Origin of the sequence: Pseudomonas sp. 91RF (assembly GCF_003576265.1) — a bacterium.
GTDB lineage: Bacteria > Pseudomonadota > Gammaproteobacteria > Pseudomonadales > Pseudomonadaceae > Aquipseudomonas > Aquipseudomonas kribbensis.
The window spans coordinates 169,129-284,471 of record NZ_QWFC01000047.1 but is presented as its reverse complement, the minus strand read 5'-3'; the positions used below and the strand labels follow the sequence as shown (position 1 = coordinate 284,471).

The following is a 115,343-nucleotide window of genomic DNA, read 5'->3' as shown; positions in this document are numbered from 1 at the left end:
CCGGTTACAACTTCGGCTCTGGCATGACCGGCGGTTTCGCCTACGTGCTCGACCAGGACAACACCTTCGTTGACCGGGTCAACCACGAACTGGTGGAAATCCAGCGGATCAGCGGCGAGGCGATGGAAGCCTATCGCAGCCACCTGCAGAACGTGCTGAACGAGTACGTCGCGGAAACCGACAGCGAGTGGGGTCGTGAACTCGCCGAGAACCTCGATGACTACTTGCGTCGTTTCTGGCTGGTCAAGCCGAAGGCTGCCAACCTGAAGTCGTTGCTTTCCAGCACCCGTGCCAACCCGCAGTGATATGCGCCTGAAGAGTTTGATGAGGTTTTAACAATGGCTGAACGTCTGAATAACGACTTCCAGTTCATCGACGTCGGGCGCAAAGATCCGAAGAAGAAACTGTTGCGTCAACGCAAGAAAGAGTTCGTGGAAATCTACGAACCGTTCAAACCCCAGCAGTCGGTTGACCAGGCCCACCGCTGCCTGGGTTGCGGCAACCCGTATTGCGAATGGAAGTGCCCGGTGCACAACTTCATTCCGAACTGGCTGAAACTGGTGGCCGAGGGCAACATCCTTCAGGCCGCCGAGCTGTCGCACCAGACCAACACCCTGCCGGAAGTCTGCGGCCGGGTGTGCCCGCAGGATCGTCTGTGCGAGGGTGCCTGCACCCTCAACGACGGCTTCGGCGCGGTGACCATCGGTTCGGTCGAGAAGTACATCACCGACACCGCGTTCGCCATGGGCTGGCGCCCGGACATGTCCAAGGTCAAACCGACCGGCAAGCGTGTCGCGATCATCGGCGCAGGCCCGGCGGGTCTCGGTTGTGCCGACGTGCTGGTGCGTGGCGGCGTGACTCCGGTGGTGTTCGACAAGAACCCGGAAATCGGCGGTCTGCTGACCTTCGGCATCCCCGAGTTCAAGCTCGAGAAGACCGTGCTGAGCAATCGCCGCGAAGTCTTTACCGGCATGGGCATCGAGTTCCGCCTCAACACCGAGGTCGGCAAGGACGTGACCATGGAGCAACTGCTCGCCGAATACGATGCCGTGTTCATGGGCATGGGCACCTACACCTACATGAAGGGTGGTTTTGCCGGTGAGGATCTGCCGGGCGTTTATGACGCGCTGGACTTCCTGATCGCCAACGTCAATCGCAACCTGGGCTTTGAAAAGTCGCCCGAAGATTTCGTCGACATGAAAGGCAAGAAGGTCGTGGTGCTGGGCGGCGGCGACACGGCGATGGACTGCAACCGTACCTCGATCCGCCAGGGCGCCAAGTCGGTGACCTGCGCTTATCGTCGTGACGAAGCGAACATGCCCGGCTCGCGCAAAGAGGTGAAGAACGCCAAGGAAGAAGGCGTGAAGTTCCTCTACAACCGCCAGCCGATCGCCATCGTTGGTGAAGACAAGGTCGAAGGCGTGAAGGTGGTCGAGACCCGCCTCGGCGAGCCGGACGCCCGTGGCCGTCGCAGCCCCGAGCCGATCCCGGGCTCCGAAGAGATCATCCCGGCCGACGCCGTGGTCATCGCATTCGGTTTCCGCCCGAGCCCGGCGCCGTGGTTCGAGCAGTTCGAGATCCAGACCGACAGCCAGGGCCGCGTCGTTGCGCCTGAGCAAGGTCAGTACAAGCACCAGACCAGCAACCCGAAAATCTTCGCCGGTGGCGACATGGTGCGCGGTTCCGACCTGGTGGTGACGGCGATCTTCGAAGGCCGCAATGCGGCTGAAGGGATCCTGGATTACCTGGGCGTCTAAACCCGGATCCTGAACCAAACGCTGTAACCCTGTGGGAGCGAGCCTGCTCGCGATAGCGGTGAATCAGTCACCAGATGTATTGGCTGACACTCTGCGATCGCGAGCAGGCTCGCTCCCACAGTTGTTTCTCGGTGTTGCTGATAGCGCATTTCCAGCGCGACAAATTGACCCGATAGACAAAAGGCTGACCTGCATCCGTGCCTTTTGCGTCGCGCTCTGAGAAAATGCCCGCACTTTTTTTCCGGATGCCGACATGACTGCCCTGAAGAACGACCGTTTCCTCCGCGCCCTGCTCAAGCAACCCGTAGACGTCACCCCTGTGTGGATGATGCGCCAGGCCGGCCGCTACCTGCCGGAATACCGCGCCAGCCGCGCCCAGGCCGGTGATTTCATGAGCCTGTGCATGAATCCGGAATTCGCCTGCGAAGTCACGCTGCAACCCCTCGACCGCTATCCACAACTGGACGCGGCGATCCTGTTCTCCGACATCCTCACCATTCCCGATGCCATGGGCCAGGGCCTGTACTTCGAGACCGGTGAAGGTCCGCGCTTCAAGAAAGTCGTCAGCACCCTGGCCGACATCGAAGCCCTGCCGATCCCGGATCCACACAAAGACCTCGGCTACGTGATGGACGCGGTCAGCACCATCCGCCGCGAACTGAACGGCCGTGTGCCGCTGATCGGTTTCTCCGGCAGCCCGTGGACCCTCGCCACCTACATGGTTGAAGGCGGCTCGTCGAAAGACTTCCGCAAGACCAAGGCGATGCTCTACGACAACCCGCAAGCCATGCACCTGTTGCTGGACAAACTGGCGCAGTCGGTGACTTCGTACCTGAACGGCCAGATCCAGGCCGGTGCGCAAGCGGTGCAGATCTTCGATACCTGGGGCGGCAACCTGTCGGCGGCGGCGTATCAGGAATTCTCCCTGGCCTACATGAAGAAAATCGTCAGCGGCCTGATCCGCGAGCACGACGGTCGCAAAGTGCCGGTGATCCTCTTCACCAAGAACGGCGGCCTGTGGCTGGAAAGCATCGCCGAGGCGGGTGCCGACGCACTGGGCCTGGACTGGACCTGCGACATCGGCAACGCCCGCGCCCGCGTTGGCGACAAGGTTGCGCTGCAAGGCAACATGGACCCGACCGTGCTCTACGCCAAGCCGGAAGCGATCCGCACTGAAGTGGGCCGCATCCTCGCCAGCTACGGCAAAGGCAGTGGTCACGTGTTCAACCTCGGCCACGGCATCACGCCGGAAGTCGATCCGGAACACGCAGGTGCGTTCCTGCGTGCGGTGCACGAGTTGTCGGCGCAGTATCACGAGTGATCATGTTTCAATAAAAAAACGCCCGGCTTATGCCGGGCGTTTTTTTGTGGGCGGGAATCAGGCTTTGACGCCACCCAGCGGCGGCAACTTCGCCAGCTTCAACGCCACCAACAGCGCCACCAGCAACAACGCGCCGATAAACAGGCCAATCCCGTTCCATCCCGCCATGTGCCAGAACACCCCGCCCGCCGTCCCGGCGATGCTCGACCCGGCGTAATAGCTGAACAGGTACAACGACGAGGCCTGGCCCTTGGCCTTGAGCGCCCGGCGGCCGATCCAGCTGCTGGCCACCGAGTGGGCGCCGAAGAAGCCGAAGGTGAAGATCAGCATGCCGATGATTACCAGCGGCAGCGGTGTGAACATCGTCAGGGCGAGACCGGCGAACATCAGGGCGATGGTGGCCCACAGCACTTTGCGGCGGCCCAGTTTGTCGGCCAGCGAGCCGATTTTCGCCGAGCTGTAGATACCCGACAGATACACCACCGAAAGCAGCCCCACAAACACCTGGTCCAGGTGATACGGCTCGGCCAGCAGGCGGTAGCCGATGTAGTTGAACAACGTGACGAACGCGCCCATCAGTACGAACGCCTCAAGAAACAGCAGCGGCAGGCCAGCATCGCGAAAGTGCATGGTGAAGCCGTCGAGCAGACTGCGCGGATGCAGTGAACGGGAGCGGAAGTTGCGCGACTCCGGCAGGATCTTCCAGAAAACCGCTGCCGCGATCAGCGCCAGACCGCCGATCACCAGCATCGCCGTGTGCCAGCTGACGAAGTCGATCAATACACCAGTGATCAGACGCCCGCTCATCCCGCCAATCGCGTTGCCGCCGATGTACAGGCCCATCGCCAGGCCGATGTGCTGCGGATGGATTTCCTCGCTCAGGTAAGTCATTGCGACCGCCGCCAGACCGCTCAACGACAGCCCGATCAGCGCTCGCATGATCAGCACGCCGTGCCAGCTCGGCATCATCGAACTGGCGATGGTGCACAGGGCTGCAGCAAACAGTGCGGCGACCATCACCGGTTTACGCCCGACCCGATCGGAAATCGGGCCGGTGATCAGCAGACCGAAGGCCAGCATGCCGGTGGCCACCGACAGGATCAGGCTGCTCTGCGCCGCGTTGATCGAGTATTCGTGGGACAGCAGCGGCATCATCGGCTGCACGCAGTACAGCAGGGCGAAGGTCGCGAAGCCGCCGCTGAACAGCGCCAGTACCGTGCGCATGAAAGCGGGCGTGCCTTTCTCGATGTAGATCTCTTGCAGTTCGGTCATTACATCGTCCGCCGCAGCGGGCGGGACTTCATGGGCCATTGGAGCGACGGCGGTTTTCACATCAGACCTCGGAGGGCGCGGGCAAGCAGGCAATGAAAAAATCATATAGCTGGCTAATGTTTCTATCCAATATATTGTTCGACCTGTTTGATAGCTTTAACGACCTAATGGGGTATCCATGGAATTGCGTCACTTGCGCTACTTCATTGCCGTCGCCGAAGAACTGCACTTCGGCCGCGCCGCACAGGTGCTGGGCATCTCCCAGCCACCGCTGAGCCAGCAGATTCAGGCGCTGGAACAGGAAGTCGGCGCACGGCTGTTCGAGCGTACCAATCGTCGGGTCGAGCTGAGTGAAGCCGGGCGATTGTTTCTGGAAGAGGCGCGTCTGGTGCTGGCCCAAGTCGATAAAGCGGCGGATGTGGCCCGCCGCGCGCAGCTTGGAGAACTGGGGGAGCTGAAGATCGGCTTCACCTCTTCGGCGCCGTTCAACTCGACCATTCCCCAGGCGATATTTTCCTTCCGCCAACGCTTCCCGGCCGTGCATCTGAACCTGCGGGAGATGAGCAGCACCATGGTGGCCGACGCACTGGTGGACGAATCGATCGAGGTCGGCATCATGCGCCCGCTGGGTCTGCCGGATTCGTTGAGCGTGGTCGAGCTGATGCGCGAGCCCTTGGTGGCGGTGCTCAGCTCCAAACATCCGCTGGCGCAGGGCTCTGAAGAGGGGCTGTTCCTCTCGGCGCTGGCACTCGAACCGTTCGTGTTCTTCCCGCGCAGCTACGGCAGTGGTCTGTACTCGCAACTGATCAGCCTGGCCCGAGACGCCGGTTTCAGTCCGCACTTCGCCCAGGAGGCGGGGGAAGCCATGACCATCATCGGTCTGGTCGCGGCGGGGCTGGGGGGGTCGGTCATGCCGGCCTCGTATCAGCGGATGCGCATCGACGGCGTGGTCTATCGCCCGCTGCTCGATCCCGAAGCCGTAACGGCGGTATGGCTGGTGCAGCGCAAGGACCAGAAATCGCCGATGGCCAAGGCCTTCGTCGAGCTGTTGACGCGCAAGATGAACGTTTAAGGCATTGGTGATTTTTCCGGAGCGGCCGATACGCTCAGGCTGGATTATCAAATTATGGAGAAACGGGATGTTCAAGCAGTTCAGCTTCGCCGCTTTGTTGGCAGTTGCCGCGCTCAGCACAGGTTGCGCTTCGGTAAAAATGGCCGACGATACTCAAGATGCCCAGGCCAAAACCTTCCAGGTCAGCCCGGACAAGGCTCACATCTATGTGTACCGCAACGAGAGCATGGGTGCCGGCGTGAAGATGCCTGTCGCGCTCAATGGCAAGCCAGTGGGTGCAACCGTCGCCAAGTCGTATCTGATGCTTTCGGTACCGGCAGGTCAGCAGACACTGGTGTCCTCGGCAGAAAACGATTCGGAACTGAAACTTTCGGCCGAAGCGGGCAAGAACTATTTCGTCTGGCAGGAAGTGAAGGTCGGTTTCATCAAGGCGCGCAATGCCCTGCAAGTGGTCGATGAAGCGACCGGTCGCGCCGGCGTCAATGAAAGCAAACTGATCCAGGCTCAGTAAGCATTTAGCACGCCTTCACGCCGGCCGTGGAGGCGTTGTCCATCAGGGCAGCCGCACCAGATCCCCCTTCAACGCCACCCGCGTCACAAACACCCCGGCCCGACATTCGTAAGTGTTCAGATCCTTGCGCACATGCTGGTCGTAGTAGCTGACGATATTGGTCACTGCATTCGCCCCGACACGTTTGGCCTGGGCCTGCAGCGCAATCAGGTTCGATTGCAATACCCACTCGCACGAGTCGTGATCGCTCTTGTTGAAGCCGTTGGTCTTCAGATCGCTGACCACGCCGCGCTGCAACATCCGATGCGTCCCCTGAGGTCCGTTGCCGATCAGGTAGAACTTCACACTGCCATCCAGCCGCCCGGCCCGAATCGCATCCGACAGCACGGTTTCGAACGGCATGTACATCAGGTTGGTGGCGTGGCTGGCGCTGGGGAGCAGGCTGAAGAGGGTGGCGGCGATCAGGGCTTTCGCTTGCATGGTCATCTCCTTGACGATGAAAGAGAACCGCGAGTACTCGACCGACCGGGCTCGCCGTTCCGGCAGGCTTTGTGTGTCGGCCTGTTTGAGCGAGTGTAGATGGTGCATGCAAAGGTGCAGCGAAATGCCAGCGTTGTGGGGAGTACCTTTTCAGGCAATACTGCCGGCGTTCCCGAAAGGGGCTTGTGAGACTCTGAGGATCCTGGGCAACCAGCCATCGCAGAGCCTGGCAGGTGACAGGCGATGACAAGCCAACCTGTTTGTGAAAGGGCGCCGAAAGGCGCCCTTTGTCGTTTCCGGCGGTTACTGAACCGTCGCCAGGTCACCCTTCAACGCAACGCCAGCCATGATTGCGCCCGCGTGGCATTCGTAGTTTTTCGCATCCTTGCGTTCGTTGCTCTTGTAGAAGCTGACAATGTTGGTCACGGCATTGGCGCCGGCGTTTTTCGCCGCCTGGTGCAGGCTGATGATCGCCGATTGCACGACCCACTCGCAGGCTTCCTGGTCGGACTTGTTGAAGGCGTTGGTCTTCTTGTTGGTCACCGCGCCAGGGCTGACGACGCTGACTTTGCCGGCCGGGGCGTTGCCCGCCAGATAGAACTTCACGCTGCCGTCGATCTTGCCGGTGCGGGTTGCCTCTGCGACCGCTTTGTCGAATGGCAGGTACACCGCCGTGTCACGGGCCTGGCTGACGGCCGGCAAGGCACAGATGAGCAGGGCGGCAGCGAGTTGGTTGAAGCGCATGGAGGTCTCCTTGACCTGGATTAATTCGGTTGCGTCCAGCGGCGGAAAATCAGCGAGGTGTTGACCCCGCCAAACGCGAAGTTGTTGTTCATCACGTAGTCGTGGTGCATCTGGCGGAATTCGCCGCGCAGGTAGTCGAGCTGGCCGCAGTGCGGATCGACTTCGTCGAGGTTGAGCGTGTGCACGTACAGGTCGCGATTGAGCATTTCGATGCTGAACCATGACTCCAGCGCACCGCAGGCACCCAGCGTGTGGCCGAGGAAACTCTTCTGCGAGCTGATCGGCATGTGTTCGCCGAACAGGCTGCTGGTGGCCAGGGTCTCGGCGATATCGCCCTGCTCGGTGGCCGTGCCGTGACCGTTTACGTAACCGATGGCGTCAGGCGTGAGGCCAGCGTCTTCCAGTGCCAATTCCATGGCCCGGCGCATGGTGACCTGTTCCGGACGGGTGGTGTGCTGGCCGTCGGCGTTGCTGCCGAAACCGACGATTTCAGCGTGGATTCGCGCACCGCGAGCGAGGGCGTGTTCCAGCTCTTCGAGCACCAGCATGCCGCCGCCTTCACCGATCACCAGTCCGTCGCGGCCCTTGTCATAAGGGCGCGGCGAGGTTTGCGGCGCATCGTTTTTCAGGCTGGTGGCGTACAGCGCGTCGAACACCATGGCCTCGGTCGGGCACAGTTCTTCGGCACCACCGGCGAGCATCAGTGGCAGGCGGCCGAACTTGATCGCCTCGTAGGCGTAACCGATGCCCTGGCTGCCGCTGGTGCAGGCGCTGGAGGTCGGGATCAGGCGACCGGTGAGGCCGAAGAAGATGCTGATGTTCGCCGCCGTGGTGTGCGGCATCATCCGCACATAGGAGTTGGCGTTCAGGCCTTCGGCCACCGAATTCAGCAGCATGTTGCCGAACGCCTTGATCTCGTCGGTGCTGCCGGTGGACGAACCGCAGGCGACACCCATGCGCCCGTCCTTGATCGACTCGTCGCCCAACAGGCCGGCATCCGTCAGCGCTTTTTCCGCCGCGCCGACCGCGAGCCGCGAGACCCGGCCCATGCTGCGCAGTTGCTTGCGGGTCCAGTGCGCCGGCACCAGAAAATCATCGATCGGCCCGGCCAGTCGGGTGTTCAGCTCGCTGAAGCGATCCCACTCATCCATCCGGCGGATGCCGCTGCGGTTGGCCGCAAAGTTGCCGGCGATGGTGTCCCAGTCGCTGCCCAGCGAGGTGATGCCGGCCATGCCGGTGACGACAACGCGCTTCATCAGCACAAGCCTCCGTTGACCGCCAGGACCTGGCGGGTGATGTACGACGCTTCCGCCGACATCAGGAAATTCACCGCACCGGCCACCTCTTCAGGGGTGCCCATGCGTTGTGCCGGGATCATTTTCATCAGCTCTTCCACCGGCACGTTTTCGTCGAGCATGGCCGTGTCGATCAGGCCCGGCGCGACACAGTTGACTGTAATTTTGCGCTTGGCCAGTTCGATCGCCAACGCCTTTGCGGCACCGATCACGCCAGCCTTCGAAGCGCTGTAGTTGACCTGGCCCCGGTTGCCGATCAGCCCCGAAACCGAGGTAATGCAGACGATGCGACCAGCGGCGCGGCGACGGATCATCGGCATCATCACCGGATGCAGGACGTTGTAGAAACCGTCGAGGTTGGTGCGCAATACCACGTCCCAATCGTCATCGCTCAAGGCCGGAAACGCGCCGTCGCGGGTCAGGCCGGCGTTCAGCACCACGCCGTAATAGGCGCCGTGGCTTTCGACATCGGCTTCGAGGATGGCTTTGCAGGATTCGCGGTCAGCCACGTCGAATTGCAGGATACGCGCGTTGCGACCCAGCGCTTCGATTTCGGCTTTCACCGCTTGCGCTTCGGCCACGCCGCTGCGGCAATGCAGGACGATATCGTGGCCGGCCTGGGCCAGGCGCAGTGCGATGGCGCGGCCGATGCCACGGCTGGAGCCGGTGACCAGTACGAATTCAGTCATCGTTCGACTCCTTTGTTTGTTCAAGATATTGCGCCGCGTGCGGCGGGCGGAACACGTTCAGCCGGGCGCTGGCTTCGATGCCGGGCGCATTGATGTGGCATTCGAACACGCCCATGCCGTTGTCATCTTCCAGCGAGCGGATGCCATGGATGGTCAGTTCGCAGCCGACCGGAAACGCATCGACATTGCACTCGAACTTGCGCGTGCCGAGCAGGAAACCCAGTTCCACCGGGTTGCCTTTCTGCCGGGCATGGCAGCCAGCGAACGCGGCAACGCTCTGCGCCATCAACTCGACGCCGACCCAGGCCGGCAGACTGCCGTCGGGCAGACTGAACAGGCCATCGGGTTTTACCGTCAGGGTGGTGTGGATCTGCTCGTCGTCGAAGCTGAGGATCCGGTCGATCAGAATCATGTCGCCAGCGTGGGGCAGCAATTCGGCGAGCGGCCAGTCAGTCATGGGGCGTCTCCGATAATCAGGCTGACGTTATTGCCACCGAAGGCAAACGAATTGCTCATCAGGTAGCGGGGTGCAATGGACGCCAGGCGCTCGCTCGCGGTCACCCACTTCAGCGCTGGGAGGTCCGGATCGGCCTGGCCGTCCCAGACATGCGGCGGCAGGGCGTGGTCGGGGTTGTCGGCACTCAGGCTCAGCCAGCAGAACGCGGCTTCCAGCGCGCCGGCAGCGCCAAGGGTGTGGCCGGTCATGGGTTTGGTCGAGGAGCACGCCACACCCTGCGGAAACAGGGTGGCAACGGCCAGGCTTTCCATGGCGTCGTTGTGTTGGGTGGCGGTGCCATGCAGGTTCAGGTAACTGATTTGCTCGGCTTGCAGTCGGGCGCGATCCAGCGCCTGTTGCATCGCTTGTAGCGCGCCCCGGCCGGACGGTTCAGGTGCGGAAATGTGGTGAGCATCGGAACTGGCGCCGGCGCCCAACAGGGCAATGGCCCGGCCGTCGCCGCGCCGTTTGCTCATGACGAACAGCACCGCTGCCTCGCCGATATTGATGCCGTTGCGGTTGGCCGAGAACGGGTTGCAGCGCTCCCCGGAAACAGCTTCCAGCGACGAAAAACCATTGAGCGTCAGTTTGCACAGGCTATCGACACCGCCGCACAGCACCGCATCGCACAGCCCCAGATCGAGCAGGCGTTTGGCGCTCATCAGGGCCCGGGCGCTGGAGGTGCACGCGGTGGAAATCACGTAGGTCGGGCCACTCAGTTGCAGCCAGTCGGCGAGGAAGGTCGCCGGTGCGCCGAGTTCCTGCTGCCGATAGTCGTAATCGTCCGGGAACTGTTGGTTGCGAATGTAATGCGCCAGCCCCTGGCTGGCCTCGTCGATACCCGAGGTGCTGGTGCCGAGCACCACGCCGATGCGGTCCGCGCCATAGGTCTGAATCGCAGCGTCGATGTCGTCGCGAATCTGCAACGCGGCTTCCAGCAACAACTGATTGTTGCGGCTCTTGTGTGCCGCCATCTGTGGCGGAACGGGCGCCAGATCACCGCGTACGGCGGCCACCGGCAACTCGCGTTCCGGCACCCAGCCAGCCTCGTGGCGCATGCCCGAGCAATCGCCGGCGAACAGGTGGCGGGCGACTTCTTGCTTGTCACGGCCCAGGGCGCAGATCACGCCGAGGGCATTGAGGTAGGCGGTCATGGCGTCGATTCACCTAAGGGAGACACGCGATAGTGCGGGCCTTGGGGCAGATTCAATTCGAAGCTCGACGGTTGTGAATATCGGATGTCCCAGCGTGCCGGCAAGGAACGTTGCCCGTCGTGTTGCTGCGCGGTGGGGTAATTGCGCGACAGCTCGCCGGCAGGCGTCAGGGCGAACAGCAGCGCCGCGAACAATTCTCGGGCTTCCGGATTCGGCGGCAGCAGGCCGTCAGCCTGCCAGCGTCCGTCGATCAGTTGCTGACGGGCCTGGGGAATGCCCAACGGATCCATCATCGACCAGCGGATGCCGGGCCCTTCGCGCTGGATCACCAGCAACCAGTCCTGACGCTGTCCGGCTTGCTGGCGCTCGATGTGCAGTTGCAGCGGCAAGGGCAGCGTCGGGTTATCCACAGGCAGCGGCGCCTGGCTGGCGCAGGCGCCGAGCAGGCTGATGCAAGCCAGCAGAATAAGTCGTATCACCGCGGACAATGTGGGAGCGAGCCTGCTCGCGATGGCGTCGGAACATCCAGCACTGATGCAAGCTGATCCACCGCAATCGCGAGCAGGCTCGCTCCCACAAGTAAAGTGCGACATCAGCAAATCCCTTCCAGCGGTTTGCGCGCCACGACGTTGACCAGGGTTTCTTCACGCTGGCCAAACGGCTTCGGCTTGCGCAGGCCAAAACGTTCCAGCAGACCAAAATCCTTTGAGCGGCTCCACCACAGGTACGGGTAGGAAACATTCCGTTCGCCGAACTCGAAGCCCTGCTGGCGGATCATTTCCAGATACTGCGCCGCACTCTTCTGCACGTGCATCGGGTGACGGAACAGCCAGCGGATGACCCACGTATCAATGTAAGCCTCGGTGGACTCGGCGAACAGCAGATAACCGCCCGGTTTGAGCACCCGGTAGAACTCGGCCAGGGCCTTTTCCTGTTCCACCAGATGATGAAAGGTCTGGTGACAGAACAGCAGGTCGACGCTCGCATCCGGCACATTGAGCGTCGCGCAGTCGCTGCCGATCAGCTCGACGGCGAAGCCCTGGCGCGCGGCTTCGGCGGCACTCAATTCCAGGCTGTGCGGGTCGGCATCGACGCCGATCAAACGCTGTGGCGCGAAGGTCTGGCGCAGATGGCCGAAGGATTTGCCCTGGCCGCAGCCGGCATCCAGCAGCACCGGATTGGCCGGCAGCGATTCGCTGAACAAGCCGCGCAAATCGTTGATCGCCACGCGCAACACATGGTGCTGCCAGGTATGGCTGCGCAGGAACCAGAAGCCGAAACGGGTTTCCTCGACGTAGCTGTCGCTCAAGTAATTCATGTGTCGTCCTTTGCACAGAGTTCGGAAATCGTCTTCAGCCGGCGGCGGGCTTCACTGACGAACGGGTTGCGTTCGTCCCAGGCGTAGCCGGCGAGGATCGAGCAGATCATGCGACGGATGTCCGGGGAGGCCTGCTCATGGAAAATCACGTCCTGGAAGGTGCCGGCGTACCAGCCCTCGACGTAGGCGCGGAAGGTGTCGACGCCGCGTTTCAACGGCTCGGCGAACTCGCTTTGCCAGTTCACCGTTTCGCCCTGCAACTGCCGGTGCAATACGCCGGCGGCCATGCTCGCCGAGCGCATGGCGATGGTCACGCCGGAAGAGAACACCGGATCGAGAAACTCGGCGGCGTTGCCCAGCAAAGCAAAGCCCGGGCCGTGCAGGGTTTTGACGTTGGCCGCATAGCCGCCGAGGGTGCGCGCCGGGGTGTCCCACACGGCGTTGTTCAGCACCTTGGCCAGGCTCGGGGTTTCAGCGATGAAACCGCGCAGGCAGGCATCGAGATCGGCGTCGCGACCATTGAAATGTTCAGCGGCAGCGACAACGCCCACCGAGCAGCGACCATTGCTGAACGGGATTGTCCAGAACCAGATATCGCGATGCTGCGGATGGGTGGTGACGAGGATCTTTTCGCGGTCGAAGGCCGGGTGGTCGATGTGATCTTCGACGTGGGTGAACACGGCCTGGCGCACCGGGAAATTCGACGGTGCTTCCAGATCCAGCAGGCGTGACAGTACGCGGCCGTAGCCGCTGGCATCGAGAACGAAACCGGCCTCGACACGGTACTCGCTGCCGTCTTCGCGACGCACATCGAGTTGCGGGCGCGGGCGGTCGAAATCGACGCTGACGATGGCATCGCCATAACGGATTTCCACACCTTGCCGCGCGGCTTGATCGGCCAGCAGTTTGTCGAAGTCGGCGCGTTGTACCTGGAAGGTGGTCGGTTTGCCGCCGGTGAACGTATCGCCGAAATCGAACGCGCTGTAACGCTCGCCCCAGGCGAATGCCGCGCCGGTCTTGCGCTGGAATCCGGCGGCGTTCACGGCGTCGAGCATTCCCGCTTCTTCGACGAAATCCAGGCAATGACTGAGCAGGCTTTCGCCGATGGAAAATCGCGGGAAATGCTGGCGCTCGATAACCAGCACGTCGTGGCCCTTGCGCTTGAGCAACGCGGCGGCAATGGCGCCGGACGGGCCGGCGCCGATGATCACGACCTGACGGGATTCCATTTCAACGATTGGCACGCGAGCTCCTGGGGACGGCAATAGGGTTCAGAGACGCACGGTGCAGGCCGATGAAGGCCGGCAACAGCGTCGCGATCAGCCCCATCAGCATCAGCGCAAAGTACAGCGCCGGGCTGATGAGCTGTTGTTGCAACAGCAGGTTGAGAAAAACGATTTCACTCAAGCCGCGAATGTTCAGCAGCACGCTTTCGCGCCAGCGACTGGCACCTTCGAACGATGCGCCGGCCCAGCCGAGGCCGAGCCAGTTGCCCACGATTTTGCTGGCGACCGGCAACAGCAGCAGCGCTGCCCATTGCACAGCGCCGAGGCTGGCGAGGGCGCTGTGCACATCGATCTGCACGATGCCGAAGGTGAGGATCAGCGGAATCGCGATCCACGTCTGCAAACGGTTAATCCAGCGCGCCGGCAGCGGCAGCACCAGCGGCACTTTCAGCACGGCCATGCACAGCAAATAGCCGATGCCGAAAATCAGTGCATTGAGCTTGTAGTGTTCGGCCAACACCAACAGCGCAAAAAAGCCGAGGCTGTAAGTCAGCGGCCGGCGGATGCCGAACACCCGCAGCAGCAACGGCACGCAGGCCAGCCCCAGTGGCAGCAACAGACTGCTCAGGTGCAGGCTGCCCTGGGCGACGCCGAACAGGGTCCAGCAGGTCAGGTCGATCAGGATCGCGGTCTGCACCAGACGCCGGGTGGCAGCGGGCGGATAGTCGATGTGGCGCAGATACAGGTACAGCACCGGGATTGCGGTGATGGCGAACACCAGACCGATGGCCAGCGAGTTGATCCACGGTTGCGCCGGCAGCAGCCAGTACGCCGTTGCGAGTCCGCAGGCGAAAGGCACGGCGAAACTCGGCAGGGCGATTTTCACGCTCTGGCGATCCAGACGCAGGTCGATCACATCGCTGAGGATGTGCCCGAGCAGCAGCGCGAAGCTCAGGCTGTAGAGGTTTTTCAGCCAGTCCGGCGCAATCAGGTCCGCGCCACTGAGCTGCCAGCCCGGCTCGATCCAGAAATACATCAACAGCGGCAGGATGAAGCTGGCCAGCAGCAACTGGCTGACAATCGGAATCAACCCGAAATGCCGGCCGACGCGGGTGGCCACGGCGAACAGCGCCAGGGCCATGCCCCAGAAGACCGCGACCATCATGCTGCCGGCTCCGCGACTGTCGCGGCATGGGCATGACGCCCGGCCCACGGCGCCAGCATGAAGCTGAAGGCCAGCCCGAGGCTCACCGACAACCCGAAATTGCTCACCGCCGGCGTACTCGACACCGCCAGCAGGCCGAACGACAGCCAGGTCGTCAGCGCCGCGAGCAAGGTGCCGAGCAGGCTCACGGCCGCGCCGCCAACCTGCTCGCGCATCAGGATTGCGTAATCGACGCTGATCGCCGTTACCAGCAGCAGGCCGAACAGGCTGAACAGGGTCAGCGGCTGACCTAGCCAGCCGAGGCTGGCCAGACTGCACAGCGCCGCGAGCAGCGGCAGGGAAACGATGCGCAACGCGCCACCGAGACCGAACGGCAGGATCAACACCAGCACGATCAGCACGCAGGAGGCGAGTTTGAGTTCGGCAGCGCTGATCTGGGTTTCGGCAAACACCCGGTTCAGGTCACCGAGGCGATCCACCAACTCCACGCCAGGTAAGTCCAGCGCCTGCACCCGCAGCAGTGCGGGGTTGTTCAGGCCTTGCAGGCTGACCATCGCCGCCACGCCGCCTTCGACCGGGCCGAGCCACAAGGTGCGGTAAGGCTCGCCGAGCGGGCCGCCGAGCGCGGTGTCGATGTCTTCGGCGGGCAGGGACTGCAACTGCGCCAGTTCGGCTTGCAGGGCTGCCGGCGGAACGCCGACTTCAAGCAGCGGCTGCCAGAACTGCGGCAATTTGTTCAGCGCTTCGCGAACCTGCTGTTGCTGGCTCGGCGGGCTGACCAGTTGGTTGAGCGCCAGAAAACCCTGCAACTTGTCGAGGTTGACCAGTTGCTCCAGGCGCTCACTCAACGCGGCCTGACGTTCCAGCAGTTGCTCCTGGTTTTCCGCGCGCACCAGGAAGAACTGGCTGGTCGGTTGATAACCGGTGATGCGGGCGATGGCTTGCGCCTCATCGGTCAGATGCTGCGGCGCGCCGACCCACTGGCGGATGTCGTTCTTGCTTTGCAGTTGCACCAGACCGCCGGCGCAGAAGGCAATCAGCAGGGCAAACAGAATCGGTGTGCGCACGTGTTCCAGCAGGGTTTCCCGAAGGCTGACCATGCGTTCGGCCAGACGTAGCGGCCATTGCGCCGGACGCAATTCGACGCTGCTCAATAGTGCCGGCAACAGGCATACCGCCGACAGGTAAGCGCCGAGCAGGCCGGCGGCGGAGAATACGGCAATCTGGGTCAGGGCCGGGAAAGGCGTCCAGGCCAGCGCCAGATAACCGATGGCGCTGGTGATCAGGCTCAGGGTCAGGCCCGACACAGTCAGGCGCAGCGCCGGCCAGCTGCGCCAGGGTTTGAGGCTCCAGCTCTTGGACAGGTAGTGCAGCGGGTAATCCACCGCGACACCGATCAGGCTAGAGCCGAGCACCAGCGTCATCACATGCAGGTGCCCGAACAGCGCCACGCAGGCCACCGCCCCGAACAACATGCCCACCAGCACCGGAATGAAGGCCAGCAAAACCCGCCAGCGACGGAAAGCGAGCAACAGCAGCAACAGAATGCCGAGGGTCGCGCCGCCGCCGACCCAGGAGATTTCCCGGGTCGCTTGCTGCTGACCGTTGGCCGCGTAGAGCAGTCCGCTGGCGGCCAGCAGTTGCACATCGGATTTCGCCGCTTGCTCGCGGCTGTGTTGCAGCAGCGCCGCGACTTGCAGCGGCAAATTCATGTCGAAGGCGTTGCCGGTGGTGCGCGCGCGCAGCAGCACCCAGCTCTTGCCGTCGGCATCGGCGATCAGCGCGCCGCTGCCGATGTCCAGTTGCACCGCGCCGTGCTGTGGCTGGCTGTTCTGAATGCGTCCGGTCAGGCCCAGCCAGTCGTCCTGGCTCGGCACCAGACTGAAACCGGTGAACGGATCGAACAGCGCCTGCACCCGTTGCTGGATGAAGGCGTCCGGGTGTTCGATCAGCAGTTGCCGATCATCCGCCGAGAGCATCGCCAGTCGCCCCTGCAGCAATTGCGTGCGCAGGGCGGGCAGGTCGGCCTGCAGGTTCCACTGGACCTTTTCGAACAGCCCGCTGGCCTGCCATTGCTCGCCCAGAGTCTGGGCCATGGCGACGGCTTGCTGGCGATCCGCTTGACCGACCAGCACCAGCATTTCCCGGTTGAGCGGTTCCTGCATGCGTTGTTCGGCGCGTTGCTCGACCGCGTCCGGATGGGTGCCGGGCACCAGTTCCATCAGGTTCGCCGACAGCGGTGCGCCGTCGCGCCACTGCCAGGCGCCCAGTGCGACGACGGCCAGCAGCAGGATCAGGAACAGCCAGGGCAGCCTGCGCTCACTCGGCAAAGTCATGTTGCTCCGCGTCGCTCAACGGTTGGCCGGCGGTGCTGTCCTGCATGCGCAGAACGGTGCTGTCGCCCTGGGTTTCCAGCAGTTCGATGGTATTCACCAACGTGCCGCCGGTGATGTTGATCTGGTTGAACACCTGCTTGAGCAGCACCGAGCGCGGGGTCAGTGTCAGATGCCATTGCTGCGCGTCGCCGCTCAGGGTCAGTTCGAAATCCCGTTGCAGGCCGCTGCTGTCGCCTTGCAGCACGGCGAGGAACAGACGGTTCTGTTCGGCGCCGGCGCTCTTGCCGGGCAACAGTTGCCAACCGCTGACGTCACGACGGGCGATGCCCTTGGCGTTGATGCGGTAGTCCTGCTGCAGAGGGGTTTTCAGCAACCAGAGCAGGCCGTGTTTTTTCGCCAGCACGAAGCTGCCCTTGCTGATCAGCGGCTGGGGCAGGGCGCGCAGGTGCTTTTCCTGGATGAACTGGCCGTGGATCACGTCCGGTTTCGCCAGTTGATCGCTCAGCTGTTGCAGGTCGAAGGCGTTGGCCAGCGACGACAGCGTCAACAGCGCCAGGGCCCCAAGGGATTTCACAAACACATTCATCGCAGCATCCTTTCCACGGCATCGGTGAAGACTTTCGGCGACGCCAGTTGCATCTCGCGGCTGCTCACCTCGACGGCGACCTGCACCGAACTGGCGCGGGTCAGGCGCTCGCCGGTCTCGGCGTCGGTGATCAGGTAGTGAATCTTCAGGCGGTTTTCCCACTCGACCAGGCTGGCGCGCACGTTCAGCCGCTGACCGAACACCGCGCCGCGCACGTAGCGCAATTGCAGGTCGATCACCGGCCAGGCGTAGCCCGAATCGACCATCTGGTTGTAGTTGTGGCCGATTTTGTCGAGCAACGCGCAGCGCGCCACTTCCAGGTATTTCACGTAATGGCCGTGCCAGACGACGTGCATGGTGTCGACGTCAAAGAACGGCACGAGGATTTCCGTATCGGCGTGAAGCACTCCGGCGCTACGCATGCAGCCTCCAGTGTTGTTCGGCAATGCGTTTCAGGCACAGGCGCAGTTCGCCTTCCAGGGCGCGGTCTTCGATCACCGGCGGGAAGTCTTTGGCCAGCGCTTCGTGCATCGCGGCCAGGGACGGAGGCAGTGGGCGTGCGTCTTCATCACGGCCACGCAGCCACACACCCTGATTGGCCGCGAGCAGCGTGGCGGCGGCCACCTGTTCGGTCAGCTCCAGCACGCGAATGGCATCGCGGGCGGCGATGGTGCCCATGCTCACCTTGTCCTGGTTGTGGCACTCGGTTGAGCGCGAGAACACGCTGGCAGGCATGGTGTTTTTCAACGCTTCGGCGGTCCAGGCGCTGGCGCCGATCTGCACAGCCTTGAAGCCGTGGTTGAGCATCGCCCGGTCGGCGCTGGCGCCGGACAGGTTGCTCGGCAAACCGTGGTTGTAACGCTCGTCCACCAGCAGCGCGAGTTGTCGGTCGAGCAGATCGGCGACGTTGGCCACGAGGTTTTTCAGGCTGTCCATGGCGAACGCGATGTGTCCGCCGTAGAAGTGCCCGCCGTGCAGCACGCGCTCGGCTTCGGCGTCGATGATCGGGTTGTCGTTGGCGCTGTTGAGTTCGGTCTCGATGAACGAACGCAGCCAGTTCAGGCTGTCGGCCAATACGCCGAGCACATGCGGTGCGCAACGCAGCGAGTAGCGATCCTGCAGGCGATGCAGCGGCGCGGTCGGCGCGTCGATCGCCAGATCCTTGCGCAGCCACGCGGCGACCTGCATCTGCCCCGGATGCGGTTTGGCGGCGAACAGGCGCTCGTCGAAGTGCTCCGGATTACCTTGCAGCGCCACCACGTTCAACGCGGTGATGCGGGTGGCCAGTTGCAGCAGGTAATCGGCGCGGGCGTAAGCCAGGCAAGCGAGGCCGGTCATCACGGCGGTGCCGTTCATCAGTGCCAGCGCTTCTTTCGGGCGCAGCACCAGCGGAGTCCAGCCCAGTTCACGATGCACATCGGCGGACTGGCGGCGCTCGCCACGGAACATCACTTCACGCTCGCCGGACAGGGTCGCGGCGACGTAGGACAGCGGCGTCAGATCGCCGCTGGCGCCCACCGAACCCTCTTCGGGGATCAGCGGCAGAATGTCGTGTTCAAGGAAGGCATGCAGGCGTTCCAGCAGTTCGATGCGCACCCCGGACACGCCGTGGCACAGCGACTGCAAACGCGCCGCCAGCACTGCGCGGGTGGCCTGGGCGTCGAGCAGTTTGCCCAGCCCGCAACCGTGGAAGGTGTAGAGATGCTGCGGCAGCGCTTCGACGTGATGCAGCGGCACCGCGACCACGCAGGAGTCGCCGTAACCGGTGGTCACGCCGTAGATCACGCCTTCCTTGTCCAGCAGCGAATCGAGGAACCGCGCGCCTTTGGCGATGCGTTCGCGGTAGTCGGCGTCGCTCTGCAACTGCACGGGTGCCTGACGGTTGGCCAGGGCCAGCACGTCTTCGATGCGCAAAGGGCGTTCGCCGAAGGTTACCGGCTCATGGGTTGGCGTCGTCATCGGTCTTCCAGAAAGGGTAAAAGTTGAACCATTGCCTGGGGGCTTCGAGGCAATAGTGACTCAGGCGTTCGGCGTAGCGGGTCGCCCACTGATGAATGACCTGTTCGCGGTCGCGGCGGGTCCAGGTCACGGCCTCGGTGAACGGCTCGAGGGTCAGGCGATAGTGGCCGTCAGGTTGCTTGAGGCACATCAGCAGATTGACCGGGCATTTCAGCAGGCCGGCCAGCAGCCACGGACCTTGCGGGAACCGTGCCGGATGGCCAAGGAAATCCACGGTCACGCTGCGGCCGCCATGCAGCGGTACACGATCACCGGCAATCGCCAGCCATTCGCCGCGCTCCAGGCGTTCGTTCAGCTGCAGCATAACCCCCGGGTCCAGCTCGCTGACCTGGATCAGCCGAAGATTGGTCGCCCCGGCCTCGCCCAGCAGGCGGTTGAATTGTTCGGCGTGCTTGGTGTGCACCAGCACGTTCATGGTGACCTTTTCGCCGATCTCCGCCAGCGCCCGGCACACTTCGAGGTTGCCCAGGTGCGCGCCCACCAGCATTTGCCCGCGACTGCCGCGCAACTGATTGCGCAGCAACGCCGGATCGATGATTTCGATCTGCTCGATGCTCAACTTGCGGTTCCACACGTCAAGCTTGTCGAGCAGCGAATCGGCGAACGCCATGAACTGCCCGAACACGCGCCACAGGCTCGGGCGCAATTCGTGGCGACCGCTCCAGTCGGCGAGGCGCTGCTGATACTGCCAGGCACTGCGCCGGGCCGTGCGGCCGAACAGGAAGAAGTACAGGACGATGCCGTACAGCAACGGGCTCAGCAGGCGTCGGCCAAGGACCTTGGCGGCGAACGCGGTGAATTTCATCAGCAGGAAACTGCCGCGCTCTTCGCGGTCGGCCCAGTGCTTCTTGTCGGTTTCGACCGTCATGCGCGCCACCGTCGCCAGAGGATCGCGGGCGAGCGCAGCAACATGCCGAAGAACAGGCGCGTGTGCATGCTCGAAATCAGCACGTTGTCGTGGAACATCCGAAAGTGCGACACACCGTCCAGCGGGTAGTGCACGCTGGTTTGCAGCCAGCGCATCGGCTGGTTGCGCCAGGACAGGCGCACGAGGATGTCCGAGTCGAAATCCATGCGCTTGCCGATCCGCGCCGAGTCGATCACTGCCAGTGTCGGCTCCAGCGGATACACCCGGAAACCGCACATCGAATCGCGGATCTGCAGCGACAGGGTGTTGATCCACACCATCACGTGAGTCAGGTAACGGGCGTACAGGCGCCCCTTGGGCACGCTGGCGTCGTACAGCGGATAACCGCAGATCAGCGCACGCGGATGGGCGCGGGATTCCTCGACGAACCGCGCGACGTCCTGCAAGTCGTGCTGACCGTCGGCGTCGACCTGCAAGGCGTGGCTGAAACCCAGTCGCGCCGCTTCACGCAAGCCGGTCATCACCGCGCCGCCCTTGCCCTGATTGGTGGTGAGTCGCACCAGATACACCCGCTCGCGTTCGGCCAGAACATCCAGCACGGCTGCGCAGGATTTGCTGCTGGCGTCATCCACCAGAATGCACGGCAAGCCCTGGGCGAGCAGGGCATCGACCACCGTGGCGATCGCGGTTTCGTGGTTGTAGACCGGGATGACCGCGCAAGGGTTATGCATTGCCAGTCCCCAACAGAATCCGCCCGCTGGAGCAGGTGGCGGTGTCGTTGCGGTAGGCGAAATACAGCTTGCCGCGTTCAGGATCGAAGCGCAGGTGCAGCTGGATTTCATCGCCGGGGCGCACCAGTTGCTGGAACTTCAGTACTTCCATGCCGGCGAACGCGCCGGACAGGTTCAACACTTGCCGACCAAGGTTCAGCGCCCACTCGACCTGCACCACGCCAGGCAACACGGGGGCCTTGGGGAAGTGACCGCTGAAGTAAGCGAGGTCTGGCGGCACGCTCAGTTGCAGGCTCCATTCGCCATCGGTTTCGGTCTGTTCCAGAACCTCCGGTGCCTTCGGACGCGGCGCCAGCAGCAAGGCTTCGACATCGGCCTGAGGCAGCTTGCCCTGAGGGTTCAGCGGCAGTTGTCGCAGCAAGCGCCAGCGCCGGGGCAGGGCGAGGGCTTCGCAGTGCTCGCCGAGGTGACGGCGCAGGGTTTCGGTGAGGCTGCGGCGGCCGTGCTCGCGCAGGGCAAACAGGCCGGATTCGCTGAGCACCAGCAGGGCGCCGAGGGAAGCACGGTTTTCCTGCACCACACCGAGTCGCGCTTCGGCGACCCAGTCGTGGGCGACCAGGGCCTGTTCCAGCATCGGCAGGGAGATGCGTTTTTCTTCCAGTTTGACGATCCGGTCCAGTCGCCCGAGCAGTTCGAAGCGACCATCGGCTTCGATGCGTGCGGCATCGGCGGTGTGTTCGACATGCCCGGCAGGCAGGTAAGGAGAGGCGATCAGCAGGGCGCCGTCGCCGTCCTGGCTCAGCTCGACACCGGCGAACGGCTGCCACAGCTGTTGGCCCTGACGCCAGGCGATGCCGCCGGTCTCCGAGCTGCCGAGGATTTCCGTCGGCCATTGCTGCAAGCGCTGGTGCAGGCTCTGCGCGGCATCTGCCGGCAGCGCGCCGCCGGAGGAAAACACCCGGCGCACGGCGCTCAGGGCCGGCCAGTCGAGGTTGTCGCCCATGCGCTTGAGCAACGCCGGGCTGGCCACCCAGGCGAAGGCCGGGTGTTCGCGGCTGGCGCGCTGCATGTCCTCGGGAAAGGCCAGTTGTTTGCGCAGAAACACGCGCCCGGCACACAGCGGCCACAGCACACGGAACAACAGACCGTAAATGTGTTGGGTGGCGACGCTGCCGATGATGCAGGCCTCAGCGAGATCTGCGCCCCACAGTTTTTCCAGGGCTTCGACTTCGTTGGCCAGTTGCCGCAGGGATTTGTCGATGCGTTTGGGCTCGCCGCTGGAGCCGGAGGTGCACAGGCTCAGGCGACACTGGTCGAGACCCAGTTCGGCGCCCGTCAGTGCGGTGCCCTGCAAATCCCTCAGGTGCGCATCGTCTGCGTGATCGGTCAGCCACAGGTCGACTTCGTTCGACCAGCGCTGGCGGGTCTGCGCTTGCAGATCCGAAGGCAGCAAGACGCTGACGCCGGCGCGCCAGGCACCGAGCAGGGCGATGGCCAGTTCTGCGGCATCTTCCAGGTGCACGGCCAGACGTCGTACGCCCCTGGCTTGCAGGCCGGCGGCCAGGCTCAGGGCTTGCTCGCGCAAGTGTGCGTGATCGAGTGCCGGCGCGACGGTGACGGCGCGCTGCGGCAGATCCTTGAGCAACAGCTGCTCAAGTTTTATCCAGTTCATGGGCGACCTCTTACCCGTTGTCGTATCAGCCATTCAATGGCAAACATCAGGCCGATCAATCCGTAGGAGATCAGGCCGGTGTACAACATCCACCAGTGCAGCGGCGCCCAAAGGGTCAGCAGGGCCGCGCACAAGCCGTTACAGAAAAAAAACACGCTCCAGGCCACGGTGACCTGACGGGTGTAGCGGATCGCCTCGGGCGGCAATTGCGGCTCGCGAATTCGCGCCAGACGTTCGACCATCGGCGGGCCGTATTTCAGGCTCAGGCTGAACAGCACCAGCATGAAGCCGCTGATCAGCACCGGATACCAGCGCAACAACAGCGGACTGTCGAACAGTGCCAGCAGCAGGCAGAACACGATGGCCACGCAGGCCATCCACAGGCTGCCGGGCTTGCGCTCGCCGGTCAGCGCGCGGGCCAGCCACAGGCTGCCCAGCAGCAGGCCGAACTGCCACGGCGCAAAGTGCTCCATGCCGAAATACACCGCAAAGGGATACAACAGGCCCGCCAGCAGCAGGCCGAGGCCGATCAGTCGGCTCATGCGGCCGGTTGAACCAGACGGTAGACCGCCTCGACCACGTCGCCGACGGTACGCACCGACTTGAATTCCTCGGCGGCGATTTTCTTGCCGGTCTGGCGTTTGATGTGGTCGATCAGGTCGACGGCGTCGATGCTGTCGATTTCCAGGTCCTGATACAGGTTCGATTCCAGGCTCACACGAGCCGGGTCCAGTTCGAACAGCTCGACCAGGGCATCGCGCAGGGTGTTGAAGATGTCGTCACGAGTTTGCATGGTCCGGTCTCAAGCTGCCTGTTTTGCCGTGACGAACGCCGCGAGGCTCGCCACGTTGGTGAAGTGGTTGCGGGTGTCCTTGGCGTCGGCGTCGATCTTGATGCCGTACTTTTTCTGAATGGCCAGGCCAAGCTCCAGGGCGTCGACGGAATCCAGGCCCAGGCCTTCGCCGAACAGTGTCTGGTCGTCGCCGATGTCGTCGACGCTGATGTCTTCGAGGCCCAGGGCGTCGATGATCAGCAGTTTTATCTCACGGTGCAGATCGCTCATCTTCGGCGAGCTCCTTGATAAAAAAATGGTGCAGAAAGTCGTTGAGCTTGCGCGAGGCCTGCGGTGCAGGGCCTTGTGCGGCAAAGGTCTGTGGGTCTATATCGGCCCCGACGCGAAAACTGAAGTGAACTCGGCGGCTCGGGATGCGATACCACGGCTCGGCCTTGGTCAAAGTGGTCGGGCTGACCTTGATGATGACTGGCGTCAGGATTTTCGCACCGCGCAGCGCGATGGCCGCGGCCCCCCGATGAAAGGCCGGGGCCTGACCGGGTTGGGTGCGCGTGCCTTCCGGGAAAATGATCAGGGTCTGGCCATCCTGCAATGCGCCGGCGGCGGCATCGAGCATGTCCATGCTGCCGTCGTTGCTGATGTACTCGGTGCTGCGCAGCGGGCCACGGGTGAAAGGGTTTTCCCACAGTGTTTTCTTCACCACGCAATTGGCGTGGCGCACCAGACCGATCAGGAACACCACATCGATCAGCGACGGGTGGTTGGCGATGATCATCTGCCCCGGCCGGCCGAGGCGTTCGGCGCCCTGGATGTCATAGGTCAACACGCCGGTACGGGCCATGAACCGGACGAAAAACCAGAACAGCCGACTGACGGTCTGCCGCGCTCGCTCGCGATGGGCTTTCGCATCGCCCGGCAGGCAGCCCAGCAGCGGAAACACCAGCAAACGCAGGCACAGCCCACCCAGCCCGAACAGGGCGAAGCTGAGGGCGGTGGCCAGCAGGCGCCAGTAGTAGGCGTCGCGGTGCTTTTCGGTCACGGGTTGCGTTGCCAGGTCCATACACGATTTTTCCAGGCATGTTGGCAAAGGGTTTGCTGGCCGAGCAGGGTTTGCAGCAGATTCAGCGCATGGGGCCATTGCGCTTTGGACAGTGCTTCGGGGGCGCTGTTCAGGGTCAGCCGCCAGTCGGTACCGGGGGTCAGCAGCAAGCCGACCGCGTACGGAAACGGCACATCGTCGATCCACGCCGAATAGGCTTCGGGCGGTTGTTCTTCGGTGATCACCAACAGTACGGCGGGCGCGCCTTCGTCCAGCAGGACGGCGGCTTCCAGCACGCCGTGCTCTAGACCGTCGCCAGCGGCGGCGAGGGCCGTCATCTCGCTGGTTTCGCCGCGCATGATCGACCACAGGCCGATGATCGCGTTGTGCACGGAGAGGCTGAACTGGGTCGGTGACAGCGGTTGTTCGTTGGCCAGGTCACTGAGGATGTCGAAGGTGCGCGGCGTTTCGCCGTGACGGGACACGAACACCAGCGGCAGGTTTTCCCGACCGTCGGCCAGTGGCCAGCCGACACTGAAGGCCATCCGCGCCAGGCGGCTGAGACGGCGGCGCTGCATGGCGGGAAGGAACGACACATCGGGCGCGGCATCGCTGCTCGGGAGCACGACCGGCTGTCGGCTCCAGGCTTGCCAGGCGTCCACGCTGTCGAGCCCGGGAGCCCAGGCGCGCCATTGGGCGATGTTGAAGTTGATCACGGACATTCATCCCGCCCCTGCGGGCTGTTTTTGACGCGGTTCTGCCAAAGCCACAGAGGAGCTGACCTTGCCGAAAGTGGCGTGGCGCTTGGCGCCGGGTGGCGCGCATTATCCCGGTGCGACGAGTGTGTAGCAAATGCTGGTTACATTTTGCGCTCTGAAATGGACCGAAGGGTACATGGCAAAAAATATCACTTGGCCATTATCCGGATTGTGAAGGGATTGTCTGTCGGGCATATCGGCGGTCGAAGGCAGCATTTGCGCCGTAACTATTGAGATATTTGCGCCTGACCCTGTAGTCCATGTCCGCGAAGGTAGCGAAGCGGGGCCGGGCACCACTACACTCGGTCATTCTTTGATACACGGAGGTTTTGTCATGCGGCGCGTGGTGTTCAATCAGAAAGGTGGCGTGGGCAAATCCAGCATCGCCTGCAATCTGGCGGCGGTCAGCGCCAGCGAGGGTTATCGCACGCTGTTGGTGGATCTCGATGCCCAGGCCAACTCCACTCAGTACCTGACCGGGCTCACCGGTAATGACATTCCGATGGGCATCGCCGACTTCTTCAAGCAGACCCTGTCCTCGGGCCCGTTCTCCAAGAAGAACAAGGCCGATATCTACGAAACCCCGTTCGACAACCTGCACATCATCACCGCCACGGCGGAGCTGGCCGACCTGCAGCCCAAGCTTGAGGCCAAGCACAAGATCAACAAGCTGCGTAAGTTGCTGGAAGAGCTGGACGGCGAATACGACCGCATCTACCTCGATACCCCGCCAGCCTTGAATTTTTATGCGGTTTCGGCGCTGATTGCCGCTGATCGTGTGCTGATTCCCTTCGATTGCGACAGCTTTTCCCGTCAGGCGCTGTACGGGCTGATGTCGGAGATCGAAGAGTTGAAGGACGACCACAACGAAGGTCTGGAAGTCGAAGGCATCGTGGTCAATCAGTTCCAGGCCCGGGCCAGCCTGCCGCAGCAGATGCTCGACGAGTTGATTGCCGAAGGATTGCCGGTGTTGCCGGTTTACCTTGCCAGCTCAGTGCGCATGCGTGAATCGCACCAGGCCAGCACACCGCTGATCCATCTCGATCCGCGACACAAGCTGACACAGCAGTTCGTCGAACTGCACAACCTGCTCGAAGACGCCTGATCGTCTGAGCCAACACAAAGAACTGTGGGAGCGAGCCTGCTCGCGATAGCGGTCTTTCATTCAGCACATTTGTTGAATGAGCAATCGTCATCGCGAGCAGGCTCGCTCCCACAGGGAATATGCGTTTTGATCAGATACCTTGGCTACGCAACCACGCCATCAGTTGCGGCAGCGGAAACGCACCACTCTGCCGCGCCACCTCCCGGCCATTTTTGAACAGGATCAGGCTCGGAATCGAACGAATCCCCAACTGCGCCGACAACTGCTGATTGGCTTCGCTATCCAGCTTGGCCAGCCGGCATTTGCCCGCCAGCTGCGCCGCCGCCTGCTCGAACACCGGCGCAAACGACTTGCACGGCCCGCACCAGTCCGCCCACACGTCCACCAGCAACGGCAGATCGCCCTTGATCTGGCTGGCGTAATCGCTTTGCTTGAGCTCGAACGGCTTGTTCAACAGCACCTCGGACTTGCAGCGCCCGCATTTCGGGTGGTCGCTGAGGCGTTCGGCGGGGATGCGGTTGAGGCCGTTGCAGGAGGGGCAGGGGATGAGGAGTGGGTCGGTCATGTCGGGCTCGATGAAAAGAGTGTGATCGTACGGCTGATCTGGAGCCGTACGGATCGATTATCAAGGTTCAAGTCGTCGCACTCAGGACGAACAACTGATCTCCAGATGCTTGCCCCACTCCGGCGGCCGTTCTGCATAGCTTTCCATTCCAGGCTGTTCCTCGAATGGATTGCTCAACACCGCATGCAGACGACGCACCTCTGAGTAGTCGCCTTGCTCGGCAGCATCAATCGCCTTCTGCGCAAGGTAATTGCGCAGGATGTACAACGGATTCACCGCATGCATCCGCGCGCGGCGCTGTTCCTGATCGGTGGCGCCATCCCGTGCGACGCGGTCGACATAACGCTCACCCCAGGCGTCAAAGCCTCGGATATCCACAAACTCATCGCGCAGCCGGGCAACCGCCTGGTCTGCTGATTCCTCGCCCAGACGACGGAAGAACAAGGTGTAGTCGACGCCACTGTTCTGCATCAATTGCAGCAGTTGCTCCAGCAGTTGCTGGTCGTCGTCCTCGGCCGTGGTGAGGCCCAGACGGCGGCGCATCAGGTCGAGGTAGTGCGCCTGGAACAGCGGCAGGTACAGGCCAAGAGTTTCGCGCAGGGCTTCGACGCTGATGAACGGAGTCAGGGCCTGGGCCAGAGCGCTGAGGTTCCACTGGCCGACGGGGACCTGATTGCTGAACGAGTAACGGCCCTGATCATCGGAATGATTGCAGATGAAGTTCGCGTCGAAGTCGTCGAGGAAGGCGAACGGGCCGAAGTCGAAGGTGATGCCGAGGATCGACATGTTGTCGGTGTTCATCACGCCGTGGCAGAAACCGTAGGCCTGCCATTTGGCAATCAGTTCGGCGTTGCGCTCGACGATCTCGCGGAACATCGCCAGATACGGTTCCGGCTGCTCCAGGCATTCGGGGTAGTGCATCGCCAACACATGCTCGCCGAGCAGCTTCTGCTGCTCGGGACGCTTGGTGTAATAGAAATATTCGAAATGGCCGAAGCGAACGTGGCTAGGTGCCAGACGCAGCACCATCGCGGCGCGTTCCTGTTTTTCACGCCAGACCGGGGTGTCGGAACCGATCACGCACGCGGCGCGAGAGGACGGGATGTTCAGCGCATACAGCGCTTCGGAAGCGAGAAACTCACGGATCGACGAACGCAGCACGGCACGACCATCTCCCATGCGCGAGAACGGCGTCTGCCCGGCGCCCTTGAGGTGCAAGTCCCAGTGCTCGCCGGCTTCGTTGTAGACCTCGCCCAGCAGCAGCCCGCGACCATCGCCCAGTTGCGGCGTATACCCGCCGAACTGATGCCCGGAATAGACCATCGCCCGCGGTTCTGCATCGGCCCACAACTTGTGGCCGCCGAACAGTTCAGCGAATTCCTGGGTGTCGGCCGCCGCCGGTTCCAGATCCAGCAGTGCCAGGGCCGCAGGGCTGGCGACCACCAGTCGCGGGTTGTCGATCGGTTCGGGCAGCACATGGGCCGAGAACGCATCGCCCAGGCGGGCGAAGCGGTTGTCGAAGGTCAGTTCGTCGAGGGCTTTCAAGGGCCGGCTCCAGCAGAATGTCCGAGCATTCTGCTGGGATTAGTCCGGTTAGTCGAGTTTGGCGGGCGGCGGCTCTTGCAGCGGCTTTTGCTCGCCGCTGACGGGCACGATGGTTTTGCTGTCGTCTTCGACCGGCACCAGTTTGTACTCCTGACCGTGAAGGTTCTTCAGGTACACCTCCATCTGCCGGAACGAGATGTTGATGTGCTGCTTCTTGAACTCGCGGTTGATGAAGCGGTTGACCTCGTCGATCACCGGGTTGCGGTCGCCAAGGTCGCGCACATGCATGCGCAGCTCATGGTCGAGGGTGCTTTCGCCGAAGTTGAGGAAGTACACGTGCGGCTCGGGTTCTTTGAGTACGCGCGGGTTTTCCCGGGCGGCCTTGAGCAGCAGTTCCTTGACCAGATCCAGATCCGAACCGTAATCCACACCGAGTTTCAGCGTCACCCGGGTGATGGTGTCGGTCAGCGACCAGTTGATCAGTTGCCCGGTGATGAACGTTTTGTTCGGGACAATGATGTCCTTGCGGTCGAAGTCGGTGATGGTCGTGGCGCGGATGCGGATCTTGCTCACGGTGCCCGACAGGTTGCCGATGGTGATGGTGTCGCCGATCCGCACCGGCCGTTCGAACAGGATCATGATGCCGGAGATGAAGTTCGCGAAGATCTCCTGCATCCCGAAACCGAGGCCGACCGACAGCGCCGCCACCAGCCATTGCAACTTGTCCCAGCTCACGCCGAGGGTCGACAGGGTCGAGACGAAACCGACCCCGGCGATCACGTACGACAGCAGCGTCGTGGTCGCGTAGGCACTGCCCTGGGCCAGATTGAGTTTGGACAGCACGAACACTTCCAGCAGACCCGGCAGGTTGCGGGCGAGCGCAAAGGTAATGCCGATGATGATCAGCGCGCCGAGCATGTCGCCGATGCTGATCGGCACCATGCTCATGTTGGCGCCGGTACCGCTGGTGTACTCGTAGAGGGTGATGTTGTCGAGGTACGAGAACACCGTGATCAGGTCGGCCCAGACCCAGTACAGCGCGGCGATGAAACCGCCGAGCAGCGCCAGGCGAATCAGGCGCAGGGACTGTTCGTTGACCTTCTCGATGTCGAGGGTCGGTTCTTCGATCACCGCTTCGCCGTCGCCGGCTTCTTTCGCTGCCTGACGTTTGGCCAGTGCGCGCTGGTAGGCCAGACGGCGTGCTGCGACCGCGAGGCCACGGACGAACGTGGCTTCGATCACCAGCCAGAACATCAGCAGGTACAGGGTATTGATCAAACGGTCGCTGAGTTTCAGCGCGGTGTAGTAGTAGCCGAAGCACACCGCGACGAACAGCGCGATGGGCAACAGGGTGAACATGATCCCCACGGCCTTGCGGAACAGCGAGGCGTTTTCGTGGGTCGGGCTGCTGATCAGCAGGCGACTGAGCAGCCACGCCATCAGCGCGTAGCAAGTCAGCACTACCGGCATGCCGATGACGTCATCGGCCAGCGCCGCCGGCTGCAGTTCGGCGACTGCCACCACCGCCACGAGAGCCATGACCACCAGACCGAGACGACGTACCCAGCCCTGCAGGAATTCGACCTGCGGCTTCTCCCAGCGGAAGTGCAGTTCAGCCACACCACCCGGCGCAAGGATCCGGTAAGCGGTGTAGAACACCAGCCATGCCTGACCCATTTGCAGCAGGGCGGCGCCCATGTTGGCGTTCTGGCCTCGGGCGTCGATCTGCAGTGCCAGCCCGCACAACGCAAGACCCAGCGCCACCGGCATCGCCAGCAGGATGTTGATCAGGATCGCCTGAGGCGTGTGCCACTGGCTGTCGCGCTTGAAGTGGCCGATGTCCTGGTGAACCTTGTTCAGGCGTGCATACAGCTGCTTGCGCCGCCACAGCAAGGCGCCGATCAGCAGTGCCAGCGGCAGGAACAGCAGCGGACGCTGGGTCAGGCCGTCGGTCAGTTCGCTGAGGCTGGAGGCCAGCGGCAAGGTGTCGATCTGGCGTTTCAGGCGTTCCGGCACACCGCGCAGCCACTCGGAGTCCAGCGGCTTGTTGCTGGGAATCCAGAACATTTGCTCGTCGAGGGTTGCGCGCAAGCTCTGGGCGGTGCTCAGCAGTTGTTTCTGGTTCAGTTGCAGGGTGATCGATTCATTGAGCATCGCGCTCAGTTCGCGACTCAGCCGCTCCAGCAGATCGACGCGGGTATTGGCCAGATCCAGCAGGTTTTTGCGAAGTTGCGGTGTGACTTGCTCTGGCGGCTGGGTGGACAGCAGGGTGTCGACGTAAGTCGCCGGGTTGCTCAGTTGTTCGCGCTGCTGGTTGATTTCAAACTGATACAGGCGAATGTCGGCGATCTGGTCCGCCAGGTCGCGGTCGACCTTGAGGCGTGGCAGCGCCTGCTTCTGCTTATAGAGAATCTTCGACAGCAACAGGCTGCCCTTGAGCACGTTGATCTGCTCGTCGAGGGCCGAGTCGCTCTGGGTCACACTATCCAGTTGCTGCTTGGTCTGCAGGTTCTGCTGGGTCAGCTCGTTGAGGCGGTCGGTGCTTTTGAGCAGGTAGTCGGAGAGTTTGAGGTTGGCCGCGCTTTCAGTGGCGAGCAGGGTGCTGCTGCCGGACTTCTGGGCCTCGATCGACTGCTGCGTCACGGTTTCCTGAGACAGGGTCAGACGCTTCTGGTTGATCAGGGTCTGCAGTTCCTGGATCTCGTGGTCCAGGCGGTCGGATTTTTCCGTGAGCAGGTCATGCTGGCTGTTGCCCAGATCCTGCAACTGGTTGTTGCCGGCCAGTTCCTGGCGACGCAACGGGATCAGTGCGTTGAGCGCTGCCAGCTCGGCATTGAGCAGGTCGCGTTGCTCGGCACTCAGGGTCTTGCCGCTGTCCTTGCCGGTCTTGAGGATGCTGTTGATCTGCTGGATGCGGGTCTGGCTGCTGGCGATTTCTGCCTGGGCGCGCTCCGGACGGGTCTGCGCGGTGATGATCAGGCTGTTGGCATCGGCCAGGGCTTTTTGCAGGTCGCTTTGCTGGGTCGAGCGCTCGGTAAGGATCTGTTCCAGCTGCTGGATGTTCTCTTTGGTGAAACGCTGCGCTACCGGTACCACGGCAGTGGCCTTGAGGCGTGCCAGTTCGCGGGTGTTCTCGATGGTCTGTTTCGGCGCGGTGGCCAGTTGTTGCTTGAGGTCGATCAGTTTCTGATCGTAGTCACGCCGGTTGTTGAGCTGGTTCAGCGTATTTTGCAGGAGCGTTTGCAGGGCCTTTTTGTCGGCCTCGGGCAGTTTGCTGTCGGTGAGCTTGTCCAGGTTCGCCTGCACGGCTTCGCTGGACGGCGGTTCTGCGGCCTGCAGCGGGCCGACAGTAAGACTCAGGCCCAGCAGGGCCGCGAGGAAAAAGGAGCGCAGGGTAGGCATAGAGACCGGTCAAGCAAGTGAGAGTGGAGGCAGTTTAGAGGAAGAGCCCGGGGCCCGGGCGACTTCCTTCGGGGAATCTGACGCCCACTTTGGCGATCTTGTTCCCGTCCATGACCGCCACCGTCCAGTGGGTGTTGTTCCATTCCACCTGGTCGCCAACGATCGGTGCACCGCCGACTTTCTGGGCGATGAAGTGGCCCAGGGTCATGTCCGGATCGATGCCGTCGGCCGACAGGCCGTAGAGGGCGGCAACCGCTTTGAGCTGGGCGTCTCCCTCGAGTACGAAGTCGCCGAAGAAGCGCAGGTCGAGGCCCCGTTGCGGTGCCTGGCTGAACAGTTTTCCGAGGGCCGGCAAGTTGTGTTCGTGGCCGATAACACACAGCAAATCATCGACTTCCAGCACCGTGCTACCCGACGGATGGAGCAGTTGCTGACCGCGAAACAGGGCCGCGATACGGGTGCCTTCGGGCATTTTCAGCTCGCGCAGGGGGGAACCGATGCACCATTTCTCTGCACCGAGCTTGTAAACGAACAGCTCCCACTCGCTGGTGATGTGCACTTCCAGGGCCGAACGGGAGATCGGCGCAGGCTCCGGCGGCACCGTCACCTTGAGCAGTCTGGCCACCCACGGCAGGCTCGTGCCCTGCACCAGCAGCGACACCAGCACGATGAAGAACGCGAGGTTGAAGTACAGCTGCGCATTCGGCAGCCCGGCCATCAGCGGGAACACCGCCAGAATGATCGGTACCGCGCCACGCAGGCCGACCCAGGAAATGAAGGCCTTTTCGCGACCGTGGAACGCCTTGAACGGGAGCAAGCCGACCACCACCGACAGCGGCCGCGCGAACAGAATCATCCACAGCGCCAGGCCCAGGGCCGGCAACGCGATCGGCAGTAAGTCATGCGGAGTGACCAGCAGCCCCAGCACCAGGAACATGCCGATCTGCGCCAGCCACGCCATGCCGTCGAGCATGTGCAGGATGCCGTGGCGGCTGCGCACCGGGCGGTTGCCGATCACCAGACCGCACAGGTACACGGCGAGGAATCCGCTGCCGTGCAGAGCGTTGGTCAGGGCAAACACCACCAGACCGCCGGCGATCACCAGGATCGGATAGAGGCCGGTGGCGAGGTTGATCCGGTTGACCAGTTGCAGCATCAGCCAGCCGCCACCGAGACCGATCACGCCACCGATGCCGAACTCACGGATCAGGTGGGTCAGCAGGCTCCAGTGCAGGCCGGTCTGGCCGCTGGCGAGCATGTCGATCAGGGTCACGGTGAGGAACACCGCCATCGGGTCGTTGCTGCCGGATTCGATTTCCAGGCTGGCGGTCACCCGTTCGTTCAGGCCCTTGCCGCCGAGCAGCGAGAACACCGCTGCGGCGTCCGTCGAGCCGACGATGGCGCCGATCAGCAGGCCTTGAATCAGATTCAGGTCGAACAGCCAGGCGGCGGCCATGCCGGTGAGGCCGGTGGTTATCAGCACACCGACCGTGGCCAGCGACAGGGCAGGCCACAAGGCCACGCGGAAACTGGATACCCGGGTGCGCAAGCCGCCGTCGAGGAGGATCACCGCCAGCGCGAGGTTGCCGACCAGATAGGCCGTCGGGTAGTTATCGAAAATGATGCCGCCGCCATCGACCCCGGCAGTCATGCCGACCGCGAGGATGATCACCAGAATCGGGATGCCGAGACGCGACGAAAGGGAACTGACAAGAATGCTCGCACCTACCAGCAACGCGCCGATCAAGAACAGGCTGTTGATGGTCGTCGCATTCAAAGGCAGTACTCCAGAAGCGGAAAGACGGGCACAAACTGACCATGCAGTCTGCGTGCCAGCGATTCTAACCTGTTGAAATGTGATGCTGTCAAAAAGGTTTTTCAGCGGGGTGAAAGATCGTCCCCACAGGCGTGGGAACGATCAGTCTTGCGCAGGGTTAGAGGCTGAACCGCCCAACCATATTGTTCAGATCCAGCGCCAGGCGCGACAGCTCATTGCTCGCCGCACTGGTCTGATTCGCGCCAGTCGCCGACTGCACCGACAGATCGCGAATGTTCACCAGGTTGCGGTCCACTTCACGTGCAACCTGCGCCTGTTCTTCGGCGGCGCTGGCGATCACCAGGTTGCGCTCGTTGATCTCGACGATGGCGGTGTTGATGGTGTCCAGCGACAGGCCGGCGCCACGGGCGATGTTCAGGGTCGATTCGGCGCGCTCGGTGCTGTTGCGCATCGAATCCACGGCGTGCTCGGTGCCGCTCTGGATGCTGCCGATCATGCGCTCGATTTCGCTGGTCGACTGCTGGGTGCGGTGCGCCAGGGCACGGACTTCGTCAGCCACCACGGCAAAACCACGACCGGCCTCACCGGCACGGGCCGCTTCGATGGCGGCGTTGAGTGCCAACAGGTTGGTCTGGTCGGCCAGGCCACGGATCACGTCCAGCACCTTGCCGATGTCACGGGATTCGTTGGCCAGATCACCGATCAGGGTCGCGGTGCTCTGTACGTCGGCGCTCATGCGTTCGATGGCGCTGACGGTTTCCTGCACCAGATCGCGACCGTCGCCGGCGGAGGTGGTGGCGTTCTTCGAGGCTTCCGAGGTGCTGACCGCGTTGCGTGCGACTTCTTCCACGGCGCTGGTCATCTCGTTGACCGCGGTGGCGGCCTGCTCGATTTCGTTGTTCTGCTGGGTCAGGCCACGGGCGCTTTCGTCGGTGACGCTGTTCAGCTCTTCAGCGGCGGACGCCAGTTGCGTGGCCGAGCCGGAAATCCGTTGCAGAGTGTCGCGCAGCTTCGATTGCATCTTGGCCATGGCCGCCAGCAGGCGCCCGGCTTCGTCGGTGCCGTCAACGTGAATCGGTTGGGTCAGGTTGCCTTCGGCGATGGTTTCCGCTGCGTCCAGTGCTTTGGAGATCGGTTTGGTGATGCTGATGGTCAACAGCCAGGCGAACAGGAAGGTCAGGCCGGTGGCGATCACCAACAGCGTCACCACAAGACTGAAGGCCGAAGAAAACTGCTCGGCGGCTTGCTGGTTGGTGGTGCTGATCTGCTCGCCGTTGATTTGCATCAGACGGTTGAGCACCGAGTTCATCGCTTCGGAGTTGTCGAGCAACTGGGTGTTCAGCAGGTTGCGCAGCTCATCCACCTGATTGTTGCGCGACAGGGTTTTCATCCGGTCTTCGATCTGGCGGTACTGGCCCAGCAACTGCACGTATTGATCGTAGGCCGCACGTTCCTGCGGGCTGCCGATCAACGGCTCGTATTCGGTCTGGGCCTTGCGGATCTGCTGGTTGCGCATTTCCAGAAGCTCGACGGTTTTCTGCTGGATATCCGGCTCGCGGTTCACCAGCAAGCGGTACGACAGCACCCGCAGACGCAGGGTCAGCTGGGTGAATTCGTCGAGGTTCTTGATGCTCGGCACGCTCGTGGTAGTGATGTTTTCGGCGGCGCCGCGGATCTTGCTCATCTGGTTCAGGGCGAACACGCCGAGAATCAGCATCAGGCCGCCGATCAGGGCGAAACCGGTGAACGCCCGGGGGGCGATATTCATATTGCGAAGGGACATGGGGCGTATACCAGGAAGGGCCGCATCCATGCGGGCTGAGACTGCTGTTGGATGACTTATCGGTCATACGACTAAAGTCTTGAGGCGGTGCGCGTATTTGTCGCATAAGGGGTCGGGCGACGAAGTGCAGGAACCAGATCGGCAGATCACAGTCTCTAACACTCGCAGGAATGGTCGACTGCCAGGAAAATCAAGGCCTTGCGCCGGTTTAATCCTGGCATCCACGACGACTTTTCTTTATCGTACGCGCCCTTTGAAAAAGCCCTGGAATATCAAAATGTTGGAAGCATCCCTCAGCCAATTGGAACAGCTCGTCAGCGACCTGGTGCAACAGAACCAGACCCTGTCGGAAACCAACCAGACCCTGTCCACGGAACTGGCCCGGGCCAAGGATGAAAACGAAAGCCTGCAACTGAGCCTGATGGAACAGGAAGAAAAGCACGGCGCCACCGCCGCACGCATCCAGGCCCTGGTTGATCGCGTCAACGCAGGTCCTGTCAGCGCATGAACCACGGCACAGCAGGGGTAAAAGTCATCTCCATCATGGGGGAGGACTATTCGATCAAGGCACCGTCCGGGGAAGAACAGACCCTGCTGGACGCTGCTTTGATGCTCAAGGCCGCACTGGCCGACACCAAGCGCAAATACCCGACACTGATCGGCGACCGCCTGCTGGTGCTGGCGGCGATGAATCTGTGCTCGCAGCAGATTGAAATGAAGAAGCAGCACCAGGAAGAACTCGAGCGTTACCAAGAGCAAGTCAGCGCCACGGTCGAGACGATTGCCAAGACTATCCAGCAAGGGTAGTAGTGGAGCACAAAGCGCCCTGAGACGGCAGGGCGCTGATACTACAAGCCATCGCTATACTCTTTGCCAGTTCATTCGGACAAAGTCGGCTCCGTCCTGCTGCTTGACAAAGACCTTGTCTGTCACCCGAAAGGTACCTGAGCTGTTTTTTACCAAATCCCCTTTTTTGACCCGCTCCATGTACTCACCGGTGCTGATCGTTTTACTGGTTGTGAGTTCTTGGCCAAGTACCTTGATGCTGATGTGGAAAGTGGTGGGAACGCCCCCTATTTCTGAATAGGTCTTGTCGGTCACAGTGCCAGTAGAGGCACCGATGGTGATGGAGTCTCCCTGGTTGGCGTATTTGATAAAAGTGTTTTGGTCGAGCAACTGGTTTATGACTGGGGATTCGTTTTGACTGGTCATGGTCGGTAACCTTTTTGAATGGCTGGTTCACATCGACTGCCTGCACGAGTGATCCGGACTCAATCTACCCTCATTTGATTGGGGGGGAACCTGTAAGAACTAACAGGTGCTACGCCTGTGGCGGACAGGTTGATTTGTATTCAATTGTCAGAGTTGTTGTTCATTTTTTTGTATACATAAGGCACGACTGTTGCAGTATTTCCTCCACTTATTCCTGGAGGGGTGCTCCATGCAGTTCTGGCGTCGCAGTATTCAATGGCAACTGATCCTCGGCATGGGCACCGCTCTGCTGGTCAGCATCCTGATCGTGGTTGGCATTTATACCCTGGTGGTCAACCGCCTCGCCCAGAGCTATCTGGTCGAACAGGCGTTGCCGTCGAGCATCGAAGCGACGCGCAACGACATCGAGCGAATCCTCGTTCAGCCCCTCACCGCCGCCAAGGACATCGCCAGCAACACCATGGTCCGCGACTGGCTGGCCACTGGTGAAGACTCCGCCAAAACAGCAGGCTTCGCGCAGTATCTGGAAGGCATCCGCGCCGAACACAAGGCTTTCACGGCGCTGATCATCGGCACCGAATCCAATCACTACATCACCGAAAAAGGCCTGGATCGCACCCTCAGTCGATCCAAACCGGCCGATGCCTGGTTCTACTCTTTCCTCGACAGCAATCAGCCACGCACCCTGAACATCGATAACGACGGGGCCACCGGAGAGCTGGCGCTGTTCATCGATTTGAAGGTCGAGCAGGCCGGCAAAGTGGTGGGTGTCGCGGGGCTCGGATTGAGCATGAAAGAGCTGTCGGAGTTGATCCACAACTTCAGCTTCGGCGAGCGCGGCAAGGTCTATCTCGTGCGTTCCGACGGTCTGATCCAGGTCCATCCCGAGGCACAGTTCAGCGGCAAACGCACCCTCACGGAGCAGATCGGCGCCAACGCGGCACAAGCGGTCATGGGCCACAAAGTGGCGACCAACAGCAGCTTCCAGCGCGACGGCGAAGACTTCCTCGCCTTCAGCCTGCCTTTGCGTGATCTCGGCTGGACCCTGGTGGCCGAAGTGCCGCAGTCGCAGATCTACGCCGAAGCCCGGCGGGCGATGTGGATGAGCAGCGGTATCGGTCTGGCGGTGGCGCTGGTTTGCCTGGCACTGGTGATCTGGCTGGCCCAGGGACTGGTGCGACCGATTCGTCAGGTAACAGCCGCACTGGTAGCAATCGGTAGCGGTGGTGGAGATTTGACCCATCGGTTAGATTCCAGCCGCGCCGATGAACTGGGCGACCTTGCCCGGGGCTTCAACCGTTTCCTCGACAGCCAGCGCGGGATGATCGGCGAAGTGCTGACCACCAGCGAGCGTCTGCGTGTCGCCGTCGGCCAGGTGGCCAGGGTTGTGGAGAACACCGCCGAACGCTCCGGCCGCCAGCAGGAAATGACCGACATGGTCGCCACCGCCGTCCACGAAATGGGCCTGACCGTGCAGGAAATCGCCCAGAACGCCGGCAATGCCGCGCTCGCCTCGCAAACTGCACGTGATGAAGCGATGCAGGCGCGGGAAGTGGTCAGCGGCTCGATTCGCCATATAGAAAGCATGTCCGATGAAATCGGCGTCGCGGCGGGCGCGGTGGGTGAGCTGGCGCATCAGGTGGCGTCGATCGATCAGGTGTTGGCGGTGATTCGCGGGGTTTCCGAGCAGACCAATCTGTTAGCGCTGAACGCGGCGATTGAAGCGGCGCGGGCCGGGGACATGGGGCGTGGTTTTGCGGTGGTGGCGGATGAAGTCCGCACCTTGGCGCGTCGCACTCAGGCGTCGACCGACGAGATCCAGCAGATGATCGGAAGCCTCAAGCAGGGGGCGGAGAATGCCGTGTCATCCATGCGCACCGGTCAGGCTGCGACTGGCACCGGGGTTGAATCGAGTCAGCGCACCGGAGCCTCGCTGACCGCGATTACCGGGCAAGTCGAGCGCATCAGCGATATGAACCATCAGGTGGCGACGGCGACAGAGGAACAGTCGGCGGTGACTGAAGAGATCAACCGCAACGTTCAGGGGATTTCCGATCTGGCCCGGGCGACGGCGGGGGAGGTTCGAGCGTGTCGTGAGGATTGTCAGATGTTGCAGCGGCTGGCGGATGATCTGGCGCGGCAGATGGGTGGGTTCAAACTTACCTGATTAGGTGATCGTTCCCACGCCGCGCGTGGGAACGATCACCAAGGGGTCAGAACCACGCATCCTGCATTGCCAGACACGTATCATCCCTTGCCTCCAGCAACGCCAGTTCATGCTGACAACCCGGCACTTCCCATGTCAGGAAATACCGCGCCGCCTGCAACTTGCCCTTATAGAAGTCGACATCAGCCGCATTGCCCTTGGCCAGTCCTTCTTCGGCCCGAATCGCCTGCTCCAGCCAACGCCAGCCGATCACCGTGTGCCCGAAAACCTTCAGGTAGAGCGCCGAGTTCGCCAGGCTGCTGTTGACCTTGCCCTGAGCCAGATCGGTCAACAGGCCGATAGTCACGCTCTGCAGGCGCGCCACCAATTTCTCCAGTGGCTCACGCAGTGCGGTCAACGATTCGTACGCCACCGCGCGTTCGGCAGTGTCGGCAATCAGGCGGATCAGTTGCTTAAGACCGGCACCGCCGTTCTGCGCCAGTTTGCGCCCGAGCAAGTCCAGAGACTGAATACCGTGGGTGCCTTCGTGGATCGGGTTCAGGCGGTTATCGCGGTAATACTGCTCCACCGGGTATTCGCGGGTGTAACCGTGACCGCCGAGAATCTGGATCGCCAGTTCGTTGGCTTTCAGGCAGAACTCCGATGGCCAGGATTTGACGATCGGCGTCAGCAAGTCCAAGAGTTCATGGACCTGTTTACGCTCGGCTTCGGTCTCAAGCGTGGTGGTGTCATCGAACAGTCGCGCCGCGTATAACCCGAGATCGAACGCACCTTCGACGTAGGATTTCTGCGTCAGCAGCATGCGTCTGACGTCGGCGTGCTGAATGATCGCCACTGGCGCCGTCGTCGGATCCTTGCTGTCCGGCACCCGGCCCTGTGGACGTTCGCGGGCGTATTCCAGCGAGTACAGGTAACCGGCATAACCGAGCATCACCGCGCCCATGCCGACGCCGATTCGTGCCTCGTTCATCATCTGGAACATGTAGCTCAAGCCGTGATGCGGCTTGCCCACCAGATAGCCGACGCACGCGCCGTTATCGCCGAAGTTCAGCGCCGTGGACGTGGTGCCGCGCCAGCCCATCTTGTGAAACAGCCCGGCCAGCAGCACGTCGTTGCGCTTGCCCAGACTGCCGTCATCGTTGACCAGAAACTTGGGCACGATAAACAGCGAAATCCCCTTCACCCCGGCCGGTGCGTCCGGCAGCTTGGCCAGTACCATGTGCACGATGTTTTCCGAGAGCGGGTGATCACCACCGGAGATGAAGATCTTGTTGCCCTTGAGGCGATAGGTGCCGTCGGACGCAGGCTCGGCGCGAGTACGAATATCCGACAGCGACGAACCGGCATGGGGTTCGGTCAGGGCCATGGTGCCGAAGAAGCGGCCATCGATCATCGGTTGCAGAAAGCGTTGCTTCTGCTCCTCGGTACCGAAGCTTTCGATCAGGTTGGCCGCGCCCATGGTCAGGAACGGGTACGAGGTCGACGCCGCGTTGGCCGACTGAAAGTGGGCGAAGCAGGCCTGGGACAGCAGCGTAGGAAGTTGCATGCCGCCAGCGTCGAAACTGCGCGCCGCGTTGAGGAATCCGGCTTCGAGGAAGGCATCCACCGCCGGTTTCACTTCGGGAATCAGAATCGCCTGACCGTTCTCGTAGCGCGGCTCGTTCTCGTCGCCCTTGCGATTGTGCGGTGCGAAGTACTTCTCGGCGATGTTGCGCGCCGTGCCGATGGCGGCATCGAAGGTTTCGCGGTTGTGCTCGGCAAACCGCTCGCGCCGGGTCAGGCCCTCGGCATCGAGGACTTCGTACAGCTCGAAAGCCAGATTGCGGGAACTGAGCAGCGTCTCGGACATGGCGGCCTACCTTTTTTTGGAATGGACCGAGTCTAGGCGTGCGAATAAAGGCTGAACAGGAAGATTGATAACGGTGATATTGGAGCCGAGCAGCGGCTTAACAAACACCACAAAACAAATGTGGGAGCGAGCCAGCTCGCGATGACGGCGGCACATCCAATAAAGATGTGACTGACAGGCCGCTATCGCGAGCAGGCTCGCTCCCACAGGGTTATGCACACCGTGCAGCCATCATGGCTGCACGGCTGATCGGGGTTTAGCCGATGGTCATCAGGCTGGCGTTACCACCCGCTGCTGCGGTGTTGACGCTCAACGCGCGCTCGATCACCAGGCGCTCCAGCGCAATGTTGGTCTCGCCCTGGGACAGGCCCTGAACCCCGACGATGGCGCCGGTACGCTTGGCGATCTGCTGGCAGACCGCCCGCAACTGGTCGGAATGGCCGTGATGCAGAACCGCATCGAACACCACGTCGTCCTTGTTCCAGTCGGAAACCAGTTTGATCCGCGCCTGAATCTCCTTCGGCAGGCGTGCGAACAATGCCTTGCTGGTGTCGGATTCCGGCCAGACCGCCGAACCGCCCACCGCCAGCACCGCAGCGAGCTGGGTCAGCAGATCACCTTCGATGTCCGCCAGGCACAGCACGTGCTCGCGTGGCAGGATCGCGTAGCTGTTCTTCTCGCCGGTCGGGCCGGCCAGCACGCGGGTGATACCGCTTTGCGACTGGGCTGCGTACTGCACGCACAGGGTGCTCAGGTCGGCAAACTTGTTGCTGTCGGCCCAGGCTTTCAGGGTAACCAGCGGTTTGCTCAGGGCATCGCGCAGACGAACATCCGGTGCCACGGCCGCATCACCGCGAGCGAAGGATTGTTCGATGGCGTCGGCAGGACGCGTCGACAGCAGGCGGTACAGGTACAGCGGACCACCAGCCTTCGGACCGGTACCCGACAGGCCTTCGCCACCGAACGGCTGGACGCCGACCACGGCACCGACGATGTTGCGGTTGACGTAGACGTTACCGGCGTTGACGTTGTCGATCACCTTGGCGATGGTCTCGTCGATGCGGGTGTGCACGCCGAGGGTCAGGCCGTAACCGGACGCATTGATCTGGGCGATCAACTGGTCGATTTCTTTACGCTTGTAGCGGACCACGTGCAGTACCGGGCCGAAGATCTCGCGTTGCAGCTCATCGAAGCTTTCCAGTTCGATCAGGGTCGGCATGACGAAGGTGCCGCGTTTGACTTCCTCGGCATCGGCGATGGCCACCTGGTACACGTTGCGACCTTTGTCGCGCATGCCCTGGATGTGCTTCTCGATGCCGGCCTTGGCTTCGGCGTCGATCACCGGGCCGATGTCCACGGACAGGCGCTCCGGGTTGCCGAGACGGCTTTCAGCCATCGCACCTTTAAGCATTTCGATGACGCGATCAGCGGAATCTTCCTGCAAGCACAGGACCCGCAGCGCCGAGCAACGCTGACCGGCGCTGTCGAAGGCCGAAGACACAACGTCGATCACTACCTGTTCGGTCAGTGCCGAAGAGTCGACGATCATCGCGTTCTGGCCGCCGGTTTCGGCGATCAACGGGATCGGGCGGCCCTGGTTGTCGAGACGACCGGCGATGTTGCGTTGCAGCAGGCGCGCAACTTCGGTGGAACCGGTGAACATCACGCCTTTGACGCGCTCGTCACCCACCAGGCCGGCACCGACGGTTTCACCGCGACCCGGCAGCAGTTGCAGCACGCCTTCCGGAATCCCGGCTTCGAGCAGCAGGCGTACGGCTTGTGCGGCGACCAGTGGAGTCTGTTCGGCCGGTTTGGCCAGCACCGGGTTACCGGCGGCCAGTGCGGCGGCAACCTGACCGCTGAAAATTGCCAGCGGGAAGTTCCACGGGCTGATGCAGACCACCGGGCCCAATGGGCGGTGGGCGTCGTTGCTGAAATCGTTGCGTGCCTGCACCGCGTAATAACGCAGGAAGTCGACGGCTTCGCGGACCTCGGCGATGGCGTTGGCGAAGGTCTTGCCGGCTTCGCGGGCCAGCAGGCCCATCAGCGGCTGGATCTCGCCTTCCATCAGGTCCGCGGCGCGTTCCAGAATCGCGGCGCGTTCGGCCGGCGGGGTGGCCTGCCAGATCGGTGCGGCGTTCAGGGCGCATTGAATGGCGTTGTCGACGTCTTCGACGGTAGCTTCCTGCACGTGGCCGACCACGTCACGCAGATCGGACGGGTTCAGCACTGGGGCCGGCGCTTCGTTGCTGGAAGCGCAACCGAGCATCGGCGCGGCTTTCCAGTTGTTGTGTGCGGTCGCCAGCAGGGCGCAGGACAGCGAAGCCAGACGATGTTCGTTGGCCATGTCGATGCCGCTGGAGTTGGCACGCTCGGAACCGTACAGGTCACGCGGCAGCGGAATGCGCGGGTGCGGCAGGCCGAAACCGCCTTCTACGGTTGCCATCTGCTCGATCTGCGCTACGGGATCGGCCACCAGTTCCTGGATCGAAATCGACTGGTCGGCGATACGGTTGACGAACGAGGTGTTGGCGCCGTTTTCCAGCAGACGACGTACGAGGTACGCCAGCAGGGTTTCGTGGGTGCCGACCGGAGCGTAGACGCGGCAAGGACGGTTCAGCTTGCCTTCGGAAACTTTGCCTACAACCTGCTCGTACAAAGGTTCGCCCATGCCGTGCAGGCACTGGAATTCGTACTGGCCCGGGTAATAGTTCTGACCGGCAATGTGATAAATCGCCGACAGGGTGTGGGCGTTGTGCGTGGCGAATTGCGGGTAGATGACTTCCGGTACCGACAGCAGTTTGCGGGCGCAGGCGATGTAGGAAACGTCGGTGTACACCTTGCGGGTGTAGACCGGATAGCCTTCCAGACCTTCGACCTGAGCGCGCTTGATTTCGCTGTCCCAGTACGCGCCTTTCACCAGACGGATCATCAGGCGATGACGGCTGCGGCGAGCCAGGTCGATCACGTAGTCGATCACGTACGGGCAACGCTTCTGGTAGGCCTGGATCACGAAACCGATGCCGTTCCAGCCGGTCAGTTGCGGCTCGAAGCACAGGCGCTCGAGCAGATCCAGCGACAGCTCCAGGCGGTCGGCTTCTTCGGCGTCGATGTTCAGGCCGATGTCGTATTGCTTGGCCAGCAGGGTCAGCGACAGCAGGCGCGGGTACAGCTCGTCCATCACACGCTCGTACTGGGCACGGCTGTAACGCGGGTGCAGGGCCGACAGCTTGATCGAGATGCCCGGGCCTTCATAAATCCCACGGCCGTGGGACGCTTTGCCGATCGAGTGAATGGCTTGTTCGTACGAGGCCAGGTACTTCTGGGCGTCGTGTTCGGTCAGCGCCGCTTCACCAAGCATGTCGTAGGAATAGCGGAAGCCCTTGGCTTCGAACTTGCTCGCGTTGGCCAGGGCTTCGGCGATGGTTTCGCCGGTCACGAACTGCTCACCCATCAGGCGCATGGCCATGTCGACGCCCTTGCGGATCATCGGCTCGCCGCTCTTGCCGATGATGCGGCTCAGGGAAGAAGTCAGGCCAGCTTCGTTGTGAGTCGAGACCAGTTTGCCGGTCAGCAGCAGACCCCAGGTCGCTGCGTTGACGAACAGCGAAGGGCTGTTGCCCAGGTGCGGTTGCCAGTTGCCGGTGCTGATCTTGTCGCGGATCAGCGCATCGCGAGTGCCTTTGTCCGGGATACGCAGCAGCGCTTCGGCCAGGCACATCAGCGCTACGCCTTCCTGGGACGACAGGGAAAATTCCTGCAGCAGGCCCTGAACAATGCCTGCACGACCGCCGGCACTCTTCTGGTTACGCAGTTTTTCCGCGATGTTGGCTGCAAGTTTGTTGGTGGCTTCGGCCATCGGCGCCGGCAGGCGAGCCTGCTCGATCAGCATCGGTACCACTTCCGGCTCAGGGCGGCGGTAGGCGGCGGTGATCGAGGCGCGCAGCACCGATTGCGGCAGGATGCTTTCGGCGAATTCGAGGAAACATTGGTGAGCGTGATCGGTGTGAACTTCGCCAGCCTCGTCGGCATCCTTGGCAGTCAAACCGTTCAGCTCGGTCAGGGTTGCACCACCCTCGAGTTTTTCCAGGTAATTGAAAATTGCCTGCTTGATCAGCCAGTGCGGCGTGCGATCAATCGAGGTTGCGGCGGCCTTCAGGCGCTCGCGGGTCGGGTCGTCAAGTTTGACCCCAAGGGTGGTGGTAGCCATATTTTTATCCTCATAGGTGCCGCAGTTGCGCGACAACAGCTGGCGGCAAGATTAGCTGCGAGCCGAAAGAGGTGCAACCGGGTGCAACCCTTTTTTTGTCGGAATATTCGGCAGCTTGTCAGGAATAAATTTCTGCTTCGCGATGATCGCTCTAGATAGGTGCTTTCAAGGTAGATGGTAGGGTGTTGCTGCGCCGCAACGGTGCAAAAACGGCGGTTTGCGGCCGAAAAAGCGACGTAGGTGCAACTAATTCTCAAGAAACTGGTTGCACCTGTTTTGCTTTGTTGCATAGGATTCGCGCCCAAGGTGCAACCGGGAGAACCCGGTTTACCGGCCAATGGCTTTCCTGGGGAAACATTGGTCATAAATGCGCGGCCGTGCGAATCGTCTGTCAGGCGTCAGTCTGCAAACGGTGCAACCGCCGCCGCTACATAAAAACAAAGCCAGGGCACGTACGTAATGAGCGCAAGCAATCCAACCCTGATCACGTTCGTGATCTACATCGCAGCAATGGTGCTGATCGGCTTCATGGCCTATCGCTCCACCAACAACCTTTCCGACTACATTCTGGGCGGCCGCAGCCTGGGCAGCGTGGTGACCGCATTGTCCGCCGGCGCTTCCGACATGAGCGGCTGGTTGCTGATGGGCCTGCCGGGCGCCATCTACATGTCCGGCCTGTCCGAAAGCTGGATCGCCATCGGCCTGATCGTCGGTGCCTACCTGAACTGGCTGTTCGTCGCCGGCCGTCTGCGTGTTCAAACCGAGCACAACGGCGATGCGCTGACCCTGCCGGACTACTTCGCCAGCCGTTTCGAAGATAAAAGCGGCCTGCTGCGGATCATTTCGGCAGTAGTGATTCTGGTGTTCTTCACCATCTACTGCGCTTCCGGCATTGTTGCCGGTGCCCGTCTGTTCGAAAGCACCTTCGGCATGTCCTACGAGACCGCGCTGTGGGCCGGTGCTGCGGCGACGATTGCCTACACCTTTGTCGGCGGTTTCCTCGCGGTGAGCTGGACCGATACCGTTCAAGCCACCCTGATGATCTTCGCCCTGATCCTGACGCCGATCATCGTTCTGCTGGCTACCGGTGGCGTGGACACCACGTTCCTGGCCATTGAGGCCAATGACCCGAGCAACTTCGACATGCTCAAGGGCACCACCTTCATCGGCATCATCTCGCTGATGGGCTGGGGGCTTGGCTACTTCGGCCAGCCGCACATCCTGGCGCGCTTCATGGCGGCTGACTCGGTGAAATCCATCGCCAACGCCCGTCGCATCTCCATGACCTGGATGATCCTGTGCCTGGGCGGCACCGTGGCCGTGGGCTTCTTCGGTATCGCTTACTTCTCGGCCAACCCGGACGTGGCAATGCCGGTGAGCGAAAACCACGAACGTGTGTTCATCGAACTGGCCAAGCTGCTGTTCAACCCGTGGATTGCCGGTGTCCTGCTGTCGGCCATTCTGGCTGCCGTGATGAGTACCCTGAGCTGCCAGTTGCTGGTGTGCTCGAGCGCCCTGACCGAAGACTTCTACAAGACTTTCCTGCGTAAATCCGCCTCGCAAGTCGAGCTGGTATGGGTCGGCCGCGCGATGGTGTTGCTGGTTGCACTGATCGCAATCGCGATGGCATCCAACCCGGACAACCGTGTGCTGGGTCTGGTCTCCTACGCCTGGGCCGGTTTCGGCGCTGCCTTCGGCCCGGTCGTGCTGATCTCGGTGATCTGGAAGAAAATGACCCGTGACGGCGCACTGGCCGGCATCCTGGTCGGCGCGATCACCGTGATCGTATGGAAGCACTTTGAAGTGCTGGGCCTGTACGAAATCATCCCGGGCTTCATCTTCGCCAGCCTGGCCATCTACTTGGTCAGCCTGATGGGCCAGCCAAGCACCGGCATGGTTCAGCGCTTCGAAGCGGCCGAGAAGGACTTCCATCTGAACAAGTGATGGGAATAAGCTGAGGCTCACAAAAGAACGGTCCGTTTCCTGCCAGGAAACGGGCCGTTTTTTATTGTCTGCGATTTATCGGGTTCACCTGAGCCACCTGTGGGAGCGAGCCTGCTCGCGATAGCGATTGAACATTCAAAGTTGATGGTGACTGACCCGACGCTATCGCGAGCAGGCTCGCTCCCACAGGGATTGGTGATATTTCTGAAAGAAATGTCTGTAGTTAGATGCGTTGATTGTTGAAGGTGAAATCGAAGTTTCTCGTAGGGAGAATCTGATTTTTCAGTCACCCAACCTGCACCCCTTGCCCCTCATGCAGAATCGCCCGCCCTCATACTGCAGAGAGACATCGGATGTTCGCGCCTGCCAATCAACCGCGTTTCACGTTGACCGTCGAAGGCGCCCAATTTGACCTCAAAGTCCTTGAGTTCACGGGCAAGGAAGCCATCAGCCAACCCTTTCGCTTCGACCTGGAGCTGGTCAGCGAACGGCCGGACCTGGACCTTGAAAGCCTGCTGCACTTTCAGGCGTTTCTGGGTTTTGATGACGACGGTTCCGGTATCCATGGTCAGATCTATCGGGTCGGGCAGGGCGATTCCGGCAAGCGTCTGACCCGCTATCACGTCAGTCTTGTTCCGCGTCTGGCCTATCTTGGCCACCGGATCAATCAGCGGATTTTCCAGCACCAAAGCGTTCCGCAGATCGTCACGCAGATCCTCAAGGATCACGCGATCCTGCGCGATGCCTTCGAATTTCGCCTCGGCAGCGACTACCCGCCCCGTGAATATTGTGTGCAGTACGCGGAGAGCGATCTGGCGTTCATTCAGCGCTTGTGTGCCGAGGTCGGCATACATTTCCACTTTCAGCACAGCCCGGACGGGCATCTATTGGTGTTCGGCGACGATCAAACGGTATTTCCGCGTCTGGCCGAACCGACGCTGTACCTCCCGGGCAGCGGCATGGCTGCGGCGGCCCCGGCGATCAAGCGCTTCACCGTCCGTGTGGAAACCCGCACCAGCGTGGTCACTCGCCGTGATTACGACTTCACCAAACCGCGCCTGTCGCTGCAGAGTCGGGTGGAAAGCGAACAGCGCCCGGTGCTGGAGGATTACCACTTTCCCGGCCAGTTCACCGAGCGCGAAACCGGCAAGCAATTGGCCCGGCGCACCCTTGAGCGACATGTCGCCGACTACCGTCAGGCCGAGGGGCGCAGCGATCAATCCGGCTTGGTCAGTGGACATTTCCTGCAACTGACCGGGCATCCACGCCAGGATTTGAATGACCTCTGGCTGCTGACCGTTATCGAGCATCATGGCCGACAGCCGCAAGTGCTGGAGGAATCGGTCACCAGCGATGGCGATGAATTCCAGGGTTACCGTAATACCTTTCTCGCCACGCCGTGGGACGTGTTCTTCCGTCCACCGATGGGCCCGGAAAAGCCACGGATGCTTGGTTATCAACCGGCCGTGGTTACCGGCCCGAAAGACAGTGAAATCCATTGCGACGAGTACGGCCGGGTCAAGGTGCAACTGGCCTGGGATCGCGACGGCGAACTCAACGAGCATTCCAGCTGCTGGCTGCGGGTCGCAAGCGGCTGGGCTCACGACCGTTATGGCAGCGTGCTGATTCCGCGGGTCGGCATGGAAGTGCTGGTGGGGTTCATCGATTCCGACGCCGATAAACCGCTGGTGATGGGTTGTCTGCCGAACGCCGCCACGCCGATGCCGCTCGATCTGCCGGCCGACAAGACCCGCAGCATTTTCCGTAGCCAGAGCAGTCCCGGCGGTGGGGGCTACAACGAACTGCGCATCGAGGATCGCAAAGGCGCGGAGGAAATCTACCTGCGGGCCCAGCGAAACTGGACGCAGCATGTGCTGAATGATCAGCAGCTTCAGGTCGACAACCAGCGCAGCGTCGTAGTGACCGGTCTCGCCAAACATGAACTCAAAGCTGATGAACAACGCATCACCCACGGCCAGCGCCAGACCGAAGTGAAGCAGGACGATCACCTCACAGTGACCGGCGACCGGCACATCCGCGTGAGCAATCAGGCGATCAACGCCAGTGCACAATTCCATGTCAGCGCCGGCCAGCAGGTGGTGATCGACGGCGGGGCGAGCGCGACGATTCAGGCGGGCGGGCAGTGGATCAATATCGGCCCCGGCGGGATCTTCAGCAGCGTGCCGATTGTGGTGGGTGGTGCGCCGATGGCGGCGATGAGCGCGGCGCCGACCGTGCCGGGGTTGCCGGAGAAACTGGCGGCGGCACCGGCTGCGATTCTGACTGCTGCGCAAATCATGAATCTTAAAGGAGATGCGCCGTTCTGCGAAGAATGCGAGCGCTGCAAGGAGGGTGTCTGTGCGGCCTGATCAATGGTTGAAGGATGAACCACTGAAAGCGACAGAGCAGTTGTTCGCGATTTTCAGCAGCGCCAGTGCGGTGGGTCCGCTGAAAGCCTGGCCACCGAATGCGCAGATGCCGAAACCGCTCTGGGCGCAAACGATTTATGCCGAGTGGGATGCGGTGATGCCCTATGTGGGAATCGTCGACGCGGGTAGTAAGTTTCTGGATTGGGTCGCGACCACCGAATCCCGCGACTGGGGCTGGCTGGCGGTCTCTTCGGCGGGGCTTGAGGCGGTGGTCGAGCACTTTCGCAGTTTGACTCAGGTGCTGATGCCGGACGGGAAAGCGGTGTTCTTCCGGTTTTGGGATGGGCGGTTTTTGTTGCCGATTCTTGAGTCTTCCGAGGTGGATGCCGGGCAATTGCTGCCGGTTCTCACGCGAGGCTTGATCAACGGTCAGGCCGTCGAGATCGGGGGCAGGGCGCAGGCCTCGGATCGGGATTTCCCTTGGTGGTCGGTGCCGGAAAAGCTGCTGGCGCAATTCGGCGATGATGTCCGGATCAGCAATGCCTTGCAGTGGTTGAGCGAGCAGCAACCAGCGTTGTTCGAGGCGTTTCCCGCCGATGTTTTGCGCTGCAAGGTCGTCAGGTTTTTTGCAGTTTCGGCGTCGGACGAATCGTCGGCTTCGGTATTGCTGGACTACTTGCGGGACGAGTCAGAGTGAAATTTCCGGGCAAAGGCTTCGGACGTTTCCTGCGAGTTGCGGCGGTTTTCGTGAACTGGTGGGCCCGGTGGTGCGGGGATAGTCTTTTGGCTGTCACTGCGAGAGTGGTGACAGGGCGTAGGAACCCTTGGAAAACTCACCGTGCATCAGCTCTGTCCTTTGATTGCGGCACCTGAACGTGCCCATGACATTGTTCGCGGCGGCTGTGCGCGGGAACGCTTCGGCGTGGCTGAGTTTGGTGGGTTCCTCAGCTTTCCTACTCTCGCGTACAGCTGCCACCCAAACCTGTAGGAAGGTCGTTGGCAGCCTCACTTGACCTGCCGAGGTGCAAAAAATGTCGACGTTAAAACCTGATCCACCCTACGAACCCTTCATCCCCCACCCAGACAACCGCCTCATGGCGCTGACCAGCAACTGCAACGATATGCCCACGTTGTTCATCGACACCCACGCCCCGCTCGATGTCCTGATGGACGCCGCCAACTACCGTATCCGCGCCGTAATCCAGGTCCTGGAAAACATGTGCATGCGCGGCTCGGTCGAATGCGACTCGGTCATCCTGAGCGACTTCGCCCAGCTCTGCGTGATTCCGTTGCGCGACGGCTGTGATGTGCTGGATGTGATTGGCAAACGCCTACACGCCATACCGTCCTGACTCGATCGTTCCCACGCTCTGCGTGGGAACAAACACCCACTCAGCCCCCAACCCCTGACTTGCCGCCCGGTAAAAGGTAAACTTCACGGCCCTCGCAGGAGCAGCCATGAATTATCGTCACGCCTTCCATGCCGGCAATCACGCCGATGTGTTCAAACACCTGACCTTGACCCGCCTCATCGCCCTGATGTCGCGCAAGGAGCAGCCGTTTGCCTATCTCGACAGCCACGCCGGCATCGGTCTGTATGACCTGCAGGGCGATCAGGCCAACCGTACCGGCGAGTACCTGGAAGGCATTGCACGCTTGTGGGACCAGCCGGATCTGCCGGCGCTGACCGCCGACTATATGAAAGTGCTGCACGAGATGAACCCGGACGGCCAGTTGCGCTACTACCCGGGTTCGCCGGAGCTGGCGCGGCGTCTGACCCGTTCTCAGGACCGGGTGTTGCTCAACGAGAAGCACCCGGAAGACGGCGTGCTGCTTAAGGACAACATGAAGGGCGACCGTCGTGTGGCGGTGCATCTGGGTGAGGGTTGGCATGTGGCGCGGGCGTTGCTGCCGGTGGCCGAGAAGCGTGCGGTGATGCTGATCGATCCGCCGTTCGAGAAACTCGACGAGATGCAGCGTTGCGCGGCGTCCTTGAAAGAGGCGATCTCGCGCATGCGCCAGACTGTGGCGGCCATCTGGTACCCGGTGAAGGACCAGCGCGCGCTACGTCGTTTCTATCAGGATCTGGCTGGCACCGGTGCGCCGAAGTTGCTGCGGGTCGAGTTGCTGGTGCATCCGCTGGACACGCCGAACAGCCTGAACGGCTCTGGCCTGGCGATTGCCAATCCGCCGTGGGGGCTGGAGGAAGAATTGCGTGAGCTGCTGCCGTGGTTGTCCAAGAAACTGGGCCAGACCCAGGGTGGATGGCAGATGGACTGGTTGATCGCCGAGAGCTGATCAACCGTCAATCGCTCCCACGCCAAGCGCGGGAGCGATCAAGGCGGGCTCAGTTACCTGCCAGACTCGGTGGCATGCAAACGCCAGTGCCGCCAATCCCGCAGTAGCCTTCCGGATTTTTCGCCAGGTACTGCTGGTGATAAGTCTCGGCGAAGTAAACGGTCGGCGCCTGTTCAATCTCGGTGCTGATTTCACCCAGGCCCGCCTTCGACAGCTCGGCCTGATAAACAGCCTTGCTCTTCAACGCCGCATCCAGTTGCTCCGGGTGGGTCGCGTAAATCACCGAACGGTACTGGGTGCCGATGTCGTTGCCCTGGCGCATGCCCTGCGTCGGGTTGTGCAATTCCCAGAACATTGCGAGCAGTTCTTCGTAGCTGACCTTGGCCTTGTCATACACCACCAGCACCACTTCAGCGTGGCCGGTCAGGCCCGAGCAGACTTCTTCGTAGGTCGGGTTCGGCGTGTAACCGCCGGCGTAACCGACCACGGTGCTGACCACACCTTCGCGCTGCCAGAAGCGGCGTTCCGCGCCCCAGAAGCAGCCCAGACCGAAAATCGCGAAGTCGACGTCCTGAAAGAACGGGCCCAGCAACGGCGTTTCGGTGAAAACAAAGTGTTTTTCAGGCAAGGCCATCGGGGTTTCACGGCCGGGCAGAGCTTGTTCTTTAGTCGGTAGCACGTTTTTGTTCACCAGAATTTCCGAGCGCAGAACCATGATCGTTCCTCTCAGTCAGGATGGGATGTAAATAAGCAGACCACCAGTGTGCCCAATGATGCCAAGTTAATCACCAGGCAAAGTGTGCGGATAGTGCTCGGTGGGTTACAGGCAGAGCGGGCCGCGCGGGTAGCGCTTGAGCGCCTGGATCAGCTCGCCGCCCGGAATCGGCCGGTCGAACAGGTAGCCCTGGCCGACGTCGCAGCGGTGGCGGCGCAGGAACGCCAGTTGCTCGGCGGTCTCGATGCCTTCGGCCACGACCTTGAGTTTCAGGTTGTGGGCCATGGCGATCACGGCGGAGGTGATTTCCATGTCGTCCTGGTTGTCCGGGATTTCATGGATGAAGCTGCGATCGATCTTGATGATGTCGATCGGGAATTTTTTCAGGTAACTGAGCGACGAGTAACCGGTGCCGAAGTCGTCCATGGCCAGGGTCAGGCCCAGGCGCTTGAGCTGGTCGAGCTGCAAGTGGGTGTCTTCGGTGGCTTCCAGCAGCAGACCTTCGGTCAGTTCCAGCTCCAACAGATTGGCCGGCAGGGCTTCTTCCTTGAGGATGTTGGCGATCGAGGCCACCAGATCCGGGTCGGAGAACTGCTTGGGCGACAGGTTGATCGCCACTTGCAGGTTGCCCATGCCGGCGGCGGTCAGCGCTTTGCTCATGCGGCAGGCCTGGCGGGCGATCCACTTGCCGATCGGAATGATCAGGCCGGTTTCTTCGGCGACGCTGATGAACTGGTCCGGGCGGATCATGCCGCGCTCCGGGTGATTCCAGCGCAGCAGCGCTTCCATGCCGAGCAGGCGACCGCTGCGCAGGCACAGCTTCGGCTGGTAGAACACGTCCAGCTCGTTCTGGGTCAGGGCGCGGCGCAGGTTGTTCTCGACGAACAGTTTGTAGCTGGCCTCGGCGTTCAGCGCTTCGGTGAACACCTGCACCTGATGTTTGCCGTTGGCCTTGGCCTTGTGCAGGGCGAGGCCGGCGTTACGCATCAGGGTCTGCGGGTCGCGGCCGTGCAGCGGCGCGCAGGCCAGGCCCACGGAGCCGGTGACGCTGATCAATTGGTTGTCGACGAACATCGGTTTGTCGAGGGTCATCAGCAACTGGCTGGCGATCTGTTGGCCGGCTTCGAGGTCGGTGTTGTCGAGCAGCACGGCGAATTCGTTACTGGCGAACCGCGCCAGGCTGCCGCTCGGGCTCAGGCTGTTGCGCAGGCGACGGGCCAGGCTGATCAACAGTTTGTCGCCGGTCTGGTGGCCGAGGCTGTCGTTGATGCGCTTGAAGTTGTCGATGTCCACCAGCAGCAGGCTGATCGGGGTATCGCTGTCTCGGGCGAAGCGTTCGTCCAGATTGCGGATAAATGCAGGCCGGTTGCCGAGGTTGGTCAGGTTGTCGGTGTACGCTAGGCGCTCGATGCGCTGCTGCGCCAGTTTGGTCTGGGTGATGTCTTCGTAGATGCCGATGTAGTGCGTCAGCTCACGGTTGTCGCCATAGACCTTGGAGATCGACAACTGCCCCCAGTAGGGTTCGAGGTTCTTGCGGCGGCTCTTGAACTCGCCCTGCCAGCTGTTGCTCTTGGCCAGCGCCGAGGGGGCGTCGAACAGCAGCTCGCTGAGGTTTTCCAGGGCCGGCAGTTCCGACAGGCGCTGGCCGTGGACTTCCTCGGTGGTGTACTGGGTGATCGCGGTGAAGCTCGGGTTGACGTATTCGACCACGCCGTCGCAGTTGACCAGCAAAAAGGCGTTGGCACTTTGCTCGACCGCACGCTGGAACAGGTGCAGGGCGCTGGTGGCGGTGCGGCGGTTGTGATTGTTGATGACCTGGGCGAACTGGTCGGCCAGTTCACCGGCAAAGGCGATTTCGTCGGACTGCCAGGCGCGGGTGACGCCGGTCTGCTCCAGGCACAGCACGCCGACCACCTGGCCATCGACACGGATGCTGGCGTCGAGCATGGCGTTGACGTCACGGGGGCGCAGCGCTTCGGCCATTTCCCGGGTACGCGGGTCGCGCATCGCGTTGTGCGCGTCGATGGCGCGGCTGCCGTGCAGCGCTTCCATGTAATCGGGGAAGCCGCTGACGTCGATCACGTCCGGCAGGATGTATTCCTGGGTGGCGCGGTGATAGGCCGAGATCGGCACCAGTTTCTGGCCTTCGAGGTTCCACAGGCTGGCGCAGTCGATTTCGTAGATATCGCAGGCGCAGCGGGTGATCAGCTCGGCGGCTTCCTGCAGGGAGTTCTGGCTGCTGTAGCGCTGGCGGGCCAGCAACAGGATCAGGTCCTGCTGGGCGCGCACCCGCTCGAGGTGCTGCAATTGCTCCTGCTGGGCGCGCTGGTTGAGCTCAAGGGCGATCTGCAGGCGCGAGTTCTGGGTTTCCAGGTCGACGGACGGCAGCGTTGGTGCCTCGTCAAATACGTCGTCGACGGCCAGCAGATAACCGCGCAACAAATGGCGGTTGTGCTGTTTGTAGGCTTCACCGAGTTCAAGAATGCTCAGCGCGCCGGCGGCGGTGTGCAGGGTGTAGCGCACCAGATAATGCGGGCTGTGGCCGAGTTGCTGCTGGATTGCGTCGTGCAGCTGATAACGCGCTTCGGGCTCCATCAGGCTGGCGTAGGGCGAGCCGACCAGTGCGCACAGCTCAACGGCGGGTTGACCGAACTGACGTTCGCAGTTGGGATCGAGAAACAGCATCGCCCAACTGGCTTCATTCAGGCGCTCGAAACGCAGCATGCCGAGCCGCGAGGGCACAGGCAACTGCGTCACTACCTCGGCCGCCATACGGCTGGCGGCATCGGGTTGGCTCTTCATGAAGGGAACTCGCTTGGAAATTTGCTGAACGCGCCGGGCTCTCGCCCTCTTTACTGTTGCCTGCGGCAAGGTTGCATCATTGCGGCACCGACTGACAAGAGACATGAAGGCCAAGTGCTATAAGAATATGTCGGCTGCGGCGGGCATTTCTCCAGCGGGTGGCGGAAAGTAATGCGCGATCGCCGGGAAAGTACCGTTCCAGAGCCATCGGGCAACCGGAACGGTAAAGCCGCCGGGTTTAGCGAAGTGGAATGTTGATCGTTTGCAGGCGCTTGCCATCGCGGTCGTGGTAGTTGACCAGGATGTGCCCGGCGTCGACCACCATGTGGGCAAAATTGTCCTGACTGACGACTTCGCTGGTCAGCGTGTGCCGGTAAAATCCTGCGTCGGTACGGGCCAGCGGCTGATCGAGAATGAACGTCGAGGCCGTGGCATAGGGCAGCAGTTTGCTGTTGCTCAACGGCGAGGACACGATGGTGTGCACTTCGAAATCAGGATCGTCGCTGTGGGTCAGGCGGGAGGTCAGCGAACCGTGAACATCGCCGGAAATAAACACCACGTTTCTTATCCGATGCCGGCGGATGGTTTCCAGCAGGCGCAGGCGCTGTTCGGGGAAACCCATCCAGGCATCCTCGCCGTTCATTCTGCGATCCGGGTAGAACATGACGCTGGTAACCACGAATTTGACCCGCGCGGGGCTTTCGATCAACCACTTGCACAAGGCCTGTTCCTGTTCTTCATCCAGGATGCGGCGGTTCTCTCTGGACAAGTTGCGACGGGTTCGGCTGTCGGTCACAAACCATTCGATATCGCCATCGCTGAATTGATACCAATAGTGCTTCAACGAAGAATGTTCTACTTGGCCGTTAGTTGTGAGTGAGCAGGCCGGACTGTGACTGACCTGATAGATTTCATAAGCCGCCATTGCATTGTGAAACAGTGCTTCATCGGATGGGTCGGCATTTGCTGGCCAGTTATCTTCTATTTCATGGTCATCGAGAATCATGTAAGTGGAAGTGCCAGACATCAATCGTTGAATGTTTGGTTGAGAGAAAGCAGCGCGATATTTGGCAATGATCTCGTTATATTCGCGGTCCGGTGCAATCAGGTTCAAATCATCGGCGTAGATCTGGTCACCGCTCATCATGATCGCGCTGACCGGGGGTTGTGCGCCCTCGATCAATTGGCTGATCGAGGCGAAGATCCGGTCGCCCAACTGCGGGAGCACAGGCAGGCCGGCGGTCAGGCGCAAGTAACGGCAGGAACCGAGGATGTAGGCCCGTGGTTGCAGCGGCTGCCCGCTGCGAGTGCGAAAGCGCCAGGTTTCCCGTGGCCATTGCAGCGGGAGTTCCGCCACGCTTTCAACCGTGTGGGCCGGGCTCATGGGGGTGAACCAGCCGGTCTGGTATTCGTAGTCGGTGTCGGGGTTCAAGTTGTCGAGAACCAGGACGCCAGATTGATCACGGCTGGCATCAAGTTTGATAAACAGTCCCTTCGACCATTGTTTTGAATCAGTGGTTCGGTAACGAATGCCTGCGAATGCAGTAGCGCCATTTTGAAAGTCGCCGCCAATGAATATTCTTGTCTGGTGAGTTGTGGTGTGGCCAATAATCGGGCCGACAACAGGCTTTAGCATGTTCGAATCCATTCGAATGAAAGTTAATGAGTAAAGTTTTCCAGGGTCTATTGGCTAACTTTTGTGCGCCAAGATTAGTTGTCTGCTGCTGAAAAATATCGACAGGAAGTGGACTCGGCTCGTGGCTTATGTCAGCGCAAGTTGTGGGAAAAGTGCGGGCGACAGTTATTTCACGCAAAAAAAAGCCCCGCCAAACTGACGGGGTTGAGGTACGAGCGTGTGGCGCTCGAAAACGTGGAACGCGGTCGGCCCTCCGTTGCCGGAGGGCCGAGCGCTTTACAGCAGGATGGTGCGGATGTCCGCCAGCAGATCGCTCAGACGCTTGGTGAAGCGTGCAGCAGCGGCGCCGTTGATCACGCGGTGATCGTAGGACAGCGACAGTGGCAGCATCAGTTTCGGCTGGAAGGCTTTGCCGTCCCAGACTGGCTGGATGGTTGCCTTGGAAACGCCGAGGATCGCCACTTCCGGCGCGTTGACGATCGGCGTGAAGCCGGTGCCGCCAATGTGGCCGAGGCTGGAAATGGTGAAGCAGGCGCCTTGCATCTCGTCCGACGAGAGCTTCTTGGTCCGGGCTTTTTCAGCCAGGGAAGCGGCCTCGGCGGCCAGTTGCAGCAGGCTCTTCTGGTCGACGTTCTTGATGACCGGTACCAGCAGGCCATCCGGGGTGTCGACGGCGAAGCCGATGTTCACGTATTTCTTGCGGATGATCGCCTTGCCGCTTGGCGCCAGCGAACTGTTGAAGTCCGGCAGTTCCTTGAGCAGGTGTGCGCAGGACTTGAGCAGCAGCGGCAGAATGGTCAGCTTGACGCCGGCCTTCTCTGCGACAGCCTTCTGTGCGTTGCGGAACGCTTCCAGCTCGGTGATATCCGCCGAGTCGAATTGCGTCACGTGCGGAACGTTCAGCCAGCTGCGGTGCAGGTTGGCGGCGCCGACCTGCATCAGGCGGGTCATCGGCACTTCTTCGATTTCGCCGAAGCGGCTGAAGTCGACGACCGGAATCGGCGGGATGCCCGCGCCACCGGTTGCGCCAGCAGCAGCGGCCGGTGCTTCCTTGGCCTTCTGCATCATGGCTTTGACGTAAGTCTGCACGTCTTCTTTCAGGATACGACCGTGCGGACCGCTGGCGCCGACAGCGCTCAGCTCGACGCCGAACTCGCGAGCCAGTTGACGCACGGCAGGGCCGGCGTGAACTTTGGCGCCCGGCTTGGCTGGAGCAGCGACCGGAGCGGCAGCAGCAGGTGCAGCGGCAGCCGGAGCAGCAGCGGCTGGCGCCGGAGCGCTCGGAGCCGCAGCGGCAGCTGGAGCCGGGGCAGCAGCCGGAGCGGCGCCTTTGACTTTCAGCTTGAGGATCAGGTCGCCGGTGCCGACTTCGTCGTCCAGCTTGATGGAAATGCTTTCCACCACGCCAGCGGCAGGCGACGGGATTTCCATGCTCGCCTTGTCGGATTCCAGGGTGATCAGCGACTGGTCGGCTTCAACGCTGTCGCCAGCCTTGACCAGTACTTCGATGATCTTGGCCTTGCCGGCCGAACCGATGTCCGGAACGTGGATGTCCTGAACGCTGTCGGAAACCGGTGCAGCAGGCGCGGCGACCGGAGCCGGCGCAGCGGCAGCGGCTGGAGCAGCCGCCTGGGCCGGAGCGGCAGCCGCAGGGGCCGCAGCCCCCGCCACTTCCAGATCCAGGATCAGGTCGCCAGTACCGACTTCGTCGTTCAACTTGACGCTGATGGCCTTGACCACGCCAGCGGCAGGCGACGGGATTTCCATGCTCGCCTTGTCGGATTCCAGGGTGATCAGCGACTGATCAGCCTCGACCTTGTCGCCGACCTTGACCTGGATCTCGATGATCTGGGCCTTGCCCGACGAACCGATGTCCGGCACGTGCACTTGCTGAACCGAAGCGGCAGCAGGGGCAGCGGCTGGCGCGGCAGCAGCAGGAGCCGCAGCCGGTGCAGCTTCAGCCTTGGCGGCAGGCGCAGCAGCCGGAGCAGGGGCCGCTTGCGCGGCGCCCTCGACTTCCAGTTCCAGCAGTTCGTCGCCTTCTTTCAGACGGTCGCCCAGCTTCACTTTCAGGCTCTTGATGACGCCGGCCTTCGGGGCCGGCACTTCCATGCTGGCCTTGTCCGATTCCAGAGTCAGGATGCTCTGGTCGGCTTCGATACGGTCGCCGACCTTCACAAACAGTTCGATTACTTCACCTTCACCGCTGCCGATGTCAGGTACGCGAATGAGTTCGCTCACAGAGTTTCTCCTCAGCAGTCCAGTGGGTTGCGTTTTTCCGGGTCGATGCCGAACCTGGTAATGGCCTCGGCCACGACTTTAGGTTCGATATCGCCACGGTCAGCCAGTGCTTCCAGGGCTGCCAACACCACGAAATGACGGTCGACTTCGAAGAAATGACGCAGTTTCTTGCGGCTGTCGCTGCGGCCGAAACCGTCGGTGCCCAGGACTTTGAATTCCTTGGACGGTACCCACTGACGGATCTGCTCGGCGAACAGTTTCATGTAGTCGGTAGAGGCGATGACCGGACCTTTACGGCCGCTCAGGCACTCTTCGACGTAGCTGCGCTTAGGCTTCTGGCCTGGTTTCAGACGGTTGCTGCGCTCTACGGCCAGGCCGTCGCGACGCAGTTCGTTGAAGCTGGTGACGCTCCACACATCGGCGCCGATGTTGAACTCTTCACGCAGGATCTTCGCCGCTTCACGGACTTCACGCAGGATGGTGCCGGAGCCCATCAGCTGTACGTGGTGCGCCGCGTCGCGGGTGTCTTCTTCGAGCAGGTACATGCCTTTCTTGATGCCTTCTTCGGCACCGGCCGGCATGGCTGGCTGCTGGTACGACTCGTTCATCACGGTGATGTAATAGAAGATGTCCTGTTGCTCTTCGGTCATCTTCTTCATGCCGTCCTGAATGATCACCGCCAGCTCGTAGCCGTAGGTCGGATCGTAGGTGCGGCAGTTCGGGATGGTGGCAGCCAGCAGGTGGCTGTGACCGTCTTCGTGCTGCAGGCCTTCACCGTTCAGGGTGGTACGGCCGGCGGTACCGCCGATCAGGAAGCCACGGGTGCGGCTGTCGCCGGCAGCCCAGGCCAGGTCGCCGATACGCTGGAAGCCGAACATCGAGTAGAAGATGTAGAACGGCAGCATTGGCTGGTTGTGGCTGGAGTACGAAGTACCGGCCGCGATGAAGGAGCTCATGGCGCCCGCTTCGTTGATGCCTTCTTCAAGGATCTGACCTTTCTGGTCTTCCTTGTAGAACATCACCTGGTCTTTATCGACTGGCTCGTAGAGCTGGCCGACGGACGAGTAGATGCCCAGCTGACGGAACATGCCTTCCATACCGAAGGTACGGGCTTCGTCCGGGATGATCGGAACGATGCGCGGGCCGATTTCCTTGTCCTTGACCAGTTGCGCGAGGATCCGCACGAAGGCCATGGTGGTGGAAATTTCACGGTCGCCGGAACCGTCGAGGATCGCCTTGAGGGTGTCCAGGTCCGGAGTCGGTACGCTGAAGCTCTGTGCGCGACGCTGAGGGACGAAACCGCCCAGTGCGGCGCGGCGCTCGGCCAGGTAACGGGCTTCGGCGCTGTTTGGCTCAGGCTTGAAGAACGGCAGGTTTTCCAGCTCTTCGTCTTTCACCGGGATGTCGAAGCGGTCGCGGAACAGCTTCAGGCTGTCGACGTCGACTTTCTTGGTGTTGTGCGCGGTGTTCTTCGCTTCGCCCGCACCGGTACCGTAACCCTTGATGGTCTTGGCCAGGATGACGGTCGGCTGTTCTTTGTGGTTGACCGCTTCGTGGTACGCCGCGTAGACCTTGTAAGGGTCGTGGCCGCCACGGTTGAGCTTCCAGATCTCGTCGTCGGACAGGTCGGCAACCATCGCCTTGAGTTCAGGCGTGTTGAAGAAGTGTTCACGCACGAACGCGCCGTCTTTGGCTTTGTAGTTCTGGTACTCGCCGTCGATGACTTCGTCCATGCGACGTTGCAGGATGCCGTCGACGTCTTTGGCCAGCAACGGGTCCCAGAAACGGCCCCAGATGACTTTGGTCACGTTCCACTGAGCACCGCGGAACACGCCTTCGAGTTCCTGGATGATCTTGCCGTTGCCGCGAACCGGGCCGTCGAGGCGCTGCAGGTTGCAGTTGATGACGAAGATCAGGTTGTCCAGCTTCTCGCGGCCGGCCAGGGAGATCGCGCCCAGGGATTCCGGCTCGTCGCACTCGCCGTCGCCCAGGAAGCACCAGACTTTCTGTTTGCCCGGCTGGATGAAGCCGCGATGCTCCAGGTACTTCATGAAGCGCGCCTGGTAGATCGCCTGGATCGGACCCAGACCCATCGATACGGTCGGGAACTGCCAGAAGTCAGGCATCAGCCAAGGGTGCGGGTAGGACGACAGGCCCTGACCGTCGACTTCCTGGCGGAAGTTGTTCATCTGGTCTTCGGAAATGCGGCCTTCCATGAACGCACGGGCGTAGACGCCTGGCGAGGTGTGACCCTGGAAGTAGATCAGGTCGCCGCCGTGTTCGTCGGTCGGGGCCTGGAAGAAGTAGTTGAAACCGATGTCGTACAGGGTCGCGCTGGAGGCGAAGCTGGAGATGTGACCGCCCAGGTCAGAATCTTTCAGGTTCGTACGCATTACCATGGCCATCGCGTTCCAGCGTACCAGCGAGCGAATGCGGCGTTCCATGAACAGGTCGCCAGGCATGCGTGCTTCGTGGGTAACCGGAATGGTGTTGCGGTAAGGCGTGGTGATGGCGTAAGGCAGTTGCGAGCCGCTGCGGGTCGCGAGTTCGCCCATACGGGTCATCAGATAGTGAGCACGGTCTTCGCCTTCTTTGTCGAGAACCGATTCCAGGGCGTCCAGCCATTCCTGGGTTTCGACGGGATCGAGGTCTTGCATGGCTTGCTCCAGGGCGGAAAGGCTTCCAGAATCGGTTGCCTGAGTTTGCGACTGGCCTTGTGGGCAGACGATTTAAAATTCTTGGATTGCCGACAGGTTGTTCCGGCGGCGTGTAGTTTTACTACAAATCATCCGGCATTTCAGCCTTTCGAATGTATAGACGAGTAGTAAAACTACAGATGAAAGGCTTGTGGCCTCCGACTGCGTTGTGAGAATAATCGTTAAGGTTGGTCTTTAGCCATCCGGAAAAGGTGAAAGTTTGATGTTGGCTGCCAAAGAAAAAGAAATTTCAGCTATTTCTCACTTTTGTTCGACAGTCCTTCGCGTAGCGGTTTTTCAATCATCACTACAAGCGGCCATTTACACGCCGATCAAGGATAGACCATGACCCTGCCCGCGCTTGCCGAACTGCCCGCCATTCTCCTGCCGTTGGTCAGCCGATCGGAGCAGTCGTTCCGTACGGCCGTCGCCGGATTGACCGAAGGCGATCACGGCTTCTCCAGCTGGACTCCGGAGCGCTGGGCGCAGTTCGCCCGCGTCACTGGCGCCAGCGATTTCGTGATTGAACAGAGTGTTCGTGACCCTTTGATGTTGCTGTCGCTGGTGCAGTCCGGCGAACTCGACCGGCCGTTCGCCCCCGGCGAGTTGTGCGGGCAGATCGCCGCTGCGGTGAACGCTGCACAAACAGAAGACGAGCTGGGTCGTGTCCTGCGTCGTCAACGCGCCCGGCATCAGGTGCGGATCATATGGCGCGACCTGACCCGTCAGGCCGACCTGGTGCAGACCTGCCGCGACCTGTCCGACATGGCCGACGCCAGCATCGACCAGGCCTATCAATGGCTGTACAGCCGCCATTGCCAGCAATTCGGCACGCCCACCGGCCGGCGCAGCGGCGAACCGCAGCAAATGGTCATCCTCGGTATGGGCAAGCTCGGCGCGGTGGAGCTGAACCTGTCTTCGGACATCGACCTGATCTTCGCCTATCCCGAGGGCGGCGAAACCGTCGGCGTGAAGCGCGCGCTGGATAACCAGGAATTTTTCATCCGTCTCGGCCAACGCCTGATCAAGGCCCTCGACCCGATGACCGTCGACGGCTTTGTGTTTCGCGTCGATATGCGCCTGCGCCCGTACGGCTCGTCCGGCGCGCTGGTGCTGAGCTTCAATGCGCTGGAGCAGTATTACCAGGATCAGGGCCGCGATTGGGAACGCTACGCGATGATCAAGGCGCGAGTCGTCGCGGGCGATCAGGTGGCGGGCGCGCAGTTGCTCGACATGCTGCGACCGTTCGTTTACCGGCGCTACCTGGACTTCTCGGCGATCGAAGCACTGCGCACCATGAAGCAGTTGATCCAGCAGGAAGTCCGGCGCAAAGGCATGGCCGATAACATCAAGCTGGGCTCCGGCGGCATCCGTGAAGTCGAGTTCATCGCCCAGGCCTTTCAGTTGATCCACGGTGGTCGCGATCTGAGCCTGCAACAGCGCCCTCTATTAAAGGTGCTGGGCACGCTGGAAGGGCAGGGTTACCTGCCGCCGGCGGTGATCAGCGAGTTGCGTGAAGGTTACGAATTCCTGCGCTACACCGAGCACGCGATCCAGGCGATTGCCGACCGTCAGACCCAGATGCTCCCGGACACTGCGCAGGATCAGGCGCGCATCGCCTTCATGCTCGGTTTCGCCGACTGGGACGCCTTCCATGAAAAGCTGATGTTCTGGCGTGGCCGTGTGGCGTGGCACTTCGCACAAGTGATCGCTGACCCCGATGAAGAAGAGGGTGCCGATTGCGAAGTGGTAGTCGGCGGCGAATGGCTGCCGCTGTGGGAAGAGGCGCAGGACGAAGAAGCCGCCTGCCGCCAACTGGAAGAGGGCGGTTTCGCCGACGCCACCAAAGCCTTGAAGGCGCTGGCCGGTCTGCGCAGCAGTCCGCAACTGCGGGCGATGCAGCGTCTGGGGCGCGAACGCCTCGACGCCTTTATTCCACGCCTGCTCGCTCAGGCGGTGGAGCATGACAACCCGGACTTGGTGCTGGAACGAGTTCTGCCGCTGGTCGAAGCGGTGGCCCGGCGCTCGGCTTATTTAGTGTTGCTGACGGAAAACCCCGGCGCGCTGCGTCGCTTGTTGACCCTGTGCGCCGCCAGCCCGTGGATCGCCGAGCAGATCACCCGTTTCCCGTTGCTGCTCGATGAGTTGCTCAATGAAGGTCGCCTGTTCAAGCCGCCCTTGGCGCCGGAACTGGCTGCCGAATTGCGCGAGCGCCTGACCCGGATCCCGGAGGACGACCTCGAACAACAGATGGAAGCCCTGCGCCATTTCAAACTGGCGCACCGCTTGCGCGTCGCCGCCTCGGAAATCGCCGGCAGCCTGCCGTTGATGAAAGTCAGCGACTACCTGACCTGGCTTGCCGAAGCGATTCTCGAGCAAGTGCTGGCCCTGGCCTGGCGCCAGACCGTGGCCAAGTACGGCACGCCGCTGCGCACCGACGGCACATTGTGCGATCCCGGCTTCATCATTGTCGGTTATGGGAAAGTCGGCGGGATCGAGTTGGGGCATGGTTCGGACCTGGACCTGGTGTTTATCCACGACGGTGATCCGCAGGCGGAAACCGACGGGGCGAAACCGATTGATGGTGCGCAGTTCTTTACCCGGCTCGGTCAGCGGATCATTCACCTGCTGACGGCGCAGACCAACTCCGGCCAGCTGTATGAAGTGGACATGCGTCTGCGACCGTCCGGTGCATCGGGGCTGTTGGTCAGTTCGCTGGGGGCATTTGCCCGCTATCAAGAAAATGAAGCCTGGACATGGGAGCATCAGGCTCTGGTGCGGGCGCGGGTGCTGGTGGGCAGTCAGGATGTCGGCCAGGCATTCGAGAAAGTACGGGCCCAGGTATTGGGCAAGGCGCGGGATCTGGCGAAGCTGCAACAGGAAGTGAGCGAGATGCGCGCCAAGATGCGCGATAACCTCGGCAGCAAGAGCACGGCCGCCGGTACCGGGGCGAATGCCTTCGACGCCGCGGCGCCGTTCGACCTCAAGCAGGACGCCGGAGGTATCGTCGATATTGAATTTATGGTGCAATACGCGGCCCTGGCGTGGTCGCAAAGCCACCCGCCGCTGCTGCGCTGGACGGACAATATCCGCATTCTGGAAGAGCTGGAACACGAAGGGCTGATGCCCGTCGAAGACGCCAGCCTGTTGCGCGAGGCCTACAAGGCCTATCGTTCCGCCGCCCACCGGCAGGCCTTGCAGAAGGACGCCGGCGTGATACCGGGCGACCAGTTCGCGGACGAACGGCGGCAGGTGATGCGGATCTGGCGAGAGCTGGGGCTAAGCTGATTCTCGAGACGGGGAGGCGTAAGGCCTCCCCGGTTCGTTTATGGAAACCACATGAATATTCTGATCGTTGGGCCCAGTTGGGTCGGTGACATGGTGATGGCGCAGACACTGTTTCAGTGTCTCAAGCAACGCCACCCGCAGTGCGAAATCGACGTGCTGGCCCCCGAGTGGAGCCGGCCGATCCTCGAGCGCATGCCCGAAGTGCGCAAGGCCTTGAGCTTCCCGCTCGGCCACGGCGCGCTGGAGCTGGCGACCCGCCGGCGGATCGGCAAATCCCTGGCCGGCCAGTACGACCAGGCGATCCTGCTGCCGAATTCGCTGAAGTCGGCGCTGGTGCCGTTCTTCGCCGGCATCCCGAAACGCACCGGCTGGCGTGGCGAGTTCCGCTACGGCCTGCTCAATGATGTGCGCACGCTGGATAAAGAACGTTATCCGCTGATGATCGAGCGTTTCATGGCGCTGGCCTATGAACCGAACGCCGAACTGCCGAAACCCTATCCGCGCCCGAGCCTGCAGATCGACCCGGTCACCCGCGAGGCGGCGCTGGCCAAGTTCGGTTTGACCCTGGATCGCCCGGTGCTGGTGCTGTGCCCCGGCGCCGAGTTCGGTGAAGCCAAGCGCTGGCCGTCCGAGCATTACGCCAAGGTCGCCGAGGCACGCATTCGCGAAGGCTGGCAAGTCTGGCTGTTCGGCTCGAAGAACGATCACGCGGTCGGTGAAGACATCCGCGCGCGGCTCATTCCGGGCCTGCGTGAAGAATCCGTGAACCTCAGCGGCGGCACTTCGCTGGCCGAGGCCATCGACCTGATGTCCTGCGCAGATTCTGTGGTCTCCAACGATTCCGGTCTGATGCATGTCGCAGCGGCGCTGAACCGTCCGTTGGTGGCGGTCTACGGTTCGACTTCGCCGGGTTTCACCCCGCCGTTGGCCGAACATGTGGAAATCGTCCGCCTGGGCCTCGATTGCAGCCCGTGCTTCGACCGTACCTGCCGTTTCGGCCATTACAACTGCCTGCGCCAGCTGATGCCGGACGCGGTCAACGATGCCTTGCAGCGTTTGCAGGGCTCCGTGGTCGAGGTTCATTAAGTTGCGGGTATTGCTGATCAAGACTTCATCGCTGGGCGACGTGATTCATGCGCTTCCGGCGTTGACCGACGCTGCCCGGGCGATTCCCGGGATCAAGTTCGACTGGGTGGTGGAAGAAGGCTTTGCCGAAATCCCGACCTGGCACCCGGCCGTGGGCAAGGTGATTCCGGTGGCGATCCGCCGCTGGCGCAAGAACCTCTGGAAAACCATCACCAGCGGCGAGTGGAAACGCTTCAAACAATCCGTTCGGGCGAACAAATATGACCTGGTGATCGACGCTCAAGGCCTGCTGAAAAGCGCCTGGCTGACTCGCTACGTCAAAGCGCCGGTGGCTGGCTTGGACAAGGGCTCGGCCCGCGAGCCGATCGCCGCGCGTTTTTATGACCGCAAACTGGCGGTGGCCCGTGGTCAGCACGCTGTCGAGCGTGTGCGTCAGTTGTTCGCCATTGCCTTGGGCTACGACTTGCCAAAAGGCCTGGGCGATTACGGCCTCAACGTCGAACGTCTGGTCGAATTGCCGCGCAAGAATGCCTACGTGGTGTTCCTGCATGGCACCACCTGGGACACCAAGCACTGGCCGGAAAGCTATTGGCGCGAGCTGACCGAGCGGGTCGGCTACCTCGGCGTCGGGATCAGGCTGCCGTGGGGTAACCCGCTGGAGAAGGCCCGGGCCGAGCGCATCGCCGCCGGTTTCAAGCACGCCGAAGTCTTGCCGAAACTGAACCTGGCCGGGGTCGGCAAGGTGCTGGCCGGCGCCCAGGCTTGCGTTGCGGTGGACACCGGGCTCGGCCATCTCGCTGCGGCACTGGATGTGCCGACGATTTCCCTGTTCGGCCCGACCAATCCGGGCCTGACCGGCGCCTACGGCAAGCTGCAGATTCACCTCGGCAGCGATTTCCCGTGCGCGCCGTGCCTGCAAAAGAAATGTACGTATCAACCGACCGCGCAGGATGCCCGTCAGTTTGACCTGAAACGCGAGTGGCCTTTGTGCTTCACGCGTCTGAATCCCGAGCGTGTCGCCAGCCGACTGAGCACGTTGTTGATGGCTGAGGAGCTGCGTTGATGCAATTGGCATTTGTCCTTTACAAATATTTCCCGTTTGGTGGCTTGCAGCGCGATTTCATGCGCATCGCACTCGAATGCCAGAAGCGTGGCCACCAGATCCGCGTCTACACCCTGATCTGGGAAGGCGACGTGCCGCCCGGTTTCGAAGTGTTGGTGGCGCCGGTCAAGGCGTTCTTCAATCACCGTCGCAACGAAAAGCTCAGTGCGTGGATGGAGGCTGACCTGGCCAAGCGCCCGGTGGACCGCCTGATCGGCTTCAACAAGATGCCGGGACTGGACGTCTACTACGCCGCCGACGGCTGCTTCGAAGACAAGGCGCAGAACCTGCGCCATTCGCTGTATCGCCGCTGGGGTCGCTACCGCCACTTCGCCGAATACGAGCGCGCGGTGTTCGCCAAAGACGCGAAAACCGAAGTGCTGATGATTTCCGAAGTGCAGCAGCCACTGTTCATCAAGCATTACGACACGCCGCTGGAACGCTTCCACTTGCTGCCGCCGGGCATCGCCCTGGATCGTCGGCGTCCGGCGGATGCCGATGAGATTCGCGCCGGTTTCCGCGCCGAATTCAATCTGAAAGACGACGAGCTGCTGCTGGTGCAGATCGGCTCCGGGTTCAAGACCAAGGGCGTCGATCGCAGCCTGAAAGCGCTGGCCGCATTGCCCGCCGAACTGAAGAAACGTACCCGGCTGTTTGTAATCGGCCAGGATGACCCCAAATTGTTCCAGATGCAGAGTGCAACTTTGGGTCTGGGCGACAACGTGACGTTCCTCAAGGGACGCAGCGATATTCCGCGCTTCCTGCTCGGTGCCGATCTGTTGATCCACCCGGCGTACAACGAAAACACCGGTACGGTACTGCTTGAAGCGTTGGTCGCCGGGTTGCCGGTGCTGGTCAGCGCGGTCTGCGGTTACGCCCATTACATTGCCGAGGCCGATGCCGGGCGTGTGCTGGACGAACCGTTCGATCAGGCGCAACTGACGCAATACCTGACCGACATGTTGAACGACGACGCTGCACGGGCGGCCTGGAACCGCAACGGTCTGGCTTTCGCCGAGACGGCCGACCTCTACAGCATGCCGCAGCACGCGGCCGATGTGATTCTGGCGGAGCACGCATAAATGAAGTTGATGCTGGCTGAACCGTTCAAGAGCCTCTGGGCCGGCCGCGATGCGTTCGCGGAAGTCGAGGGCTTGCAGGGCGAGGTGTACCGCGAGCTGGAAGCCCGCAGGACTTTGCGCACGGAAGTCGACGGCAACGGATTTTTCGTCAAGATCCACCGTGGCATCGGTTGGGGCGAGATTTTCAAGAACCTGCTGACCGCCAAGCTGCCGGTGCTCGGCGCAGGCCAGGAGTGGAAGGCTATCCAGCGCCTGCAGGAAGTCGGCGTTCCGACCATGACCGCCGTCGCGTACGGCGAGAAGGGCAGCAACCCGGCGGATCAGCATTCGTTCATCGTCACTGAAGAGCTGGCGCCGACCATCAGTCTTGAAGACTTCAGCATCGACTGGGTCAAGCAGCCACCGCAGCCGAAACTCAAGCGGGCGCTGATCGCCGAAGTCGCACGCATGACCGGCATGATGCACCGCGCCGGGGTCAACCACCGCGACTGCTACATCTGCCACTTCCTGCTGCACACCGACAAGCCGGTGACCCCGGAAGATTTCAAACTCTCGGTGATCGACCTGCACCGTGCCCAGACCCGCCCGGCGATCACCCGGCGCTGGCGCGACAAGGACCTGGCGGCGCTGTATTTTTCCGCGCTGGACATCGGCCTCACTCGCCGTGACAAGTTGCGCTTCCTCAAGGGCTACTTTCAGCAACCGCTGCGCCAGATCCTGGCTGAAGAGGCGTCGTTGCTGAGCTGGCTCGAAGGCAAGGCCAACAAGCTCTACGCGCGAAAACAGCGTTACGGGGATGCGCTCTGATGGCGGGTTGGAATCTTGAACCCGGGTACAGCGACCTCGCAGCGGATTTTGGCAGTCTTGAAGCGGTATTCGCGCTGGAAGGCGAGCGCCTGACCCGCGATCCGTTGTCCGAAGTCATCCGTGTGCAGCGCAACGGCGTCAACTATTACGTCAAACGCTACTCCGGCGCCGGCAAGGGTTTGCGCCGCTACCTCGGCAAGCCGCGGGTGAAGATGGAGTGGCAGAACCTCAAGCGTTTCGCCAAGTGGGGCATTCCCACTGCCGAAGTGGTGGCCTGGGGCCTGGAGCGCAACGGCATGGCCTACGACCGCGGGGCGATGATTACCCGTGAGCTGCCGCGCACCGAGGACCTCTCGGCACTGGCCGAACGCAACGATCCCAAGCTGCGCAATCACAGCTGGGTGGACGGCATCAGTCGGCAACTGGCGGTCTATACCCGGACGATGCACGATCATCGCTTTACCCATAACGATCTGAAATGGCGCAACTTGCTGATCGACGATCAGGCACAGCTGTTTCTCATCGACTGCCCGAACGGCGATTTCTGGCGCGGTTTCTGGCTCAAATACCGGATCACCAAGGACCTGGCCTGTCTCGACAAGGTTGCCAAATATCACCTGTCTAACACCCAGCGTCTGCGCTTCTACCTGCAATACCGCCAGCGTGACCGGCTCAATGCCGCCGACAAGAAACGGATTCGTCACGTGGTGAGATTTTTCGAGGGACGCGAATGACTGATTTTCTCGCCGCTGAAGACCGTGCGCTGCTGGAGCGCCACGGTCTCGGCACGTTCGACGCGCTGTGGGCCAAGCAGCTCGAAGCGGTGGATGAGCCGAACACCGACGGTGGCGGCTGGAGCAGTGTGTTTCGCCTTGAGCTCGAAGGTCATGGTTACTACCTCAAACGTCAGAGCAACTACCTGACCCGCACCTTGCACGCGCCGTTCGGCGAGCCGACGTTTGCCCGGGAATTTCGCAACATCAGTCGCTATAACCAGCTCGGCATTCCGGCGCTGCAGGCGGCGTTTTTCGGTCAGCGCAAGGTCAACGGCGAAGTGCGCGCGATCCTGCTGACCCGCGCCCTCGACGGTTGGGATGATCTGGATTCTCTGTTGCAGCGCTGGTCGGACCTTGATGCATCGCAACAGTCGGCGATTCTCAAGGCCTGCGGTCAACTGGCGCGGCTCCTGCACGGTGTACGTCAGGTCCACGGTTGCTTCTATCCGAAGCATATTTTCCTGCGGGCCGAAGGCGCCGGTTATCAGGCGCAACTGATCGATCTGGAAAAGACCCGCCCTCTGCTGTTCGGTCAGCGGGATCGGGTCAAGGACCTGGAGCCGCTGCTGCGCCGGGCGCCGGAGTGGACTGATGCCCAGTTGCGCGAGTTGCTGGCGGCCTATCTCGATCAGTCGGTCGACAGTTCGCTGGTCGATAGCTGGGTCACGCGGCTGACCGCGCGGCGCAGTCGCAAGGAGACCCGCTGATGCAGCTGTCCGACCTGAAAAATGCCGGGCGCACGCCGAGTCTGCCGCTGACCGTTTCGCTGGCCGATGCAGCCGGAACGGCGGATCTGCAATTGCTCAGTCTGTTGCGGGTGTTGCCGGGGCAGCGTTATGTCGGTGCCGGCGTGTGGCGCGGTCGCCCGGTGTTGGCCAAGTTGTTGGTCGGCGGCAAGGCGGCGCGGCATTTTCAGCGTGAACTGGAAGGCGTGAAACTGCTCGCCGCCCAAGGCATGACCACGCCGTTACTGCTGGCCGATGGCCTGAAGGACGGCGAGGGCGGCTGGCTGCTGTTCGAGTTTCTTGAAGGCGCCGAAAGCCTGGGTGACGCCTGGAGCAAGGTCGAATCCTTGCCGGTGTTGGCGGACGAACAATCGGCAGTGCTGGCCGAAGCGCTCGGTGCCATTGGCCAGTTGCACGGCAAAGGCCTGTGGCAGGAAGACCTGCACCTGGACAACCTGCTGCGCCACGGTGGTCAGTTGTACCTGATCGATGGCGCCGGTATCTGCGCGGAAAACGCCGGTCAGCCATTATCCCGACAGAAAGTGCTGGAAAATCTGGGCGTATTTTTCGCCCAGTTGCCCAAGTCGCTGGAACCGTTCATCGAAGAATTGCTGGTGTATTACCTGCTGAGCAACAGCGAGCACGCACTGCCGCTGGAAGCGCTGCAGAAGCAGATCGACAAGGTGCGCGCCTGGCGGCTGAAGGATTTTCTGATCAAGGTCGGTCGTGAATGCACGCTGTTCAGCGTGCGGCGCGGGGCCTTTGGCCTGCGTTCGATCCGTCGCGAAGAAGAACCCGCGATGTTGCCGGTGCTGGAGCAGGCCGATGCCTTGCTCGATCAGGGCCATTTATACAAGACCGGTGGCGCGGCCAGCGTCGGCAAGGTTGAAGTCGCCGGGCGTCCTCTGGTGATCAAGCGTTACAACATCAAGAATTTTGCCCACTGGCTCAAGCGCTTCTGGCGCCCGAGTCGTGCCTGGCATTCCTGGCGCGAAGGCAATCGCCTGGCGTTCCTCGGTATCGCCACACCCAGACCGTTGGCAGTGCTGGAAACCCGGTTTTTCTGGCTGCGCAGCAAGGCGTATCTGATCACCGAGTACCTGGCCGGGCCGGACATCATCGAGCGTTTTGCGCCGTATGTTGAAAGCGGCGCAGCGCCGGAAGCCGAGTTGCAGGCGCTGGATCAGCTGTTTGCACGGTTGATTGCCGAGCGCATCAGTCATGGCGACTTCAAGGGGCACAACCTGTTCTGGCATGAGGATCGCTGGGCGTTGATCGACCTGGATTCGATGTGTCAGCACGGCTCGGCGGGCAGCTTTGCTCCGGCCTATGCCCGGGATCGCGCGCGGTTCATGCGCAACTGGCCCGAGAGCAGTGCGTTGTATCAGGTGATTGATCAGCGTTTGCCCAAGGATTCATCGGGCGCTGCGTGATTTATTTCGCAAGCGCGTAAGACGTATCTGCAATGAAAATCGGGTAGGGCAAGTGGCGACAAATCCTTGTGACTTGTCCTACGGCCTTCCCGGAACCCATGAACTGCCCCCCATAAAACCCCGATGTTAGTTTGCCCCGACGTTCCCGGAGGGCAAATCTTGACCATCAAAACGGCTTTCACCATCGGCGCATTTTCTCTGGCCCTGTCCGGCTGCGGCACCGCCGTCACCGTGTTGCAGGGCGACGAGGACGCCACGCGCAGCCTGCGCAAACAGAAGACCTACTGCCAGTCCATTCCGCGTATCTACAGCGGGCTGGCCCATGATTTCTGCCTGCTACACGCGCCACCCGATCCCACCGGGATTCTGGTGCCGGTCGTCCTGCTCGACCTGACCCTGTCCGGCGTCTTCGACACGGCTTTCCTGCCTTTTACGATCTATCGCCAGGCGGTGGACGGGAATATCAGTGTTTATTGGCGGCCAGGCCGTGGGTAATTACTTTGCCCACAACCACTGAATACAGCGATGTCATCGTTTATGTCGATGAGAGCGGTGATCATGGGATGCAGACACTGGATCCCAACTATCCAGTCTTCGTGCTCGCGTTTTGTGCCTTTCATAAGCTGCATTACTGCGAGAAAGTCATTCCTGCTCTACAGAAATTCAAGTTTGCCCATATGGGACACGATCTGATCGGTCTGCATGAACTCGAAATTCGTAAAGAAAAAGGAGCTTTTTCTGGCCTTTTCATGTCGAGAGAGCACAAGAATGCCTTTCTTGAGGAGCTGACTTGCATCATTAAAGCCAGCAACTTCGTTCTGATCAGTTGCGTCGTAGACAAGGCTTCCCTTCGCGAAAAACAAGGCACGGGACACAATCCTTATCACCTCGCTCTCGGCTTTTGTCTGGAAACGCTCTATGAGTTTATGCAGGAGAAGAATCAGCAGGGGGCACTGACGCATGTGATTTTCGAGCGCCGAGGAAAGCGAGAGGATAACGAGCTTGAATTGGAGTTTCGCAGGATGTGTAGCGGGGCGAATCGATGGGGTATTCAACTGCCGTTTGATATCGTTTTTGCAACCAAGCAGGTGAACTCTACCGGCTTGCAGCTAGCCGATCTTGTTGCGAGACCCATTGGCATGAGCGTGTTGAGGGCGGGTCAGGAAAATCGTGCTTTTGACGTGCTCAAGCGCAAGTTCTATTGCAGCGGGGGGCGGAGCAAAGTTGGAGAGGGTTTCGAGAATTGGGGTTTGAAGATTTTCCCCTCCCCAGAAAGCGAAAAGCCCCGATGATCTCACCGAGGCATTAACGCCGACCGGGATCTCCCAGTCCATTTGCGCTGGAGTCTATGGCGATGCTCCCAAGGTGTCAACGCACCGGCCGGCCAGTTCCGCTAGAGGTTTGTCGGCGCTTTTAAGCTATAATCCCGCCCTTTAGCTGTCTCTCGCCCGGTGCGAGGGCACATCATTTTTCAAGGCGCATCGCGCCTGAATGCAGACTAAAGAGGCTAGACCCCTGTGGCATTGACGATTCTTGGCCTGTCCGGCGCCCTTAGCCATGATCCTTCAGCAGCCTTGTACATCGACGGCAAGCTGGTCGCGGCGGCTGAGGAAGAGCGCTTCGTACGCGATAAACATGCAAAGAACCGCATGCCCTACGAATCGGCGAAGTTCTGCCTGGAGCAGGCCGGCATCAAGCCGTCCGACGTTGACGTGGTGGCGATTCCGTTCGCCCCGATCAGCATTTTCGGCAAGGCCCGCTGGCAGTACGCCAAGCGCTACTGGTACGCCCCGGATCGTGCACTCGACGCGATCCTGATGGGCAACCGTCGCTACAAGCGCTATCGCAACAAAATCGTCTGGTGCCTGGAACAACTGGGCTTCGATCCGAAGAAAATCAAGATCGAGCCGGTTGAACACCACCTGGCCCACGCTTCCAGCGCCTACCACTGCTCGGGTTTCAAAGAGAAAACCGCGATCCTCGGCATCGACGGCAAGGGCGAGTACGCCACGACCTTCTTCGGTTATGGCGAAAACGGCAAGATCCACAAGATCAAGGAATTCTTCGATCCGGACTCCCTCGGCGGCCTGTACGGCGCGATCACCGAGTTCCTCGGTTTCGACATGCTCGACGGTGAGTTCAAGGTCATGGGCATGGCGCCGTACGGCGACGCCAGCAAATACGATTTCTCGCGCCTGGCCTCGTTCGAAAACGGCGAGCTGGTGATCAACACCGACTACGCCAACGTGATCGGCCTGCGTCGCTACAAAGAGAAAGGCAAGGGTTACTACTTCTCGCCGAAGCTGATCGAGTGGCTGGGTCCGAAGCGCGAAGGCGACATCGCCGACGAGCCGTACATCCACTACGCCGCCAGCATTCAGGCGCTTTTCGAAAAAATCGCGCTGCAGATGATCGACTACTACCTGGGCGACGTGCTCAAGGAAACCGGCAAACTGGCCTACGCCGGTGGCTGTGCGTTGAACGTCAAGCTCAACCAGAAAATCATCGCCCGCGACGACGTCAAGGAGCTGTTCGTACAGCCTGCCTCCGGCGATGCCGGCACCGCAGTCGGTGCAGCGGCCTATGTGTCCAACACCCGTGGCGTGCCGGTCGAGAAGATGGAACACGTTTACCTCGGCCCGTCGTACAGCAACGAAGACGTGATCGCCGCGTGCGCCCGTCACGAGAACAAGCCGACCTGGCGCAAGCTCGACAACATGCCGGAGCAGATCGCCAAAATCATGGTCGATGGCAACCCGGTGGCCTGGTTCCAGGGCCGCATGGAGTTCGGTCCGCGTGCACTGGGCGGCCGTTCGATCATCGGTTGCCCGAGCGTGGCTGGCGTGGCCGACCGCATCAACCACCAGATCAAGTTCCGCGAGCGCTGGAGGCCTTTCTGCCCGTCGATGCTCGACACCGTTGCGCCACAGATGATCAAGATCGATCACCCGGCGCCGTTCATGACCTTCACCTTCGAAGTGGCGGAAGAGTGGAAGACCCGCGTCCCGGAAGTCGTCCATGAAGACGGCACGTCCCGGGCCCAGGTGCTCAAGCGCGAATACAACCCGCGCTACTACGACATGATGAAGGCGCTGGAAGTGCTGACCGGCAACGGCGTGTCCCTGAACACCTCGCTCAACCGCCGTGGTGAACCGATGATCTGCTCGCCGACCGACGCCCTGAACATGTTCTTCGGCTCCGATCTGCAGTACCTGATCATGGAAGACATCCTGGTGGTCAAAGAAGGCGCAAACGCTTATGACACGCTCGGCTGAACGCCATGTGCTGCAGTTCTGTCACGGCTATGACGGGCCGTTCCTCGACTGCGCGCGGCAGTACGCCAGCCTGTTCGCGGGCACCGGTTATCGGGTCACCACGGTCTTTCTGACCGGGGCGGCCGATAGCGAGGTGGCCGCGGCCTGCGCCTCCGACGAAGTGTTGTTCATGGAATACAGCTCCAAGGCCATTCGTGGCCTGAAGCTGGGCGCCATCGGCGATCTGCGCAAGATCGCCGCTTCACGCAATTTCAGTTTCTGCATCGCCCATCGCTTCAAGCCGATCTATATCGCCTTGCTCGGCACTTCGCTGCCGGTGATTGGCGTGCACCATGCGTTTGGCGATTACAAACGCGGCTCGCGCAAACTCTTTGCGCACATTTTCCGCAAGCGCCTGAGCCTGCTCGGTGTGTCCGACGCGGTGCGCGACGACATGCGCCGCTGCCTGCCGAAATGGCCGGCGACGCGCATCCAGACCCTCTACAACCGCATCGATGTTTCGGCGTTGCAGATGAGTCAGGTGTCCGCCCGTGAAGCCCGCGAGACCTTGGGTCTTTCTGCGGATGCATTCATTGTCGGCAACGTCGGTCGCCTGCACCCGGACAAGGATCAGGCCACGCTGTTGCACGGTTTTGCCGCCGCGCTGCCCGGTCTGCCGGCCAACAGCCAACTGGTGATCCTCGGCAAGGGTCGTCTTGAGGACGAACTCAAGGCGCTGGCTCGCGAACTGGGTGTCGGTGATCGTGTGCTGTTTCTCGGTCAGGTGCCGGACGCACGCAATTACTTCCGCGCATTCGATGTGTTTGCCTTGAGCTCCGACCACGAACCGTTCGGCATGGTGCTGCTGGAGGCCATGGCCGCCGGTGTGCCGTTGCTGGCGACCGCGTGCGGCGGGGCGAAGGAAGTGGTCGAAGGCGTGGGCATTCTGTTCCCGCTGGGCGATGCGGAGCATCTGGCCCAGGGTCTGAAACATCTGGCCGGCATGGACGAGCAGCAACGTCGTCAATGCGCCGAGATGATGTTCGATCGCCTGCGCGAACGCTTCTCCGACCGCGCCGTGCGCGACACCTTCTGGCATTTGCCGCAAGTTACCGATCTGGCACCGAGGGGCTGATGCTCAACCGATTTCAAGGCTGGCGCGAGCGTGGCTGGTCGCCCGTTGACGCCTCAACTTATGCACAGGCCTGGCAGCGTTTTGGCGGCAGCGTCGCGACCCATCCGATGGTCGTCGAGCGTCTTGCGGATCTGGCCGGCATCCCGGTGCGTTATCTGGCCTGGGAGCAGCAGGGCGATATCAAAGCGGCGATCCCGACCTGGGGCCGTGATCTGGCCTTGTCCAAGGACGTGCTCAAACGCAACGGCAAGAAAGGCCTGTTCGATCTCGGCAACGCCGAACTGATCCTGCCGGCCGCCGCCGATGCCCAGGCCCCGCTGCGCCATCGCGGACGCTACCTGTCGGCGCTCAACGAAAACCGCTTCAGCGGCCTCAAGTTGCAGACCGAGCAACTGGCCATGGCCCGCACCCCGGAAGAACTGTCGAAGAAGTTTCGCTACAACCAGCGCCGTGAACTGCGCCTGCTGGAAGAGGCGGGCGGCGTCGTACGGCCGGTCAGCGAGTTCACGAGTGCCGAACTGGCCGCGATCTACTGCGACCTGTTCCAGCGTCGCTGGGGTTTTCCAGCCACTGGCGCGGCACGCATGGCCGAGGTCATCGAGCTGCTGCGCGAGCTGTTGATCGGATCGGTGATCTTCCTCAACGATGCGCCGATCGCGATTCAGCTGGTATACCGCGTCGAAGCGCCGGAGTGGATCAGCGTCGAGTACATCAACGGCGGCGTCGACCCCGAAACCCGTGAGTTCAGCCCCGGCAGTGTCCTGAGTTTCCTCAATACGCAAAGTGCCTGGGAGCACGCTCGGGCACTCGACAAGCCGCTGCGTTTTTCCTTCGGTCGTGCCGACCGTGAATACAAGGATCGCTGGTGCAATCCTGTGCCGGTCTTCACCGTATGAGTCAGCCCATGAGCCGCAAACAGCAACTGCTCAAGCGTCACCGGCGCAATAAGCGAATCAGCCTGTTGGTTGCACTGATCGTGTTGATCGCCCTCGGCGTGATGGTGGCCTGGTGGTTGCCGCTGGTGCTGGCGGTGATTGGCTGGATCGCTCACGAGGCGTGGTTCGCCGACCACCTGTTCTATTCGCCGAAAGACGATTACCAATACAGCTTTCCGCCGTTCACACCGCAGCCAAAAGTGCATTTGCACGGTGAGCAATTGCGCCTCGACGAGGGCGTAATGCTGGTGGACGACGCTACGCTGATCCTCGCCGTGAAGATCAAAAGCAGCTTTCTGGGACGATTCTTCGATCCTCGGGTCGAGTTGGTGGGTGGGGCAAGTCCCGATGCCCAGACCTTCGAACGAGGCGTCAACGGCCTGCGTTATCTGAACCTCAGCGGTCAGGCGCAGGCCTTGTCGCAAGGTCTGTTGCGTCTGCGCGGACGCTTTTGCCGGGTGTCCGGCGAGCCAGTGTTGTGGGCGCTGGAACAACCGGACTACCGCCAGCAGCGGGTAATGGTCATCGCCCCTCACGCCGACGATGCCGAACTGGCCGCCTACGGTCTGTACAGTCAGGCCAAAGAAGCCTGGATCGTGACCCTGACCGCCGGCGAGATCGAAGCCGAACACTACCAGCAGATGGGCCTGAACAAGGTCGAGGCGTCGCGACTCAAGGGCCGCTTGCGGGCCTGGGACAGCCTCGCCGTGCCGCGCTGGGCCGGCATTCCACAGGAAAACTGCGTGCAATTCGGTTACTTCTGCCTGCAACTGGCGGCGATGCAGGCTGCGCCGAGTCAACCGGTGGGCTCTCGGGAAGCCGATCTGAACGACACGCGAATCTTTCGTCAGTTGAATCCGTTTGCCTTGCCGGGCGATGCCGACGGCGCGCCGACCTGGAACAATCTGCTGGCCGATCTGCGTGACGTCTTGTCCCGTGCCCGTCCGGATGTGATCGTGTTGCCGCATCCGACGCTGGATCCGCATCCTGACCATATCTGCGCCCAAGAGGCAGTGCTGGAAGCCTTGCGCGGTCTCGATTACCAACCGACCCTGCTCGGTTACGCCAACCACTTGCACGACAACGATCGCTGGCCGATGGGTGACAGCGGGCAGGGCATCGCTCTGCCGCCGACGTTCGATGCGACTCTGGTGATGCAGCCGCTGTGCCTGCCGCTGTCGGTCGAGTTGCAACGGGACAAGGCCATGGCACTGGGCATGATGCATGACCTGCAGCCGCCGGCGCCGTTCAAGCGGCGCCTGCGCCGGTTGTTTCAGCGACTGCTGGCCGGTCGGGCGCCGTCGGTCTATGGCGAGAACGAATTTTTCCGCAAAGCGGTCAGACGCCAGGAGTTGTTCTGGGTACTGAAGCAGAGCGAAACAGGCGCGACGGGATCGCACCGGGGAGAGTCATGAGTCAACGCGCAAAGGTGCTGCAGCTGCAGCCCGACTACAACGTCAAATCCCATGATTTCGCCGACCTCGCCGAACAGATCGTCAAGGCGTTGCCGACCGATCGTTATGAGGTGACGGCGGCATTCCTGCGCGGCAAACCCGGACCGGGTGAAGCTGTCAGCCGGGCCGACCGTTCGGTGTATTTCGAATTTTCCGACAAGTCCCTCAAAGGCATGCGCCTGCGGGCGATGTGGCAGCTGTACAAGTTCTGCCGCCGGGAAAAGTTCGACGTGGTGATCTGCAACCGCTTCAAACCGGTGAACATGATGCTGACCCTCAACCGCTGGTTGAAAGTGCCGTTGTGCATCGGCATTTCCCACGGTTTCGGCGAGTACGACCGCTTCTATCGCCGCCGTCAGACTCAACGCCTGATTGACCGGCACTGGCGTTTCGTCGGTGTGTCGCCGGCGGTCAAACAGTACCTGCTGGACTGCGATTGCGGTTTCACCGATCAGAATACTTACGCGATCACCAACGCCATCGACATCGAACAGGCCGAAGGCTTGCAGCACAGCCGCGAGCGCGCCCGCGAGCTGCTGGGCATCGACCCGAATGTGCGCCTGATCGGTGCGCTGGGACGGCTGGTGTCGGTCAAGGGCCACACTTATCTGTTGCAGGCTTTCGCCCAACTGAAAGACAAATACCCGAACACCCAACTGGCAATCATCGGTGCCGGACGGCTGCAAGCGCCGCTGGCGGCCGAGATCGATCAGCTCGGTCTGAGCGGTCGCGCCCACCTGTTGGGCTTCAAGGAAAACGCCCTGCAATACGTGCGTGCGTTTGATATCTGGACCATGCCGTCGCTGGCCGAAGGCCTGGGCCTGGCTTTGCTGGAAGGCATGAGCGGGCACTTGCCGGTGATCGCGTCGAACGTGCCGGCCATGTTGCCGCTGATCGAAGGTGCTGGGGGGCTGGCGATCACGCCCAAGGATGTGTCGAGCCTGGTCGTGGCGCTGGACACCTACCTCGGGCTGCCGGATGACGAGCTCAAGGCCAAGGGTGAACAGGCCTATCGTTATTTGCAGGAGCAGCACGACATCGAGGTCTTCCGCCAGGAATACCTGAACCTGATCGACTCCGGCCTGGCGCAGGCCCGCAAGGAGCAGCCATGAGTGAGGCCACCGCCTTGAGCGAAGCGCAACCCCTCGTCACCGTCATCATCGCGTCCTACAACCACGGGCCGTACATCGAGGAAAGCATCCTCAGCGTCATCAATCAGAGCTACCAGAACATCGAGCTGCTGGTGGTCGACGACGGATCGAAGGATGACAGCGTCGAGCGCATCAAGGCCTTGCAGGAACAGCACGGCTTCGACTTCCGGGTGCAGCAGAACCAGGGCCTGACCAACACGCTCAACGGCGCCATCGCACGGGCCAAAGGTAGCCTGATCGTGCCGTTCGGTTCCGACGACATCATGTACCCGGACCGCATCGCCACCCAGGTCGCGTACATGGACGGCAAGCCGGAAGTGGGTATCTGCGCCGGCAACATCGAGTTGATGGACGCCGACGGCAACCTCTATCCGGAAAAGCGTCAGCGCCGGGACGTGCCGTTCCGTCGCCTGGATTTCGATGACATGTTCCTGGAACGCAAGCCGTATCCACCGGCACCGACCCTGATGATCCGCCGCGAGGCACTGGACAAGGTGGGCGGGTTCGATCCGACGATTCGTCTCGAGGATCTGTACATCGAGTTGAAAGTCACCCGCGCCGGTTACTTCATCGATGGTCTGAACGTGGTGATGGCGCGCTATCGCAAGCACGCCACCAACTCTTACAAGAATCACCGTTTCATGATCGAGAACATTCTGCGTACCTACGCGCTGTTCAGCGATCACCCGCTGTACGACGAGGTGCGCTACAAATCGCTCAATTCGATGTTCCTGAAAACCGCCAACCGTGACCGCAAACTGGCGCGGGAGCTGCTGGCGCAGATTCCGTTCAAGGCCTGGAACAAGAAAACCTGGCGCGGTCTGGGTCGGCTGCTGTTTTCGCCGCTGGAAAAGGACTGAACCATGGGCTGGCTTCAGCGCTGGCGTGAGCGACGCGCCAAACGGGCGATTCGCAAGTTGCCGAAGATCGAACGCGGTGCTGCACGGTTCGCCCAGGCTTATCCTGACTACACCTTTGGCCGGGGCAGTTATGGTCTGCCGTTCGTTCACGACTGGAAGGAAGGCTCGACGCTGAAAATCGGCGCCTACTGTTCGATTGCCGAAGGCGTGCAGATTTTTCTCGGCGGGCATCACCGGGCGGACTGGGTGACCACGTTTCCGTTTCCGGCGATGCTGCCGCAGGCCGCGCATATTCGCGATTACAGCGGCACTCACGGGGACGTGACGATCGGCAACGATGTCTGGCTGTGCTCCGACTGCACGATCCTTTCGGGCGTTACGATCGGGAGCGGCGCGATCATCGCGGCCGGTGCCCTGGTTACGCGGGATGTCGAACCCTACGCGGTGATGGGAGGCAATCCGGCGAAATTCCTGCGCTGGCGCTTTCCCGAGGAGCAGCGCCAGCAATTGTTGCAGAGTGCCTGGTGGGATTGGCCGGAAACCGAACTGCACAGCCTGGCGCAAACGCTGTGCAGTGACGACATCGAGGGATTCCTCACCTACGCCCGCCAGCGCCAGCCCTCATAGCTGCTCAACGCTCCCGGGCGGCTTCCTCGGCCAGTTTTTTCGGGCGCTGCTTCTGGCGTAACCATTGCAGAAATGTCTTTCCGGCTTCGATTCCAGGCTTCTCGATGTACAGGAATGTGAGGCTGGCAATGACGATCAGCAGACAACTGCAGACGACCATCAACAGCAGGTAAAGAACCGGGCTCTGCGGATTGAAGGACATCAGGTGTGGCAGCTGCTGCACCATGATCCAGAGCACATAGCCGTGCAGCAGGTAGGTGCTGTAGCTGATCTCTCCCAGCCAGCGGACACTGCGCACACGCAGCGCGCCCCAGAGCGGGTTGCCCGACGCGACGATGGCGAAGAATACGCTCAGCAGCAGAAGCGGCATCAGGCTGAAGGCGCGCTTGAACAGTGTCATCGTCAGAATCAAGGCCAGCAGGGCAACCGCCGTTGCTACGTGGGTCTGGCTCCATGCGACCAGCTGCGGGCGTCGTACCCAATAAGCTGCCGCGATGCCGCCAAGAAAACTCGCCAGAAAATGCTTTTTCAGCGAATGTTCCCAGCCGACGACCTGATACAGGGCGTAGATTCCGATCAGGCACAGCACGACTTGCAACCAGTGCCCGCGGTAAATGAACACCAGTCCCAGAAGGGGCAGAGCCAGATAGAAAAACACCTCGTAGGCGAGTGTCCAGGTCACGTTGGAGATCAACATGCCGCTCTGGTGGTACTGATTGATGTCCGGCCGGTCGAACGTCAACCAGCTCAGTACCTGTCCGGCCAGTTGTGCGGGAGAGTCTTTCAGTTCCCAACCCTGCAGATTGAACACGGTGACAAACACAATCAGCATCAGTGGCAGGTAGAGGGGATAAAGCCGGAACACCCGTGACACCGCAAATGCCAGCCAGTCGTGCCGGCGTCCCTGCTTGAGCAGGCGGCTCCAGAACAGAAAACCGGTGATCATGAAAAACAGCGCAACGCTGGCCTGGCCCAGCTGCGAATAAAAGTTGCTCGGCGGAAACTCGATGACGCCGGTGCGCAGGTAGAACCAGGTAATGAGAGCGTGATGTATGAATACGCCAAAGGCCAGATAACCGCGCAAGCCGTCGATGCTGGCGTAGCGGCTTTCGCCGTTATGCTGCAGATGCAGGACGGCTTTGGGGACCAGACGCAGGAATATCACTGAAGTCGCGATGGCGAGCAGATACGCTGCCAGGGCGAAGACTGGATTGGTATCCATCATGATCAATGGGCCCGGGCCGGGCGACCTCCCTGTTGCACTTGCCTGTGCAGATTATCGACCGCCGCTCGGGAGGCCGTCGTCGAATAGCCCTGGAGCAGGGCGTCGAAGTGGTCCTCGAACAGCCAGCGCTTGTCTTCCGTGTAACGCTGCATATGGCGCAGGTTGCGTTGACGCAATGAGAGGCTCAAGGGGGACGGATAAATGCGCAGGTCGGCCAGGTCGATCAATCCGAATTCACCGTCCTCCAGCACCAGAACGTTGCCCAGGTGCAGCGAGCGGAAATACACGCCCTGTTCATGCAGGCGCGCCATGAACTTGCCGAAACGCTCGACCAGGGCCTGTCGCACGGCCGGTGCGGTGATGCCCTGGAGTACCTGGCGCAAGGTGTGGCCCGGAAGTGGAGCGTAATGCACTGCACTGCTGCCATCTTCGAGGCGGTACAGGTTCAACACCTGTGGGGTCGGGATGCCCATCCGGCGCAATTGTTCGCTATTGATGGCGAAGCGTTCGGAGTAAGGGTTGAAGTTGCCCGAGGTGTACCAGCGACGGCGGCGGAACAGTTTGAGAAAACTGCCGTCGGTCAGGCGCAGGACCTTTGGACCCAGGCCATCTTCTTCAACTACCTGAGCGTTGGCGCCCAGCTGTTGCAGGCCGGTGGCAGACATTCTCTGTACGGGCAGGGTCAGCAGGCGGCGAGCTCGCTGGTTGATGCTCAGTGCGGCAATCAGTGCCAGAGGAATCCACAGCAGGAACCAGTGCTCCTTTGGCCGCGAGATGATCCCGCCGCCCTCTGTCAGTCCGGCACCGATACCGAACACCAGCCAGGTCGACGCGATGATCAGCAGTGGTTGAACGCGCTGACGCCAACTGCTGAACAGTCCCCAGGCCTGGAAAAACAGCCATGGGAGCAAACCCAGAATGCCGACGTAATAAAGCACGCCCAGCACAAAACTGTGAGGTTCCTGAAAGTTGTAGCCAACGCCCGGGTCGATCGCCAGATCGGCGTTATAGCCATGACCGATCCACGGGTGCTCGGAAATCTTTTGCAGGGCGATCTGCCAGATTTCGAAACGGTAAGAGTCGCCACGCTCGGTGATCATCTTCGAAAACACGCAGACCACACTGATGCCCACGGTAGCCAGGGCCCCCAGCATCGCCAGGGAGCGACGGTTCCAGCAGATGAAGCTCAGCCACAGCGCAGCCATGGTCAGTGCGACCAGTGGCGTTCTTGAACCGGTGGCGATGACTGCTGCAAACATGACCAGCATCGCCGGCAGGCTGAGCCAGAGCAGGCGGCCATGCCTGCACGACATGCTGACGCTCATCCAGTAGGCACAGAAGAAGCCGAACAGGTGTGAGCTGAGCAGCGGGTTGTCGAACGCCCCACCGCCAACCAGGCGGGCGCCGGGTTCGTAATGATGGATGAATGGAATCAGGAAACACGTCGTGGCGGCGAGGGCGACCAGCGCTGCGACGAACAGCATCGGCGCAAGAATGTCACTGCGATAGCGCACAAGCAGGTAACAGCCGACGAACAGCAGCAAGGTATGCAGCGGTGGTTTGAACATGCCACTGAACGATTCGCCGTCGGCTGGCCCCCAGCTCAGGCTGAGCATCGCCCAGGCGACGAACACCAGCAAGGCAACAATCATCGGTTCGCGCACCAGCTCCCTGAAGCCCTGAGGGCGCAGGCACAGGGCAATCAGCGCCGGAATGCTGAACAGGCCATAAAACAGCTTGTGGTGCAGGCTGCGACCAGGCAGGAAGAACAGCGCGCACAGGAGCAGGAAGTAGCCGACGGGAAGCATCCACAGGCTGATGAAATCGAAGATTCGACTGGACGTACTGTTGAAGCCGCGAAGTTGCATGCTGTGAGATTCAATCCTGAAGTTGATCGGCCATTTCGTTGATGGCTATTTGATGCTGAAAAAGACGCATAACAATAACAGCCTTTGGCCGATTGCCAGAACCCTTAAGAAGCTGTGCTAAAGTCAGCGTCCTTTTTATCGACTTTCGCGTGATATGACCGACTCCAGTCCCGCCGCAAGCCCTTCGAGCTTGAAAATCTACTTCCGCCTGCTCGGCTACGTCCGGCCGTATATCAGTCTGTTCCTGATCAGCATCGTCGGTTTTCTGATTTTCGCATCGACCCAGCCGATGCTCGGTTACATTCTCAAGTATTTCGTCGACGGTCTGTCCAACCCCGAGGCAGTGCTGTTTCCCACCGTGCCTTACCTGCGCGACCTGCAACTTTTGCAGGCCGTACCGCTACTGATCATCCTGATCGCTGCGTGGCAGGGCCTGGGGTCCTATCTGGGCAACTACTTCCTGGCCAAGGTTTCCCTGGGCCTGGTCCATGATCTACGGGTGCAGCTGTTCAACAACCTGCTGGTACTGCCGAACCGGTACTTCGACAAGCATAACTCCGGTCATCTGATTTCACGCATCACCTTCAACGTGACCATGGTCACGGGGGCGGCAACAGATGCGATCAAGGTCGTAATCCGTGAAGGCATGACAGTCATCTTCCTGTTTGCCTCCCTGCTGTTCATGAACTGGAAACTGACACTGGTGATGGTTGCAATCCTGCCGTTGATCGCCGTGATGGTGCGCACCGCCAGCAAGAAATTCCGCAAGCAGAGCAAGAAAATCCAGCTGGCCATGGGCGACGTGACCCATGTGGCATCCGAAACCATCCAGGGCTATCGCGTGGTGCGCAGCTTCGGCGGCGAAGCCTACGAAGAGAAACGCTTCCTCAATGCCAGTCAGAGCAATACCGACAAACAACTGCGCATGACCCGCACCGGCGCCATCTACACGCCGATGCTGCAACTGGTGATCTACACCGCCATGGCCGTGCTGATGTTCCTGGTGCTGTTCCTGCGCGGTGACGCTTCGGCGGGTGACATGGTGGCTTACATCACCCTGGCGGGCCTGCTGCCCAAGCCGATTCGCCAGTTGTCCGAAGTCAGTTCGACCATCCAGAAAGGCGTGGCCGGTGCCGAAAGCATTTTCGAGCAGCTCGACGTCGAGCCGGAAGTCGATACCGGCACGGTCGAGCGCGATGTGGTCAGCGGTCGTCTCGATGTGCGCAACCTGAGCTTCACCTATCCGGGGACCGAGCGTCAGGTGCTCGACAACATCAGCTTCTCGGCCGAGCCCGGGCAGATGGTGGCGCTGGTCGGCCGTTCCGGCAGCGGCAAGTCGACCCTGGCCAACCTGATCCCGCGCTTCTACCACCACGACAAGGGCGAGATCCTGATCGACGGTGTGGAAGTCGAGCAATACAAGCTGCTCAACCTGCGCCGCCACATCGCCCAGGTCACCCAGCACGTCACGCTGTTCAGCGACACCGTGGCCAACAACATTGCCTACGGCGATCTGGCCGGGGCGCCGAGGGAAGACATCGAAAAAGCCGCGCGTGACGCGTATGCGATGGACTTCATCGCGCAGCTGCCCGAAGGCCTGGACACCCAGGTCGGTGAGAACGGCGTGCTGCTTTCCGGTGGCCAGCGCCAGCGCCTGGCGATCGCCCGTGCCTTGCTCAAGAACGCGCCATTGTTGATTCTCGACGAGGCCACCTCGGCCCTCGACACCGAATCCGAGCGGCACATTCAGGCAGCACTGGATCAAGTGATGAAGGGCCGCACCACGCTGGTCATTGCCCACCGTCTGTCGACCATCGAGAAGGCCGACCTGATTCTGGTGATGGATCAGGGCCGGATCGTCGAGCGTGGCACTCACAACGAACTGCTGGCGCAGAATGGCTACTACGCGCGTCTGAACGCCATGGGCCTCGACGCTCCGGCCGAAGATATTGCCTGATCCCGCCTCGCGGACGCCGGGCGCGCAATGCGCCCGGCCATTTGTATCCGGATCTTTACCCTTCTTGACCAAACCTGCATAAAACCCGACACCGCGCTTGTTAAGGTTCCCGGACGAACTCTGACTTCCATCGAAGGGGCCATCCCCGTCGCGCGGGTACTTTCATGTTGCAACGCTATCTGTGGAAACTGCTGCCAAAGCCGCAGCGGGCTTTTCTGCTGGGGCGCCTGTCGGTGGTCGACCGACAGGCGGTGAACAAGTCCATGTCGTCCAACCTGCGCTTTCCCGAAGTCTTCGAGCAACGTTCCTGTCTGTTCATTCACGTCCCCAAATGCGCCGGCAGCAGTGTCTGCGAGTCAATGTTCGACGGCTGGCGTCCCGGTCACTTACCGTTGTACTGGTATGAAGAACAGTTTCCCGCTCAGTTCGCCGCCGCATTCAAATTCACTTTCGTGCGTGATCCGCTGGAGCGTGCCTATTCGGCCTATGCCTTCTTGCACGGCAACCAACTGGGCGGGCGTGACCAGGCCGCGCAGCAGCTGGTCAGGCACTACCGCGACTTCGACGACTTCGTTGCACGCTGGCTACATGCCGACACCATCGGGCGACAATTGCACTTTGCCGCGCAAACCGACTTTCTCACCGATTCACTGGGGCGCCTGGCCCTGGACTTCGTCGGCTATCAGGAGCATCTGGAACGGGATTTTCACCTCGTTTGCGAGCGCCTGGGTCTGACCAGCCAGCTGCAACGCATCAACAGTTCCCGGCAGCGCCGCCCGCAACCGGCCCGTGACTTTTGTACGCAACGTACCCGACGTCTGGTGCGACGAGTCTATGCACGTGACTACGAGATGCTCGGTTATGAGTGAGGTACTGTCAGTATCGCCGCCACCGGCGATCCGTCCCTATGCGCTGTCTCTTCCTGCCCAGGCGCGCGCCGCGCAGAAGACGCAGCGCCCCCGTTGCCTGTGGCTGACCGGACTGTCCGGTGCCGGAAAGTCGACCCTGGCCAATGCACTGGAGCTGCATCTGCATCAGTTCGGGCTGCACACGTTCCTGCTCGATGGCGACAACTTGCGCAGCGGTCTTTGCTGCGATCTGGGGATGACCGATACCTGTCGACGCGAGAACATCCGGCGTACCGCCGAAGTGGCGCGATTGATGGTGGACGCCGGGTTGATCGTGATCGTGGCTGCCATTTCACCGTTTCGTGCCGAGCGGGATACGGCACGCCGGCTGTTTGCCGAAGGTGATTTCATTGAAGTGCATGTCAGCACCTCGCTGGAAGTCTGCGCCCGGCGCGATCCGAAGGGCTTGTACCGCGCGGCGCGAGAAGGGCGGATCAAGGACTTTACCGGGATCGACAGTCCGTACGAGGCGCCGCTGGCGGCCGAGTGCCGGATCGATACGGACGAGGTCGAGCTGGCCGATGCCTGCCATCGACTGGCGGCGTTCCTGTGCAAAAAATGAGCAAAAAAGCCTGTTGTTTCATCCTGTTGCAGCCGCCGCACAAGCCTTCGCCAACCCTGTGTTAATATCGCGCCCCTGTTCATTTTGTATGTGGGTTGCTCCATGAAGTTGTCCATGCCGCGATTCGATCAAGCCCCTGTCTTGGTGGTCGGCGATGTCATGCTCGACCGTTACTGGCATGGTGGTACCTCACGGATTTCCCCTGAGGCGCCGGTTCCGGTTGTAAAGGTCGAGCAAATCGAAGACCGCCCGGGCGGTGCCGCCAACGTTGCCTTGAACATTGCCGCGCTGGGTGCGCCGGCGTCGCTGGTCGGTGTGACCGGTGACGACGAAGCCGCCGACAGCCTGAGCAACAGCCTCAAGGGTGCGGGCGTGCGCGCCTTGTTCCAGCGCATCGCGCACCAGCCGACCATCGTCAAGCTGCGGGTCATGAGCCGGCACCAGCAATTGCTGCGTATCGACTTCGAAGAACCGTTCGCCACCGACGCCCTGGCCCTTGCTTCCCAGGTCGACGACCTGCTGGAAGGCATCAAGGTGCTGGTGCTGTCCGACTACGGCAAAGGCGCCCTGAAAAACCATCAGGCGCTGATCCAGGCCGCCCGGGCCAAAGGCATTCCGGTGCTGGCCGACCCGAAGGGCAAGGATTTCTCGATCTACCGTGGCGCGAGCCTGATCACCCCGAACCTCAGCGAGTTCGAAGCCATCGTCGGCGGTTGCGCCGATGAGCACGAACTGGTGAGCAAGGGCGCGAAACTGATGCACGACCTCGAGCTCGGCGCACTACTGGTGACTCGCGGCGAGCACGGCATGACCCTGCTGCGCCCGGATCATCCGGCGCTGCACCTGCCGGCCCGGGCCCGTGAAGTGTTCGACGTGACCGGTGCCGGCGACACGGTGATTTCCACCCTGGCGGCCGCGATTGCCGCAGGCGAAGAACTGCCGCATGCGGTAGCGCTGGCCAACCTGGCGGCCGGTATCGTGGTCGGCAAACTGGGTACGGCGGCGATCAGCGCCCCGGAACTGCGTCGCGCCATTCAGCGCGAGGAAGGTTCGGAACGCGGTGTGTTAGGACTGGAGCAACTGATTCTGGCGGTGGCCGATGCCCGTGCGCACAACGAGCGGATCGTGTTCACCAATGGCTGCTTCGACATTCTCCACGCAGGCCACGTGACCTACCTCGAGCAGGCACGGGCCCAGGGTGATCGTCTGATCGTGGCGATCAACGACGACGCCTCGGTCAGCCGCCTGAAAGGTCCGGGCCGGCCGATCAACAGCGTCGACCGGCGCATGGCGGTTCTCGCCGGCCTGGGCGCGGTGGACTGGGTGATCAGCTTCCCTGAAGGTACTCCGGAAAACCTGCTGCGCGAGGTCAAGCCGGACGTGCTGGTGAAGGGCGGCGACTATGGCATCGACCAGGTTGTCGGCGCCGATATCGTCAAGGCCTACGGCGGCACCGTGAAAGTGCTGGGGCTGGTGGAAAACAGCTCGACAACGGCGATTGTGGAAAAAATCCGCAAGTCCGAGTGATGCAAACATAAAGACCGCGCCTGCGATGACTCTCTGGAGTCGCTCGCAGGCGCGGTCTTTTGCCGTTCAGGAGTTCACTTTCTTGCGCGGCACGATCTTCTTCAGCAGTTGCTTCGCCTTGCCCCGCAACCGCGCCAGCCCCGTGTCCTTGGGTGGCGGCGTCAGGCCCTGTTGGCGCAGCCAGTCCTTCCAGCGAATCCGCTCATCGCGCACCAGCCAGCCGTCCTGCCGGGCGAAGCTTTCCGCCAGATACAGGCCTCGTGTGCCTGCCGGGGATAACTGACCTTTCTTCAGCGTATACAGCTCGGGCAGTGGCTCGCCATCCTGCAGCGGCATCAAGTACAGATCGGGCCGTTTGCGGTCGAGCCGGGCAACCAGTTGATCGCCTTCCAGCCGTTCATCGACATGGAACAGGCTCAGGCTCTTGGCTTCCTTGGGCACGTCGAGGCGCAGGTCGTAAATCAATTGCAGGGACGCGGTCGGCAAGTGCACGTAGGCCCGTGGCCGTTCGAGCAATTGCAGATTGGCGCAGCGCACTGGCCGTGCCGAGCCGGACAACGGTGTCAGGCGAAAGGGCAGGGCCTCGCGATAATGCAGCGCCGAGGCGTACGGCGCCGGCAGCCAGGTGTCGTTGAAACGCCCGCCGAGCCAGCCTTCCGGGGTTTCCAGCAGGCATTCTTCGGCGATCTCCTGGATGGCCGTGTGCAACGGGATATTCAATTCGTGCGCCGGCACGTAACCGGAAATCAGTTTGAGCACGACATCGCCGCGATCCTGCCGCCGCTGGCGCACCAGCACCCAGTAATCGCGATTCTGCCAGTGCAGGGTCAGGCGCACCGAGACGCCGAGGTTGGCCAGCTCCAGCGCAAAGCGCTCGGCATCCGCCACGCTGACCGGTTTGCGCCGCTGCAGGGTCTGGGCGAAATTCAGCGGCATGCCGACGCTCTGGTAGGTCAGGCCTTCGGGCGTCGCTTCGACGAACAGCGGCAGCGTCTTGAAGTTGCTCGGGTTCTTTCTGATGAGCGTACGCGGCATGTCGGCTCCTGCTTAAGGCCGCGGGGCGGCGTCAGTGACCACGAAGGACCTGGGCAACGGTCGCAACGTTATGGGCGAGGTGCAGCGGATTGATTGTCCCGACGATGGCACTGGCCACGCCGGGCCGGGCGAACAGCAACTCGAAGCTGGCGCGTACCGGATCCACCCCGGGACTCAGGCACACGTGCCCGCTGGCCAGGGCCTTCTTCACCAGAACGGCTTTGCCGTGGGCAGCAGCATAGTCAATGACCGCCTTCTCGTTTTGTTCGTTCAGATTGTAGGTGACCATCGCGCAGTCGCCTTGCTCCAGCGCTTTGAGGCCGCCTTCGACGGTTTTGCCGGAGAAGCCGAAGCCGCGAATCTTGCCCTCGGCCTTCAGCGCCGCAAGGGTTGCATAGACGTCGCTGTCATTGAGGATGGCCATGTCGTTGCCATCGGAGTGCACCAGCACCAGGTCAATAAAATCCGTTTCCAGACGTTGCAGGCTGCGCTCCACCGACATCCGGGTGTGAGCGGCGCTGAAGTCGTGGGTCGATTGGCCGTTGGTAAATTCTTCGCCGACCTTGCTGACGATCACCCAGTCCTTGCGCTCACTTCGCAGCAGCGGGCCGAGGCGTTCTTCACTGCGGCCGTAGGCCGGGGCGGTGTCGATCAGGTTGATGCCCAGCTCCCGCGCCTGCTTGAGCAGCATGCGTGCGGCATCGTCGTCGGGGATCTGGAAGCCATTGGGATATTTCACGCCTTGGTCGCGGCCAAGTTTGACGGTGCCCAGGCCCAGCGGCGAAACCAGCAGGCCGGTGCTGCCCAACGGGCGATGCAGATCGTGCAGGGTCGGCAGGCTCATGGCAGCAGTTGCTCCCAGGCTGGAACACCCATCGGTGGTTTCGGCAGTTCTGGCAGCGGGGCGGGGTGGCTCGGCTGGATGCCATCGCGTTCAAGGGAGGCGATCACCCGGTCAGCGAAGTCCGGCGCCAGGGCGAGTTTGGTTGGCCAGCCAACCAGCAGGCGACCTTCTTCGGCGAGGAACGCGTTGTCCGGGCGGGTCAGGCCGGTTTGCAGCGGTTCCGCGCGGTCGACGCGCAGGGTCGCCCATTGCACGTTGCTCAGGTCGATCCACGGCAGCAACTGTGCGATTTCCTTTTGTGCAGTGGCAATCTGCTCGGCCGGCTCGCGAGCCACGCCTTCGGACTCGGCAATATCGCCGCCCATGTACCAGACCCACTGGCCGTCGGCGGCCGGGTGGGTGGTCACGGTGATACGCGGCTTGGTGCCGCCACCCAGGCAATGGGCGTACAGCGGCTTCAGGCCAGGGCCCTTGGCGATGATCATGTGCAGCGGCCGGCGTTGCATGGCCGGTCGGGTCAGGCCGAGAGCTTCCAGCAACGCTGCGGTGCCGGCACCGGTGCTGAGGACGATGCGCTGAGCACGAATCTCGCGACCGTCGACTTTCAGGCCGACCAGCACGCCGCTTTCCAGCAATGGCTCGATGTTCTGGCCGGCCAGCAGGCCGTCACCGGCGAGGTCGGCCAGGCGCTGGATCACGCTCGGCACATCGACCACCAGTTCGGCGAGGCGGTAGACCTTGCCCTTGAAACGCTTGTCTTGCAGCGCTGGCGGCAACTGATCGCCCTTGACCTGATCGACCCGGCCGCGCACCGCTTTGCTGGCGAAGAAACTGGTGAGGTTGCCGGCCAGGGTGCCCGGCGACCACAGGTAGTGGGCTTCGGACAGCAGGCGCACGCCGGTCAGATCCAGTTCGCCGTTGCCGGCCAGGGCTTCGCGCCAGCGGCGCGGCATGTCGGCGATGGCTTCCGAGGCCCCGGTCAGCGCACCGTGCAACGCGTATTTGGCGCCGCCGTGAATGATGCCCTGGGACTTCACGCTCTGTCCGCCACCGAGGCTGGCGCTTTCCACCAGCACGGTCGAGAAACCCTGGCGGCGCAGGCGCGCGTTCAACCAGAGACCGGCGACACCAGCGCCGACAATCAGCACGTCGGTGGAAATGGGAGATGGCATGCAACGACCTCAGTGTTCAAGACGAGGGCGCAGTATACAGACTCGGGGAAAAGGGGATTTGTCGATGATCAACAGGGCTGACGCAAATCCGAATGTGGGAGCGAGCCTGCTCGCGAAGAGGGCGTGTCAGTTGTCGATGATGTGTCTGACACTAAGCTTTCGCGAGCAGGCTCGCTCCCACCGGGATCTGTGTAGTTCAGGTTAATGGCCGGCGGTTTTCGAGAACAGCTGAATCACCACCACACCGAGTACGATCAATGCCATCCCGAGCATCGCCGGCACGTCCAGCTTCTGCCCATAGATGAACAGTGCCGCCACGCTGACCATCACGATGCCCATGCCAGCCCACACCGCGTAGGCCACGCCCACCGGCACGCTGCGCACCACCAGCGTCAGCATCCAGAACGCAATGGCGTAACCGACGATGACCAGAACCAAGGGCAGAGGCGTGCTGAAGCCTTTGACAGCTTTCATCGAAACGGTGGCGATCACTTCGGCGCAAATGGCAATAGCCAGATAGACGTAAGCGTTCATGTTCAATTCCTCGTGTGAAGCGTTGCTTTCTGAGGCGGCATTCTAGTGACTGCCCGGATGGGGTAAAGTCATTACCTATCTGTTTTGAAGATGGGTTGCCCGATGGACATGCAGTGGAATCTGGATCAGTTGCGCGTGTTCGTCGCGGTCGCCGAACAGCGTTCGTTCTCCGCCGTGGCGCGCCAGCAACGCAAGGCACAGTCGGCGATCAGCAGCGCGATTGCCATGCTGGAAGACGATCTCGGTGTCAGTCTGTTCGAGCGTAGCAGCGGTCGCCAGCCGAGTCTTACCGAAGCGGGCGAAGCCTTGCTCGAGGAGGCGCGGGAAGTACTGCGCCAATGCGAACGCCTGAACGGTCGGGCCATGGCCATGTTGCGTGGCCAGGAAGCGCAGCTGCGCGTGGCTCAGGATGAGGCGATGCCGTATCAGGCGCTGGTGGAAAGCTTCGGTGCGCTGGCCGAGCAGTTTCCGAGTCTTGAAGTACAACTGACCAGCGCCGCACAGGGCGAGGTTTCGCGCAAACTGGTGGAGCGTCGGGCCGATCTCGGGTTGTTGTTCTATCACGATGAAATCCCCGAGGCACTGGAGCGTCGGGTGTTGGGCAGCGTGGAAATGGTTACGGTGTGTGGCGTCAATCACCCGCTGGCGGCGCAGTCCCGGGTCAATTGCCAGCAACTGGCGCAACATCGGCAACTGCTGATGTCGACCCAGACCAGCGTCTACCCCGGCAGCGAACCGGCCAGTCCGCAGGTCTGGCGCGCCGACAGTTTCTACGTCATGGCCGAATGGCTGGTGCGCGACCTCGGCTGGGCCTGGCTGCCGCGCCACGTGGTGCAGTACTCGGCCTATCAGGGCCTGATGGTGGAACTCGACAGCGAATGGACGCCGCCAGCGCTGGTGGTGGAGCTGGTCTGGCGTCGGGACGAACCGCTGGGGCCGGCCGCCCGCTGGCTGGCGGAGCGATTTGCCATACACCTGCGGGCGATCGGCGGCAAAAGCCGATAAACTCCGCCGCCATGAATAGAACTCTCTACACCGCGCTGTTTTACCTGGGGCTGCCATTGGTGGCGATTCGGCTATGGCTGCGTTCGCGCAAGGCGCCGGCGTATGCCAAACGGATTGGCGAACGTTTCTCCTACGGCATGCCGACGCTGCAGCCTGGAGGCATCTGGGTTCACGCCGTGTCAGTGGGCGAAAGCATCGCGGCCGCGCCGATGATTCGCGCGCTGCTGCAACGTTATCCGACGCTTCCGGTCACCGTGACCTGCATGACGCCGACCGGGTCGGAGCGCATTCATGCGATGTTCGCCAAAGAGCCGCGCATCCAGCATTGCTACCTGCCTTACGATTTGCCCTGCGCGGCGGCGCGTTTTCTGGATCGCGTGCAGCCGAAACTGGCCGTGATCATGGAAACCGAACTCTGGCCGAACCACATTCACCAATGCGCCAAACGCGGGATTCCGGTGGCGCTGGCCAACGGACGCCTGTCCGAGCGTTCGGCCAAAGGCTATGGCCGATTCAGCAAACTGACCGCACCGATGCTGGCCGAGATGAGCCTGTTCGCCGTGCAGACCGAAGCCGAAGCCCAGCGCTTCCGCGATTTGGGCGCACGCCCGGAGACGGTCGAAGTCACCGGCTCGATCAAGTTCGACCTGACCATCGACCCACAATTGCTGCAACGCGCCGCTGAACTGCGCGGTCAATGGCAGGCGCAGGAGCGCCCGGTGTGGATCGCCGCCAGCACCCATGAAGGCGAAGACGAGGTGGTGCTCAATGCCCATCGCCGTTTGCTGGCCAACCATCCCGATGCGCTGCTGATTCTGGTGCCGCGTCACCCGGAACGTTTCAACTCGGTGTTCGAACTGTGCCAGCGTGAAGGGTTTGCCACGGTGCGTCGTTCGACCGGCGCCAACGTCGATGCCGCAACCTCGGTGCTGCTCGGCGACACCATGGGCGAGTTGCTGTTTCTCTATGCCCTGGCCGACAGTGCGTTTGTCGGTGGCAGCCTGGTGCCCAACGGTGGCCACAACCTGCTGGAGCCGGCAGCTTTGGCGAAACCGGTGATCAGCGGCCCGCACCTGTTCAACTTCCTCGACATCGCCGCACAGTTGCGCAGCGCCGGGGCCTTGGCCGAAGTGGATGACGCCGAAGGTCTGGCGACGGAAGTGCAGCGGCTGTTCGAGTTGCCGCGCGATGCACAGCGCATGGCGGAAGCCGGATTGAACGTTATGCGCCGCAATCAGGGCGCGTTGCAGCGATTGCTTGATGGCCTGGGAAGGTTGATCGACCGCCCATAAAAAAACGCAGCCTCAGGGCTGCGTTTTTTGTTTAAGGCCGGGCCTTGAGCTGCTCTTCGGCGGCCTTGGCCAGATCCGGCGGCAGGAAATCCTTGTCCGGGTTGTAGTCGGCTTTCAGATAACGGGTCAGGTCCTGCAGGTCACCCGGGTTCAACGTCCCCGCAGCCTGTTTCAGGCGCAGATTGTCGAGAATGTAGTCGTAACGGGTGTTGTTGTAGTTGCGCACCGAGGTGTAAAGCTGACGCTGGGCGTCGAGCACGTCGACGATGTTGCGCGTACCCACCTGATAACCGATTTCTGTGGCTTCCACCGCGCTCTGGTTGGAGATGATCGACTGGCGGCGCGCCTGCACCTGTTCAACGTCGGTGTTCACTGCGCGGTGCAGGTTGCGGGTGTTTTCCACGATCTGCCGGCGCAGGCTTTCGCGCTGTTGCTCGCTCTGATCCAGTTGCGCGTAAGACTGGCGCACCTGGGAGCTGGTCAGCCCGCCGCTGTAGATCGGGATGTTCAGTTGCAGACCCACGGTGCTCTGCTCGACGTTGCCGTGATACGGCGTGCCGAACGCGCTCGGGTTGGAGAAGCCGAGGGCGTCGTTGTCGCCTTTTTCGTATTTGGCCACGGCGTCGAGGGTCGGCAGGTGACCGGCCTTGCGTTGCTTCAACGTCTGTTCGGCGGAGCTCACCGCATAGTTGCTGGCCAGCAGATTGAGGTTCTGTTTGGCGGCGGTGTCGACCCAGGCCTTGGCGTCGTTCGGCGCCGGCGGCAGGATCGGCAGGGTGTGGACAATGCCCTGGATCGAGTTGTACTGACGGTTGGTCAGGGTGATCAGCGCTTCGAACGCATCATCCACCTGACGCTGGGCAACGATCCGGTTGGCCCGGGCGGTGTCGTAACTGGCTTGGGATTGCAGTACGTCGGTCTTGTCCGACAGGCCCACGTCGAAGCGCTCGTTGGACTGGTCGAGCTGGCGCTTGAACGCGGCTTCTTCAGCCTTGGTCGAGGCCAGGTTGTCCTGGCTGCGCAGCACGTTGAAATAGCTTTCGGCCGATTGCAGGATCAGGTTCTGCTCGGTGGCCGACAGTTGCAGCGCGGCCTGCTCGTTGACGTCCTTGGCGGCCTGGTACTGGAACCAGCGATCGGCGCGGAACAGCGGCTGTGCGAGGGTCGCCTGATAGGAATGCGCGCTGCGGTTGGCGATGGCCGATGGCTGGTCAATGGAGGTGCGCACGCTGGCGGTTTCGGCGCCGCCGGAAAGGTTCGGCAGCAGCCCGGCGCGGGCCTGGGGCACCACTTCTTTCTGAGCGCCATACTGGGCGCGGGCGGCGGCCAGATCGGCGTTGTTGTCGACCGCTTCCTGATAGACGCTGACCAGATCGGTCCTGGTCGACAAGGGCGCTTCTGCTGCCCAGACCATTGCGTTGGACGCACAAGACACGGCAACAGCCAGTGAGAGTTTGCGCAGCATGAGGCGATCCCTAGCATGAATATTATGGAAATAATCCGGGCGCCAAAGGTAAGGCGCGGGCCGCATAGCGTCAAGGCGCAGCAGGGCAAGGCGAGTGTAGTAGCGCATTGAAGCGCTCACAATCCTGTCGGCCGCCGCAATTGCGCCATTCATCATGGTGTTTGCTGCGGTGTTGGCGTTCTTTGCCGGTTGTGTCTAGACTGGCCGGGTTCTTGTCGGGGTGCCTTGCTATGAGGCTGAGATCGAATAATTTCGGATCCCGTTGAACCTGATCAGGTTAGCGCCTGCGTAGGGAACAAGATTTCTCGTCACCCGGCGAGTCCTCTTGTGCTTCGTCCGGGAAATTGTTCGACAATCGAACGCTCGACGACGATGCACAGCACCAGTCCTGGTGCGTCCGTGCCTTTCAGGTTCTGCTCCGACAATCCACTGCCTGGATGCTGTCTGGAGAGCCCGTGATGACTACAAAATCTAAAAACGCGATCAACCTGAGTGACTCGGCCAAGGTCGACGAGCAGTCGGTTCAACCGTTCACCCGTTCGCAAAAAGTCTACGTTCAGGGCTCCCGCCCGGACATCCGCGTGCCGATGCGCGAAATCACCCTCGATGTGACCCCGACCGACTTCGGCGGCGAAATCAACGCGCCGGTCACCGTCTACGACACCTCCGGCCCGTACACCGATCCGAACGTGGTGATCGATGTGCGCAAAGGTCTGGGCGATGTGCGTTCGGCGTGGATCGACGACCGTGGCGACACCGAGCGCCTGCCAGGCCTGAGCTCGAACTTCGGTCAGGAACGCCTGGCCGATCCGGAGCTGACCAAGCTGCGTTTTGCCCACGTCAATAACCCGCGCCGAGCCAAGGCCGGGGCCAACGTCAGCCAGATGCACTACGCCCGCAAAGGCATCATCACCGCCGAGATGGAATACGTCGCCATCCGCGAAAACATGAAGCTGCAAGAAGCCCGCGCCGCCGGTCTGTTGAACCAGCAACACGCCGGCCACAGTTTTGGCGCGAGCATCCCGAAAGAAATCACCCCTGAGTTCGTGCGCGAAGAAATCGCCCGTGGCCGCGCGATCATTCCGGCCAACATCAACCACGTCGAACTGGAACCGATGATCATCGGCCGTAACTTCCTGGTGAAGATCAACGGCAACATTGGCAACAGTGCGCTGGGTTCGTCCATCGAAGAAGAAGTGGCGAAACTGACCTGGGGCATTCGCTGGGGGTCGGACACGGTCATGGACTTGTCCACCGGCAAGCACATCCACGAAACCCGCGAGTGGATCATCCGCAACTCGCCGGTTCCGATCGGCACCGTACCGATTTATCAGGCACTGGAAAAAGTTAACGGCGTGGCCGAAGACCTGACCTGGGAGCTGTTCCGCGACACACTGATCGAGCAGGCGGAGCAGGGCGTCGACTACTTCACCATCCACGCCGGCGTGTTGCTGCGCTATGTGCCGCTGACCGCCAAGCGCGTGACCGGCATCGTTTCCCGTGGCGGTTCGATCATGGCCAAGTGGTGCCTGGCGCACCACAAAGAGAACTTCCTCTACACCCACTTCGACGAAATCTGCGAAATCATGAAGGCCTATGACGTCAGCTTCTCGCTGGGCGACGGCCTGCGTCCGGGCTCGATTGCCGACGCCAACGACGAAGCGCAATTCGGCGAACTGGAAACCCTCGGCGAGCTGACCAAGATCGCCTGGAAACACGACGTGCAATGCATGATCGAAGGCCCGGGCCACGTGCCGATGCAGTTGATCAAAGAGAACATGGACAAGCAGCTGGAGTGCTGCGACGAGGCGCCGTTCTACACCCTCGGCCCGCTGACCACCGACATCGCACCGGGTTATGACCACATCACCTCCGGTATCGGTGCGGCGATGATCGGCTGGTTCGGTTGCGCGATGCTTTGCTACGTGACGCCGAAAGAGCACCTGGGCCTGCCGAACAAGGATGACGTGAAGACCGGGATCATCACCTACAAGATCGCCGCCCACGCAGCGGACCTGGCCAAGGGACATCCGGGCGCGCAGATCCGCGACAACGCCTTGAGCAAGGCGCGTTTCGAATTCCGTTGGGAAGACCAGTTCAACCTCGGTCTGGACCCGGACACCGCCCGTTCGTATCACGATGAAACCCTGCCGAAGGACTCGGCGAAGGTCGCGCATTTCTGTTCGATGTGCGGGCCGAAATTCTGCTCGATGAAGATCACCCAGGAAGTCCGCGAATACGCGGCCAACCAGCGGATCGACGCGGTCGACGTGGACGTCGCCCAAGGCCTGGCGGAACAGGCCGAGCGGTTCAAGAAGGAAGGCAGTCAGCTGTACAAGAAGGTTTGATCTGACCTGAAAGGGTGGGGCCTGTGCAGGCCCTATCGCCAGCAGGCTGGCTCCCACATCGGATTTGTGAACACCACAAGTCCCCTGTGGGAGCCAGCCTGCTGGCGATTGATCGACACAACAACAAATGTCCCTCTGAGATAACACCCTTGAGCATTCAACCCGGTACCTATTCCCCCGACCTCGCCGTGCCCGTCGACAAGCGTGTGTTCGGCGGTCGCGATCTGTTTTCCCTGTGGTTTTCCCTCGGCATCGGTCTGATGGTCTTGCAGACCGGTGCGCTGCTGGCGCCGGGGCTGGGCCTGTCGGGATCGCTGCTGGCGATCTTCCTCGGCACCCTGGTCGGTGTCCTGCTGCTGGCCGCCGTCGGCGTGATCGGCAGCGACACCGGCCTGTCGTCGATGGCCGCGCTGAAACTCAGCCTTGGCAGCAAAGGCGCGAGCCTGCCGGCGCTGCTCAACCTGCTGCAACTGATCGGTTGGGGTTCGTTCGAAATTATCGTCATGCGTGATGCGGCCAGCCTGCTGGGTACCCGTGCGTTCAGCGAAGGTTCGTTGTGGGCCAGCCCGATGCTGTGGACGTTGTGTTTCGGTGCACTGGCGACGTTGCTCGCCGTCAGCGGGCCGCTGACGTTCGTGCGCAAGATCCTGCGCAAATGGGGCATCTGGCTGATTCTGGCCGCGTGCATCTGGCTGACCTGGAACCTGTTCGCCAAGGCCGATCTGGGCGCCTTGTGGGCACAGGCCGGGGATGGTTCGATGCCGTTCGCCGTGGGCTTCGACATTGCCATCGCGATGCCGCTGTCGTGGCTGCCGCTGATTGCCGACTACTCGCGTTTCGGCAAGCGGGCGAAGAACGTATTCGGTGGCACGGCCATCGGTTTTTTCATCGGCAACTTCTGGCTGATGAGCCTGGGCGTCACCTACACCCTGGCCTTTGCGCCGAGCGGTGAAGTCAACGCGCTGCTGCTGGCACTGGCCGGTGCAGGTCTGGGGATTCCGCTGCTACTGATTTTGCTGGACGAGTCGGAAAACGCCTTTGCCGACATTCACTCGGCGGCGGTGTCCAGCGGGATTCTGCTACGTCTGAAAGTCGAGCATCTGGCCTTGGCCATCGGTGTGATCTGCACCCTGATCGCGCTGCTCGCGCCCTTGGCGCAGTATCAGAATTTCCTGCTGCTGATCGGCTCGGTGTTCGCGCCGCTGTTCGGCGTGGTGCTGGTGGATCATTTCATTCTGCGCAAGCGCAGTGGTCAGGTGGCCTCGGCCGCGTTGCGCTGGCCGGCGCTGTTGGCCTGGCTGGGTGGCATCAGCACCTATCACCTGCTGGCCAACCTGTATCCGGATGTCGGCGCAACCCTGCCGGCGCTGGTCCTGGCAGGGCTGCTGCAACTCGTGCTGGGCCGGGCCTTCAGTTACGGCCGGGAAACAGCTCGGGCTTGATGATGCCGTTCAGGCGCGGGTAAGGGATCTTCAGTTCGACGTGGCCCAGCGCGTAAGGCGCGATGGTGCTCACGTCGTACTTGAGGATCACTCCGCCGTAGGTCAGGGCCACGTGCGGGGTTTTGACGAACGGCCAGTTCTTCACGAACTCCGGTTCCTGATCGAGCTTGGTGCTGATCAGCCAGCTGTTATGCGCCACTTGAGCAGCCTTCCAGAAGGCCTCTTCCTGACCCGGCACCAGCATGTCCGACAGGCTCAGCACCTTGTGCTGCTGGCGCGAATAGTTGATGAAACCGCGGCCCGGGGTGCCATGGGCGCCGCCGGTGTCCAGGTAGCTCGACACTTCGACAATCACCAGACCGTCATGCTGCTCGCGTACTTTCGCCTGCAAATAGCTGCTGTTGCGCGGGCCGGCCGTGCGCAGGAACTGCTCGCGATAGGCCGCCAGGGTCGGCGCTACCGGTGCGTTCGGCTCGGTGCGGGTGAATTGCAGCAGGCGTTTTTCGATGATGCCGTCCAGCGCAGGCTCGGCCGGGAAGTGCAGGGTATCGATGTTCACCAGCGGGCAGTCCGGGTTGGAGCAACCGGGTTTCAGGGTTTCCGAGGCGTCGCGGGTGGTTTCCAGCGGCGTGCGGTAGTTGGGCTGGAACAGGCTGGCGCAGGCGCCCAGGGTCAGGGCGATGGCCGCCACGGAGGCGATTTTGAAAAGCGACATGGGCGTCCTTTCTGAAACAGGGGAAGGCAAAAAGTTACCGCTTCGACTCTCTGTGAAGCGGTCAGTTCGCCACTAAGCTAATTAGAGTGGGTTTCGCCTCCACCGTCCATCCCGCTGACGGTAAAGGGGCTGCATCAAACATCGCGGGCGCGTTAGGATGGCGCGAAGTCGAGGTTGCCCGTCACAAAAAAGCAGCCTCGTATTGGAATTGCAGTAAACGAGGATGCCCATGACCGATCTTGCCAAAGCCACTCCCGCCGCCATCGATATCGTGCGGCGCGAACAATGCTACAAGGGCTTCTACAAGCTCGACCGTGTGCATTTGCGCCACGAACTGTTCGCCGGCGGCATGAGCCGCGAGATCAATCGTGAAGTGTTCGTGCGACACGACGCCGTGTGCCTGCTGCCCTACGATCCGCAACGCGATGAAGTGGTGCTGATCGAACAGTTTCGCGTCGGCGCCATGGGCAAGGCCGCCAACCCGTGGCTGGTGGAACTGGTCGCCGGTCTGATCGACAAGGAAGAAGTGCCGGAAGAAGTTGCTCGCCGCGAAGCGCAGGAGGAAGCTGGACTCGACATCAAGGCGTTGTGGCCGATGATGCAATATTTCCCGTCGCCGGGGGGCAGCAACGAGTTCGTGCATCTGTTTCTGGGGCGTTGCAGCACCGAAGGCGTTGGCGGCCTGCATGGGCTGGAGGAAGAAGCAGAAGATATCCGCGTCACGGTCTGGGCATTCGAGGATGCGCTGCAGGCTGTACGCGACGGCCGGATTGCCAATGCGGCGAGCATCATCGCCTTGCAGTGGCTGGCGCTCAATCGCGCCGAAGTGAGGGGGTTATGGTCGTAAACAAACTGCGCGATCGCTATCGTGTCGACCTCGTGGGCCTGCAAGCCGCCTGCGAGGCCAACTACGCGCGCCTGATGCGACTGTTGCCGGACATGCGCCGCGAACCTGAAGCGCGGCGCATCGCCGTGACCCAGGGCGACCAGATGCTCGGCGTGCTGGCCATCGAAGTGTTGCAGACCTGCCCGTACACCACGACCCTGCAAGTGCGTCAGGAACACAGCCTGCCGTGGCTGCCGGTGCCGCAACTGGAAGTGCAGGTCTATCACGACGCGCGCATGGCCGAAGTCATCAGTGCCGAACATGCGCGACGCTTTCGCGGCGTCTATCCTTACCCCAATGCGGCCATGCATCAGCCGGACGAAAAGGCCCAGCTCAATCTGTTCCTCGGAGAGTGGCTGAGTCATTGCCTGGCCTGCGGTCACGAGTACGCCGCCGTTCGATAGTTTCTATTACAGCGGCAAGTTGTGAACTGTGTCCGGTTCGGCGGTTTCTTCCCGGGGCCTTCCCCCAGCATAATTGCGAACCTTTCCGACCCGGCGTCCAGCCCTGGGAGAACGCCTTGCCGAGCGTATCGACTCTGACCACTGCCGATGCGGCGTTGCTGGTGCAACTGTCCGACAGCCATCTGTTCGCCGAGGCGGACGGCGCGCTGCTGGGCATGAAAACTCGTGAGAGTCTGCAAAAGGTCATCGAGCTGGTGCTCGAACAACAGCCGCAAATCGACCTGATGATTGCCACGGGCGACCTCTCCCAAGACGGCACGCTGGAGTCCTACCAGCAGTTTCGTCAGCTGACCGCGCAGATCGATGCACCCGCCCGCTGGATCCCCGGCAACCACGACGAACCGCAGATCATGCAAATGGCCGCGGTGCAAAGTGCGCTGCTGGAACCGGTGGTGGATGTCGGCAACTGGCGTGTGACCCTGCTCGATTCGGCGGTGCCGGGCTCGGTGCCGGGATACTTGCAGGATGACCAATTGCAACTGCTGGCCCGTGCCCTGAGCGAAGCGCCGGATCGGCATCATCTGGTGTGCTTCCATCATCACCCGGTATCGATCGATTGTGCCTGGATGGAGCCGATCGGCTTGCGCAATCCCGAAGCCTTTTTCGAAGTGCTCGACCGTTTCCCGCAGGCCCGGGCCGTGTTGTGGGGACATGTGCATCAAGAGATCGACCGCGAGCGCAATGGCGTGCGACTGATCGCCTCGCCCTCGACCTGCATTCAGTTCGAGCCGCGCAGTGTCGACTTCAAGGTCGGCGAGCAGGCGCCGGGCTATCGCTGGTTGCGCTTGCTGCCGGACGGGCGGATCGAGACGGGCGTGGAGCGTGTCACCGATTTCCGGTTCACGGTGGATTACGGCTCCAACGGTTACTGATTCAGGAGTGCAGCGCTGATTTCCTCGGGTGCTGGCCCAACGACCCTCGACTCCCTGTAAACTCCGCTTTCTTTAGCCGACACCCAGGGAGCTCAAATGTCCGGTTCGATCCTCTATATCCACGGTTTCAACAGCGCGCCGGCCTCGAAGAAGGCCTGTCAGCTGGTCGAGGTAATGGAGCGGCTGGGTCTGAGCGATCAACTGCGTGTCCCGGCGTTGCATCACCACCCGCGCGAGGCCATCGGTCAGCTGGAGCAGGCAATTGCCGAGCTGGGCCGGCCGTTGCTGGTGGGAAGCTCGCTCGGCGGCTACTATGCGACTCATCTGGCCGAACGCCATGGCCTCAAAGCCCTGCTGGTCAACCCGGCCGTCAGTCCGCACCGGATGTTCGACGGATACCTGGGGACGCAAAAAAACCTGTACACCGACGAAACCTGGGAATTGACCCACGACCACGTGACGGCCCTGGCCGAACTGGAAGTGCCGGCGCCGCAGGATTCGCAGCGGTATCAGGTGTGGTTGCAGACCGGGGACGAAACCCTGGACTATCGCCACGCCCAGCAGTATTACCGGGCCTGTGCCTTGCGCATTCAGGCCGGCGGCGACCACAGTTTCCAGGGGTTTGCCGGGCAGTTGCCGGCGTTGCTGAGTTTTGCCGGCATTGGCGCCGATTTGTTTCAGGCAATCGATTTCACCGCTCTGTGAGCGGTTGCCCCCTTAATTTTCTTATTCACCGAACACTGACGACGAGACCTTATGGCCACTCCCAGCGCTAGCTCCTATAACGCCGACGCCATCGAAGTCCTCTCGGGCCTCGACCCGGTGCGCAAACGCCCCGGCATGTACACCGACACCAGTCGGCCGAACCACCTTGCCCAGGAAGTCATCGACAACAGCGTCGACGAAGCCCTGGCCGGCCACGCCAAATCGATCCAGGTCATCCTCCATGCCGACCACTCGCTGGAAGTCTGCGACGACGGCCGTGGCATGCCGGTCGACATCCACCCGGAAGAGGGCGTGTCGGGCGTTGAGCTGATCCTCACCAAGCTCCATGCGGGCGGCAAGTTTTCCAACAAGAACTACCAGTTCTCCGGCGGTCTGCACGGGGTGGGTATTTCCGTGGTCAACGCCTTGTCGACCCAGGTGCGGGTGCGGGTCAAGCGTGACGGCAACGAGTACGAGATGACCTTCGCCGACGGCTTCAAGGCTACCGATCTGCAAGTGATCGGCACCGTCGGCAAGCGCAACACCGGGACCAGCGTGTTCTTTGCGCCGGATCCGAAATACTTCGATTCGCCAAAATTCTCCATCAGCCGCCTCAAGCACGTGCTCAAGGCCAAGGCCGTTTTGTGCCCGGGGCTGCTGATCAGCTTCGAAGACAAAGGCACCGGCGAAAAGGTCGAGTGGCATTACGAAGATGGCCTGCGCTCCTATCTGGTAGACGCGGTCAGCGAATTCGAGCGTCTGCCGGACGCGCCGTTCTGCGGCAACCTGGCCGGGACCAAGGAAGCGGTCGAGTGGGCGCTGCTGTGGCTGCCTGAGGGCGGCACTTCGGTCACCGAAAGCTACGTCAACCTGATCCCGACGGAGCAGGGCGGCACCCACGTCAACGGTCTGCGTCAGGGCCTGCTCGACGCAATGCGCGAGTTCTGCGAATTCCGCAGCCTGCTGCCGCGCGGCGTGAAGCTGGCGCCGGAAGACGTCTGGGAGCGCATCGCCTTTGTGCTGTCCATGAAGATGCAGGAGCCGCAATTCTCCGGCCAGACCAAGGAGCGTCTGTCGTCCCGTGAAGCGGCGGCGTTTGTCTCCGGTGTGGTCAAGGATGCGTTCAGTCTGTGGCTCAACGCCAACCCGGAAACCGGTCTGGCGCTGGCGGAGCTGGCGATCAGCAACGCAGGCCGTCGCCTGAAAGCGAGCAAGAAAGTCGAGCGCAAGCGCATCACCCAGGGCCCGGCGTTGCCGGGCAAACTGGCGGACTGCGCCGGGCAGGACCCGATGCGTTCCGAGCTGTTCCTGGTGGAAGGTGACTCCGCCGGCGGCTCGGCCAAGCAAGCGCGGGATAAAGAGTTCCAGGCGATCCTGCCGTTGCGCGGCAAGATCCTCAACACCTGGGAAGTCGACGGCAGCGAAGTGCTGGCCAGTCAGGAAGTGCACAACATCGCGGTAGCCATCGGTGTCGATCCAGGCGCCGAGGACATGAGCCAGCTGCGCTACGGCAAGATCTGCATCCTCGCCGACGCCGACTCCGACGGTCTGCACATTGCCACTTTGCTCTGCGCCCTGTTCGTCCAGCATTTCCGTCCGCTGGTGGATGCCGGTCACGTCTACGTGGCGATGCCGCCGCTGTACCGCATCGACCTGGGCAAGGAGATCTACTACGCCCTCGACGAAGCCGAGCGCGACGGGATCCTCGACCGTCTGGTGGCCGAGAAGAAACGTGGCAAACCGCAGGTCACCCGATTCAAGGGCCTGGGTGAAATGAACCCGCCACAGCTGCGTGAAACCACCATGGACCCGAACACCCGGCGTCTGGTGCAGTTGACCCTCGGCGAAGACTTCGCCCAGACCTCGGAAATAATGGACATGCTGCTGGCGAAGAAACGCGCCGGCGACCGCAAGTCCTGGCTCGAATCCAAGGGCAACCTGGCCGAGGTCCTGGCCTGATGCGCTTTTGCTGGGCCCTGGCGGGTGCGTTGCTGCTGGGCTCGATGACGGTGTCGGCCGAGCCCGTGCAGGAACTGCGCGTGCTCTCCGAGCATCCGGTCGAAGGCATGCGCGGCGGCAACCTCTCGGGGCTGGCAATGTGCGGCAACGAACTGTGGACGGTCTCGGACCGGGACGATGATCAGATCTATCGTCTCGATACCCGCGATCCGGTCTGGCAGGCCACGGCCGTGCGCATCGACCCGCCGCCAGTGCCCGACAGCGGCTTGCCGTGGGGCATCAAATCGCGGACCTGGGCTGCGTCGTTCGTCCGTGGCGGCGATCTGGATTTTGAAGGGATCACCTGCGACAGTGCCGGCAATCGCTACATTGTCAGCGAAGGCCACGCCGCCGTATTGCAAGTGCCGCCGCAGGGGCCGTCAGCGTGGCTGAAGATTTCGCCGATGATGGTTCGCGAAGCCCGGGCCAGCGGCATGCTGCTGCAATTCAACGCGATCTTCGAAGGCCTGGCGATCAACCCGGCGGGCGATCAGATGTGGCTGGCCGCCGAACGGCAAAACCGTGGTCTGTTGATGATCAAGCGTCAGCAGACGGTGTGGGACTGTGACGGTCGCTGCGTGCTGCTCAGTGAGGGCGGCATGGAAATGCAGCCGCCGCAGTTCCCCAAGGCCAGACCGGTCAACCGGGACTTTTCCGACCTGTCACTGTTCAACGGCAAGCTGTTCACCCTTGAGCGCAATGCCTACCAGATCTGCCGTCGCGATCCGCAGACGGCCAAGGTCGAACGCTGCTGGTCGTATGCCGATGAACTGTTGCAGGGCAACCGTCGCTACGCCCAGAACTTCGGGCTCGAAGAGGCGTTGGTGATTGATGCAGAGGGTGCCTGGATCGGCGTCGACAACAACTTCGGCCCTCGCGCCGATGGCGAAGTCCGCCCGATCGTCTGGCGCTTCGCCGCACCTGAAGGTGGCTGGAGTGCCAAGCCTTGAGCCAGCAGCCACCGGGCAAACGCGCCGGTCGGGTACTGATGATTCTGGCCTGGAGCGCGGCGCTGTTTCTGGCCACGCGGTTTTTCGGCCAGTGGGAAGACCGCCAGCGCAATCCCAATGTGGTGGTCAGCTCGGAGCAGGTGGGCGGCGTGATCGAAGTGAAACTGGCGGGTAACGCCCAGGGACATTTCGTCGCCAGCGGACTGATCAACGGCCGGCCGGTGGAGTTCATGCTCGACACCGGCGCGACCGACGTGGCAATCCCGGCCGAGGTCGCGAAAGACCTGCGGCTGGAAGAAGGTTTCGGTGTGACCCTGAGCACGGCCAACGGCCTGAGCCAGGGCTATCGCACCCGTATCGACCGCCTGCAACTGGGCGACATCGTGCTGCGGGACGTCCGCGCACTGGTGGCGCCCGGTCTGCATGGCGATCAGGTGCTGCTCGGCATGAGCGCCCTGAACAAACTTGAATTTACCCAGCGCGGTGGCACCATGCTGCTGCGCCAGACAACGAACCGATGAGGCCCGCATGAGCGACTCCCTTGATCTCAGCCTGGACGGTGTAGAACGCCGGTCGCTGGCTGACTTCACCGAAAATGCCTACCTCAACTACTCCATGTACGTGATCATGGACCGTGCCCTGCCGCATATCGGCGACGGTCTGAAACCGGTACAGCGGCGTATCGTCTACGCCATGAGCGAGCTGGGGCTGGATGCCGACTCCAAACACAAGAAGTCGGCGCGTACCGTCGGCGACGTGCTCGGCAAGTTCCACCCCCACGGCGACTCGGCGTGCTACGAAGCGATGGTGCTGATGGCCCAGCCGTTCAGCTATCGCTACACGCTGGTGGACGGCCAGGGTAACTGGGGTGCGCCGGACGATCCGAAATCCTTCGCCGCCATGCGTTACACCGAAGCGCGCCTGTCGCGTTATTCCGAAGTGCTGCTCAGCGAACTCGGCCAAGGCACCGCAGACTGGGGCCCGAACTTCGACGGCACCCTGCAGGAACCGCTGGTGTTGCCGGCACGTTTGCCGAACATCCTGCTCAACGGCACCACCGGTATTGCCGTGGGTATGGCCACCGACGTGCCGCCGCACAACCTGCGGGAAGTCGCCACCGCCTGCGTGCGCCTGCTCGATGAGCCAAAAGCCACGGTCGAGCAGCTCTGCGAACACATTCAGGGCCCGGATTACCCGACCGAAGCGGAAATCATCACCCCGCGCGCCGACCTGCTGAAAATGTACGAAACCGGCAAGGGTTCGGTGCGCATGCGCGCCGTGTACCACGTCGAGGACGGCGACATCATCGTCACCGCGCTGCCGCATCAGGTTTCCGGGGCCAAGGTGCTGGAACAGATCGCCGCGCTGATGCAGGCCAAGCCGTCGAAAGCGCCGCAGATCGCCGACCTGCGTGACGAATCCGACCACGAAAACCCGTGCCGCATCGTGATCATCCCGGTCAACAGCCGCGTCGATCACGAAGCGCTGATGCAGCACCTGTTCGCCAGCACCGAGCTGGAGTCGACCTACCGGGTCAACGTCAACATCATCGGTCTGGACGGCAAGCCGCAGCTGAAAAACCTGCGGGCGCTGCTGGTGGAGTGGCTGGAATTCCGCGTGCTGACCGTGCGTCGTCGTTTGCAATTCCGCCTCGACAAGGTCGAGCGTCGTCTGCACCTGTTGGACGGTTTGCTGATCGCTTACCTCAACCTGGATGAAGTGATCCACATCATCCGCACCGAGGATCAGCCGAAAGCCAGACTGATCGAGCGCTTCGCCCTCAGCGAAATCCAGGCCGACTACATTCTCGACACCCGTCTGCGTCAGTTGGCGCGACTGGAAGAGATGAAGTTGCGCGACGAACAGGACGAACTGCTCAAGGAACAAGCCAAGCTGCAAGCGCTGCTGAGCAGTGAAGCCAAGCTGAAGAAGCTGGTTCGCAGCGAGCTGTTGAAAGACGCCGAAACCTACGGCGATGACCGTCGGTCGCCAATCGTCGAGCGCGCCGAAGCCAAGGCTCTGACCGAACACGATCTGCTGCCGAACGAGAAAGTGACTGTAGTGCTGTCGGAAAAAGGCTGGATTCGTTCGGCCAAAGGCCACGAGATCGACGCCACCGGCTTGTCGTACAAGGCCGGCGATGGCTTCAAGACTTCGGCGGCCGGGCGTTCCAACCAGTCAGCCGTGGTCATCGACTCCACGGGCCGCAGTTACTCGGTGGCCGCCCACACCTTGCCTTCTGCGCGAGGCCAGGGCGAGCCGCTGACCGGCCGTCTGACGCCGCCGCCCGGCGCCACGTTCGAATGCGTGCTGATGCCGGAGGACGATGCGCTGTACGTGATCGCCTCTGACGCCGGTTACGGTTTCGTGGTGAAAGGCGAAGACCTGCAAGCCAAGAACAAGGCCGGCAAGGCCCTGTTGAGCCTGCCGAACAACGCGAAGGTGATCGCGCCGCGTCCGGTGGCTGACCGTGAGAATGATTTGCTTGCCGCCGTGACAAGCGAAGGGCGTATGCTGGTGTTCAGCATCAGCGATTTGCCGCAGTTGGCGAAGGGCAAGGGCAACAAGATCATCGGTGTTCCGGGTGATCGTGTTGCCAGCCGTGAAGAGTTTGTCACGGACATTGCTGTGATTCCCGCCGGTGCAACGTTGGTCCTGCAAGCGGGCAAGCGTCCGTACAAACTGAAAGCCGACGACCTTGAACACTACAAGGGTGAGCGTGGTCGTCGTGGCAATAAACTGCCACGGGGCTTCCAACGAGTGGATGCGCTGCTCGTCGAAAACCTCAATTAAGCGGCCAGGGGGCATTCGCACTGATTTCTCCGGTGGAGAAAATGAGTGAGAACGCCTCTCTAGAGCGTCCGATCTTCGATTTAACCCGTAGATCGGCGCTTTGGCGCTGGAGTCGGAACGCATATTCACGGATGATATGGCCTTTCCAAGCGCCGGCGTGGCCGAGCGTTCTTCATATTTATTGAGTATTTTCACTGTGGTCAGCCTTGTGGCGGCCACCTGGACGGGATGATGACTTCTCTGCGCCCCCTTATTTTCCTGCTCGCCGGCGTTCTTGGCCTGGCGGGTTGCAGCGTGCACCAGCCGGTGTCGCTGTATCAGCTGGACAGCGGAAGTCCGGCTCAGCCTGCGCAAAGCGCGGGCATGGCGGTTTTGCTGGGCCCTGTGACCGTTGCCGATTACCTGCAACGTGAAACCCTGTTGCAGCGTCAGCCGGACGGCAGCCTGCAGGCTGCGGTCGATGGCCGCTGGGCCGGCAGCCTTTCGTCGGATATCGATCAATTGCTGCTGCGTCAGGTTGCCGGTCATCTGGACAGTCAACGTGTAGTGCTGGCACCGGCCACCACCGGGTTCACCCCGGACGTGCAGGTGCTGTTGACCATCACGCGTCTGGACTCCGGTGCCAAGCAACCGGCGATTCTCGACGCGCAGTGGCGTCTGATCGACCGTCGTGGCCAAGTGCGTGACAACCGCATCATTCATCTGCAAGAACTGCACAGTGGCGGCACGGCTTCGCAGGTTCAGGCCCAGGGTATCCTGTTGCAGCGCCTGGCCGAGCAATTGTCGGTCGCGCTCAAGCCGCTGGCCAACCAGCCACCGGTTGCCGAAGCGCCGCGTAAACCGGCACCAAAACCGGCCGCGCCGGCGGCGGAAGCCGAGAAACAGCCGAAGATCCCGATGGCTTCGCCGATTCGTACGGATATGGAAGTGTTCCGCTTCTAAGGCGGGAACGAGTCAAGACAGAGCCCGCCTTGTGCGGGCTTTGTTGTGTCTGGGGGCTGGGAATCTTCTGTACGGCATCCGGCCCCTTCGCGAGCAGGCTCGCTCCCACAGTGTGTGCGTGCCGCTGATCAAGTGTGGGAGCGGGCTTGCTCGCGAAGGGGCCAGTGAGGGCAACAAAAAAGCCCGCAGACAATCGCTCATCTGCGGGCTCCTTCACATCAAGGCCTCAGGCCCGACGCTCATGCATCCGCGCCAGTTGCCGCTCGAGCATCGACGGATAAGGCTCCATCAACCGCTCAACACAGCACGCGCCCTCAGGGCTGGCAATCGGCCGGATCCGCGCACGCTGGCGAATCAGCGCGTCGTCACCGATCTTGCGCTCCACCAGCAGCAGGTTGCGGCTGTGTTGCGACAGGGCCAGGGCGTCCTGGGCGGAATCGGTCAGCAGCAGGTCGATCTGGCTCAGGCCGAACAGCTCGTCACCGAGAGTCAGACCCAGCTGCAATTGCAGGGTGATGCCGCTGTCGGCGACTTCGATCTGCAACTGGTGGCCCAGCGCCCGCAGCAGTTCGCCGCAGCAGATGGCGTTGGTCAGGTAATCGTCGCCGCTGTCTTCGGTGTGGAACAGCATCAGCGTGCTGCCATCGTTCAGGGTTTCGATTTCACCCTGATACAGCGAAGCGGCCTGTTCCAGGCAGTCGCGATAGCGCTCCTGCAACTCTTCCAGGCGTGCCCGTGGCAAACGGCGCAATTGCTCTTGCGAGCCCAGTTGCACGGCAAGCACCGCGGTGTGTTGCGGCACACTCGGGGTTGGCTGGCGAGCGGCAGGTTGCGCAGGTTGGTTCAGCGACTCGTCACGCAGATCGGCAAACGGGTCTTCGTCATCGTCGTCTTCAACGGTGCTGACCACATGGCGGGGCGCAGGCTTCTGCGCGGCCATCGGGCGGGTTTCATCAAAGCTCGGATCACGCAGGTTGCGCACTTCGAATTCCGGCTCGACATCGTCGTCCTCGAATTCGGGTTCCGGTTCAGGCTTGGGGGCTGGCTCCGGGGCAAAGTTGGCGTGCAGTTGACGGGCAAGATCACCGATCTCGTCCTGACGCTCGGTCCCCGGTGTGTATTCGTCGATCCGGCGCAGCCAGACCCGCAGTTGCAGCAGCGGCGTGGAGATGTGCCGGCCAAGACGCAAGCTCAGGGCCAGAGACAGGGCCAGCAGGATCGCACTCAGAATGCCCATGCTCTGCAGGCTGATGGTCATCGGCTGCTGGAACTGGTCCATGTCCAGGCTGATGCGCAGTTGCCCGGCGGTCACGTCCTGGAAGGTGATCTTGCTCTCGTACATGCCTTCGGCTTCGCCCAGCAGGCTGTGCTTGGGGCGCTGACCGGACTCGGCGAGGATGCGGTTGTCCACGCTGTAGATGGCGGCGTGGGCCACCAGCTTGTTCTTGGTCAGGTTGTTGAGCAGCACGTTGAGGCTGAGGATGTCGTTGGACACCAGCAGTTCGGTCGCGGAAGTGGCGGTCTGCGTGGTCAGGCTTTCGCCCAGCGCATCGGCCTGCTCGTGCATGGCCTGCTTGAACTGCAAGCCCATCACGCAGGCATAGATCACCAGGGCCAGGGCGACCAGGATCACGTTATGGCTGGCAATGCGCAATGCAATCGGTACACGGCGGTGACGCAGTGCACGGAAGATCAGCAGGAAGAAGTTATCGGTTTTAACTGGCGTGGGCCGGTTCACTGAGCTCGGCTCTTTTGTCCGTGAAGTTGACGCGCAGTATAGCGACAGGCCCTAGACCGGCAAAGCGCTGGCGGTGCCCGATGGTCACTGAAAGTGGGTAGAATGCGGTTTTTTTCCAGTTGCGGGGGTGCGCGTTGCGCGAAATCGTCCTGATTAACATCACGGGAGTCGACCGTCCGGGTCTGACGGCGGCCATTACCGGTGTTCTGGCCCAGGGTGGTGTGAATATCCTCGACATCGGTCAGGCGGTGATTCACGACATGCTGTCGTTCGGCATCCTCGTGGAAATCCCCGACTCCGAGCAAGGCCAGTCGGTGCTCAAGGACATCCTGTTCAAGGGTTACGAGCTCGACCAGCAGGTGCGTTTCACCCCGGTGTCCGAAGAGGATTACCAGCAATGGGTGGGCAATCAGGGCAAAAAGCGCCACATCGTCACCCTGCTGACCCGCAAGGTCACCGCCGGCCAGTTGCAGGCCGTGAGCTCGATCACCGCCAAATATGGCCTGAACATCGACCACATCGACCGTCTGTCGGGTCGCATGCCGCTGGACACGCCGGCCGACAAGGGCAAGGGCTGCATCGAGTTCTCCGTGCGTGGCGAAGCGGCTGATCCACAGGCCCTGCGCGCCGAGTTCCTCAGCGTTGCCCAGGAGCTGAACGTCGACATCGCCTTCCAGGAAGACTCGCTATTCCGTCGCAACCGTCGCCTGGCGGTGTTCGACATGGATTCGACTCTCATCGAAGCCGAAGTCATCGACGAGCTGGCCAAGGCCGCCGGTGTGGGTGACCAGGTGTCGGAAATCACCGAGCGGGCGATGGCCGGCGAGCTGGATTTCCGCGCGAGCTTCAAGGAACGTCTGGCGCTGCTCAAGGGCCTGGATGTCAGCGTGCTGGATTCGATCGGCGCTTCCCTGCGCCTGACCGAAGGCGCCGAAACCCTGTTCGCCGAACTCAAGCGTCTGGGCTACAAGACCGCGATCCTGTCCGGCGGCTTCACTTACTTCGCCAAGCAACTGCAAGCCAAACTCGGCATTGACTACGTATTCGCCAACGAACTGGAAGTGGTCGACGGCAAATGCACTGGCGTGGCAATCGAGCCGATCGTCGATGCCCAGCGCAAGGCCGATCTGCTGAAGCAACTGGCTGAAAAAGAAGGTTTGCGCCTGGAACAGACCATTGCCGTGGGCGACGGCGCCAACGACCTGCCGATGCTGGCGATTGCCGGTCTGGGTGTGGCGTTCCGTGCCAAGCCGCTGGTCAAACAGTCGGCGAAGCAGGCGATCTCGACTCTCGGTCTGGATGGCGTACTGTATCTGTTGGGCTTCCGGGATCGCGACGGACAGCTCTGAACCCTTGCACAGGATCGCAGCCTTGGGCTGCGATCCTTGTTCAAAGGGACTTCCACAACGAATCGAAATCCTCCTCGCTCCCGCCATTCTGCGCGGCTTCCAGCGAGCGGTAGGCAAACTGATTGAAACTGTGTGTGCTTGCCACCCGCCGATCCAGCCCGGCGCGGTGTTCTTCGCCCTGGGTGTTGATCAGCACTTTGTTGCCTTCCTGAAACGGCAGTCGCGGTGCCAATAGCGTTGCGGGCAAGTCGATGGCGCTGATTTCCGGCAACAGCAAACCTCGCAGGTAATGGCTGTGATCGTCCCGGGTGCGCACCAGTTGCAGGCCGCAGGGCTGGGCGTGTGGCGCCACCAGTTCGATGCCCATTTGTGTCCCGGCACCGCGCACCTGACGGATCCAGCGCACCACGGCAATGCTCCAGCCCTGGTTCGTGGTGTCCTGGATGCCGACCATTTCCCCGGTCTGCAATTCGGCAGGCACTTCTTTTGGCCACGCCAGGCAGTAACCGCCGGGACTGTGGTTGATGACCGGCAAGGCATACGTCGGGTAGTGCGGTGGGCTGTCGGCGTCGCCTTCGTCGTCCGCCAGCGGCTCGTAGCGGATTTCTTCGTAGGGCAGGAATTCGTCGGCCTTGCTCTGTGGAGCAGCGTCGAAGGCCTGGCTCCAGCTGTCCTTTTCCCCTTGCACCACCGCGCGGCTGAAGTTTGCCGCGCGTGAACCGGGATGCTTGAGCAATTCGCTGAATGTGCGCTCACCGCCCAGATAGAAGTGCAGGGCGCTCATGCCGACGCACACGGTCAGGTTGCCCTGGCCTACGGTGCGCTGGAAGCTGCGCTCGGCGGCCTCGCCCCAGGTGGCGTGCAGATGTTGCAGGGTGTCGAGGGTCAGGCCGGCCGGCACCGGCAGCGGCGTCGAGGTGTCCTGATGCAGCAGGTGAGCCTCGATGGCATTCACCAGCGGTTGCGGATTAAAGCCGAGCAGGCCGGGCTGTTGTTCGCTGCGAAATTTGCTGCGATAGCGCGGACCGGCGTCGATCTCCGCAGAAATCGCGAACAATCCCTCGCCCGAGGCGCCGGGATGCAGTTTCAGCCAGGCGCTCCAGGGTTCAAGCACCTGCGCGAGTTGGGCGATCGGGTTCTGTCGCATCTGATTGCAGCGGGCGCTGCCCAGCAGCAGGGCGGCGATATAGGTCTGTTCGACACTCAGTTCACCGGCGAGGCTGGCCAGATCGTCACGGACCCGACGGTGTTGCAACTGCAAGTCGCAGGCACAGCGAAACAACTGGTGCAGCTCAAACCACAGCTGTTCCGGCGCCGGGCTGTACAACTGCGTGGCGCGCACCAGTTGTCCTTTCAGTGCATGAACGGCGCGTTGCAGCGCTTCGCTCAGCAGGGCGGCCCGGTCTTTTGAGTA

The 115,343-nt window shown here is 61.8% G+C and carries 94 protein-coding genes, 2 pseudogenes and 1 riboswitch (2 of these 97 only partly in view); of the genes and pseudogenes, 49 read left to right on the top strand and 47 right to left on the bottom strand.

Annotated elements, in window-relative coordinates:
* The 3 genes from gltB to hemE form a co-directional block, all read left to right on the top strand.
* Positions 1-305, top strand: partial view of a glutamate synthase large subunit gene (gene gltB, locus DXT77_RS24575; protein ID WP_119429529.1) — the 3' portion only. 4,141 nt of this gene lie to the left of the window's left edge; the window shows 305 of its 4,446 coding nt (coding positions 4,142-4,446); its start codon lies off the left edge, out of view; the stop codon is at positions 303-305.
* A 33-nt stretch (positions 306-338) separates the two neighbouring features.
* Entirely contained in the window at positions 339-1,757 is a 1,419-nt protein-coding gene (locus tag DXT77_RS24570) for an FAD-dependent oxidoreductase (protein WP_119429528.1), read from the top strand.
* A 253-nt stretch (positions 1,758-2,010) separates the two neighbouring features.
* A complete protein-coding gene (gene hemE / locus DXT77_RS24560) occupies positions 2,011-3,078 on the top strand; it encodes a uroporphyrinogen decarboxylase (RefSeq protein ID WP_007968321.1) in 1,068 nt (355 codons plus the stop codon).
* A gap of 57 nt (positions 3,079-3,135) precedes the next feature.
* Here hemE and DXT77_RS24555 read toward each other — a convergent pair whose 3' ends face one another.
* Entirely contained in the window at positions 3,136-4,455 is a 1,320-nt protein-coding gene (locus tag DXT77_RS24555) for an MFS transporter (RefSeq protein ID WP_372238687.1), read from the bottom strand.
* A 73-nt stretch (positions 4,456-4,528) separates the two neighbouring features.
* Here DXT77_RS24555 and DXT77_RS24550 point away from each other — a divergent pair, with 73 nt between their 5' ends.
* Positions 4,529-5,422: a LysR family transcriptional regulator gene (locus tag DXT77_RS24550; RefSeq protein ID WP_119429525.1), complete on the top strand. Its 894-nt coding sequence runs from the start codon at positions 4,529-4,531 to the stop codon at positions 5,420-5,422.
* A gap of 67 nt (positions 5,423-5,489) precedes the next feature.
* Positions 5,490-5,933, top strand: coding sequence for a DUF2846 domain-containing protein (locus DXT77_RS24545; protein ID WP_119429524.1), 444 nt, complete (start codon positions 5,490-5,492; stop codon positions 5,931-5,933).
* A 42-nt stretch (positions 5,934-5,975) separates the two neighbouring features.
* Here DXT77_RS24545 and DXT77_RS24540 read toward each other — a convergent pair whose 3' ends face one another.
* The 22 genes from DXT77_RS24540 to DXT77_RS24435 form a co-directional block, all read right to left on the bottom strand.
* Positions 5,976-6,413 (bottom strand): excinuclease, encoded by a 438-nt coding sequence (locus tag DXT77_RS24540; protein WP_119429523.1) that lies wholly within the window; start codon positions 6,411-6,413, stop codon positions 5,976-5,978.
* A 303-nt stretch (positions 6,414-6,716) separates the two neighbouring features.
* Positions 6,717-7,157, bottom strand: a complete 441-nt coding sequence (locus DXT77_RS24535) for an excinuclease (RefSeq protein ID WP_119429522.1) — start codon at positions 7,155-7,157, stop codon at positions 6,717-6,719.
* A gap of 20 nt (positions 7,158-7,177) precedes the next feature.
* A complete protein-coding gene (locus DXT77_RS24530) occupies positions 7,178-8,413 on the bottom strand; it encodes a beta-ketoacyl-ACP synthase (RefSeq protein WP_119429521.1) in 1,236 nt (411 codons plus the stop codon).
* Positions 8,413-9,141: a 3-oxoacyl-ACP reductase FabG gene (gene fabG / locus DXT77_RS24525; RefSeq protein ID WP_119429520.1), complete on the bottom strand. Its 729-nt coding sequence runs from the start codon at positions 9,139-9,141 to the stop codon at positions 8,413-8,415. Before fabG ends, DXT77_RS24530 begins: the two co-directional genes overlap by 1 nt.
* Positions 9,134-9,598 (bottom strand): hotdog family protein, encoded by a 465-nt coding sequence (locus DXT77_RS24520; protein WP_119429519.1) that lies wholly within the window; start codon positions 9,596-9,598, stop codon positions 9,134-9,136. The genes fabG and DXT77_RS24520 overlap by 8 nt, the downstream gene beginning before the upstream one ends.
* Complete coding sequence (locus DXT77_RS24515) at positions 9,595-10,791, bottom strand: beta-ketoacyl-[acyl-carrier-protein] synthase family protein (RefSeq protein WP_119429518.1); 1,197 nt, start codon at positions 10,789-10,791, stop codon at positions 9,595-9,597. Before DXT77_RS24515 ends, DXT77_RS24520 begins: the two co-directional genes overlap by 4 nt.
* Entirely contained in the window at positions 10,788-11,270 is a 483-nt protein-coding gene (locus tag DXT77_RS24510; RefSeq protein WP_119429563.1) for a hypothetical protein, read from the bottom strand. The genes DXT77_RS24515 and DXT77_RS24510 overlap by 4 nt, the downstream gene beginning before the upstream one ends.
* A gap of 113 nt (positions 11,271-11,383) precedes the next feature.
* Entirely contained in the window at positions 11,384-12,109 is a 726-nt protein-coding gene (locus tag DXT77_RS24505) for a class I SAM-dependent methyltransferase (protein WP_119429517.1), read from the bottom strand.
* Positions 12,106-13,353 carry an NAD(P)/FAD-dependent oxidoreductase gene (locus DXT77_RS24500; protein ID WP_119429516.1) on the bottom strand — a complete coding sequence of 416 codons (1,248 nt, stop codon included), beginning with the start codon at positions 13,351-13,353 and terminating at the stop codon, positions 12,106-12,108. Before DXT77_RS24500 ends, DXT77_RS24505 begins: the two co-directional genes overlap by 4 nt.
* Positions 13,340-14,500 carry a sodium:proton antiporter gene (locus tag DXT77_RS24495; protein WP_119429515.1) on the bottom strand — a complete coding sequence of 387 codons (1,161 nt, stop codon included), beginning with the start codon at positions 14,498-14,500 and terminating at the stop codon, positions 13,340-13,342. Before DXT77_RS24495 ends, DXT77_RS24500 begins: the two co-directional genes overlap by 14 nt.
* Positions 14,497-16,836, bottom strand: coding sequence for an MMPL family transporter (locus DXT77_RS24490; protein ID WP_119429514.1), 2,340 nt, complete (start codon positions 16,834-16,836; stop codon positions 14,497-14,499). The genes DXT77_RS24495 and DXT77_RS24490 overlap by 4 nt, the downstream gene beginning before the upstream one ends.
* The gene (locus DXT77_RS24485; RefSeq protein WP_119429513.1) at positions 16,820-17,422 is read right to left on the bottom strand and encodes an outer membrane lipoprotein carrier protein LolA; all 603 of its coding nucleotides are present in this window, start codon (positions 17,420-17,422) and stop codon (positions 16,820-16,822) included. Before DXT77_RS24485 ends, DXT77_RS24490 begins: the two co-directional genes overlap by 17 nt.
* Entirely contained in the window at positions 17,419-17,844 is a 426-nt protein-coding gene (locus DXT77_RS24480) for a thioesterase family protein (protein ID WP_085685400.1), read from the bottom strand. The genes DXT77_RS24485 and DXT77_RS24480 overlap by 4 nt, the downstream gene beginning before the upstream one ends.
* The gene (gene hutH, locus DXT77_RS24475; RefSeq protein WP_119429512.1) at positions 17,837-19,381 is read right to left on the bottom strand and encodes a histidine ammonia-lyase; all 1,545 of its coding nucleotides are present in this window, start codon (positions 19,379-19,381) and stop codon (positions 17,837-17,839) included. The genes DXT77_RS24480 and hutH overlap by 8 nt, the downstream gene beginning before the upstream one ends.
* Positions 19,362-20,309 (bottom strand): glycosyl transferase, encoded by a 948-nt coding sequence (locus tag DXT77_RS24470; RefSeq protein ID WP_114881147.1) that lies wholly within the window; start codon positions 20,307-20,309, stop codon positions 19,362-19,364. The genes hutH and DXT77_RS24470 overlap by 20 nt, the downstream gene beginning before the upstream one ends.
* Positions 20,306-21,040 carry a glycosyltransferase family 2 protein gene (locus DXT77_RS24465; protein WP_119429511.1) on the bottom strand — a complete coding sequence of 245 codons (735 nt, stop codon included), beginning with the start codon at positions 21,038-21,040 and terminating at the stop codon, positions 20,306-20,308. The genes DXT77_RS24470 and DXT77_RS24465 overlap by 4 nt, the downstream gene beginning before the upstream one ends.
* The gene (locus DXT77_RS24460) at positions 21,033-22,712 is read right to left on the bottom strand and encodes an acyl-CoA synthetase family protein (RefSeq protein WP_119429510.1); all 1,680 of its coding nucleotides are present in this window, start codon (positions 22,710-22,712) and stop codon (positions 21,033-21,035) included. Before DXT77_RS24460 ends, DXT77_RS24465 begins: the two co-directional genes overlap by 8 nt.
* Complete coding sequence (locus tag DXT77_RS24455) at positions 22,709-23,254, bottom strand: hypothetical protein (RefSeq protein WP_085711081.1); 546 nt, start codon at positions 23,252-23,254, stop codon at positions 22,709-22,711. Before DXT77_RS24455 ends, DXT77_RS24460 begins: the two co-directional genes overlap by 4 nt.
* Complete coding sequence (locus DXT77_RS24450) at positions 23,251-23,505, bottom strand: acyl carrier protein (RefSeq protein WP_007909503.1); 255 nt, start codon at positions 23,503-23,505, stop codon at positions 23,251-23,253. Before DXT77_RS24450 ends, DXT77_RS24455 begins: the two co-directional genes overlap by 4 nt.
* A 9-nt stretch (positions 23,506-23,514) precedes the next feature.
* On the bottom strand, positions 23,515-23,775 hold the full coding sequence (locus DXT77_RS24445) for a phosphopantetheine-binding protein (RefSeq protein WP_085711082.1): 261 nt from the start codon (positions 23,773-23,775) through the stop codon (positions 23,515-23,517).
* Positions 23,756-24,565 (bottom strand): 1-acyl-sn-glycerol-3-phosphate acyltransferase, encoded by an 810-nt coding sequence (locus DXT77_RS24440; protein WP_119429509.1) that lies wholly within the window; start codon positions 24,563-24,565, stop codon positions 23,756-23,758. Before DXT77_RS24440 ends, DXT77_RS24445 begins: the two co-directional genes overlap by 20 nt.
* Positions 24,541-25,266 (bottom strand): beta-ketoacyl synthase chain length factor, encoded by a 726-nt coding sequence (locus tag DXT77_RS24435; RefSeq protein WP_119429508.1) that lies wholly within the window; start codon positions 25,264-25,266, stop codon positions 24,541-24,543. Before DXT77_RS24435 ends, DXT77_RS24440 begins: the two co-directional genes overlap by 25 nt.
* Before the next feature lie 370 nt (positions 25,267-25,636).
* Between DXT77_RS24435 and DXT77_RS24430 the strand changes: the two genes are divergently transcribed.
* Positions 25,637-26,407 (top strand): ParA family protein, encoded by a 771-nt coding sequence (locus DXT77_RS24430; RefSeq protein ID WP_085711085.1) that lies wholly within the window; start codon positions 25,637-25,639, stop codon positions 26,405-26,407.
* 130 nt (positions 26,408-26,537) lie between these two features.
* Here the strand turns inward: DXT77_RS24430 and trxC are convergent, their stop codons facing one another.
* The 6 genes and pseudogenes from trxC to DXT77_RS30450 form a co-directional block, all read right to left on the bottom strand.
* Positions 26,538-26,972: a thioredoxin TrxC gene (gene trxC / locus DXT77_RS24420; protein ID WP_119429507.1), complete on the bottom strand. Its 435-nt coding sequence runs from the start codon at positions 26,970-26,972 to the stop codon at positions 26,538-26,540.
* Positions 26,973-27,053: 81 nt separating this feature from the next.
* Positions 27,054-28,517, bottom strand: a complete 1,464-nt coding sequence (gene selO, locus DXT77_RS24415; RefSeq protein ID WP_119429506.1) for a protein adenylyltransferase SelO — start codon at positions 28,515-28,517, stop codon at positions 27,054-27,056.
* Positions 28,518-28,565: 48 nt separating this feature from the next.
* Entirely contained in the window at positions 28,566-31,919 is a 3,354-nt protein-coding gene (gene mscK, locus DXT77_RS24410; protein ID WP_085711090.1) for a mechanosensitive channel MscK, read from the bottom strand.
* A 34-nt stretch (positions 31,920-31,953) separates the two neighbouring features.
* Positions 31,954-33,696 carry a potassium/proton antiporter gene (locus tag DXT77_RS24405; RefSeq protein ID WP_065259501.1) on the bottom strand — a complete coding sequence of 581 codons (1,743 nt, stop codon included), beginning with the start codon at positions 33,694-33,696 and terminating at the stop codon, positions 31,954-31,956.
* 157 nt (positions 33,697-33,853) lie between these two features.
* Positions 33,854-34,453, bottom strand: a pseudogene (locus DXT77_RS30455) (methyl-accepting chemotaxis protein); the annotation flags it as partial.
* Positions 34,454-34,756: 303 nt separating this feature from the next.
* A pseudogene (locus DXT77_RS30450) lies at positions 34,757-35,413 on the bottom strand (MCP four helix bundle domain-containing protein); the annotation flags it as partial.
* Positions 35,414-35,756: 343 nt separating this feature from the next.
* Here DXT77_RS30450 and DXT77_RS24395 point away from each other — a divergent pair.
* Positions 35,757-35,987: a hypothetical protein gene (locus DXT77_RS24395; RefSeq protein ID WP_085685455.1), complete on the top strand. Its 231-nt coding sequence runs from the start codon at positions 35,757-35,759 to the stop codon at positions 35,985-35,987.
* Positions 35,984-36,286 carry a cell division protein ZapA gene (locus DXT77_RS24390; RefSeq protein WP_119429504.1) on the top strand — a complete coding sequence of 101 codons (303 nt, stop codon included), beginning with the start codon at positions 35,984-35,986 and terminating at the stop codon, positions 36,284-36,286. Before DXT77_RS24395 ends, DXT77_RS24390 begins: the two co-directional genes overlap by 4 nt.
* A 54-nt stretch (positions 36,287-36,340) precedes the next feature.
* On the opposite strand, the gene DXT77_RS24385 is transcribed toward DXT77_RS24390, so the two are convergent.
* On the bottom strand, positions 36,341-36,691 hold the full coding sequence (locus tag DXT77_RS24385) for a hypothetical protein (protein WP_119429503.1): 351 nt from the start codon (positions 36,689-36,691) through the stop codon (positions 36,341-36,343).
* 229 nt (positions 36,692-36,920) lie between these two features.
* On the opposite strand from DXT77_RS24385, the gene DXT77_RS24380 reads away from it, so the two are divergent.
* Positions 36,921-38,858 (top strand): methyl-accepting chemotaxis protein, encoded by a 1,938-nt coding sequence (locus DXT77_RS24380; RefSeq protein WP_119429502.1) that lies wholly within the window; start codon positions 36,921-36,923, stop codon positions 38,856-38,858.
* Between the two features lie 46 nt (positions 38,859-38,904).
* On the opposite strand, the gene DXT77_RS24375 is transcribed toward DXT77_RS24380, so the two are convergent.
* Both DXT77_RS24375 and putA read right to left on the bottom strand, forming a co-directional pair.
* Entirely contained in the window at positions 38,905-40,707 is a 1,803-nt protein-coding gene (locus tag DXT77_RS24375; protein ID WP_119429501.1) for an acyl-CoA dehydrogenase, read from the bottom strand.
* A gap of 256 nt (positions 40,708-40,963) precedes the next feature.
* Positions 40,964-44,917 (bottom strand): trifunctional transcriptional regulator/proline dehydrogenase/L-glutamate gamma-semialdehyde dehydrogenase, encoded by a 3,954-nt coding sequence (gene putA, locus DXT77_RS24370; RefSeq protein ID WP_119429500.1) that lies wholly within the window; start codon positions 44,915-44,917, stop codon positions 40,964-40,966.
* Positions 44,918-45,376: 459 nt separating this feature from the next.
* Here putA and putP point away from each other — a divergent pair, with 459 nt between their 5' ends.
* The 5 genes from putP (at position 45,377) to DXT77_RS24345 (ending at position 51,528) form a co-directional block, all read left to right on the top strand.
* Positions 45,377-46,861, top strand: coding sequence for a sodium/proline symporter PutP (putP, locus tag DXT77_RS24365; RefSeq protein ID WP_119429499.1), 1,485 nt, complete (start codon positions 45,377-45,379; stop codon positions 46,859-46,861).
* A gap of 353 nt (positions 46,862-47,214) precedes the next feature.
* Complete coding sequence (locus tag DXT77_RS24360) at positions 47,215-49,230, top strand: type VI secretion system tip protein VgrG (RefSeq protein ID WP_119429498.1); 2,016 nt, start codon at positions 47,215-47,217, stop codon at positions 49,228-49,230.
* Positions 49,175-49,927, top strand: a complete 753-nt coding sequence (locus DXT77_RS24355; RefSeq protein WP_119429497.1) for a DUF4123 domain-containing protein — start codon at positions 49,175-49,177, stop codon at positions 49,925-49,927. The genes DXT77_RS24360 and DXT77_RS24355 overlap by 56 nt, the downstream gene beginning before the upstream one ends.
* Before the next feature lie 334 nt (positions 49,928-50,261).
* Positions 50,262-50,582 (top strand): hypothetical protein, encoded by a 321-nt coding sequence (locus DXT77_RS24350; RefSeq protein WP_119429496.1) that lies wholly within the window; start codon positions 50,262-50,264, stop codon positions 50,580-50,582.
* Between the two features lie 106 nt (positions 50,583-50,688).
* Positions 50,689-51,528 (top strand): 23S rRNA (adenine(2030)-N(6))-methyltransferase RlmJ, encoded by an 840-nt coding sequence (locus tag DXT77_RS24345; protein WP_064382876.1) that lies wholly within the window; start codon positions 50,689-50,691, stop codon positions 51,526-51,528.
* Positions 51,529-51,577: 49 nt separating this feature from the next.
* Here DXT77_RS24345 and msrA read toward each other — a convergent pair whose 3' ends face one another.
* From msrA to aceE, 5 genes are all read right to left on the bottom strand, one after another.
* Positions 51,578-52,243 carry a peptide-methionine (S)-S-oxide reductase MsrA gene (msrA, locus tag DXT77_RS24340; protein ID WP_085732613.1) on the bottom strand — a complete coding sequence of 222 codons (666 nt, stop codon included), beginning with the start codon at positions 52,241-52,243 and terminating at the stop codon, positions 51,578-51,580.
* Positions 52,244-52,348: 105 nt separating this feature from the next.
* On the bottom strand, positions 52,349-55,045 hold the full coding sequence (locus DXT77_RS24335; protein ID WP_119429495.1) for a bifunctional diguanylate cyclase/phosphodiesterase: 2,697 nt from the start codon (positions 55,043-55,045) through the stop codon (positions 52,349-52,351).
* Between the two features lie 238 nt (positions 55,046-55,283).
* Positions 55,284-56,681 (bottom strand): alkaline phosphatase D family protein, encoded by a 1,398-nt coding sequence (locus DXT77_RS24330; protein WP_119429562.1) that lies wholly within the window; start codon positions 56,679-56,681, stop codon positions 55,284-55,286.
* Positions 56,682-56,957: 276 nt separating this feature from the next.
* A complete protein-coding gene (aceF, locus tag DXT77_RS24325) occupies positions 56,958-58,922 on the bottom strand; it encodes a dihydrolipoyllysine-residue acetyltransferase (RefSeq protein ID WP_119429494.1) in 1,965 nt (654 codons plus the stop codon).
* Between the two features lie 11 nt (positions 58,923-58,933).
* The gene (gene aceE, locus DXT77_RS24320) at positions 58,934-61,579 is read right to left on the bottom strand and encodes a pyruvate dehydrogenase (acetyl-transferring), homodimeric type (protein ID WP_119429493.1); all 2,646 of its coding nucleotides are present in this window, start codon (positions 61,577-61,579) and stop codon (positions 58,934-58,936) included.
* A gap of 384 nt (positions 61,580-61,963) precedes the next feature.
* Between aceE and glnE the strand changes: the two genes are divergently transcribed.
* The 17 genes from glnE to DXT77_RS24235 all read left to right on the top strand — a co-directional run bounded on the left by glnE (position 61,964) and on the right by DXT77_RS24235 (position 81,333).
* A complete protein-coding gene (glnE, locus tag DXT77_RS24315; protein ID WP_119429492.1) occupies positions 61,964-64,906 on the top strand; it encodes a bifunctional [glutamate--ammonia ligase]-adenylyl-L-tyrosine phosphorylase/[glutamate--ammonia-ligase] adenylyltransferase in 2,943 nt (980 codons plus the stop codon).
* A 51-nt stretch (positions 64,907-64,957) separates the two neighbouring features.
* The gene (waaF, locus tag DXT77_RS24310; RefSeq protein WP_039766536.1) at positions 64,958-65,992 is read left to right on the top strand and encodes a lipopolysaccharide heptosyltransferase II; all 1,035 of its coding nucleotides are present in this window, start codon (positions 64,958-64,960) and stop codon (positions 65,990-65,992) included.
* Position 65,993: 1 nt separating this feature from the next.
* On the top strand, positions 65,994-67,055 hold the full coding sequence (gene waaC, locus DXT77_RS24305) for a lipopolysaccharide heptosyltransferase I (RefSeq protein WP_085732619.1): 1,062 nt from the start codon (positions 65,994-65,996) through the stop codon (positions 67,053-67,055).
* Entirely contained in the window at positions 67,055-68,176 is a 1,122-nt protein-coding gene (locus DXT77_RS24300) for a glycosyltransferase family 4 protein (protein WP_119429491.1), read from the top strand. The genes waaC and DXT77_RS24300 overlap by 1 nt, the downstream gene beginning before the upstream one ends.
* The gene (gene rfaP / locus DXT77_RS24295) at positions 68,177-68,983 is read left to right on the top strand and encodes a lipopolysaccharide core heptose(I) kinase RfaP (protein ID WP_119429490.1); all 807 of its coding nucleotides are present in this window, start codon (positions 68,177-68,179) and stop codon (positions 68,981-68,983) included.
* Positions 68,983-69,717 carry a lipopolysaccharide kinase InaA family protein gene (locus DXT77_RS24290; protein WP_119429489.1) on the top strand — a complete coding sequence of 245 codons (735 nt, stop codon included), beginning with the start codon at positions 68,983-68,985 and terminating at the stop codon, positions 69,715-69,717. Before rfaP ends, DXT77_RS24290 begins: the two co-directional genes overlap by 1 nt.
* Positions 69,714-70,466, top strand: coding sequence for a lipopolysaccharide kinase InaA family protein (locus tag DXT77_RS24285; protein ID WP_114881175.1), 753 nt, complete (start codon positions 69,714-69,716; stop codon positions 70,464-70,466). The genes DXT77_RS24290 and DXT77_RS24285 overlap by 4 nt, the downstream gene beginning before the upstream one ends.
* Positions 70,466-71,917, top strand: a complete 1,452-nt coding sequence (locus DXT77_RS24280; RefSeq protein WP_119429488.1) for a lipopolysaccharide kinase InaA family protein — start codon at positions 70,466-70,468, stop codon at positions 71,915-71,917. The genes DXT77_RS24285 and DXT77_RS24280 overlap by 1 nt, the downstream gene beginning before the upstream one ends.
* A 159-nt stretch (positions 71,918-72,076) precedes the next feature.
* Positions 72,077-72,412 (top strand): YceK/YidQ family lipoprotein, encoded by a 336-nt coding sequence (locus DXT77_RS24275; protein WP_119429487.1) that lies wholly within the window; start codon positions 72,077-72,079, stop codon positions 72,410-72,412.
* 5 nt (positions 72,413-72,417) lie between these two features.
* Positions 72,418-73,209, top strand: a complete 792-nt coding sequence (locus DXT77_RS24270) for a DUF3800 domain-containing protein (protein WP_256663030.1) — start codon at positions 72,418-72,420, stop codon at positions 73,207-73,209.
* Positions 73,210-73,434: 225 nt separating this feature from the next.
* Positions 73,435-75,192, top strand: a complete 1,758-nt coding sequence (locus DXT77_RS24265; protein ID WP_119429485.1) for a carbamoyltransferase — start codon at positions 73,435-73,437, stop codon at positions 75,190-75,192.
* Positions 75,176-76,306, top strand: coding sequence for a glycosyltransferase (locus tag DXT77_RS24260; protein ID WP_119429484.1), 1,131 nt, complete (start codon positions 75,176-75,178; stop codon positions 76,304-76,306). The genes DXT77_RS24265 and DXT77_RS24260 overlap by 17 nt, the downstream gene beginning before the upstream one ends.
* A complete protein-coding gene (locus DXT77_RS24255) occupies positions 76,306-77,202 on the top strand; it encodes an antimicrobial resistance protein Mig-14 (protein WP_119429483.1) in 897 nt (298 codons plus the stop codon). The genes DXT77_RS24260 and DXT77_RS24255 overlap by 1 nt, the downstream gene beginning before the upstream one ends.
* A gap of 8 nt (positions 77,203-77,210) precedes the next feature.
* On the top strand, positions 77,211-78,656 hold the full coding sequence (locus DXT77_RS24250) for a PIG-L family deacetylase (protein ID WP_119429561.1): 1,446 nt from the start codon (positions 77,211-77,213) through the stop codon (positions 78,654-78,656).
* Positions 78,653-79,807 (top strand): glycosyltransferase, encoded by a 1,155-nt coding sequence (locus DXT77_RS24245; protein WP_119429482.1) that lies wholly within the window; start codon positions 78,653-78,655, stop codon positions 79,805-79,807. Before DXT77_RS24250 ends, DXT77_RS24245 begins: the two co-directional genes overlap by 4 nt.
* 14 nt (positions 79,808-79,821) lie before the next feature.
* The gene (locus DXT77_RS24240; RefSeq protein ID WP_119429560.1) at positions 79,822-80,706 is read left to right on the top strand and encodes a glycosyltransferase; all 885 of its coding nucleotides are present in this window, start codon (positions 79,822-79,824) and stop codon (positions 80,704-80,706) included.
* Positions 80,707-80,709: 3 nt separating this feature from the next.
* Complete coding sequence (locus tag DXT77_RS24235) at positions 80,710-81,333, top strand: CatB-related O-acetyltransferase (RefSeq protein ID WP_119429481.1); 624 nt, start codon at positions 80,710-80,712, stop codon at positions 81,331-81,333.
* Between the two features lie 4 nt (positions 81,334-81,337).
* Here the strand turns inward: DXT77_RS24235 and DXT77_RS24230 are convergent, their stop codons facing one another.
* Together DXT77_RS24230 and DXT77_RS24225 are read right to left on the bottom strand one after the other, a co-directional pair.
* Entirely contained in the window at positions 81,338-82,558 is a 1,221-nt protein-coding gene (locus tag DXT77_RS24230) for an acyltransferase (RefSeq protein WP_119429480.1), read from the bottom strand.
* 2 nt (positions 82,559-82,560) lie between these two features.
* Entirely contained in the window at positions 82,561-84,426 is a 1,866-nt protein-coding gene (locus DXT77_RS24225) for a bifunctional O-antigen ligase/aminoglycoside phosphotransferase family protein (protein ID WP_119429479.1), read from the bottom strand.
* 154 nt (positions 84,427-84,580) lie between these two features.
* Here DXT77_RS24225 and msbA point away from each other — a divergent pair, with 154 nt between their 5' ends.
* The 4 genes from msbA (at position 84,581) to hldE (ending at position 89,380) form a co-directional block, all read left to right on the top strand.
* Entirely contained in the window at positions 84,581-86,383 is a 1,803-nt protein-coding gene (msbA, locus tag DXT77_RS24220; RefSeq protein ID WP_119429478.1) for a lipid A export permease/ATP-binding protein MsbA, read from the top strand.
* A 164-nt stretch (positions 86,384-86,547) separates the two neighbouring features.
* On the top strand, positions 86,548-87,252 hold the full coding sequence (locus tag DXT77_RS24215; protein ID WP_119429477.1) for a sulfotransferase family 2 domain-containing protein: 705 nt from the start codon (positions 86,548-86,550) through the stop codon (positions 87,250-87,252).
* Positions 87,245-87,853 carry an adenylyl-sulfate kinase gene (gene cysC / locus DXT77_RS24210; protein WP_119429476.1) on the top strand — a complete coding sequence of 203 codons (609 nt, stop codon included), beginning with the start codon at positions 87,245-87,247 and terminating at the stop codon, positions 87,851-87,853. The genes DXT77_RS24215 and cysC overlap by 8 nt, the downstream gene beginning before the upstream one ends.
* Before the next feature lie 102 nt (positions 87,854-87,955).
* Positions 87,956-89,380 (top strand): bifunctional D-glycero-beta-D-manno-heptose-7-phosphate kinase/D-glycero-beta-D-manno-heptose 1-phosphate adenylyltransferase HldE, encoded by a 1,425-nt coding sequence (hldE, locus tag DXT77_RS24205; RefSeq protein WP_119429475.1) that lies wholly within the window; start codon positions 87,956-87,958, stop codon positions 89,378-89,380.
* A gap of 66 nt (positions 89,381-89,446) precedes the next feature.
* Here hldE and DXT77_RS24200 read toward each other — a convergent pair whose 3' ends face one another.
* The 4 genes from DXT77_RS24200 to DXT77_RS24185 all read right to left on the bottom strand — a co-directional run bounded on the left by DXT77_RS24200 (position 89,447) and on the right by DXT77_RS24185 (position 92,965).
* Positions 89,447-90,415, bottom strand: a complete 969-nt coding sequence (locus DXT77_RS24200) for a metal ABC transporter ATPase (protein WP_119429474.1) — start codon at positions 90,413-90,415, stop codon at positions 89,447-89,449.
* Positions 90,416-90,446: 31 nt separating this feature from the next.
* A complete protein-coding gene (locus DXT77_RS24195) occupies positions 90,447-91,259 on the bottom strand; it encodes an aldo/keto reductase (protein ID WP_119429473.1) in 813 nt (270 codons plus the stop codon).
* Positions 91,256-92,431, bottom strand: coding sequence for an FAD-binding oxidoreductase (locus DXT77_RS24190; RefSeq protein ID WP_119429472.1), 1,176 nt, complete (start codon positions 92,429-92,431; stop codon positions 91,256-91,258). The genes DXT77_RS24195 and DXT77_RS24190 overlap by 4 nt, the downstream gene beginning before the upstream one ends.
* A gap of 201 nt (positions 92,432-92,632) precedes the next feature.
* Positions 92,633-92,965 carry a multidrug efflux SMR transporter gene (locus DXT77_RS24185; RefSeq protein ID WP_085608473.1) on the bottom strand — a complete coding sequence of 111 codons (333 nt, stop codon included), beginning with the start codon at positions 92,963-92,965 and terminating at the stop codon, positions 92,633-92,635.
* 102 nt (positions 92,966-93,067) lie between these two features.
* Here DXT77_RS24185 and DXT77_RS24180 point away from each other — a divergent pair, with 102 nt between their 5' ends.
* Both DXT77_RS24180 and waaA read left to right on the top strand, forming a co-directional pair.
* The gene (locus DXT77_RS24180) at positions 93,068-93,970 is read left to right on the top strand and encodes a LysR family transcriptional regulator (protein ID WP_119429471.1); all 903 of its coding nucleotides are present in this window, start codon (positions 93,068-93,070) and stop codon (positions 93,968-93,970) included.
* 11 nt (positions 93,971-93,981) lie between these two features.
* On the top strand, positions 93,982-95,262 hold the full coding sequence (waaA, locus tag DXT77_RS24175; RefSeq protein ID WP_119429470.1) for a lipid IV(A) 3-deoxy-D-manno-octulosonic acid transferase: 1,281 nt from the start codon (positions 93,982-93,984) through the stop codon (positions 95,260-95,262).
* A gap of 31 nt (positions 95,263-95,293) precedes the next feature.
* Here waaA and DXT77_RS24170 read toward each other — a convergent pair whose 3' ends face one another.
* The gene (locus DXT77_RS24170; RefSeq protein WP_114881190.1) at positions 95,294-96,727 is read right to left on the bottom strand and encodes a TolC family outer membrane protein; all 1,434 of its coding nucleotides are present in this window, start codon (positions 96,725-96,727) and stop codon (positions 95,294-95,296) included.
* A gap of 206 nt (positions 96,728-96,933) precedes the next feature.
* Positions 96,934-97,039: riboswitch (TPP riboswitch) on the top strand.
* Positions 97,040-97,185: 146 nt separating this feature from the next.
* On the opposite strand from DXT77_RS24170, the gene thiC reads away from it, so the two are divergent.
* Together thiC and cytX are read left to right on the top strand one after the other, a co-directional pair.
* On the top strand, positions 97,186-99,075 hold the full coding sequence (thiC, locus tag DXT77_RS24165; protein ID WP_085711132.1) for a phosphomethylpyrimidine synthase ThiC: 1,890 nt from the start codon (positions 97,186-97,188) through the stop codon (positions 99,073-99,075).
* A 149-nt stretch (positions 99,076-99,224) separates the two neighbouring features.
* On the top strand, positions 99,225-100,517 hold the full coding sequence (gene cytX, locus DXT77_RS24155) for a putative hydroxymethylpyrimidine transporter CytX (RefSeq protein ID WP_119429468.1): 1,293 nt from the start codon (positions 99,225-99,227) through the stop codon (positions 100,515-100,517).
* On the opposite strand, the gene DXT77_RS24150 is transcribed toward cytX, so the two are convergent.
* Positions 100,486-101,232 carry an RsiV family protein gene (locus DXT77_RS24150; RefSeq protein ID WP_085711134.1) on the bottom strand — a complete coding sequence of 249 codons (747 nt, stop codon included), beginning with the start codon at positions 101,230-101,232 and terminating at the stop codon, positions 100,486-100,488. The two genes, cytX and DXT77_RS24150, sit on opposite strands and share 32 nt — an antisense overlap.
* Before the next feature lie 229 nt (positions 101,233-101,461).
* On the opposite strand from DXT77_RS24150, the gene DXT77_RS24145 reads away from it, so the two are divergent.
* The 9 genes from DXT77_RS24145 to DXT77_RS24105 all read left to right on the top strand — a co-directional run bounded on the left by DXT77_RS24145 (position 101,462) and on the right by DXT77_RS24105 (position 110,842).
* On the top strand, positions 101,462-102,079 hold the full coding sequence (locus DXT77_RS24145) for an NUDIX domain-containing protein (RefSeq protein WP_119429467.1): 618 nt from the start codon (positions 101,462-101,464) through the stop codon (positions 102,077-102,079).
* The gene (locus tag DXT77_RS24140) at positions 102,070-102,522 is read left to right on the top strand and encodes a DUF1249 domain-containing protein (protein WP_085711136.1); all 453 of its coding nucleotides are present in this window, start codon (positions 102,070-102,072) and stop codon (positions 102,520-102,522) included. The genes DXT77_RS24145 and DXT77_RS24140 overlap by 10 nt, the downstream gene beginning before the upstream one ends.
* Before the next feature lie 116 nt (positions 102,523-102,638).
* Positions 102,639-103,454, top strand: coding sequence for a 3',5'-cyclic-AMP phosphodiesterase (gene cpdA / locus DXT77_RS24135; protein ID WP_119429466.1), 816 nt, complete (start codon positions 102,639-102,641; stop codon positions 103,452-103,454).
* A 96-nt stretch (positions 103,455-103,550) separates the two neighbouring features.
* Positions 103,551-104,159: a YqiA/YcfP family alpha/beta fold hydrolase gene (locus tag DXT77_RS24130; RefSeq protein WP_085711138.1), complete on the top strand. Its 609-nt coding sequence runs from the start codon at positions 103,551-103,553 to the stop codon at positions 104,157-104,159.
* A 51-nt stretch (positions 104,160-104,210) separates the two neighbouring features.
* Positions 104,211-106,118, top strand: coding sequence for a DNA topoisomerase IV subunit B (gene parE, locus DXT77_RS24125; RefSeq protein ID WP_119429465.1), 1,908 nt, complete (start codon positions 104,211-104,213; stop codon positions 106,116-106,118).
* The gene (locus DXT77_RS24120; RefSeq protein WP_119429464.1) at positions 106,118-107,107 is read left to right on the top strand and encodes an esterase-like activity of phytase family protein; all 990 of its coding nucleotides are present in this window, start codon (positions 106,118-106,120) and stop codon (positions 107,105-107,107) included. Before parE ends, DXT77_RS24120 begins: the two co-directional genes overlap by 1 nt.
* Complete coding sequence (locus DXT77_RS24115) at positions 107,104-107,628, top strand: TIGR02281 family clan AA aspartic protease (RefSeq protein ID WP_119429463.1); 525 nt, start codon at positions 107,104-107,106, stop codon at positions 107,626-107,628. The genes DXT77_RS24120 and DXT77_RS24115 overlap by 4 nt, the downstream gene beginning before the upstream one ends.
* A gap of 7 nt (positions 107,629-107,635) precedes the next feature.
* Positions 107,636-109,900, top strand: a complete 2,265-nt coding sequence (gene parC, locus DXT77_RS24110) for a DNA topoisomerase IV subunit A (protein WP_119429462.1) — start codon at positions 107,636-107,638, stop codon at positions 109,898-109,900.
* Positions 109,901-110,131: 231 nt separating this feature from the next.
* Positions 110,132-110,842 carry a membrane integrity-associated transporter subunit PqiC gene (locus DXT77_RS24105; RefSeq protein WP_119429461.1) on the top strand — a complete coding sequence of 237 codons (711 nt, stop codon included), beginning with the start codon at positions 110,132-110,134 and terminating at the stop codon, positions 110,840-110,842.
* 226 nt (positions 110,843-111,068) lie between these two features.
* On the opposite strand, the gene DXT77_RS24100 is transcribed toward DXT77_RS24105, so the two are convergent.
* Positions 111,069-112,580 (bottom strand): AhpA/YtjB family protein, encoded by a 1,512-nt coding sequence (locus DXT77_RS24100; RefSeq protein ID WP_119429460.1) that lies wholly within the window; start codon positions 112,578-112,580, stop codon positions 111,069-111,071.
* 134 nt (positions 112,581-112,714) lie between these two features.
* Here DXT77_RS24100 and serB point away from each other — a divergent pair, with 134 nt between their 5' ends.
* Entirely contained in the window at positions 112,715-113,929 is a 1,215-nt protein-coding gene (gene serB / locus DXT77_RS24095) for a phosphoserine phosphatase SerB (protein WP_119429459.1), read from the top strand.
* Between the two features lie 40 nt (positions 113,930-113,969).
* On the opposite strand, the gene DXT77_RS24090 is transcribed toward serB, so the two are convergent.
* Positions 113,970-115,343: the 3' portion of a molecular chaperone gene (locus DXT77_RS24090; RefSeq protein WP_119429458.1), read on the bottom strand. The gene runs 381 nt beyond the window's last position; only the last 1,374 of its 1,755 coding nucleotides appear in the window; its start codon lies off the right edge, out of view; it ends in the stop codon at positions 113,970-113,972.

Coding starts and splice junctions, on each gene's coding strand:
- DXT77_RS24570 (WP_119429528.1), top strand. CDS start 339: ATGGCTGAACGTCTGAATAACGACTTCCAGTTCATCGACGTCGGGCGC.
- hemE (WP_007968321.1), top strand. CDS start 2,011: ATGACTGCCCTGAAGAACGACCGTTTCCTCCGCGCCCTGCTCAAGCAA.
- DXT77_RS24555 (WP_372238687.1), bottom strand. CDS start 4,455: ATGATTTTTTCATTGCCTGCTTGCCCGCGCCCTCCGAGGTCTGATGTG.
- DXT77_RS24550 (WP_119429525.1), top strand. CDS start 4,529: ATGGAATTGCGTCACTTGCGCTACTTCATTGCCGTCGCCGAAGAACTG.
- DXT77_RS24545 (WP_119429524.1), top strand. CDS start 5,490: ATGTTCAAGCAGTTCAGCTTCGCCGCTTTGTTGGCAGTTGCCGCGCTC.
- DXT77_RS24540 (WP_119429523.1), bottom strand. CDS start 6,413: ATGCAAGCGAAAGCCCTGATCGCCGCCACCCTCTTCAGCCTGCTCCCC.
- DXT77_RS24535 (WP_119429522.1), bottom strand. CDS start 7,157: ATGCGCTTCAACCAACTCGCTGCCGCCCTGCTCATCTGTGCCTTGCCG.
- DXT77_RS24530 (WP_119429521.1), bottom strand. CDS start 8,413: ATGAAGCGCGTTGTCGTCACCGGCATGGCCGGCATCACCTCGCTGGGC.
- fabG (WP_119429520.1), bottom strand. CDS start 9,141: ATGACTGAATTCGTACTGGTCACCGGCTCCAGCCGTGGCATCGGCCGC.
- DXT77_RS24520 (WP_119429519.1), bottom strand. CDS start 9,598: ATGACTGACTGGCCGCTCGCCGAATTGCTGCCCCACGCTGGCGACATG.
- DXT77_RS24515 (WP_119429518.1), bottom strand. CDS start 10,791: ATGACCGCCTACCTCAATGCCCTCGGCGTGATCTGCGCCCTGGGCCGT.
- DXT77_RS24505 (WP_119429517.1), bottom strand. CDS start 12,109: ATGAATTACTTGAGCGACAGCTACGTCGAGGAAACCCGTTTCGGCTTC.
- DXT77_RS24495 (WP_119429515.1), bottom strand. CDS start 14,500: ATGATGGTCGCGGTCTTCTGGGGCATGGCCCTGGCGCTGTTCGCCGTG.
- DXT77_RS24490 (WP_119429514.1), bottom strand. CDS start 16,836: ATGACTTTGCCGAGTGAGCGCAGGCTGCCCTGGCTGTTCCTGATCCTG.
- DXT77_RS24485 (WP_119429513.1), bottom strand. CDS start 17,422: ATGAATGTGTTTGTGAAATCCCTTGGGGCCCTGGCGCTGTTGACGCTG.
- DXT77_RS24480 (WP_085685400.1), bottom strand. CDS start 17,844: ATGCGTAGCGCCGGAGTGCTTCACGCCGATACGGAAATCCTCGTGCCG.
- hutH (WP_119429512.1), bottom strand. CDS start 19,381: ATGACGACGCCAACCCATGAGCCGGTAACCTTCGGCGAACGCCCTTTG.
- DXT77_RS24470 (WP_114881147.1), bottom strand. CDS start 20,309: ATGACGGTCGAAACCGACAAGAAGCACTGGGCCGACCGCGAAGAGCGC.
- DXT77_RS24465 (WP_119429511.1), bottom strand. CDS start 21,040: ATGCATAACCCTTGCGCGGTCATCCCGGTCTACAACCACGAAACCGCG.
- DXT77_RS24460 (WP_119429510.1), bottom strand. CDS start 22,712: ATGAACTGGATAAAACTTGAGCAGCTGTTGCTCAAGGATCTGCCGCAG.
- DXT77_RS24455 (WP_085711081.1), bottom strand. CDS start 23,254: ATGAGCCGACTGATCGGCCTCGGCCTGCTGCTGGCGGGCCTGTTGTAT.
- DXT77_RS24450 (WP_007909503.1), bottom strand. CDS start 23,505: ATGCAAACTCGTGACGACATCTTCAACACCCTGCGCGATGCCCTGGTC.
- DXT77_RS24445 (WP_085711082.1), bottom strand. CDS start 23,775: ATGAGCGATCTGCACCGTGAGATAAAACTGCTGATCATCGACGCCCTG.
- DXT77_RS24440 (WP_119429509.1), bottom strand. CDS start 24,565: ATGGACCTGGCAACGCAACCCGTGACCGAAAAGCACCGCGACGCCTAC.
- DXT77_RS24435 (WP_119429508.1), bottom strand. CDS start 25,266: ATGTCCGTGATCAACTTCAACATCGCCCAATGGCGCGCCTGGGCTCCC.
- DXT77_RS24430 (WP_085711085.1), top strand. CDS start 25,637: ATGCGGCGCGTGGTGTTCAATCAGAAAGGTGGCGTGGGCAAATCCAGC.
- trxC (WP_119429507.1), bottom strand. CDS start 26,972: ATGACCGACCCACTCCTCATCCCCTGCCCCTCCTGCAACGGCCTCAAC.
- mscK (WP_085711090.1), bottom strand. CDS start 31,919: ATGCCTACCCTGCGCTCCTTTTTCCTCGCGGCCCTGCTGGGCCTGAGT.
- DXT77_RS24395 (WP_085685455.1), top strand. CDS start 35,757: ATGTTGGAAGCATCCCTCAGCCAATTGGAACAGCTCGTCAGCGACCTG.
- DXT77_RS24390 (WP_119429504.1), top strand. CDS start 35,984: ATGAACCACGGCACAGCAGGGGTAAAAGTCATCTCCATCATGGGGGAG.
- DXT77_RS24385 (WP_119429503.1), bottom strand. CDS start 36,691: ATGACCAGTCAAAACGAATCCCCAGTCATAAACCAGTTGCTCGACCAA.
- DXT77_RS24380 (WP_119429502.1), top strand. CDS start 36,921: ATGCAGTTCTGGCGTCGCAGTATTCAATGGCAACTGATCCTCGGCATG.
- DXT77_RS24375 (WP_119429501.1), bottom strand. CDS start 40,707: ATGTCCGAGACGCTGCTCAGTTCCCGCAATCTGGCTTTCGAGCTGTAC.
- putA (WP_119429500.1), bottom strand. CDS start 44,917: ATGGCTACCACCACCCTTGGGGTCAAACTTGACGACCCGACCCGCGAG.
- putP (WP_119429499.1), top strand. CDS start 45,377: ATGAGCGCAAGCAATCCAACCCTGATCACGTTCGTGATCTACATCGCA.
- DXT77_RS24360 (WP_119429498.1), top strand. CDS start 47,215: ATGTTCGCGCCTGCCAATCAACCGCGTTTCACGTTGACCGTCGAAGGC.
- DXT77_RS24355 (WP_119429497.1), top strand. CDS start 49,175: ATGCGCCGTTCTGCGAAGAATGCGAGCGCTGCAAGGAGGGTGTCTGTG.
- DXT77_RS24350 (WP_119429496.1), top strand. CDS start 50,262: ATGTCGACGTTAAAACCTGATCCACCCTACGAACCCTTCATCCCCCAC.
- DXT77_RS24345 (WP_064382876.1), top strand. CDS start 50,689: ATGAATTATCGTCACGCCTTCCATGCCGGCAATCACGCCGATGTGTTC.
- msrA (WP_085732613.1), bottom strand. CDS start 52,243: ATGGTTCTGCGCTCGGAAATTCTGGTGAACAAAAACGTGCTACCGACT.
- DXT77_RS24335 (WP_119429495.1), bottom strand. CDS start 55,045: ATGAAGAGCCAACCCGATGCCGCCAGCCGTATGGCGGCCGAGGTAGTG.
- DXT77_RS24330 (WP_119429562.1), bottom strand. CDS start 56,681: ATGCTAAAGCCTGTTGTCGGCCCGATTATTGGCCACACCACAACTCAC.
- aceE (WP_119429493.1), bottom strand. CDS start 61,579: ATGCAAGACCTCGATCCCGTCGAAACCCAGGAATGGCTGGACGCCCTG.
- glnE (WP_119429492.1), top strand. CDS start 61,964: ATGACCCTGCCCGCGCTTGCCGAACTGCCCGCCATTCTCCTGCCGTTG.
- waaF (WP_039766536.1), top strand. CDS start 64,958: ATGAATATTCTGATCGTTGGGCCCAGTTGGGTCGGTGACATGGTGATG.
- DXT77_RS24300 (WP_119429491.1), top strand. CDS start 67,055: ATGCAATTGGCATTTGTCCTTTACAAATATTTCCCGTTTGGTGGCTTG.
- rfaP (WP_119429490.1), top strand. CDS start 68,177: ATGAAGTTGATGCTGGCTGAACCGTTCAAGAGCCTCTGGGCCGGCCGC.
- DXT77_RS24290 (WP_119429489.1), top strand. CDS start 68,983: ATGGCGGGTTGGAATCTTGAACCCGGGTACAGCGACCTCGCAGCGGAT.
- DXT77_RS24285 (WP_114881175.1), top strand. CDS start 69,714: ATGACTGATTTTCTCGCCGCTGAAGACCGTGCGCTGCTGGAGCGCCAC.
- DXT77_RS24280 (WP_119429488.1), top strand. CDS start 70,466: ATGCAGCTGTCCGACCTGAAAAATGCCGGGCGCACGCCGAGTCTGCCG.
- DXT77_RS24260 (WP_119429484.1), top strand. CDS start 75,176: ATGACACGCTCGGCTGAACGCCATGTGCTGCAGTTCTGTCACGGCTAT.
- DXT77_RS24255 (WP_119429483.1), top strand. CDS start 76,306: ATGCTCAACCGATTTCAAGGCTGGCGCGAGCGTGGCTGGTCGCCCGTT.
- DXT77_RS24250 (WP_119429561.1), top strand. CDS start 77,211: ATGAGCCGCAAACAGCAACTGCTCAAGCGTCACCGGCGCAATAAGCGA.
- DXT77_RS24245 (WP_119429482.1), top strand. CDS start 78,653: ATGAGTCAACGCGCAAAGGTGCTGCAGCTGCAGCCCGACTACAACGTC.
- DXT77_RS24235 (WP_119429481.1), top strand. CDS start 80,710: ATGGGCTGGCTTCAGCGCTGGCGTGAGCGACGCGCCAAACGGGCGATT.
- DXT77_RS24230 (WP_119429480.1), bottom strand. CDS start 82,558: ATGATGGATACCAATCCAGTCTTCGCCCTGGCAGCGTATCTGCTCGCC.
- DXT77_RS24225 (WP_119429479.1), bottom strand. CDS start 84,426: ATGCAACTTCGCGGCTTCAACAGTACGTCCAGTCGAATCTTCGATTTC.
- msbA (WP_119429478.1), top strand. CDS start 84,581: ATGACCGACTCCAGTCCCGCCGCAAGCCCTTCGAGCTTGAAAATCTAC.
- DXT77_RS24215 (WP_119429477.1), top strand. CDS start 86,548: ATGTTGCAACGCTATCTGTGGAAACTGCTGCCAAAGCCGCAGCGGGCT.
- cysC (WP_119429476.1), top strand. CDS start 87,245: ATGAGTGAGGTACTGTCAGTATCGCCGCCACCGGCGATCCGTCCCTAT.
- hldE (WP_119429475.1), top strand. CDS start 87,956: ATGAAGTTGTCCATGCCGCGATTCGATCAAGCCCCTGTCTTGGTGGTC.
- DXT77_RS24200 (WP_119429474.1), bottom strand. CDS start 90,415: ATGCCGCGTACGCTCATCAGAAAGAACCCGAGCAACTTCAAGACGCTG.
- DXT77_RS24195 (WP_119429473.1), bottom strand. CDS start 91,259: ATGAGCCTGCCGACCCTGCACGATCTGCATCGCCCGTTGGGCAGCACC.
- DXT77_RS24190 (WP_119429472.1), bottom strand. CDS start 92,431: ATGCCATCTCCCATTTCCACCGACGTGCTGATTGTCGGCGCTGGTGTC.
- DXT77_RS24185 (WP_085608473.1), bottom strand. CDS start 92,965: ATGAACGCTTACGTCTATCTGGCTATTGCCATTTGCGCCGAAGTGATC.
- DXT77_RS24180 (WP_119429471.1), top strand. CDS start 93,068: ATGGACATGCAGTGGAATCTGGATCAGTTGCGCGTGTTCGTCGCGGTC.
- waaA (WP_119429470.1), top strand. CDS start 93,982: ATGAATAGAACTCTCTACACCGCGCTGTTTTACCTGGGGCTGCCATTG.
- DXT77_RS24170 (WP_114881190.1), bottom strand. CDS start 96,727: ATGCTGCGCAAACTCTCACTGGCTGTTGCCGTGTCTTGTGCGTCCAAC.
- thiC (WP_085711132.1), top strand. CDS start 97,186: ATGACTACAAAATCTAAAAACGCGATCAACCTGAGTGACTCGGCCAAG.
- DXT77_RS24150 (WP_085711134.1), bottom strand. CDS start 101,232: ATGTCGCTTTTCAAAATCGCCTCCGTGGCGGCCATCGCCCTGACCCTG.
- DXT77_RS24145 (WP_119429467.1), top strand. CDS start 101,462: ATGACCGATCTTGCCAAAGCCACTCCCGCCGCCATCGATATCGTGCGG.
- DXT77_RS24140 (WP_085711136.1), top strand. CDS start 102,070: ATGGTCGTAAACAAACTGCGCGATCGCTATCGTGTCGACCTCGTGGGC.
- DXT77_RS24130 (WP_085711138.1), top strand. CDS start 103,551: ATGTCCGGTTCGATCCTCTATATCCACGGTTTCAACAGCGCGCCGGCC.
- parE (WP_119429465.1), top strand. CDS start 104,211: ATGGCCACTCCCAGCGCTAGCTCCTATAACGCCGACGCCATCGAAGTC.
- DXT77_RS24120 (WP_119429464.1), top strand. CDS start 106,118: ATGCGCTTTTGCTGGGCCCTGGCGGGTGCGTTGCTGCTGGGCTCGATG.
- parC (WP_119429462.1), top strand. CDS start 107,636: ATGAGCGACTCCCTTGATCTCAGCCTGGACGGTGTAGAACGCCGGTCG.
- DXT77_RS24105 (WP_119429461.1), top strand. CDS start 110,132: ATGACTTCTCTGCGCCCCCTTATTTTCCTGCTCGCCGGCGTTCTTGGC.